Here is a 112,245-nt window from a genome sequence, read left to right on the forward strand (position 1 = left end):
TCAGCCTTGCGACTGACAGCGCGCAGACTGGGGATGTTTGCGACGTCGACCACTCGCGCAGGTCGCGCCAATCTCAGGTTGAGCATTGGACCAAGGGACTGGCTTCCGCTCATCGCCTTCGCAGTGCCGCCTCCCTTGGCCAGCACCGCCAGCGCCTCATCCACGTCGAGGATGCGTGTATATGCAAATTTCGGCGCCTTCACTTGACGCGCTCCTGTTCCAGCTTCGAGCTTTCGAGGGCCTTGAGCAAGCGACGCGGCGTCAAAGGCGTCATCAGCACCTCGGCAGCACCAGTGCCTCGCAACGCGTCGTTCACGGCATTGAAGATCACAGCCGGTGGTGCAATTGCGCCACCTTCTCCCACGCCCTTGGCACCGAACTCGGTGTGTGGCGACGGTGTCTCGAAGTGCTCGATACGGATGCGCGGCACTTCCGTGGCGCCAGGCAAGATGTAGTCAGCCAGCGTGGAAGCCAACGGCTGGCCTTGGTCGTCGTAAGGACTCTCTTCGTACATCGCAGTACCAATACCCTGTGCGATGCCGCCGATAGTCTGCCCCTCCACGATCATCGGATTGACCATCGTGCCGCAATCTTCAACCACTACATAGTCGAGGATCTCCACCTCACCCGTCTGCGTGTCGACCGCAACAACCACAGCGTGGGTCGCGTACGTGAAGGTACCGGTGTCGACCTTGGGCTTGTACGCACGTGAGACTTCCAGGCCACCGAGATGAACGTTGGCCGGCAAGTCCTGTGGCGTGAGGTACCACGCGCCACCCACTTCAGACAGGGGAATCGACTTTTCCCCTGCGATAGCACGCCCCTCGATCAATGCGACCGTGTGCGGGTCCACGCCCATGAGATAGCCTGCGATTGACTGAATCCGAGGCAAAAGTTCCTTGCAGGCGGTCGAGATAGCCCCCCCTGACATGACCGTGGCCCGAGAGGCGTAGGTCCCGGACGAGAAGGGGGTGAGCGCTGTATCGCCATGCACAACCCGAATTCTCGCAACAGGAATTCCGAGTACGTCATTGGCGATCTGCGCGAAGCTGGTTTCCATGCCCTGGCCATGCGAGTGCACGCCGACGCGCACTTCGAGCCCGCCATCCGCGGTCATCCTGACAAGCGCCTGATCGAAACCTGGCACCACCGGCAAACCCCAGTTGGCGAACACCGTCGTGCCATGGGCAGATTGCTCGGTATAGGTTGCCGTACCGAACCCGATCCGACGACCGTCCGGCTCTCCTCGAGCTTGGCGCTTACGGACAGCTGTGAGTCCGATCATCTCCACGGCGCGGCGCAGACTCGCTGGAAAGTCGCCGCTGTCGAAGTGCTTGTTGGCCACATTGACGTAAGGCATCGCGGCGGCCGGGACCAAGTTGTCCATCCGGACCTCCCAAGGCTCGCGCCCAACTTCACGCGCCACGGCATCCATGAGAAGTTCGATCGCGAAGCACACGCCGGTGCGAGCCACTCCCCGATAGGCCATGAACCCTGGCTTGTTGGTTGCAACGCACAGGGTCTCGCACCGATAGCCGCGAAAGGCGTACGGCCCAGGCAGGTTGCCGATTGCCTGGCCAGGCTCCAGACCGACAAAGAAAGGATAGTAGGAATATGCGCCGCCATCGATGGTGATGACAGCGTCCAACGCCAGGAGCTTTCCCGTTCGGTCAGCATAGGCCGTGAGCTGATAGTGATGCTGCCGCGTGTTGGCACCGACTATCAGATGCTCACGTCGGTCTTCGAGATAGCGGAATGGCGTCCGATAGGTCTTGGCCAGCCAGGCTATGCACAGATCCTCAGGGTAGAGCTGACCTTTGTAGCCAAACGCGCCGCCGACGTCAGGGGACACGACGCGCACAGCCCCTTCATCCATCGAAAGGTGCTGAGCAATCCCCACGCGCAGCAAATGCGGAACTTGAGTCGCGCTGACGACCACGAGCTGATCGGTCTGGAAATCCCAGTAGGCCAAAACCGACTTTCCCTCTAGAGGCACGATGCACTGACGTGACAGCTCGACCGTGCGGCTGACTTTCACCTCAGCCTTCGCGGAAAGCTCATCGAAGTCACGATTGGCCTGCAGTGTGAGAAACACATTGTCTTTCCACCCAGGGTGCAGGAATTCCCCCGTGGCAGCGAGCGAGGACTCAGCACTATGGTAGACGGGCAGTTCGTCATACGAGACCTGCACCTCTTCGAGCAGGTCTTCCGCCACTGCACGAGTCGGAGCGACAGCCATGGCGATGGCCTCCCCCACGTGGCGAACCTTGCCCGAGGCCAGCGGCGGCAACGCTGAGTATTGGTATGTGGGCAGCGAAGAGGGCGAGCCGATATCTGCCGCATCGGTCATCATCTCGCGCAGGAACACCTTCCCGGCAAGCTCTTCAGGAATCTCAACTCCAGTAATGGTCGCGTGCGCCAAAGGGCTGCGCAAGAACGCAACTTCCTGAAGGCCGGGCAATACGAAGTCACCCACGAAATTGCCTTTGCCCACCATATGACGGGCGTCCTCCTTGCGAGGCAATCGGGCTCCAATGCCTTCGCGCTTTAGCAGTCTCGCCGGAATGTCTGCTTGGTCCATGCGTTTCCTTTTACTTAACTACCTTGTCCGCCCGGGCTCGCACTGGTTGTGCAACCGCCTGGCGCAGCCTTTGTGGTGCGAAGTCCGAGACTGCGTTCAGCGCACCGCCGCGCCATCAATACGACGTGTACTGTCACAAGTATATGACTGGCAGATGGATATTGGAAGACGAAGTTCATCAGCGCAAACCCGAACATAGATAGCCACCTGTTGAGGTGCATTCTTCCAGCGATAAATGCCCCATCATGGCTCCGAATTAACGATCTCCGTGCCCAACCTGGTGCGACCCTATCAAGTACAAACCCGCACTTGAACATAAACATCAAGCGGACTAATATGACAGTTCACTGAGTATTTGTTTGGATGCCCGAAGTCACAGGATGGAGTCATGGATTGGATCAAGGTTGCCTCGGCGGAGGAGCTGATGAACGACGAAGCTAAGACCGTCAACGTCGCCGGCTACGGCGTCGCGCTGTACCGAATCGAAGATGAGTTCTTCGCCACCGACAGCATGTGCACGCATGCCACTGCTCTGCTGTCAGAAGGTTTCGTGGAAGACGGCTGTGTTGAATGCCCGTTGCATCAAGGCCGCTTCGATGTTCGTACAGGCAAGGCGATGTGTGCGCCGGTCACCGTGGACCTGCGCACGCATGCCGTAAAACGAGATGGCGACGACATCTATGTGTTGTCACCGGTCGGCAAATGATGTCGCCCGGCGTTGTTATCGTTGGTGCGGGTCAATCGGCGGCCGTCGCGGCACACGCTCTGCGCGAGCAGGGCTACCGAGGCCGGATCACGATGCTGGGTCGGGAGCGCCACAGACCGTATGAGCGCCCGCCATTGTCCAAGGCCGTGTTGGTGGCTGCTGAAGAGCCCAGGCTCGATGTACTGGCGGAAGATTCCTGGACGCGCAGCAATATCGACCTGCTGAGCAGCAGTGACGCCGTTGCATTGGATCTTCGGCAGCAGCATGTACGTCTTGCCGACGGTCAGGTGCTCGAGTACGAGATGTGTCTGATCGCCACAGGCGGTGAGGCAAACACACTTGCATCCGCCCCGCCCGCCAATCCCCGCGTGCACTACATCCGCACCCTTGATGACGCGCGGAGGCTGCGAGCGGCCCTTCAGGTCAAGCCGCAAATCGCAATTCTGGGCGGCGGCTTCCTGGGGCTCGAAGTTGCCAATTCCGCACTCTCGGCAGGAGCCGAGGTTTCAGTTCTCGAGCGCGCAACGTCCTTGCTCGATCGCTTTCTACCACCCGAGGCGTCGGCATGGCTGGAATCTGGCATGCAAGATGCAGGCGCACGGATCCTGCTCGGAGTCTCCCTCCGCGACGTCCAGTCACTGTCAAGCGGTCGCATGCGCTTGATCACCGACGTCGCCGATCTGGAAGTTGATGAGGTGATCGTCGCAATCGGCCTTTCGCCCAATGACGCTCTAGCTCGCAATGCGGGCCTCCAGGTCGCGGCAGGCGGCGGCATTCTGGTGGACGCGGCTTGCCGCACCAGCAACGAACACGTGTTCGCGTGCGGGGACTGCACCAGTCAACAGCGCCCTGGCCAGGCTGCGCCAACGCGCCTGGAATCATGGCAGAACGCGAATGAGCAGGCGCGCACTGCCGCCGCCGCCATGCTCGGCGCTCCTCTTCCGGTGCCGGCCATACCGTGGTTCTGGACCGATCAGGGAAAGCACAACATTCAGGTGCTTGGCCTGCCGGCTCCCGATCTTGAATATGTGCGCCGCGGTGACCCGTCCAATGACAAGGCGCTGTGGATTGGCCATCGGGGTTCTGTTCCGCTACACGGCGTGGCCATCAATGCAGGCTCTGATTTGCGAGCCATTCGCCCTCTTTTCGAACGTGGGCGGCCCGTGCAGTTGGAGGACTTTCAGCTGGACGCCATCAATCTGCGCGCATGGGCCAAGCAGATGCAAGCCGACGCCGCGGCGACCGTTTAACCAACCTTCAAAGCCTCAGGAGATTCCATGTATCAATCGCAGGCGGTCATCGGCATTACGAATGCCCGAAAGAATCCGCCCTTGGAGCAGTGTGTCTGGCCAGCGGACGCCCTGAACAACATTCCGGACTGGGTCTACACCAGTCAAGCCATCTATGACCAGGAGATCGAACGCATCTTTCGGGGGGACACGTGGAACTTTGTGGCCTTGGAAGCGGAGATTCCAAACCCGGGCGACTACAAGCGTGGCTATGTCGGCGCCACGGCCGTGGTGATCGTTCGTGCGGAGGACAACACGATCTCCGTCTTCGAAAATCGCTGTGCCCATCGCGGCGCCGAGTTCTGCCGCTCCAGCCAGGGGAATACGAAGGAATTTGTCTGCCCATATCACCAATGGTCATACGACCTCAAGGGAAACCTGCAGGGCGTTCCGTTCAAGCGCGGCATCAACAAGGTAGGCGGCATGCCCGCGGACTTCAAGAACGCCGACCACGGCACCCGCCAGTTGCGCGTGGCCACACGCAACGGCGTGGTGTTCGCAACCTACTCCGACAAGACGCCCCCTCTGGAAGAGTACATGACCAAGGAGATCGTCGAGGAGTTCGACGTCCCCTTCTCGGGCAAGAAACTCAAGATCCTGGGCTATTGCCGCAACGAGCTTCCGTGCAACTGGAAGATGTACCACGAGAACCTCAAGGATCCGTACCACGCAACGCTGCTCCATTCGTTTCTCGTGGTGTTTGGCCTGCTGGTGCCGGGCATCAAATCGATCGTGTTTGCAGACAAGGAGCATGGCCGCCACGGCTTCATGGCTTCGGCCAAGCCGGACGAGATCTATGCCACTGTTGCCGCTGACGACAAGGCGGAGATGCGATCGTTCAGCGACAAGCTCAGGCTGCGCGACGAACGATTCCTGGACTACGTGCGAGAGTTCAAGTCGCCCTGGTCCGCCAACATGATGACCATGTGGCCGAACCTGATCGTTCAACGCCAGATGAACACGATGGGTGTGCGCCAGATCATCCCGAACGGTCCGAACAGCATGGTGATGCAGTGGACCATGTTCGGCTATGAAGATGACACCGCGGAAATGACGCGGCACCGCCTTCGCCAGGGGAACTTGATGGGCCCTTCCGGCTTCCTGGGCCTTGAGGACAACGAGGCATTGAAGTTCGTGCAGGAAGGCCTGCGCAACTCGTCCACGGACAACAACGTCGTCAAGCTCGATGCGGGCCATCAAGGCACGGCACGCAATCTCATCTCAGAGTCCTGCATCCGCTCGCTCTACCAATACTACCGGGGCGTCATGGGCATCCGTGTTGCGGAGCAAGCAGCATGAAGGAGCGACTCGCCTACGCCACGTCCGCGATTTCGCCTCAACGCGCGGCCGAGCTGCGCGCCGAGATCGAGTCCTTCAATGCCGAGTACTGCGCCGCCCTGGACGCGAACGACGTCGAACGGTGGCCCGACTTTTTCAGCAAGGAAGCGACGTATCGCATTACTTCGCGCCAGAACGCACTTCTGAACATGCCCGTGGGACTCGTTTACTGCGAGGGGCACAACATGATCATCGACCGCGCCCTTGCCGTCGCGCACTCGCAGATGTTCGCGCCACGGCACATGCTGCATGTATTGGGGATCACGCGAGTACTGCAGGAGGCAGGAAAGACGATCAGCTCCCAAACGCCCTTCATCTTGATGCAGACCCTGGTCGAGGGCCCTTCCACAGTGCATTTGGCTGGCGTCTATCACGACCATTTCGTGCGAGAAGGCGACCGGCTACTTATTGCAAGCCGCGAAGTGGTGCACGACACGGAAATTCTTGACACCGCCTTGGCATATCCAGTCTGAGGCCACTTAGGACGACTATGAACCAAACCCCAAAAATCGCGCTGGAGGAGCACTTCTCTGCGCCCGGCTTCGACGAGTACTCTGCCAAGTACACACGAGCGCTGCCAACCGAATTCGTCGCAAAGCTCGACTCCAAGCTGACCGACTTCGACGACCAGCGCCTTGCGGAGATGGATGCAGGAAACATCGAGTACGTCGTGCTGTCGCAAACGATGCCTGGTGTGCAGGCTGAGGTGGATCGCGCCATCGCCATCCGCCGTGCGCGCGAGAACAACGAGTTCCTCGTTGAGCGCGTGGCACGCCATCCGGGACGCTTCGGCGCCTTTGCGCACGTGGCACTGCAAGATCCCCTGGCCGCAGCCAAAGAGCTGGAACGCACCGTCGCCGAACATGGCTTCAAAGGCGCGATGATCAACGGCCACACATTGGGTCGCTACTACGAAGGCGGCGAGTTCGATGTGTTCTGGGAGCGCGCGCAGGCGCTCGGCGTGCCCATCTATCTGCATCCCAACGCGTTCAGTCAACCACCGGCTCTGCTGGAAGGCATGCCGGTGCTCCAAGGAGCCACCTGGGGATGGGGCGTCGAAACGGCGGGTCATGCGTTGCGCCTGCTGTTCGGCGGGGTGTTCGACCGATTCCCGCGCCTGACCCTGCTGCTGGGCCACATGGGGGAAGCCCTGCCGTACCAGCGTTGGCGCATGGACAGCCGATTCGCCGCGTATCCATCGGGCATCAAGTTGGCGCGCAAACCCAGCGAGTACATCGGCAGCAACATTCTGATCACCACGTCTGGCGTGTGCTCCGCACCGTCACTGCTGGGTGCGATTGGCGAGCTCGGGGCAAAGGCTGTGCTCTTTTCGGTGGACTACCCCTACGAGTCAACCGCCGAGGCCTGCAAGTTCATCGAGGAGGCGCCGCTGGACGAAAAAACCCGTGCCCAGGTGTGCCATGGCAATGCTCGCCGGCTCTTCAAGCTAGGCAGCCCGGAAGAGCTTGCGCTCCTGCAGTTCTGACACTTCACTCAAAAGGACGAAAAATGCCAGTCAGCGATTATCAAATGGTCAAGGCTTGGGACGAGGTTCTGAAGCTCAGCAAGGTGGAGCGTGGACAGAAGGTCTCCATCCTGTGCGGCCCTCACACCCATCCGCAGACACTTCAGACGGCAACGATTGCAGCTCAGGCCGCCGGCGCGGTCGTCACCAAAATCGAGCTGCAGCCCATCAATGCGGAGAAAGCCCCCAGCCGCGACCTGATGAACTACCTGGGCGAAACACCCCTTACCAATAACCCAGTCGCACTCGCGGCGATGAAGAATAGCGACCTCGTCCTCGACTTGATGCTGCTGCTTTTCTCGCCCGAACAGATGGAGATTCTCGAGTCTGGAACGAAGATTCTCCTGGCCGTGGAACCGCCCGAGGTACTGGTGCGGGCGGTGCCCACCGAGGCCGATCGCAAGCGGGTCCTGGAGGCATCGAAGCTGCTTAAAAAAGCGAGGAAGATGCACGTGACGTCGCCGGCCGGCACAGATGTGACCTTCCAACTCGGCGATTTCCCGACCATCAGCGAGTACGGATTTTGCGAGGAACCGGGGCGCTGGGATCACTGGCCGAGCGGGTTCCTCTTTACCTTCGCCAACGAGGGCGGTAGCGACGGCACCATCGTGATTGATCGCGGCGATATTCTGCTGCCGCAGAAGAACTACGTCTCGAACAAGATCACATTGAATCTGCGCGAAGGTTTCGTGCGCAGCATCGAGGGTGACGTTGACGCCGCCATGTTGCGCGAGTTCATAGAGGCCTACAAAGACCCAGAAGCCTACGCTATCGCGCACATCGGCTGGGGGATGCAGCCACGTTGCTACTGGCACACGCTATCGCTGATGGATCGCGAGGCGACATCCGGCCAGGATGCGCGTGCGTTCGAAGGCAATTTCCTTTTCTCCCTGGGACCAAACAATGAGGCCGGAGGCCCTCGCACGACGCCTTGTCACCTCGACATTCCGTTGCGCAACTGCACGGTGAAGCTCGATGACATCGTCGTGGTTCGAGCTGGCAAGGTCATTGACGAGGCTTTTCAATGAGTCCCGATCAAGACATCTACCAGAAGCAGGGCTTCGGCAATACCCTCGCGCCCAAAGCGCCGTACGGCCTGCTGATCATCGACTTCGTCAATGGATTCGCTGATCCGCTCACCTTCGGAGGCGGCAACATCGAACCGGCCATCGAATGCACGCGCGGCCTTCTGGCGGCAGCACGCACGCGCAAATGGCCGGTCGTGCACACACGGGTCGTGTACCAGGACGATGGAGCCGACGCCAACATCTTCGCGCTCAAAGTGCCACCCATCCTCGCCCTGCGCGAGGACGCGCCGGAAAGCCAGATCGTGCCGCAGCTTCAGCCCATCGGCGGCGAGCTGGTGCTGCGCAAGACCAACCCCTCGGCCTTCTTCGGCACTTCGCTGGCGGCTTGGCTCAATCAACGTGGCGTGCAGACCTTGCTCATTGCGGGATGCACGACCAGCGGCTGTGTTCGCGCCAGCGTGGTTGACGCCATGTGCCACGGTTTCCGTCCCCTCGTTGTCACCGACTGCGTGGGCGACCGCTCGCTGCAGGCGCACGAAGCCAATCTTTTCGACATGAACCAGAAGTACGCGACCTTGATGCCCTGCGATGTGGCCCTGGGAGCAACCGCTGCGAAAGAACACCGCATGTCGGACTGACACCCATCCACTCACTCAAAAGTTCCGTCCTTCACTTCCGTCACAGCCCCAACGCACAGCGTGCCAGCAACCCCACCACCTGGAGAATCAAATGACCATCAAACTCGTTGCCGCACTGGCGGTCTCACTTGCGGCGATCGCGTTTCAAAGCCGCGCCGACGTCATCAAGGTTGGTGTCATCGCACCAATGTCCGGACCGTTCTCTGCAGTAGGTCAAACTTGGGAGGGTGCGACGAAGGCGTACCAGAAACTCAACGGCACAACAGCGGGAGGGCACACGATCGAGGTCATCTACCGCGACCTTCCGGAGATCAACCCCGCACAAGCCAAGGCACTGGCGCAGGAGCTTGTCATCAAGGAAGGCGCCCAGTACATCGCCGGCCTCTATTTCACGCCGGACACATTGGCCGTCGCTGCGCTCGCGCAAGAGGCCAAGGTGCCGGTCGTGATCTTCAACGCATCCACATCGTCGCTTCTCGACAAGTCGGACTACCTGTTGCGCACCTCGTACACCTTGCCGCAGATGGCGGTCCCAGTGGCCAAGTATGCGCTGGAGAAAAATGTCAAAAGCGTCGTCACCCTGGTCAGCGATTTTGGTCCCGGTCTCGATGCCGAGAAGGCCTTCACGACAGCGTTCGTCAGCGGTGGAGGCAAGTTGCTTGAGGGCATCCGTGCTCCGCTGAAGACGACTGACTTCGGCCCCCTGATGCAGCGCGTGAAGGCGCTCAAGCCCGATGCGCTCTACGTCTTTGCCCCCGGCGGTCCCGCGACCTACGCAATGGTCAAGGCATACAACGAGGCCGGATTAAGGGCGGCTGGCGTGCGCTTTCTCGGTACTGCCGAGACCGATGAGGATCAACTGCGAGCGATCGGCCCGGATCTGCTCGGCATCGAGACTGGCATGTTCTATTCGGCATCACACAATTCGGCTCTGAACGATGCTGTCGTCAAGACCCTGAGCGAAGTTGATCCCAAGGCCATTCCGACCGTTCAGCTTGCGAACGCGTTTGACGGACTGCATGTGATCTATCACATGGTCAAGGCGACGGACGGGAAGAGGGATGGCACCAAGGCCCTTGCCAGCGCAAAGGGCTTTTCTTGGGAAAGCCCGCGTGGCCCGGTGAAGATCGACCCGGTCTCTCGCGAATTTGTACAGAACGTCTATATGCGCGTGGTCGAAAAGGATCGGTCTGGAAGATACGTGAATCGGGAATTCCGAACCTTTGAGATGCAACCCGACTACGGACGCACTCAGAACGTGTCCAAGTAAGGAAGAGGCTGCAGCATGTCTCTTGCGCTCATTAGCAGCATCTTGGTCGACGGGATCGCGTACGCGATGATCTTGTTCATGATCACAGTGGGCCTGTCGATGACCATGGGTCTGATGCGGGTTGTGAATCTGGCGCATGGCGCCTTCGCGATGCTTGGCGGATTTCTCGCGGCCAGTATTCCGCAGCGCCTGGGCTTGCCCATCTGGTTGAGCTTTGTGCTTGCGATCGCCCTGGTCGGGCTCGTGGCGGTGCTGTTCGAGCGCATCCTGCTGCGCCGCTTCTACCGGCGCGACGATCTTGATCAGATGCTGGTGACGATCGGGCTGATGTTTGTCGCGACTGCCGCTGTGAACCTGTTGTTTGGATCCTCAGTGACCCCCGTCGCGCTACCAGAAGCATTCAACGGCACGGTGGACCTTGGTTTTCGCTCCATCCCTCGGCACCGGCTCATCGTCGTCGCTTGCGGACTGGTTGTCGTCATCGTTCTCTGGCTGGCTGTGGACAGATCATCCTTTGGTATTCGGGTGCGCGCCGCAGTCGACAACGCGCCCATCGCACGCGCCATCGGCATCGACACGACCAAGATCTACGCAGCAACTTTTGCAATTGGTGCAGCGCTCGCTGCGCTGGGGGGCATCGCCGGTGCGGAATTGCTTCCGATGGAGCCGACCTACGCCTCCAAATATCTGGTGATCCTCCTGGCGGTTGTCGCCGTCGGAGGTAACGGAAATCTGTTTGGCTCATTCTTCGCAGCGTTGCTGCTTGGTATTGTGGAGACCTCCATGAAATACATGGTTCCGCAGCTCGCATCGGCTGCGTTTTTCCTGACGATGATCATCGTCTTGCTGGTGCGGCCGCAAGGGCTGTTCGGGAGACACGCATGAGCGCAATCAGTGCGCCAATGAGGGTGTCCGCATCGTCGAGCGCCCGACCGTGGATGCACCTCCGCGTAGAGCTGATGCTGATGCTGGTGGGGCTGCTGGGATTCGTGCTGTTCCCGCAGGATCTCGGGTTGCTGACCAACATGGCGACCATGTCCATCTTTGCGCTGTCGTTGAGTCTCGTGCTCGGCCAGGCCGGCATCGCGACCTTGGGTCAGGCCGCGCTGTACGGCAGCGGCGCTTACGTAGCCGGTTGGACTGCCCTGTATTTGACGGCGGATCCCATTCTCGGCTTGTTGCTTGGCGGTCTGGGTGGTGGCGTGATCGCGTTGTTGAGTGGTGCCGTGATGCTGCGGTCGACAAAGCTCACCCTGGTCATGCTGACCATTGCAGTAGCCCAACTTCTACTTGAGCTGGCCAACTGGGCGAGATGGCTCACCGGCGGTGACGATGGTCTTGCGGGCTTCAACATCGGCCCGTTGTTCGGCGTTTGGGAATTCAACTTCCTTGGTCACACTGGCTATTTCTATGCCTTGGGTGCGCTGGTGCTGGTGTACTTCATCGTGCGCAACGTGGTGGAATCGCCGTTCGGTCTGACGGCCCGCGCGATCCGGCAGGACCCCGGACGGGTTCAGGCGCTGGGAGGCCGCGTCTATTTGCACCTGCTGGCCGTCTACACCGTTGGCGGCATTGTGGCGGGGCTCGCTGGCGCCTTGACAGCACAGACCAGCAAAGTGGCCAATCTCTTCATGCTGGATTTCACGACGTCGGCGGGTGTCGTGGTCATGATCGTTCTGGGTGGCACGCGCCGTCTGTCGGGAGCCGTTCTCGGCACCGTCGCGTACATGACCATCCACCACATCGCATCGACGTTGAACCCCTATCACTGGCTGTTCTTCATCGGGTCGATGCTGATCGTCGTACTCGTCGTTTTGCCCGAGGGCTTGATCGGCCTTTTGGACCGGGCCGTGATGTATGCCAAGTGGCTTGGCGGCAGCGGGCGTGCCAAATGACCCATCGACTGCAAACCCGGAATCTCTGTCACTCCTTTGGCGGCCTGGCCGTCACGCAGAACGTCACGCTATCCCTCCCCGAGGGAGCCCGCACCGCATTGATCGGTCCGAACGGCGCCGGAAAGACGACTTTGGTCAACCTGCTGAGCGGGGCGATGCGCCCACAGTCCGGCGACATCCAGCTGGACGGCCGATCGATCGTTCAGCTGCCGCAGTACGCACGCGTGCGCAGCGGCATCGTTCGCACCTTTCAGATCAGCCGCCTGTTCAAAGAGCTGACCGTGGCGGACAACGTCAAGGTCGCCGTGTTGCAGCGACACCAGGCCTCCATGCAGTGGTGGCCCTCGCCAGCGCGTTCCGCACGAGTTCACGAAGAGGTCTACGAGACCCTCGGCATGCTGGGGCTGCACCCCTATGCCAATCGGGTGGTGGGGCAACTGGCACTTGGCGAGCAGCGGCTTGCAGAGATCGCTCTGGCACTCGCGATGAGGCCCCGGGTGTTGCTCCTTGATGAGCCGGGCGCAGGCGTACCACAAGGAGAGGGCGGCCGCATCATGGACGCCATCGATAGCCTGCCGAAGGAACTGTCTGTCCTGCTCATCGAGCACGACATGGACCTGGTGTTCCGGTTCGCTTCGCACATCATCGTCCTGGTCGCCGGTGCGGTGATGGTCGAGGGATCGCCTCAGGAAGTCGCCGCCAACGAACAAGTCAAACAGATCTACTTTGGACGAGACGGTCATGCCTAAGCCCGCTATTGAACTCCGGTTTGACGACGTGACGGCAGGCTATGGCGGCCTGCCGGTCGTCGAGCATCTCAGCTTTGGCGTACGCGAAGGCGAGCGCCTTGGTCTGATTGGGCGCAATGGCGCCGGCAAGACCACGACGCTTGCGACGGCGGTGGGCCTTGCCGACCTGATGACGGGGCGCATTCATTTCGGCGCCGATGACATCAGCGACGCAAGCACGTATGCGCGCGCGCGAGCCGGCCTCGGCTACGTACCGCAGAGCCGCGACATCTTCCCCTCACTGACGGTTGAGGAGAACCTGCTGTCAGGCTTGCAGGGACGCTCGGCGAGCGTCGCCCTACCGCCGATCTACGAACTGTTTCCGCGGCTCAAGGAGCGGCGACGCAACGGAGGCACGCAGTTGTCGGGCGGTGAGCAGCAAATGCTCTCGGTGGCACGAGCACTCGTCGGACAGCCGCGCATCCTGTTGCTCGACGAGCCGTTGGAAGGGCTGGCACCCATGGTGAGAGAGGAGTTGATGGATGCCATCGTTCGAATGAGCGATCAGCTCGGCGTCGGCTGTGTCCTCGTGGAGCAGCACGTGGATGTCGTTCTCGAATTTTCCAGTAACGTGATCGTGCTGGAACGCGGCGTCGCCGCCTACTCTGGCTCAGCGGCGACGCTGCGCGGCGAAGAGGCGCTGTTGAATCGCACCATCGGAATCCAGAAGTGCTGAAGACGATGCCTGTGCTTCTGCGTTTATGCGGCAAGAGGGAGAGCTGAGTTCGCTCAGCCTCCAGTTTGGTCGCAATGCAAAGCCTCCGTGCACTAATAGGCCCGCTGAGGGTGTTCGATGCGGTGTGTCGCGCCAAAGGTGTCACGCGCGCCGCCCGGGTGCTTCATGTGACCCCCGGTGCAGTTAGCCAGCAGATCAAGCAGTTGGAAGTCGGGCTCGGGGCGCAGCTGTTTCAGAAGTCTGGCCGGGAGATCCAACTCACTGCGGTGGGCGAACGACTCGCCCACCGCGTCTCGGATGCTTTCGATCGCCTGAACGATGCGCTAAATGATGTGGCCGACCACCAACCGGACAAGCGGCTGCGCCTGAAAGTGACGCCAAGCCTCGCTATCCGATGGTTGGTACCTCGCTTGCGCGGCTTCTACGCGCAGCATCCCGACATTGATCTCGAGATCGCAACGATCGCAATGGCCGACGATATCCGGCTCGAGGGTGCAGACTGCGCGATCCGGCATGGCATGGGAGAGTGGACCGATGTTGAGTTGGACCACCTCTTCGACGACGAATTTCTTCCTGTCTGCGCACCAAACCTGACCAGGCATTTGCAGACACCACAAGACCTGCTGGAAGCCAACCTGCTGCACTCGATGATGCGGCCAGAAGCCTGGTCGCTATGGTTCAGTTCCGCTCACCTGGTAGATCCCCCGCGCCTGCATGGAATCACTTTGGCGAATGCGGCGTTGTGCTACCAGGCTGCGGCTGACGGGTTGGGCGTTGCCATCGCCCAGCGAGCTTACGTTGACGACGACATCCGCAGTGGTCGGCTCGTCGTGGCCGTGGATCACGTTGCCAGAACGGAGTCAGGTTACTACTTGGTCTGCGATCCGCTGAAAGCGGCAGAGGCTCCCGTGAGGCTGTTCCGAGACTGGATTCGTTCTGTCCGCTAGCAACGGGCGCGAGGTGACGCGCTCAACGAAAGCGTCAAAGACTGATCGCCGCGATTCCGGCCAACACGACCGTTGCGCCGACGATGCGTCGCGCGAGATGACCCTCGCGAAAGAGTCTGCATGCGAGGAGTGAGCCGATGATGATGGACGACTCGCGCAGCGGCGCGACGAGCGCCACCGGCGCCTTCAGCATGGCAGTGAGAACGAGGATGTAGGCGAGCGGAGAGAACACAGCCACGATGAGGATCGGGACGGCGTCGGCACGGATGGCAGCTCGAATACGATGGCGTCGGCGCAGCGCGCTTGGCGTCAGGATCAGGCTCTGCAGCAGCAGAGTGGCGGCGTAGTAGCTCACAGGCGCCAGATGCAGCGCGATGACCGAGTAGCCATCCCAGACCGTGTAGGCGGCGATGGTCGCCCCCGTCGCGGCGCCCCAGAGCAAGCCCTGAATCGGGCGGCGGCTCCCGCTTCTGAACGGGTTGCCGGTAACTACGAGAATGCCCGCTATGACGAGTGAAGCACCGAGCATCGCGACTGCGGTGAGCTGTTCGCCCAGCAGGAGGATCGCGAAGAGCATCGTCAGCACCGGCCCGGTGCCGCGGGCGACCGGATAGACCACCCCCAGCTCGGCACGCTCGTAGCCGGCCTGCAAGGTGAGAGAGTAAGCGGTGTGCAACACAGCCGAGACAGCGGCGCCCGCCACAAGCGGCCAATCGAGCACATGCTGCCCATTTGCTACGAAGGCGATGCTGATCGGGACGCACAGCAGCGCCGAAGCGTAGGTATAGGCGCAGACGAACAACAAGGCATCCCCCCGCTTGTACTTCGAGGCCAGGTTCCATACCGCGTGAGCTACCGCCGCGCCGAGGACCATCGCGACGGTGCCAAGCTGCATCAGGCGATATCGGGCAGGTCGATGCCCGCCCGTTCGGCGCGGCGGCTACGCTCCGGGTCACGCAGAGCGAGGGCCGCGACCAGCGCGTCAATCACCACGAGCTGCGCCAGCCGACTCCCGGCCGCGGCCATCTGGGCCGGCAGCGGTGCACCGCCGACGACAAGCGAGATGTTCGCGAGGGTCGCCAGGGGTGTCCCGTACTGGTTGGTGATTGCGATGAGTGAGGCTCCGGCAGAAGACGCCGCATCCGCGATGGCCAGCGTCGTCGATGTGCGACCGGTCGAGCTGACGGCGATGACGGCGTCACCGGGACCGAGGAGCCGCGCGGCGATCATTGCCGACAGATAGTCCGGAATGCCGATGGTCGTCACGCCGACCGCGCGCAAACGGAAGACCGCGTCGGCGGCGACCGTCGCCGAGGGGCCGGCTCCGAATGCGATCACTTGGCGCGCGTGCTGGATGGTGCTGACCGCCTGGTCGAGCGCGGACAGCTCGACCGCCCCGCCCAGCGCCGTCAATGCGTCAGTGCCTGCGCGGATCGAAGCCTCGAGCACCGCTGCCGTCGTCGCGTCCGCGGTGAGTACGCCAGGCGGCGCGAAGAACCGGGTGGTACCGCGGGCACGAGCGATCTCGATCTTGAGCTCAGTGAACCCGCTGAACCCGATCGCACGCGCGGCGCGGATCACGCTCGGCGGCGACACGCCGGCGCGGGCCGCCACCTGCGCAGTCGTGCTCGCGCCAACAAACAAGGGATCGGCGAGCAGGAGCTCGATCACCTTCGCCTCGCTCGCAGCGAGATCGCCACTTCGGGCCTGGATGCTTCCGATCAATTGCACCAGTCGCGCGTCTCGAGAAACTCCGTTACCATCGTTGTTCATTATGTGTAATAGATTACAGCGCGCTTTTGAAGAGCGCAAGCATGGCGTGGACGAACGCTGAACGAGACGGTCGAAGGAGTCTGTGTTCATGAAGACAACAAGCGCTGCATCCATCGCCGTCGTGGGACCGGGTGCCATCGGCACCGCAGTCGCGGCGGCACTGCACGAAGTCGGTCGCACCCCGTTGCTGTGCGGCCGCACACCCCGCGATCGCCTGACGCTTCAGGATGGCGAACGCCTCATCACCGTTCCCGGCCCAGTCTGGGTGGATCCCGCACAACTCGGGCGCACCGTCGACCTCGTCTTGCTGGCGGTCAAGGCGACACAGATCGAGGCGGCGGCAGAATGGCTCACCGCGTTGAGCGGCCCGGAAACTGTCGTCTGCGTTCTGCAGAACGGCGTCGAGCAGTTGGAGGGGGTCACTCCGCATGACCCACGCGAGCGGATCGTTCCGGCGGTCGTGTGGTTCCCTGCACAGGCGCAATCGGATGGCTCGGTGCGCCTGCGCGGAGACATGCGCCTTAGCCTGCCAGACACATCGGACGCTCGCTTGGTTGTCGAGGCACTGCAAGGCACCCGGTGCCGCGTGGAGCTGGCCGCCAACTTCCGCGCGGTGGCCTGGCGCAAGCTCCTGCAGAACGCGGTGGCCGGACTCATGGTGCTCACGCACCGCCGCTCCGGCATGTTCGGCCGGTCCGACATCGCGAAGCTCGCCCTTGCCTATCTGCGGGAATGTCTGTCCGTGGCCCGCGCCGAGGGTGCGGAACTCGGCGACGAGGTGCCGCAGGAAATACTCGACAAGTTCCAGGCATCTCCCGCAGACATGGGCACCTCCATCCTCACGGATCGCGAAGCCGGCCGGCCGCTGGAATGGGATATCCGCAACGGTGTCGTCCCGCGTCGCGGCCGGGCCCACGGCGTCCCGACGCCGATCAGCGACGTCCTGGTGCCGCTCCTCGCCGCCGCGAGCGACGGCCCCGGCTGATCCTTCGCCCGATGATCGCGCTGTCGCTCCTCTTCCTCCTCGCCCTCGGCGCCGGAGCGCTCAGCGGGGTTGTCGGCACCGGCTCATCGCTGATCATGCTGCCCGTCCTGGTTGCCCAATATGGACCGCGGATCGCTGTGCCCGTCATGGCGATCGCCTCCCTGTTCGGCAACATCGGGCGCGTGATCGTCTGGTGGCACGAGATCCGATGGCGGCCGGTACTCGCCTACGCTTTGACCGGGGTCCCCGCCGCCGTGCTCGGTGCCCACACGCTGATGACGATCCCGCCCTTCGTGACGGACGTGTTCCTGGCAGCCTTCTTCCTCTCAATGATTCCCCTGCGCCGCCTCATCAGGCGCTCCCACATCCACTTGCGCATCTGGCACATGGCCCTCGCCGGAGCGCTCGTCGGATTCCTCACCGGACTCGTGCTGTCCACCGGACCGCTCAGCGTGCCGGTGTTCACCGGCTACGGAATGAGCGGCGGCGCGTATCTCGGATCGGAGGCGGCAAGCGCGCTGCTGCTCTATGCGGGCAAGCTCGGCACCTTCGGCATCGCCGGGGTGCTGACGCCGGCCGTCATTGCACGCGGGCTCGCCATCGGCCTCGCCCTGCTCGCCGGCTCGATGATCGCCAAGCGACTCGTCCAACGGCTCCAGACGCACACCTTCGAGTTCCTCATCGATGCAGTGCTCGTCGCGGGGGCTGCAGGAATGATGCTCGCCCTCCAATGAACTGCAACGCCAGCCTGACCGGCAGCCATGGCACTAGTCCGCTTTGAATCCCGAAGCTTTGACCACAGGCTCCCAGAAGGCGCGCATTTCGCTGAACTTGGCACGAGCATCAGCCGGCGAGCTTCCCGTCTCCACAAAGCCGAGCGCGCGGATCTTGCGCGCGAACTGCTCGGTTGCAACTGCTCGTCGGATCGCAGTGCTCCATTCGGAGACGGCGGCCGCAGGCGTTCCGGGAGGAAGGCATATGGCCAGTGCGCCGACTGCGGTGAGTTCCTTCCGGCCGAGCTCGCTGAACGTTGGAACGTCAGGCAAAAGCGGCGAGCGTTGCGCTGAGGTCACCGCCAGCACGCGAAGCTTGCCGGCATCGTGGTGCTGTGCGAAGTCTCCGACAGTTGAAGTTCCCGCTGCGACGTTGGCGCCAACGAGGTTCACGATCATCGGGGCAGCGCCCTGGAACGGCACGTCCTGTAGCGGTGTGCCGATGACTTTGGCTATCTGCAATCCCAAGAAGTGAGTCGGACCTCCCGATGCGGCATGGCCGAAGTTGGCCTTCTCGGGATGGGCGCGCACCCATTGGGCATATTCAGCAAAGGTCTTGACGGGCGAGGACGCTGGTACAGCCAGCGCCATCGGAAACTCGACCACCGTCGACGCCGGCAGGATATCCCGCTCCGGAGCGTAGTTGAGCTTGGTGAAGACGAATGGATAGATCGATTGCAAGAAGTCAGGACACAGCATTGCCACGCTTCCATCGGCAGGGGCGGCACGCAGCGCATCGATCGCAATTTTTCCGCCGGCTCCGGGCCTGTTCTCAACCACGACTGTGCGATCGAGCGGCGCATGCAACTGATCCGCAAGCGCCCGTGTGACGACATCGAGTGTCCCGCCAGGCGAGAAGCCCACAAGGATCTTTGCGGGCGGTCGGCTGGCCTGTTGTGCCATCGCCGACGGCGCGCCGAAGGACGCGGCAAAGATGAATGCGAGGTTGTAGAGCCAGGCGGTACACGGTTTATTCAAGAGCTGCTCCAGGGAAATTCAGCCAAGTCACGTCGGTTGTTGAACGCCGGCACGAGGCCGCTCGAAATATTCGAGCGCAGAGCGACCGACGCCTCTTGCCCTCTTTGCGAGCCAAGTCAGCGACCCCGGAAAACCGGAGCGCGCTTTTCAGCGAAGGCTCGGCGCCCCTCCAGTCGGTCCTCGCTATCCCTGAGGACGCCAAAGGCCTGGCGTTCCAGTTCGAGCCCGCCGGCAAGCGGCAGCTCCCGTCCCGTCATCGCCAGCCGCTTGGCGGCCGTCATCGCCAACGGCGCATTGGCGGCCATTGCTCGTGCGAGGTTCATAGCCGTTTCCTGCAGCGCGGAAAGCGGAACCACCTTGCTGACCAACCCGATCCGCAACGCCTCGCTGGCATCGATGCGTTCGCCCGTGAGCAGCATTCGCATTGCGTCCGACTGCCCCACTGCGCGGATCAGGCGTTGCGTGCCGCCGGCGCCTGGGATGCTGCCGACTCGCACTTCCGGCAAGCCGAACTGCGCGTTTTCAGAACAGATCCGGATGTCCGCAAGCAAAGCCAGTTCAAGTCCGCCGCCGAGGGCATATCCATTGATCGCAGCGATGACGGGCTTGTCGGTCTGCAGCGTGCCGAAATTGACATGCCGGGTGCCGGCGCGAAAGACCTGCCGAGCTGCGCTGTCGGCGGGAGGCATTGTTTTCTTGAGGTCCGCACCTGTGCAGAACGCACGCTCGCCCGCGCCGGTCAGGACGAGTACGCGGATTTCCTCGTCGCCCGAGACCTCCTCCCAGATCTCGAGCAACCGCTCGTTGGACTCCGGATCGATGGAATTCATGGCTTCGGGCCGATTGAGGGTGACGATGGCGACGCCACCCTGGACTGTTTTGTCGATGGGCATGGATTTGTTTCAGTTCGGGGGAAAGCTGGCGGCAATGACCGCCTCGATGTTTGCTGGCGGCATCCCGAGTTCGTCAAGCACCTCACGGGTGTGCTGTCCGAGTGTTGGAGCAGCCCGTCGCGCCTGAGGCCGCTCGCCAACCGCACCCATCACGCTTCGTGGCATCGTCAACGCACCTGCGACCGGGTGAAGCAAGGTCTCTGTGAGCGCTGCTTCGACGAACGGCGCGGACTGCGTTACTTCGGCATAGTTGTTGATGGGACCGCAGATGATGTCCACGGCCGCGAACTGCTCGAGCCAGAAGGCACGAGGATGAGCGAGCATGCGTGCTTCAAGCAGGCGCAACAGAGTCTCGCGGTGCTGCAACCGACTCTTGTTCTCGGCGAAACGCGGGTCAGATGCAAGCTCCGGCGCACCGATTGCGGCACACAAGGCCTGCCATCGCGCAGGGTGATATGCCGCCACCATGATCCAACCGTCGGCACAACGCAAGGCCTCGTTTGGCGTCGAATACGGCGCCGCGTTTCCCTGAGGGCCCGGCACATGACCGTCGGCGAAATAGGACGCGAAACTGACATGCTGTAGCGCGATGGCGCTGGCGAACATGCTTGCTTCCACGTGTTGGCCCAAGCCCGTGCGTTGGCGATCCGCCAGAGCAGCCAGGATCGAGATGGTCGCGAACGACCCCGTGACAAGATCGACAACCGGCACAGGAACCTTGCACGGCTCTCCATCGGGCGCGCCGGTGACGCTCATGAGGCCACTGACGGCCTGCAGCACGCCGTCGACACCAGGCAGGTCCTTTGCAGCTCCAAGCTGACCGTACGCGGAGACCGAGCAGTAGATCAGCCGCGGATTTGCCGCAGCCACTGTGGCGTAGTCAAGCCCCAGGCGTTTCATCACCCCCGGACGGAAGCTCTCCACCAAGACGTCCGCCTGCTCGACCAGCTGTAGCGCCGCTTGCCTGTGAGTGGCCTGCTTGAGATCAAGCACGATGCTGCGCTTGTTGCGATTCAGGGCCAGGAAAGGGACGCCCTCGCCATGAACCCAGGGTGAGAGCGCTCGAGAAAGATCGCCGACAGGACTCTCAACCTTGATGACATCGGCGCCGACGTCAGCCAAGCACAGCGTGCATGTAGGTCCTGCCATGACTTGAGTGAAGTCGATGACTTTCAGCCCCTCTAATGCATTAGCTAGCACCTTCTTCACTCCATCCGGATATTGTTGGCGCGGATCACCGGCTCCCACTTCGCGCGCTCAGCCCGCAACATGCTTTGGTACTCCGCTTGTGTCACTACCATCGGTTCGAACCCGGCTGCTGTGAGCGTCGCCCGAACATCGGGGCTTTGCGATGCCTTTGTGATCTCTGCATGCAGCCTGTTGACGACCGTCTGCGGCACGCCTTTCGCCACACAGATGTCGTACCAATAGCTCGCGTCATATCCCTTGATTCCACCCTCGGCGATCGTCGGAATCTCGGGCGCCAGTTCGGATCGTTTGACGCTGCCCACACCCAGCACTTTCACCTGGCCACCGTGTGAGAACGGAATGGCTGTGGACAGACCGATGATTGCAAGCGGCAGATGGCCGCCTATCACATCCTGAACAGCCTGCGCAGTGCCCCGGTAGCCGACGTGGGTCAGCTTCAATCCAGCCATGGAGCCGAGCAGCACGCCCGCAAGATGTTGGGGGGTCGTAGGGCCAGGCGTTCCATAGCTCATCCCTGGATTCTGTTTGGCGTGAGCTATTAGCTCTGCCATGTTCTCAACCGGAAGCTTTTTGCTCGCAATCAGGGCAATCGGCACACTCGCCAATGGAGCCACCTGAATGAGGTCGGTTGCGGCATCAAATGGCAATTTATTGTTGAGAAGGTTCAGCAGCGCGACGTTTCCGCTGCCGGTGGTCAACGTGTATCCGTCGGGCTTGTTGCGCAAGAGCTCGGCGTACGCTATTGCACCGCCCGCGCCGGGCTTGTTCTCCACGATGACCGCTTGGCCCAACTGCTCACCGATCTTCTTCATGACGATGCGCACTACGGTGTCGGTGCCGCCCCCGGGCGTATAAGGAACGAGAAGCCGAAGCGGTCGCGCCGGATATTCCTGTGCGAATGCGAACGATCCGGCAGTCGCCGCGATGCTGACGAATGTCCTGCGTTTCATGACATAGATGCTCTGGCTGCCGGATCTCAGACGGATGGGCTGCTGAGGCTGCGCCCGCCGCAGACGTACAGAAGCTGCCCCGTCACGTAACTTGAGCCGGGTTCGGCAAAGAACCGGACAGCGCGAGCTATGTCGTCCGGCTGGCCGATGCGCTCCATCGGCACCGATCTGCGGAGACTCTGCTGAACGTCCTCGGCCAGCGTTGCGAACAGTGGTGTCTCAACAATGCCAGGCGCGATAGCGTTCACCGTAATGCCCTTGCGTGCGTACTCCAGCGCCAAGGAACGGGTCAGGCTGACGACGGCACCTTTGGAAGCGGAATAAGCTGCTTGGCCGCGATTGCCCAACCATGCACGAGACCCGATGTTGATAATGCGGCCGAACTTCTTTTCCGCCATGTGGGCCAGAACCGCCTTTGAGCAGATGAACTGGGAGTTGAGATTCACCTCGATCACTCGTCTCCAAAAATCCAGGTCCATCTTGGACACGAGCTTGTCGCCGCCGATGCCAGCGTTGTTCACCAGAATATCGATGCGACCATAGGATGCAACGAGCTGAGCGACCGTGGCTTCTACTTGTTCAACAGAACTCACATTGACCGCAAAGGTCTTGACATGGGCACCCTCACTGGCAAGAACTTGCTCTGCTTGACGCAGCGCCACCTCGTCAAGATCCCAGAGCATGATGCGGCAACCAGCCTGAGCCAGAGAGCGAGCTATGCCGAGGCCAATGCCTTTCGCACCGCCGGTGACAATGGCGACAAGGCCTTCCAGCGTGGCCGGCGTGGTGATGTTGGTCTGGTTCATACCGGTCCCGTTCAGAGCGAGAGAATGTGGATTGAGCAAGCGGCATGGTCCATGCCCCAGATGCCGCCGCCAGTCACTTGCGTGAGGCCTATCCGCGCTCCCTGTACTTGGCGCGCTCCCGCGCGGCCCTGCAGTTGTTCGCAGACCTCTACGATCTGCGCAACACCGGTCGCTCCAGGAGGGTGTCCCTTGGCCAGGAGGCCGCCACTCGGGTTAACAGGCACGCGCCCGCCCAAGGTGGTCGCACCGCTTTGCAAAAGACCTGCCGCATCGCCGCGATCACAAAGGCCGAGTGCCTCGTAGTAGAGCAGCTCGGAAATGGTGAACGCGTCGTGCACTTCCAGCAGGCTGAGATCCTGCGGCCCCACACCGGCCTGCTCATAGGCCAGCTTGGCGGCACGCGCCGTGATTTCGGCCTCCGTCATGTCCACCGGCGTGGTTTCGAACAACCCGGACTGCACCACGGACGCCAGGACCCGAACCGGCTTTGCAACGCCCCTTGAGGGCTTGGTGCTGAGCACGAGGGCCGCTGCACCGTCAACCACGGCGGGACAGCACTGCAGCAGCGTGAGCGGCTCGGCCACTGGGCGGGACGCAAGAATCTCCTCGCGGGTCGCCAGCTTTGCAAACTTGGCGATGGGGTTGAGAACACCGTGCATGCGGTTCTTCACGGAGATATCCGCCAGCGTCTCGAGCTTGAGACCCTGATCGTGCATGTATCGCCGAGCGCGCATGGCGTACAAGGCCGGCATGATCATGCCGCGCCTGTTGTTCCAGTCCTTCTGGCTGAGCTGCAATGGCCCGCCTCCGAGACTGCTCAGATGATCCATTCCGAAGACCAGTACGGTGTCGTACTGCCCGGCCTTGAGCGCCTGCAGTGCGAGATTCAGTGCGGTCGCTCCGCTTGAGCAGGCGTTGTCCACGTTGTAGACCGCGCCCCCGTTGGGATGCAGTTCACGCAGTGCACGCTGCCCCGGCAACGTGGCCCCGAGCGCGTTGCCGCAGTAGAACGCCTGTACGTCGGAAAGCTGCGTGCGAGCATCTTCCAAGGCGTCGAGAATGGCCGATTGAACCATCGCCTCCTCAGTCAATTCCGGAAAGCGGCCAAAATCGGTGATTCCAACGCCGGTGATCAATGGCAGGTTCATGGCATCACTCCTGGAAGGCGTAATCGGGCGTGCCGTCGGGCAACGCGAAAGGCACCACACGCACGCGGCTTTCGATCGCAGGTGGGCTTCCATCGAACAAGAGCCGACCGAAGGCGCGAACGCCCGGCTCGAAGTCGACCATCGCCAGGCAGTACGCCGGCTTGTCTTTGCCGGGGTGCACCACAGTGAAGCTGTAGAGAGACCCGGTCGGTCCGAGTTCGACTTCCTCGATCTGCTGGTTGTCTTGAACGAATTCGATCGGTGGGAATTGAGGAGGCTGCCCGCCTGCCTGAGTGGCAACAAGCAACATGCCGCCAGGGGTTTCACGGAAGTGGGAATCCGTACGCTTGATGATCTTCAAAAGGTGTCTCCTGTTCCGGTGGCAATTGCCACGGCAACAGGTAGTGTGGTGACCCAGGCTCGGCCAGTCATTGGATTTCTACTGGGCACTCTTTAGCATTTCTAAAAGATTGGAACGTGTAGTCCTGCTAAACCGACAGCAGCCAAACTGCAATGACGGCCACCGTGTGCACGCGGATACTGAATGAATGAAAGAACAAATTCGCGTTCCGGTCACCTTGATGCGCGGCGGCACAAGCAAGGCGGTTTTCCTCGCACAGCGTGATGTGCCGTCGGAGCCGGAATCGCTGCAGCGATTTCTACTGGCTCTGTTCGGCAGCCCCGATGTGCGCCAGATCGATGGGCTTGGCGGAGCCGACATCCTCACGAGCAAATGCGCAATCATTGGCCCTCCGTCACACCCTGACGCAGACATCGACTACACCTTTGTGCAGATCGGGATCGATCAGCCAAGCGTGAGCTTCGAGATCGTCTGCGGCAACATTTCATCGGCCACGGGGGTCTACGCGCTGCAGGAGCAATTGATTCCTGTGCAAGAACCCTCCACCACCGTTCGAGTGCACAACACCAACACCGGCAAGATCCTGCGCATGGTGGTGCAATGTGCGGACGGCGAGCCGCGCGTGGAAGGTGACAGCGAAGTGGATGGGGTGCCCGCCAAGGGCGCTGAAGTCGCGTTGGACTACTCCGGCACCAGCGGCGCCACGACGGGCAGGCTGTTGCCCACCGGGCAGGCACGCGATTCGGTCTACGTCTCAAAGCTCGGTCGTGAGATACCCGTCTCGATCGTCGATGTGGGCACGGCGTGTGTCTTCATCCGCGCGGCGGATCTGGGCGTTACCGGCACGGAACTTCCCGGTCAGCTCAGTCCTGCCATCTACGAGATGGCCGAGGAAGTCAGGCGCTGGGCCGCCAATCGTTGCAACTTGCCAGAGTCAGGGACCCTCACGCCCTATCAGATCCTCATCGGCGCACCGCAAGACTATCGGACCATCGGCAGCGATCGAATCGTCAAGTCGTCGGAGATCGACTTCGTTGCGCGCATGGTTCTCAATGGCGGGGCGATGCACAAGGCCTTTCCTGGCGGTGGCTCGGTCTGCCTTTCCGTGGCGGCGCAGATCGCGGGGACGATTCCGGCTGAGGCGCGAGGAACTCATGCCGGCCCGACGCGCATCCGCATCGGGCACCCAAGTGGTGTGATCGGGATTTTTGCGAATGTGGCTCGCTCTGCYGACGACGAGTGGACGGTCCGTGAAGTGCACTTCACTCGAACTGCTCGGCGCTTGCTGGATGGAACGGCCTATGTGAGGCGAGCCCTTCTCGACGTGGGCTGACGATGACGCAAGATCTTTTTTCTCTGCAAGGCCGCACAGCGCTTGTCACCGGTGGCTCACGGGGCATAGGCCGCATGATCGCCGAAGGATTCTTGGGCCGGGGTGCACGCGTCTACATCAGCGCGCGCAAAGCTGCAGCGTGCGATTTGGCGGCTGCAGAGCTGTCGAAGAACGGCCACTGCGTCTCACTGCCCTATGACGTGTCCACGGTCGCGGGTTGCCAGGCTCTGGCCGCTGCCTACGCTCAGCATGAACCCGCGCTGGATATCCTGGTCAACAACGCTGGCGCTGCCTGGGGGGAAGACTTTGATGCTTTCCCCGAAAGCGGCTGGGACAAGGTGGTCGATCTCAATCTGAAAACGCCCTTCTTTTTGACGAAGGCGCTGTCCGAGCCGCTGCGCGCCGCGGCCAAGGCGCGTGTGGCAAAGATCATCAACATTGCCTCCACGGATGGGATCGCGCTCAATCCTCAGGAGAACTATTCCTACGTAGCCAGCAAGGCGGGCTTGATCCACCTGACACGGCGGATGGCGCTGCGCCTGGCGCAGGACAACATCGCGGTCAGCGCCATTGCACCTGGTGCGTTTCCATCCGAGATGAACCGAAACGCGCGCGACCGCGGGGACGAACTGTCCGAGTACATACCCGCCAGACGCATCGGCACTTCAGAGGACATCGCGGGCGCGGCGATATTCCTGGCGTCGCGTGCAGGTGACTATGTGATGGGCTCCACGCTGGTGGTAGACGGTGGTGTGACCCACGCCCGAGCCTACAGGTGAGTGTGTCTATTGGATGGCCGCTGGCTTCCGGCGACGCGCTGACCTGAAACCACGTGTCATGCACCGACTCGAAAGCGGTCGTTGATGTAGGTGGCGGGTGGCTTTCCAAAAGCCTTCTTGAACATCGTATTGAACGCAGAGGGCGACTCATAGCCCAGGTCATAGGCGACTTGCTGGACAGTCGCGCCGCCGGACAGCTCCCGAAGCGCCACGATCATCTGCAGCTGGCGTCGCCAGCGTCCAAAGCTCAGGCCTGTCAACGAGGTGCAGAGTCGATTCAACGTTCGATCGCTCATGCCCAGTTCGCTTGCCCAATTCGTCTGGGTCCTGCGATCGGAGGGATCGAGCATCATGGCCGTTGAAATCTTTCTAAGCCTTGCGTCCTCGGGCATCGGCAGGAACATTTCTTCCCTGGGCATCGCGCACAGTTGGTCAAGCAGCACCTGCGCCAGTCGATCGGTGGGCCCGCCAGCTTCATAGAAGGGCGGCAATCCTGCGAGGTACTGAATCATCTCGCTGAGCATCGGGCTGATGCGCAAGGTGCAGCAACTGGCAGGCAAAGGGGCAGCGCCAGGTTCCACGAAGAGGTAGAAGATCAGCGCGTTCGCCGTCCCTCGGTTGCTGTGTGGCGTGCCGCCCGGAATCCACACACCCGCCTGAGGCGGGACCATCCATAGGGCACCGGGCACATCACAAGAGACGGCACCGCGCAGTGCGATCACGAGCTGGCCAGACCGGTGCTCGTGAACAGGGATCTCTCGCTCGCGCGCCGCCACATCGACGCGCAGTGCCATCACGGGTACTGACGGTTCGTAGTCCAGACCTGGCTCACCGAATTCTGCTCTTCGCATATTGAGAAAGTTGGTGTTGCTCCCGCCACCCGGCTTATGTCTGCCTATGCGGGCTCCTCATTGTTGCCAATGCACGCGCCGCCTCAACGATGACCGAAAAGAGAAATCGTTCGTCCAAGTTTGCAATTCTCGGCTCGGTGGCCAGTCGATAGCATCGATACATGATAATGATTCGCAACAAGGATGAGACGGTATCGGCCCGGTCACTCTTCATCCTTTTCATCGGCCTTGTGCTGATTGGCGTGGTGCGTCGATCATGCAACGCCACCAGCGAAGCACTCAAGGATTCTCTCCTGCAGCGCTTCGACATGCCGCTGTGTCCAACGATTCCGGCGCGCGATCTGACACAGCTGGCCTGCCTCGCCCACCAATGGCTTCGCGATGTCGTCAGCATCACCGTCTCCGGTTTGCTCTCGCGTTCCCGCTTCTTGTTGAAGCATGCCCGCACCGGCCCTCAGGGCGACGCAGCATGAGCACGCTGCCTCGTTTCTCTCGACAGGAGTTGCTCTTTTCTCTCAAGAGCTTCGTCGCAGCCATGCTTGCGCTTTACCTGTCCAGCCGCCTCGGGCTACCTCGGCCCTTCTGGGCCATGATGACCGCCTACATCGTGGCCCACCCTCTTGCCAGCCATGTGCGCTCCAAAGCTCTTTATCGGTTTTTGGGCACGTTGCTCGGTTGCGCAGCGACCGTGGTACTTGTCCCCTCGCTGTCTGGTGCCCCAGAGTTCCTGTCGCTGGCCTTGGCGCTGTGGGTGGGACTGTGCCTCTATTTTTCGCTGCTGGACCGAAGCGCGCGTTCCTACGTCTTCATGCTGGCCGGCTACTCAGCCGCCTTGATCGGGTTCCCGTTGGTGGAAGCCCCCGCGGCGATGTTCGACACGGCTGTCGCACGGGTCACTGAAATCGGGCTGGGAATCCTGTGTGCCAGCTTGGTCCACAGCATCGCGCTTCCTGCAGGCTTGGGCCCTTCCTTGCTTGGCGTGATGGATCGAGCACTTGGCGATACGCGCCTATGGCTCACTGACCTGCTACGCGAGTCACCGAAGGAAGCAAAGGACGAACGTATTGCAGTGGACCGCCAGCGGCTGGCTCTGGACATCACACAACTGCGTCTGCTGTCCACACATATACCCTTTGACACCACCAACCTGCGCTGGGCAGGGGGCGCCATCGACACCCTGCAAGACCGCATCGCCGGCCTAACCCCGGTGCTGTCGGCGGTAGAGGATCGCCTGGAAGCGCTGTGCACCGCCACGGGGGGAGTGCCGGATGACATCGGCTCGGCTTTCGTGGGGCACTCAAGCTGGCTGAACCCGAGCGCGACAGGCGCACAAGTGGGCGAAGCACGCGCCGCCTTTCGTGCCATCGCGGACGGTCCGGCCGCTTCCCTCTGGGTCCGCGCGCTGCGGATTGATTTGGCAACCCGCCTGGAGGACCTGGTCGCGCACTGGGCTGCCTGCATCACGCTGCGCAACGATATCGACGCTGGCATTGCCGGGAACCCGGCGCCATTGCGGCGCACCGCATCTCTGGGTCGCAGGGTGCTTCACCTGGACAGAGGACTCGCGCTGCGATCGGCTATCACTGCGGTGTTGGGCACCTGCATATCGTGTGCTCTGTGGATCGCGACGGGCTGGCCCGCGGGATCCGCCATGGCCATGGGCGCTGCAGTCTTTTGCAGCTTCTTCGCCACGATGGACGATCCGGCGCCTGCCATGCACAAGTTCATCACGGCGCTGTTGTGGTCGTTGCCCGTGTCCGCCTTTTATCTCTTGGGGGTCATGCCACTGGTACATGACTTCGGCATGCTGGTGCTGTGCATCGCGCCTCTATTTTTGGTGGTCGGGTGTTACATGGCACGGCCGGCGAGTTCCTTGGCGGCCCTCGGCATGTTCTTCGGTGTCGCCGGAACGCTCGCCCTCCAAGACACGGCCACCGCCGATTTGGTGAGCTTCATCAGTTCCAACCTAGCTTTGTTTGTGGGTGCGGTGATCGCGGCCCGCGTCACCGCTGTCATGCGCAGCGTGGGTCGTGACTGGACTGCCGCGCGCATACGACGTGCGACCTGGAACGATCTTGCCCATCTGGCTGCTCTTCCTCCAAACCCGTTCGACCACGACGCCTACGCCGGCCGCATGCTCGACAGGATCTCGCTATTGGCGCCGCGCGTCGCGCCTGACGGTCCCGAAGAGGTCCAGCTTGCCGCACACCGCGCACTGCGCGAGTTGCGCTTAGGGGCGGACATCGTCGCGCTGCAGCGGCATCGCGGGCGCCTTCCGGGAGAACCTGTCAGCCGCCTTTTCAAGCAATTGGTCCTCGTCTTCCGCGCCCAGGTAGCAGGAGCGCCTCTGCGTCATGCATCGCTGCTGCCGCATATCGATCGGCTGTTGCTTGATGCCCTGATGGCGGATGCCGAGCGGCCTGCCATCGCGGCACTCGTGGGTCTTCGACGCAACCTCTTTCCAACAGCTCCCCTCGCGCTCCAACCATGATTGAAGTCAACTTTTTTGGCGTGGAATTGCCCTGGCTTTTACTGCTGGCAGGCGGCGCGCTTCCGTGTTCCTGGGCAACGCGCCGCCTGCTGGCCACCGTCGGTGCTTACCGATGGATCTGGCACCCAGCCCTGTTTGATCTTTCGCTGTACGTCCTGGTGCTCTACGCCTTGGTTCATCTCACTGGCGCAATCGCCACCTCGCCTTAAACCGGACCGGTTCCACCTATGAAATCTGACGCCCTCTCCTTGTCCATCCGGACTTCCCGTCTTGTCCGACCCGCCATTCGTCTGTTGGTCACCGTGCTAATGGTGGCCGCAGCCGGCTGGGCGGGCTGGCGCTTATGGGACCACTATGAACTCGCCCCATGGACACGCAACGGACGCGTGCGGGCCAATGTCGTGCAAGTCGCGCCTGATGTGTCTGGCATGGTCGCGAATGTGGCGGTGCACGACAACCAGTCCGTTGGCGCTGGCGCCTTGCTGTTCTCGGTGGATAAGGCCCGCTTCGAGCTGGCGCGAGAACAGGCCCAGGCCGCCGTCACGACGCAGAGCATCGCGATCAGCAACCAGCGCATCACGCTCGCACAGGCGCAGCGCGAGAGCAAGCGCAATTCCGACCTGGGCGATTTGATCTCGCTGGAAGCTCGCGAGCAGTCGCGGCTGAAGGTAGACCAGGCCAAAGGCGCACTTCAAGCGGCCGAAGCAGCGTTGCGGCAGGCGCAGGTCACGTTGAACACTTCGACGTTGAACCTGGAACGCACCCAGGTGCGCGCACCCACCGCTGGCCGCGTCACCAATCTCGACCTCCGCGAGGGCGCCTATGCGAGCGCCGGCCACCCGGTGATGGCATTGGTTGACGCGGGTTCCATCTATGTCGAAGGCTATTTCGAGGAAAACAAGTTGGCTCGGATTCATCAGGGCGACCGCGTGCGAGTCACGCCCATGGGTGCCGCGGCGCTCGAGGGCACCGTGGACAGCATCGCCGCGGGGATTGCTGACCGTGACCGCAGTACCAGCGCCAACCTGCTTCCCAGCGTCAATCCCACGTTCAACTGGGTGCGGCTTGCGCAGCGCGTGCCCGTGCGAGTCAAGCTGGATCAGTCGTCCTCGGGCACCCCTCTGGTAGCAGGCCAGACGGTCACCGTTGAAATACTCGAGACCGCTCGGACCACGGAGCCCACGGCCCGGATTTCAGAAAGCCGGGGATGAACGTCATGTACCGACTCTTGGTTGCCGCCACGGCGGCAAGTGCACTTCTCGCAGGTTGTGCCAACCCGCCCGTTGGGCCGGACTATGTCGCCCCCGCCCCGCTCTCTTTCGCACAAGCCGCCTCCGCGGGCACATTCCAGTCCGCCGGTGGCTATGGGGCAGAAACGACTCTGCCGCCGCACTGGTGGAGGCTCTACAACGACCGGCAGTTGGACGCGTTGGTCACACAGGCGCTCGAACACAACACCGACCTGCGGCAGGCCGTTGCCAACCTGGAGCGCGATCAAGCGCTGGAGGCCGAGTTGCACGGAAGTGAGAGACCGGCGGTGACGGTCAGTGGCGGCCCCGGGTTTGGACACGTGTCGGGCTTGAGTCTGCTGCAGAGCGACTACGAGCCACCCACCCACGGCACATACAGCGCGGGTGTGTCCTTCTCTTATCAGCTGGACCTCTTCGGTCAACTGCGGCGCGCCATCGAAGCGGCTGAGGCAGGCACCGGCGCTGCGCAGGCGGCGGCCGACCTGGTACGCGTACGCGTCGCCGGAGGTACGGCACATGCCTATGCGCAAGCATGTTCAAGCGGCTATCGCTTGCGCGCAGCGCAGGAGTCGGTTCGTCTGCAGGAGGAAGCGATCCGACTCTCGGAGCGCCTTCGGCAAGCGGGCAAGGTTGGGGAAATCGACATTGCACGTGCAAAAGGCCAACTGGAACAACTCCGTGCTGCGCTGCCGCCACTCCAGGCTCAGCGCCAAGGCGCGTTGTACCGGCTCGCGACACTCACAGGCGCCGCCCCACGCGACTTCCCTGCGGCCGTCGCCCATTGTGAGCAGCCGCCGCACTTGGCAGGACTGCTACCGGTGGGAGATGGCACGGCCCTCCTGCGCCGGCGACCAGACGTTCGTCAGGCCGAACGCAGTCTGGCGGCAGCCACTGCCCGCATCGGCGTCGCAACTGCCGATCTCTACCCCAAGGTGGCGCTGGGACTCTCGGCCGGCTCGGCTGGCTTCCTGGCAAGGGTTGGCAACCGCGAATCGCTCAGCTACAGCCTGGGGCCATTGATCAGCTGGACTTTGCCGAACACAGGGGTCGCTCATGCGCGCATCGCACAGGCAGAGGCAACGACGCGACTCGCCGCTGCCCGCTTCGACGGAACCGTGCTCACCGCACTGCGCGAGGTGGAAACGGCGCTCGATGTCTACGCACGCGAGCTGGGACGTCATGCTGCGCTCTCCGCTGCCCGAGAGCAAAGTGCCATCGTCGCGCGTCAAGCCCGCACCCTCTATGTGAACGGCAAGACTGGCCAGCTTGAAGCATTGGATGCAGAGCGCACCCTGGCGGCCAACGAAGCCGCTCTTGCAACGTCCGCTGCCCAATTGGCAGAGGATCAAGTCGCCGTCTTCATGGCGCTGGGAGGTGGCTGGGAAGCCGATGAGGTGCTCGCGAAGGCCGTGCGCTAGCGCACGCCCAAGCGTTTCTCAAAGGCGAAATAGGCGGCGGGTGGCAATTCCACTGCGAAAGTCCGGGCGGGCTGGGAGGCTTTATGGAAGGGCTTGATCTTTTGAAGACCTTTCTGGAGGTCGCCAAGATGGGCAGCTTCTCGCGCGCGGCGGGCAAGCTAGGCATCTCGAAGGCCAGCGTGAGCAAGCATGTTGCGAGCCTTGAAGGGCGTTTCAAGGTCCGGCTCATGAACCGCTCAACTCGGTCGGTAACATTGACCGATGCTGGGAGACTGCTCCAGCTTCGCAGCGCGCCGCTGATGGAAATGGTCGAGTTGACGCAGAGCGAATTGCAGGCGCATGCCTCACACCCAAGCGGCCGTCTTCGCGTTGCAGCTCTTCACGGGCTCGTGCAAACCGAGTTCCCGAGCCTGCTGAGCGAGTTCCTCACGCTCTATCCAGATGTCCATATTGATCTGCAGATCGGCAATCGCGTGGTCGATCTCGTGGAGGAAGGTGTCGACATCGCCCTGAGGTTCGGGCGCATCGGTGATGAGAACCTCATCGTGCGTCGCCTCCAACGTGTGGAACTCATTCTCTGTGCCACGCCCAGCTACTGGGCCAAGCGCGGCATCCCCAAGACACCTGACGACATGCGACGGCACGACGTGCTCACCTACTCGCTTTCGCCGGGCACACCGCATCTTCCGTTCGAGGTCGACGGCGGTCCGTACAACATTCCGATCTACGGACGCATGGATGCAAACGACTCAGGCACTCTCATCGCCGCGGCACTGGCGGGCATCGGCGCGGTGTGTGTGCCGGCGTTGCTGGCTCAGCCGTACACGGAACGTGGCACCCTAGTCCCGGTACTCAGGAAATTCATGCCGCGTGACGTCTGGCTCTACGCGGCGTATTCGCAGCGCCGGCACAACAGTGCAGCCTTGCGCGCGCTGCTGGAGTTGCTGGAAGTGCGTATGCGGGGCGATGCACCCGACAATCCGGGCTAGGGCAGGCGGCGCCGCATTCCTTTATTTTCTGTTGACAGATCGACTCCGGCTCTGTCGACATGTTGCATTTACAGATGCCGACCGACATGTTCGGCACGCTGCGTTGCGCCGATGAAAGTGGGGTGAGTGCGGGCCTCGTCTATGCCGGCGGCATCCAGGATCCCCCGATCCAGAACATCGGCTTCGCCGTGGCGCAAGCGCTGAAGTGGGATAACGCGGACGCGGTGATGCTACCGTACACCCTCGTGGTTCGGTCGATCTGTAGGACTTTGGAGGTCAAGACTCGACAGCCGGGTGGTTGGAACCCAATTGGCGGTCTGTGCCAGGAAACACCGCCAAGTTGAATCGCACCCGGATCTTCTCGCGAAGAGCCGGATGAATTCCGTTCGGATCCACCAACATACCCCATTGCTGCTTGTTGTGATGGTGCGAGAGTTGGTGCAGGCCGAATGCATGCATCATGGCGCCACGACGGCCGCCTGCGTCCTGGGCGTGATTCACGGATTCCTTGACTGCTTTGAGGACGAAGCTTCCCTTAGTGGCGACCTTCTTGGCCAAATCGAGCGAGCGCTCCATCAATGCGTCCGTCGGAACCACTTGATTGACCATGCCGCATTGTTGCGCGTCTTGCGCGCTCAGCCAGTCCGCGGTCATCAGCCATTCTTTCGCCTTGCGCGTGCCTAGTTCCCATGGATGCATGAAGAACTCGACTCCCGCAACACCAAATTCCAACGTTGGATCACGAAACCGAGCGTTCTCAGCGGCAATGATCATGTCACAGCACCACGCGAGCATCAGCCCGCCCGCCACGCAAGAGCCTTGCACCGCGGCGATGGTCGGTTTGGCCAGATTGCGCCAGCGTTCGCACATCTCCAGATAGATTTCCTTCTCTCGCCCGTAGAGTCCCTCCACGCCAGCACCATCGAATGCGGCCCATGTGCCGACAGTGCGAAAGTCACGCCATGTCCGGATCCCATCGCCACCCATGTCATGCCCAGCGGAGAAATGATCTCCATCTCCAGAAAGGATGATGACCTTCACCTCGTCGTCCTGCGCTGCACGGTCAAAGGCCGAATTGAGCGCATAGGTCATTTCCATATCTTGCGCGTTTCTCACCGCTGGACGGGACATCGCAATGTTGACGATGTCCGGCGTCAAGTGTGCATAGCGCACGCCGGCGTATTGATGGGGATCGAAGGACGGTGACTGCATGGCCAATGGCTCCTCTTAATGTCTTTGATCAGGTGAAAGTGGGATGGGCTGTACCTTGGCCCCCGTCGCGGCTGCGATGTACTCCCGCATTCGCAGAGTGACATCGACCTGCATTTCGCCCGGCAGGGGGTGCAATTTCTCAATTTCCTCAAGGATGAGCGGGTGCCGGTCGTTGACGGGTACGCCGAGTGCGAGTGCCCATTTCTCGACCTGAAAGATGAACTCGGGACTCACTCGAGGCGGAACTTTTGCGTTCATTGGATCGCTCATGGCTTCATCAAGCGAAACGAAGTCCACCGCTGCATGGCGAAAGCGGGCAAGGATGCTGTCGAGGCAGTCCGCTGCGATGGAGGTACCGTGGATCAGCCAGATATGGACTGGGTCGCGACCAAAGACGGCACGAGCGTTCGCGGCGTGTACCCGCAGTTCGTGCAGTGCACTGTCCACGTAGGCCTGACGAAGATGCACGGCCTCTTCGGCCGATCCACGCCCGAGCACCCGACAGTACGCCGCGTTCCAGCGTATATCGTGAAATCCGATGCTGACGGGTATGGGTGTGTAGGCCATCTGCTCGAGCCGGCCCAGAATCGCCTGGCACTTGCAGGCCGTGTCACCCCATAGATCCATACAGAACCTGAAACAGCGCCGTGGGGCGTGATTGATGTAGCGACCGAGATATTTCTCTGCCTTCTCGATGTCGCGCGCGTAGACGTCTGCATCGACCCAGTTGATAGGGGGGTGGTGGTGTGTATGGTTTGCGACGTGATGGCCGCTTTCAACCCATTTGTCGAAGACCTTGAGCAGTCCCGGATCGTCCTCCACAGGCGCCGTGTTGGAAAACTGATAGACACCAGAAACGCCGTGCGACTTCAATGCGGAAATAATCGCCTGCACGTTTGATGGCACACTGTGCGCGGGTGCCATCGGCACCCCGCGCAGCAATAGCATGTCGTCGACGGTGATGGCAATTTTCAGCCGACCCAATGGTGAAACGGGCAAGGGGGACGCATTGAACTCAGTGGTGGATTGCATGTTGCAGCGTGCCGATCATTTGGCGATTACTGAGCATTGCAGCAATGATGGTCGTCGTCTATTCAGTAATGCGAAACTTGACTTTCAGCATGGGAAAGTCGATGAAGCGAAATGCAGTCGCGTAGACCGTTCTGGGCGGTCATGGTGAACGGCAACGTTAGGGCGCCGGAACACTTCAGGCGCGTGATCCAGTTCGACATCACGGATCTTCGGCTGATGGTGTGCATTGCCAATACAAACAGCCTAACGCGCGCGGCGGAACAGATTCATATTTCGCTTCCTGCGGCAAGCAATCGCATCAAGCAGCTTGAGCAATCAGTGGGAGCGCGACTGATCAACCGGACCAGCAAGGGCATGACGCTCACCGTTCCGGGGCAGTCCATGATCAAGCACGCTCGGCTCATCCTTGATCAGATCGAACAACTGCGCGGCGAATTGGTGGACTTCACCGAAGGGGTGAGTGGCCGGTTGCGGATCATGGCTAGCACCACCGCGACCAGTGAGTTCTTGCCGTCGGTGATCCAACGGTATTTATCCAGCAATCCGGGAACCAGTGTCGATCTGCGAGAGAGGTTGTCAAGCGACATTGTGAGAGCCGTATCCGAGGGCGTGATCGACGTTGGCGTGATTCTGGGAGATGTCGGAACGTCCGGGCTGGAGGTGATCCCCTATCGCCACGACCACATGGTATTGGCGGTGTCCGCGGATCATCCGCTGGCGGAAAGATCTTCCATCTCCTTCGCTGACACGCTTGACTTTGATCACGTCGGCTTGTCCCAGTCCAGCACGTTGCACGTCTTTCTTCAGGAGCAGGCAGAAGTATTGGGGCGCCGTATCAGTCTCAGAGCTCAGGTTGGCAACTTCGAAGCGCTGTGCCGGATGGTGCAGGCGCGAATCGGCGTCGGCGTGCTGACGCAATTGCCAGCGGAGCGCCATGCCAGGTCAATGAACATTCGCATCGTCCGACTGGAAGATGAGTGGTCAATTCGGCCCCAGTTCATTTGCGTGAGGAATATGGACGAACTGCCACCGTTCGCCCGCATATTCGTCGAGATGCTGCGTGCGGATGGAGAAAGCCAGCCCTCCGCGGGCTAAGAGCCCCCCAAGTTAAGCGGCTCGAAACTGCTCTTTTCGAATGGCGAATTGCCAGCGCCAGGTGTCGTCGCGATCATGCGGGTTCCCCAGGCGATGCGCCTCAAAAATTCAGCGATAGGAGACAAAAATGACTTTCAGACGACGTGCGGCGTTGGCACTTGCGGGCCTCATTGCATTGGTATGCCAAGGCGTATGCGCCCAGTCCTGGCCGGCGCGGCCGGTGCAGCTGGTTGTTCCATACCCGCCGGGGGGCGTCCTGGACAATTTCGTGCGGCCAGTGGCGGAGGCGTTGAGCAAGGAACTCGGACAGCCTGTAGTGGTGGATAACAGGGCGGGCGCAAACGGAATCATCGGAACTACACGGTGCGCGAAGTCCGTGGCTGACGGCTATACCTTTTGCATCGTCAATGGTGACATCATGTCACTCAACCCGCAGCTCTACTCGAAGCTTTCCTACAATCCGAAGACTGAGCTAGTTCCAGTCGTCCGCATGGCGAACATGGTCGCTGCGATCGTGGTCCCGACGAGCGTCAAGGCGCGCAGCCTCGCCGAATTGGCCGCCCTGGATCGGTCGAACCCTGGCAAGATCAACTGGGGCACCTTCGGTGTCGGCAGCACATCGCATGTGTTTCTCACCGAATACAACCGGGTGTTCGGTGCCAATCTAACTCATGTCCCTTACAACGGCTCGGCACCGCTGATGCAAGGACTGTTGGCGGGCGATGTAGACGCAGCCATGCTGGCGCACGTCGCCGTGGCGCAGTACATCGACTCAGGAAAGTTGCGCGCGATTGCCCTCATGGGCGAAAGCCGATCAGAGTACTTTCCAGGCTTGCCTACCATCAGCGAACAGAAGCTCGGATTTTCCGGCGAGAACTGGATCGGTATAAGTGCACCGGCCGGCACGCCGCCGATTGTGCTAGACCGAATGAATCTTGCAGTCAACAAGATCCTTGCCGATGCAGCGTTTCGCAAGAAGAGTCTGGACGCCCTGGGTCTCGAGCCGGTGGGAGGCACCCGAGACTCGTTCGCGCAGTACCTTGTGCGCGAGCAAGCACTCTGGGCTGAGCTGATCTCGCACAGCAAGATCAAGCTGGATTGAGCAATCACACCATTGGCATCACGATGAAACTGCATCAACCTCCCACATTTTTTTCGTTGGTGCTGCGTGCTTTGCGCAGATACCCGGGTCGGATTGCGTTCAGCCAGGGTGGCGTCGCGGTTAGCTACGATCAGGTCATCCAATTCATGGGGAAAGTTCAGGCCGTCCTAGACGCGCACGGAATTCGACGCGGTTCCCGCGTTGCGCTGTTGACGGAAAATCGGTACGAGACTTGGTCTGCTTCCGTTGCGGTCCAGGGGCTGGGCGCTGCGACAAGCTGGCTGCATCCGCTCAGTTCGCTTGAGTCGCAGATTTCCCAAGTCCGGGATGTCGGCGCAGTCGCTTTGATCGTCGACAGTGATGCTTTTGAGGAGCGGGCGAATGAGCTTGCCGCGGCGCTCCCCGACGTGCGGCTATTCTGCGTCGGCCCGACTGGTGCAAAGGGCATGGACCTTCTTGCGCTGATCGAGGAATGCGAACGCATCGAGCCGATCGAGCGGGCCATGTCCACGGATATCGGAACTCTAAATTTCACCGGCGGAACGACCGGACGCCAGAAAGCGATCGTGCGCGAGGCAGGTCAGGTGGGATTGATGGCGATCGCCATGAACGGCGAACTTGAACTGCCCGACGGGGTGCAATACCTGGCGACCGCCTTGATCAGCCACGTCAGCGGACAGCTGATTGCGCCAACCTTGATGCGCGGCGGCACGGTTCATCTGATGAAGAAATTCGACGTGAGACAGGTCCTGGAGACTGTGCAGCGCGAGCGCATCAGCGCGACATTGATGGTGCCAACGATGATCTACAAACTTCTGGATGCACCGCTGGAAGATTTTGATCTTGGCAGTCTCAAGCTCGTGGTTTACGCTGGTTCAGTGATATCACCGGTCAGGCTGAAACAAGCCATACAACGCATTGGTCCTGTCTTTTCACAGCTCTACGCCCAAACGGAATGCACTCCCATCGCCATCCTGCGCCGCGCCGATCACGACCTTGGCGATCCCTCATCTCTCGAAGCGTGCGGCTATCCAATGGCCACTGCCGAAATCGCGATTCTTGACGATGACAATCAGCCACTTCCCACAGGGCAGGTCGGCGAGATTTGTGTGCGCAGCCCGTCCGTGATGAAGGGTTATCTGGAACAACCGGACGCGACGGAGGAGGCGCTTTCGGGGGAGTGGCTGCACACTGGAGACATCGGCTTTGCCAACGCCAGCGGCCGCTTGTCGATTGTCGACCGCAAGAAGGACATGATCGTTTCAGGTGGGTCCAACGTTTACCCTCGCGAAGTGGAGGATGTTCTTACGGCGCACGCCTCGGTCGCATCAGCCGCGGTGATTGGCGTGCCACATGAAGTCTGGGGCGAAGCCGTGGCGGCAATCGTGGTGTTACGTGGCGGGGCAAAAGTGACTGCTGATGAGTTGATTGCATATGTTCGGGAACGCAAAGGCCCGTTGATTGCGCCAAAGCAACTCGACTTCGCCGAAGCTCTGCCAACAACGCCTTTCGGAAAGGTCGACAAGAAGGCATTGCGCGCCTCCTACTGGCAGGGAGTGGCTCGAGCCATCTGACGCCGCCTCGTGCGAACCTGCCGCAGAGTGCAGAACTCGCGCCAGGCGCCGCCGCGTGGCTCGGTCTGTCTCCTACAACGTCCTGCATCCGAAGCATCCGGGCCTCATCGTCTGCGATATCTCCGGATACGGTGACGACGGCCCCTACCGCGACCGCAAAGCCTACGACCTCCTGATCCACAGCGAAGCCGGCTCTCTCAGCGTGACAGGCACGCCCGACGAGCCCGCAAAGGCTGGCTGCTCCGTCACAGACACCGCGGCGGGCATGTACGCCTCCAGTTCGGAGCTGGCCGCATTGCTGCAACGCGGCCGCACGGGACAGGGCATCCGCGTCGACGTCTCCATGCTAGAGAGCATGGTCGAGTGGATGAGCTACCCGCTCCACTACGCGTTCGAAGGCGCGCCGCCGCCGTCGCGCGCGGTTCTCGATCTGTGCAAGCACCTCCGGATGACCCCAGCGGATGGCGTGTCGGTCCGCACCATCATGGCTACTCCATATCGGACCACGAGCGACACCGTAGCGAAATCCTTCAGCGGGTCACAAGGGATCTTCTTGACGAATCCCGCGATGTTGAGGAAGGGGTCCTAGTTGGCAACAAGACGGTGTATCCATCGCACATGGCGCGTGCCACTTCTGTGCTACCGACCGACCGTTCCACTCGCGCCCGGGTCCCACCGCCTCAAGCCGCACCCAATCCCGCAGCGATCGCACCCGTGAGCTGCCCACTCCTGAGTGCGGCCGTGAAGGCCAGCATCCGATCAATCGGCACTCGAGCCCGTAGCCCGAGCGCCGGGTCGACGTGGACTTCGCCAGCCCCTGTCTCCAGCACACGCGCCAGATCCGCGAGTCCGTTCATCGCCATCCAGGGGCAATGTGCGCAGCTCTTGCAGGTGGCTGAATTGCCCGCGGTGGGCGCTTCGATGAAGGTCTTGCCTGGGTTGAGCGTGCGCAGCTTGTGCAGCATGCCGCTGTCCGTCGCGACGATGAACTCGGTCGCGTCCATGCGCTGTGCGGCGCTCAGGATGGCGGAGGTCGATCCCACCGCGTCGGCCAGCGCGATCACATCGGCCGGCGCCTCTGGATGCACGAGCACCTTCGCGCCGGGATGGTCCTTCATCAGAAGTTCGAGCTCCAGCGCCTTGAACTCGTCATGCACGATGCAGGCGCCCTGCCAGCTCACCATGTCGGCGCCGGTTTCGCGGCGGATGTAGTCGCCCAGATGGCGATCGGGCGCCCAGAGGATCTTCTGGCCCTGCGCCGTCAGCGCGCGCACGACATCGAGCGCGCAGCTCGAGGTCACGAGCCAGTCCGCCCTCGCCTTCACCGCGGCACTGGTGTTGGCGTAGACGACCACCGTGCGGTCCGGATGCTCGTCGCAGAACGCGCTGAACGCATCCTCAGGGCACCCGAGGTCGAGCGAACACGTGGCGTCCAGGTCAGGCATCAGCACGCGCTTTTCTGGCGAAAGGATCTTGGCCGTCTCGCCCATGAAGCGCACGCCGGAGACAACGAGTGTCTGCGCCGAATGCTCGCGGCCGAAGCGCGCCATCTCGAGCGAATCACTGACCAGGCCGCCGGTCTCCTCCGCGAGGTCCTGCAGATCGGGATGAACGTAGTAGTGAGACACCATCACAGCGTTGCGCTCGACGAGGAGGTGCCGAATACGGTCCTTCAGTGCGGCACGCTCGTTGCGCGACGGTTCAGGCGGCACACGCGCCCAGGCTCGGCGCGTATCGCAGGCAGGGCCGTCGTTCTCAACGACGGCATCGCTCTGCCGGCGAGGCAAAGTCGGTTGCTCGTAGTCGACGCTGATGAGAGCAGATGACATGTTCAGGCTTCCTGAAACCGCATCGAGAAATCCACGGCCTTCACGTCTTTCGTGAGAGCGCCCACCGAGATGCGGTCCACGCCGGTTTCGGCCAACGCGCGGACGCTCTCGAGCGTCACACCGCCCGAGATTTCGAGCACGGCGCGGGCATCGCCAGCGGCATCGTTGCGGCGCACGGCTTCGCGCAGCGTTGCCAGGTCCATGTTGTCCAGGAGCACCATGCGCGCGCCGTCGGCCAAGGCCTCATCGAGTTGATCGAGTGTCTCGACCTCGATCTCGACGAAGCTGGCACGCGCCGCCACTTCCCGGGCCGCATGCAATGCAGCACGGACACCGCCTGCTGCCGCAATGTGGTTTTCCTTGATGAGGATGGCGTCATGGAGGCCGATGCGATGGTTCGTGCCGCCGCCGACGCGAACGGCGTATTTCTGCGCGAGGCGAAGGCCCGGCAGCGTCTTGCGCGTGTCGACGATCTGCGCGCGTGTGCCGCGCACTGCGTCGACGTAGGTGGCCGTCTTGGTTGCCACAGCACTGAGCAGTTGCAGAAAGTTCAGTGCGGTGCGCTCGGCGGTCAGCATCGCTCTCGCACTGCCAGAGATCTCGAGCACGGTCTGCTCAGGCGCACAGCGCGCGCCTTCGGCGACGTGCCAGACGATCCGCGCGGCGGGGTCTAGCTCGCGCGCGACCGCCTCTACCCAGGGCGCGCCGCACAACACGGCAGCTTCACGCGCGAGCACCCGGGCGTGGGCGCGGCGATCGGAGTGAATCAGCGAGGCCGTGAGATCGCCATTGCCTACGTCTTCATGCAGGGCCCGCTGCGCATCAGCGCGTGCCACGGCAAGCCATTCGGCGGAAGAAAAATCGAGGGTACTTTCCATCTTCATCATCGGTTGCGAGACCACGCCCATTGAGCAAATGGGCGCGATCGTAGCAGCGATGTACACGACCACTGTCTGCTCAAAAATGCACGCTAGCGTATCGCAAGAGTCGGTTATGGTTCGCCCCGTTTGTCATTTGGTTCAAGGGCGACGACCTGTGATTTTTCATGAATTCGATGTGCTCATCGTCGGCAGCGGGCTCGCGGGTCTGAGTGCCGCACTGCACCTGGCGCCCACGCACCGTGTGGCCGTCATCACCAAGCGCGCGTTGCACGACGGTGCAAGCCATTGGGCCCAGGGCGGCATCGCTGCCGCGCTGGCCGAGGGCGACACCATGGACTCGCATGTCGAAGACACGCTCGTGGCCGGCGCAGGGCTGTGCGATCTGGCAGCCACGCGCTTCGTGGTCGAGCATGCCCCGGCGGCCATTGCGTGGCTTCGTGAACTTGGCGTACCGTTCTCGCTGGAGCATGGCGATCTGCACCTGACGCGAGAAGGCGGCCACAGCCAGCGTCGCATCGTGCATGCGGCCGATGCCACGGGCGCAGCCGTGCAGCGAACGCTGATCCAGGCGGTGCGGTGCACGTCGGGCATCACGCTGTTCGAGGATCACACACTGGTCGACCTGATCATTGGGCGCAAGCTCGGCCTGCCCGACGCCGGCTGCCAGGGACTTCATGCGCTGGACACTGCGACTGGAGAGGTCGTGACCTTCCGCGCAACGCACACGATCCTGGCCACAGGCGGCGCGGGCAAGGTCTATCTCTACACGACCAATCCCGACACGGCCACAGGCGACGGCATTGCCGCCGCGTGGCGCGCGGGCTGTCGCGTGGCGAACATGGAGTTCATCCAGTTCCATCCGACCTGCCTGTACCACCCTGACGCGAAATCCTTCCTGATTAGCGAAGCAGTGCGCGGCGAAGGAGGACGGCTCTTGCTGCCCGACGGCACACGCTTCATGCCGGCGCATGACGCACGTGCCGAACTCGCCCCGCGCGACATCGTCGCGCGCGCGATCGACTTCGAGATGAAGAAGCAGGGCCTGGACTGTGTGCATCTGGACATCTCGCATCAGAGCCCGGCATTCCTGAAAGAACACTTTCCGAACATCCTCGCGCGCTGCGCCGAGCTCGGCATCGACATCACGCGCGAGCCGATTCCCGTGGTGCCGGCGGCGCACTACACCTGTGGCGGCGTGCTGACCGATCTCAGCGGCCGCACCGACGTGCCCGGCCTCTACGCGATCGGCGAGACCGCCTGCACCGGCTTGCACGGGGCGAACCGGCTCGCGAGCAATTCGCTCGTCGAATGCATGGTGTTCGCGCGCGCGGCAGCGACGGCCCTCGCGCAGGCTCCTGCGCGCGAGCGCATCGAGTTGCCCGCATGGGACGACAGCCGCGTCACCGATGCCGATGAAGCGGTGGTCATCTCGCACAACTGGGACGAACTGCGCCGCTTCATGTGGGACTACGTGGGGATCGTGCGCACGAACAAGCGTCTCGAACGCGCGGCGAACCGCATCGCCCTTCTCACAGGCGAGATCCAGGAGTTCTATGCGCACTTCCACGTCACACGTGACTTGCTCGAACTGCGCAACCTCGTGCAGGTGGCGGATCTGATCGTGCGCTCGGCGCAGGCACGCCGCGAAAGCCGAGGCCTTCATTTCAGCCGCGACTACCCGGCGCTCGCCGCCCCCGCAGCGCCGACCATCATGGTGCCGGCCGCGGGCTGACACCGTCCATCCATCCTTTTACCGAGAGAAAGAGTTTTCACGCATGTTCCGAACCCTGCTGAAGTCCAAGATCCATCGCGTCGCGGTCACCGATTGCGAACTGCACTACGAAGGATCGTGCGCCATCGACGAAGACCTGCTCGATGCCGCCGGCCTCGCCGAAAACGAGCAGGTCCATGTCTGGAACATCAACAACGGCGAGCGCTTCGTGACCTACGCGATTCGCGGCGAGCGCGGCACGGGCATCATTTCCGTCAACGGCTCTGCTGCGCGTCGAGCCGCGGTGGGCGACTTGCTCATCATCGCGGCCTTCGGCTTGGTGCCTGAAGACCACGTGCCGGCGTATCGACCGAAGCTGGTATTCGTTGACGACGCCAACCGCGTCAAGGAAGAGCGTGCGCACGTTCCCGTGCAGGCCGCTTCGAGCGAAGCCGCCGTAGCCTGATCCGATCGTCGCTAGCAGCCAGCACGCAAGATCTGCCATGTCACTGCTTACTGCGGCCGATGCGGCCACACCCTACGGCGCCCTGCCCCCGGGCTCTGCGCCAACTACGCCATCCGCACGCAAGCCGCTGAGCCTGCCGCGCCTGGCCGACATGCATGCACGCGGCGAGAAGATCGCCATGTTGACCGCATATGACGCCACCTTTGCGGCGGTGGCGGATGCTGCGGGCGTCGAGTGCCTGCTGGTCGGCGATTCGCTGGGCATGGTCTGCCAGGGCTTGCCCAGCACAGTGGGCGTCTCGCTCGACACGATGCGCTATCACACCGAAAGCGTCGCGCGTGGACTGCGCCGTGCGCAGGGCACTGCCTGGCTTATCGCCGATCTCCCCTTTGGCAGCTACCACGCATCGCGCGAACAGGCGCTGCGCAGTGCCTGCGAGCTGATGCAGGCCGGTGCGCACATGGTCAAGCTCGAAGGCGGCGGCTGGACCACGGACACGGTACGCTTTCTCGTCGAGCGCGGCGTTCCGGTGTGCGCCCACCTCGGGCTGACACCGCAAACGGTGCACGCGCTGGGCGGCTATCGCGTGCAGGGCAAGAGCATTGAAGCCGCGACGCTCCTCAAGCAGCAGGCGCACGCACTGCAGGATGCGGGCGCCTCGATGCTGGTGCTCGAGATGGTGCCTGCCGCGCTGGCCACCGAGCTCACGAAAGAGCTGCGCCATTGCGCCACCATCGGCATTGGTGCTGGCCGCGGCACCGCAGGCCAGGTGCTGGTACTGCACGACATGCTAGGCGTCGGACTCGGCAAGCTGCCGAAGTTCGTGCGCAACTTCATGGCCGACGCACCGGGCATCTTGCAAGCCATGCAGGCGTACGTGCGCGCGGTCAAGGATGGCAGCTTTCCCGACGATCAACTCCACGCCTGGTAGGCGCATCAAGCATGTACATCGCCCGAACAATTCCTGAACTGCGAGACCATCTGAGTCGCTTCAGACGACCGGCTTTCGTGCCCACCATGGGCAACCTGCACGAAGGCCACCTCGCGCTGGTGCGGCAAGCGAAGCCGCTTGGCGACGTGACGGTGGCAAGCATCTTCGTCAATCGACTGCAGTTCCTGCCGCACGAAGATTTCGACACCTATCCGCGCACCTGGGACAGCGACTGCGAGAAGCTCCGCTCGGCGGGCTGCGATGTGCTCTTTGCGCCAGACGAACGCGCGCTCTACCCCGGGCCGCAGACGTGCAAGGTGCATCCCGACGGTGCCTTGGCAGACATCCTCGAAGGGCAGTTTCGGCCGGGCTTCTTCGTCGGCGTCTGCACAGTGGTCATGAAGCTCTTCGCGTGCGTGCAGCCAGCCGTCGCCGTGTTCGGCAAGAAGGACTATCAACAGCTGATGGTCATCCGACACATGGTCCAGCAATTCGCGTTGCCGATCGAGATCGTCGGCGGCGAGACGCAGCGCGCGGACGACGGCCTGGCGCTGTCGTCACGCAATGGTTATCTGAGCAAGGCAGAGCGCGCCGAGGCCGTGCACCTGGCGCATGTGTTGCGGTCCATGGCGGAGGCCATTCGCATGGGTGAGCGCGACTGGGTTGCGATCGAGGGACGCGCGACGCAGGCGCTCCGCGCGCGCGGCTGGCAGCCCGACTACCTCGCGCTGCGCCGGCAATGCGATCTGCAGGCACCTACCTTTGGCGATCCCCTGGTCGTGCTTGGCGCTGCACGCCTGGGAAGCACGCGCCTGATTGACAACCTCGAAATCAGGACGACAAACTGAAGTATTCGCCGCATGCCTGCCCATGATTCCTCATTGAACGTCTCGGTGCACCGCCACATCGCGCTAACCGAGCGCGCCATCCGACGCAATTGATTTACGAGCTTGTGCCACCTCAAATGGTTATGTTGCGAATGCCGTTGCGGGCCAGATCGCGCGCTATCCCCAGCCACTGATTGGACGGAGCACCACAAGCGCAGACGGCCGAACCACTGCGAAACTCTCGTGCCGTGACGTCGTGGCGGACGCAATCGATCTGGTCAGGCGTCAGGTAACGGGTCCAGAACGAACGATCCGTCGAGAAACGCCTGGAGCGCGTCGTTCAACTTTTGATGATCCATGACGGACGGCCTTCAGAAATCGTTCGGGCATTCCCTTGCACTGACGTTCCTGAATTGTTGACGGCAGAACATTAGGTACCGGCTCGGTGTCATAGATTTCGTGACGTCTCTTCAGTGATCTGCATTGCAGTGCTCGCTTGCGGATTCGAATCGATGGGGCCGTTCGAATGCCGGCCTATTGAAGATTTCATCGCCTCAACTCAGGTGACGATTTCACGTCGGCGCGATCCGTGTGTTCTCGTAACTCGAGGTCCTTTCCAGCGCGGCAAGGCAGCCACTCTGGCGCTTTCAAAAGGAGGTTCTGCCTTCGCTTTGAGGTTCGGGATGCGAGCGACCTATTTCGGCAGCGAAGCACCGCCGCAAACGGCTATGTCTTGCCCGGTGATGGCAGCAGCCTGTTTCGAAAGCAGGTAGGCCACCAGTGCCGCGATTTCGTCCGGCTGAATCAGGCGGCCAATCGGTGGCAGGCGCGGCGCGCTGCCCGCCCGCGCCGGGTCCTGCAGCATGGCGGTCTGAGTGGCGGCGGGCGAAACGACGTTCACAGTGACGCCCTGCGCCGCAAACTCAGCTGCCCAACTGCGGGCCAGGGCAAGCAGCGCGGCCTTCGTGGCTGCGTATTGACTGCGCCCCGCCATCCCCTGGGCGACTCGGCTGCCAATGAACACCACTCGGCCACGGCCACGCGCCGCCATCGCCGGCACCATCACATCGGCGAGCCGAGTGGCGGCATCGACGTGGAGGCTCCACATCAGTTCACCGGCCGCATGGTCGAGCGCACCAAGCGGGCCGACACGCAACACACCGGCTGCATGCACGAACGCTTGGGCGTCCAGCAACTGCGGCACCACGCGGTCGATGTCCAAGCCGTCACCCAGGTCGACCTGCACATGATGAAAGCTCGGGTGGTCCAGTGACGGCGCGGCCACGTCCAATCCGGTCACACGTGAACCGGCGGCGAGCAGCCAAGCGGCGACGGCCTGGCCGATCCCACTGCTGCTGCCGCTCACCACGACATGCTGGGAAGCAAGATCACTCATGGAGAGCACTCCTTGGAAACCAGGGTTTGGGGGCTGTTCGGCTATTCCACACGTATGTTTCCCTCGGAAATGATCTTTTGCGAGCGCACCATGTCTTCCTGCTGGAATCTTGCAAAGTCCGCCGAGCTTCCCGGCGTAAGAAGCAGCCCCTGTTCCAGGAGCTTGCCTTTCATATCGGTAGCGAGCGCCTTGTTGACCTCCGCATTTAACTTGGCGGCAATCTCCGCCGGTAGCTTGGCCGGACCCCAGAGGCCGTACCAGCTGTAGAACTCATAGCCGGGGATGGTTTCGCCCACGGTTGGAACCTCCGGTAGGCTAGGTGCACGGCTGGCCGAGGTGACCGCGATCACTCGCAACATCCCACCCTTGTGATACTGCAGTGAGCCCAAGATGGGGTCGATGAAGCCGTCGATCTGTCCGCCAATCAAATCCGAAAACGCCGGTGCCGTCCCCTTGTAAGGCACGATCAGATAGTCGAGGTTGCCAGCGCGCTTGAGCAGTTCGGTCGACAGGTGCCCCGCCGAGCCGATGGAACCAACGGCGAAGGTCATTTTCCCCGGGTGAGCCTTGGCATAACTGATCAACGACTTGATGTCGGTGATCGGCAGGTTCTTGTTGACCGCCACGGACAGGGGTGCCTTGGCAACCAAGGCGATGGGTGTGAAGTCCCTGGCGACGCTATAAGGTACCGATTTCATCGTCATCGGCGCCGTGACAAAGGTCGACGCGTTGAACAGCAGCGTATAGCCGTCAGCTGATGCGCGCGACACCATATCGCCGCCAATGACGCCGTTACCTCCCGGCCGATTCTCGACGATGAAGTTCTGTCCGGTCTGCTCACTCAGCTTCTGCGCCAACTGCCGGCCGACGGTATCGAGCGTGCCGCCGGGCGGGAACGGAATGATGATCTTCACGGGCCTTGCCGGATAAGCGTCGGCCCAAGCCGTGGACATCGGCGCCAATAGCGTGCCGACCAATGCAGCCAGCGAGAGGCCGACCCGGATGAACAGGCGGCGGGTGGGTTTGTTTTGCATGTTGTCTCCTCGCGCCCGCGCTTAGCGGACCAGACCGGCCGAACTCACGGCGCGTTGGATTTCGGCCTCTTCTTGCGCGGAAGGCCGATGCGTGGGCGCGCGCACGAAGTCGTTGGGAATGACGCCTGCGCACTTCATGGCCGTCTTCATGCGAGCATGAGCTTCGCCGGTGGGCTCGCCCGCACCGTATACAGCCTCCTTGAGAGGCGTGATGATGGCCTGGATGCGCCTTGCCTCGTTCAGGTCACCCTTATTCACCGAGGCAAAGAGGTCGATGATCAGTTGCGGGATGAAGCTGGCAAAGCCCACCAGCGCACCGTCGACTCCTTGCACCATCGAGGCGAGAAGGTACTCGTCGTGACAGGTCAGGATGGCTTTGCTGGCATCCGCATCACGGATGGCCTTCAAGTCGCGTGCGTATTTGCTCATCTCGCGCTGGCCCACCTTGAAGGCCTGTATATAGGGCAGCCGCGCCAGATCGGCGAGAAGCGCCGAGGAGTACGAAGCCTTGCTGTAAGCCGGGTAGACGTGGCACACCAAGTCAAGCTTCGAGGCCTGCCAGATGTTCTCGAAATAGGCCAACGCATGGTCGGCATGGAAGCCGAAGCGCAGCCAGTGGTGCGGCGGCATGACGTCGAGGGCAGCGGCACCTGCCTCCTTGGCCATCCGGGCATGATCGGCAGCGTCGGACAGCCCTTCGCAGACGATCGAGGAGATGACTGGCAGCCTGCCCTTGAGTTCGTCAGCGACGATGCGGGTGACCTCGGCGCGCTCCACGGGCGTGAGAGAGAAGACTTCTCCCGTGTGCCCGTTGGTCATGATTGCGACCACACCCTTGTGGCCGCCGAGCCAGGACGCCAGATGGCGCAGCGAAGGCTCGTCAATGGCACCGTCGGCGGTAAAGGGGCAGGCAATGGCGGGAATAATCCCGCGATAATTTGCGATGGCCGGCATGTTCGTATCTCGTGAGTGGTTTGGAATGTGCCGGATCATCCGGGCTGGGCTGACAGGGGTCCAATACCCGAATCGCATAGAACTATTCGGAACTTCCTTGAGACATCCGAGCATGGTGGAACATTGAACAATGGGCCCTGTTAATCGGCCGCTCGACCTCGAATGGCTCGAGGACTTCCTGACGCTCTCCGAAACCGGCAACTTCTCACGTGCGGCGCAAGCGCGCAACATCGCCCAGCCCGCATTCAGTCGGCACATCCGCTCACTCGAGGAGTGGACGGGCGTGGCACTCATCGACCGCACTCAACACCCCGCATCCGTGACGCCGGCAGGCGAGGTCATCCTGTCGACGGCCCGTGACGTGGTGCTGCGGCTGTCACAGGCACGCACCCAGGCCAACGAGGCTCACGACCAAGCTGAACAGAGCCTGCGTTTTGCGGCAACGCATGTCTTGTCCTTGGCCTTCTTCCCCGGCTGGCTGCAGCGGATCGAGCAGCAGCTTTCAACGCAGCTCGGGCCGATCCACATGGTTTCCGACAGCTTCAGGGCCTGCGAAGAACTTTTGCTGCACCGTCGCGTGCAGTTTCTGCTCTGTTACGGACATCCCGCAGTACCAACGCGGCTGCTGGCCCCGGATTTTGAGTTTGCCTGCGTCGGTATGGATCGGCTGATCCCTGTGTCTGCCCCTGCCCCCACAGGCGCGGCGCAGCATCCCGTCCGCAGCGCCGACGACACGCCCGTGCCGATGCTTGCATACAGCGAAGAGTCCTGGCTGGGCCAGATCATGCGGGTGCGGATGTGCAAGGTGTACGACCCGATGCGCTTCAAGCCTGTCGTCACTTCGCACCATACCGGGCTGCTCAAGAATCTGGCACTGGCCGGCCGCGGCTTGGCGTGGTTGCCGCAGAGCCTGGTCAATGCTGAACTCACCGACGGCCGCCTGGTTGCGGCTGACCAGGTCGTAGAGCGGGACAACGACGGTGACCACGATGAATGGCGGATGCCCGTGGAAATTCACTTGTTCCACGCCACGGCGGCACAGACTCCGATGGCAGATGCCTTGTGGCAACAGATCAAGGGGCCCTGAGACCTCGTGGCTCCCTTGGTCGATCAGTTCGCCGCCGCATGAGCGGCGGGGGATGCCATGACGCAGACGTTGACCACCTCTCTCAAGTCACTCTTCGTGCCGGCAGCGCCAACCGTGGCTTGCCGAGCACTTGCGTCGCCACGCGCGACGCGAACCGCCGCGTCAGGAAGCGCACGCCGAAGCACGACAGCTTGTTGAACAAGCCGGGCACAACCGTGCGCTTTCCACGCAGCATCGCGCGGATTGCGGCGTGCGCGACGAACTCCGCGCTTTTCGTCGACGCGTTCGCGATCCACGAGTAGTCACCCCCGCCGGACGCGGCGTGGAACGCCGTTTCGGTGCCGCCAGGGCAGATGCAGGTCACCGACAGCGGCGTGCCGCGATGCTCGTCATGGAGACTCTCGCTGAAGTTGCGCACGAACGCCTTCGACGCTGCATAAAGCGCCATGTTCGGCACAGACTGGTACGCGCCAGTCGATGCGATGTTCACCATGTGCGCAGGCCCGGTGCTTGCCTTGCGCGCATCGACGAAGCATCGCGCGAGCGCGACGAGCGAGGTCATGTTGAGCTGGACGAGTTCAGCGTCGCGCGCCCAATCGACCTCGTCAAATCGGCGGAAGTAGCCGAATCCGGCGTTGTTGATCAGGATGTCGATGGGGCCGCTGGCAGTGGCTGCAGCCCACAGTGCGCGCGCGGCGTCGGGCTTGCCGAGGTCCGCGGTGACGGTCTCGACCTTAACGCCCTTGCAACTCGCGGCAACCACCTCGAGCGCATCGCGGCGGCGCGCGGTCAGCACCAGGTCAACGCCGAGCGCCGCGAGCTCACGCGCAATGGCAGCGCCGATGCCGCTTGATGCGCCGGTCACCAACGCTCGCTTGCCGGCGTGGACGGCTGAGGTTGTATTCAAATCGCTCTCCTTATCCTGCAAAAAATGATCCTGGCTCGGTTCTCCGGGACTTTGCGGTTGCCGACCGCCTCTATCTCATCTTGACGACGACCTTGCCCCTGGAACGTCCCTGCGCGAGGTATTCAAGTGCTTCCTTGGCTTGCTCGAACGGAAACACCTTGTCGATCACCGGCCGGATGCGCTCGGCCTTGAGGAGTTCACCGATATCGGCGAGTTGATTGCCGTTCGGGCGCACAAAGAGGAATGAGTAGGTGAAGCCGCGCCTTTTCGCGAGGCGCTTGATCTTTCGGCTCATCATCGCGAAGACGAACGTCAGGACGAAATTCAGCCTTCGAGCGCGAGCGAATGCCGCGTCCAGCGGCCCGACCAGAGAGACCATCGCGCCGCGCGGCTTGAGGATGTCGACGGCCTTTTCCAACACGTCGCCCCTGACCGTGCCAAGCACTGCGTCGTAGCCGCGCAGCACGTTCTCGAACTCCTGCTTCTTGTAGTCGACCACCTCGTCTGCGCCAAGGCCGCGCACCAGTTCGACGTTGCCCGTGCTGGTGGTCGTTCCCACCTCGGCGCCGAGGTGCTTTGCCAGCTGAATCGCAAAGGTGCCAATACCACCAGAGCCCGCCGGAATGAACACCTTTTGGCTGGCCCGAAGATTGGCGCGTTCCTTCAGCGCTTGCCATGAGGTGAGCCCTACCATCGGGATCGAGGCCGCCTGCACGAAGTCCAGATTGGCCGGCTTCATCGCGGCAACGCTCTCCGGCACCACAGCGAACTCGGCGATCGAGCCCGTACCCAGGTCGAAAATGCTGGCGAAGACGGCGTCGCCAGGCTTGAATCGGGTCACGCGACTGCCGACCTCCGTCACCACACCGGCCAAATCGCTGCCCAGCGTCGCCGGAAGCTCGAACCGCAGGACAGCTTTGAATACTCCAGTCGGGACGACGTTATCGATCGGGTTCACGCCCGCGGCGTGGACCTGGACCAGCAGTTGGTCGGGCTTCAGCGTCGGGCGGGGAACTTCGGCAATCCCGATCTCGGGAGATTTGCCATAGCGTTTGAAGGTAAGTGCCTTCATATCTTTCCGTGTTCCTGCGTACTCATGCGTTGACGTCGACAACCGTACGGCCCTGGACTTTTCCTGCGAACAATCGCTCGACGACGGCGGGCACCTCGGCAAGGCCAACGACCTGTGTCGTTCGCGCGAGTTTTTCCAAGTCCATGTCTCGCGCCAGCCGTGACCAAGCCTCGATGCGCACGTGTTGGGGGGCGTTGACCGAATCGATGCCGGCCAGCGTCACATTGCGCAAGATGAAAGGCAGCACCGAGGCCGGAAGATCGGTGCCCTGGGCCAGGCCGCAAGCGGTGACCACGCCTCGATACTTTGTCTGTGCCAGCACGTTGGCCAGCGTGTGGCTGCCGACCGAGTCGACGGCGCCAGCCCACCTTTCGCTGGCTATCGGTGCCGCCGGCTCCGAAAGCGTTCGGCGATCGATGATGTCGGCTGCCCCCAGGTTGCGCAGATAGTCGCTTTCCTCCAGTCGCCCCGTGGAGGCAATGACCCGGTAACCGAGACCCGACAGCAAGGCGATGGCGATGGAACCGACCCCGCCATTGGCGCCCGTCACGAGAACGTCGCCATGCTGGGGCGTGAGCCCGCCGTGTTCAAGCGCAAGCACAGACAGCATCGCCGTATACCCCGCCGTTCCGATGGCCATCGCATCTCTGGTCGACAAGGCCGCTGGGAGCTTGACCAGCCACTCACCCTTCACGCGCGCCTGCTGTGCATAGCCACCGTGATGAGTTTGGCTCAAGCCCCAGCCATTGGCGACCACGCGGTCGCCGGCAGCGATGCCGGGGTAGGAAGAAGTCTTGACTGTGCCGGCGAAGTCGATGCCGGGAATCAAAGGAAACTGGCGAATGACCGGCGCGCGACCGGTAATGGCCATCGCGTCCTTGTAGTTCACGGTGGAGTAGTCGACGTCGACCACCACGTCCCCTGGCATGAGGTCCGGTTCACTCAGGGAGACCACGCTGGTGGTGATCTTGTCGCCTGTCTTGCTGGCGAGCAGTGCTTGGAAGGTCATCATCTTCTTTCAATGGAGTGTTACTTGGAGTTGCCCGCGAAGCGGCGGGCCGCCTATGCGTCGAGCCGAAGGTCTTTGCGCACCCCGGCGTCGAGCACGCTGGCGGGCGCAAACCTGCGCAGCAGGCGCAGGCGGCTGGCCACGCCGGGGGCGTAGTGGGTCTTGGGTTGCGCGGCCGTGGCTGCCTTCAACACGATGTCGGCCACCGCCTCAGGTCCGTCTGCGCCCGCGATTCCCTCCTTGAGCCGCTGCTCCATGCCTGCGCGAATTTCGCGGTACATGTCGAGCGGTTTGTCGGGCTGGATCGAATTCGCTTCGAACGGCGTGTTGATATAGGGAGGTTCCACCACTGAGACGCGAATGCCCTGCGTGCGCAGTTCATGGTCCAGCGATTCCGAATAGCCGGCGACCGCGTGTTTGGTGGCGGAGTACAGCGCCATATAAGGTGCGGGCAGGAACCCCACCACGGAGCCGATGTTGATGATGCGACCGCTCGCCTGGCGACGCATATGAGGTACGACGGACCGGATCATCCGCACCATGCCGAAAAAGTTGGTGTCGAAGATGGCTTGGGCCTGCGCAATCGAACTCTCCTCCGCGCCGCCTGGCGCGACTCCAAAGCCGGCGTTGTTGACCAGCAGATCGATGCGGGCCTCTGACCGGAGCAACTGCTGGACCACGGCATCGACCGACGTGTCCTGGGTCACATCGAGTGGCAGCATCTCGAAGGCTCGCTGGCCCGCCTGTCCACCGCGCCGGCTGGTGCCGTATACCTTGTAGCCAGCCTTTGACAGCCGATGCGCGATGGCTGCGCCGATGCCAGACGAGGCCCCAGTCACGAGGGCCACCTTGCTTTTCGTGTTCATGCTGTTTCCCTTCAGGATTTGATATTCATATGATCGCCATCATATTTTCAAGCGAGCGAAGAAGCGACGGGTTTCGGTGGCGTCAGGCGATGGGCAGGTGCTTCAAGGCAGCCTCGCGCAGGTTGTCAGATAACGCAGGCTCGTCAACGACGCGAGCCAATAGCAAAGTGCCGACCATGGTGGCGACGGTCACAAGGGCGCGTTCGTGGGCGTGGGCCTGCCCCCAATCCGGCGATTGACGGGCAACAAGGTCGACCATTTCCTTGATGTATCGAGTGGTCACGCGCCGGACTTCGGGCGCTTGGCGCGCGGTCTCCGAGCCCAACGCAGCCAGCGGGCATCCCCGCTCCACCTGCTCCAGGTTCTCTCGCGAGAGATAGGCGTGGAGCATGTAGGTCAAGGCCTGTTCCGGGGGCACGCTGGCAGCCGCCTCTGCCGCCACGACGGCCGACTCCGTACAGGCCCGCTCCGCTGCTTCCGCCAGCATGGCCTCCCGCGAGGCGAAGTGGGCATAGAAGGCGCCATGGGTCAGGCCAGCCTCTTTCATGATGTCGGCGACTCCGGTTCCGTCGTAGCCACTGCGGCGGATCGCCCGGGCGGCGGCGGACACGATCCGCTCGTGTGAGGCGTCCTTGGCGGCCGTTCTGACGGTGTGTTTGGTGCGTTTCGGATGTCGCATGACGCACATCATACGCAATTCAGGAAATCCGTGCTGGTGATGTTTTGGGCGACACCGTCCTTGCTTGCGCTCTTCTAGCGATGAAGCGTCGACACACGTTGCGGATGCCTGCGCCATTGCTGCGTCTGAATCCGCAATGGTCTTGAAGTCCGGTGCAAGCCGCCCTGTGAGCCACATCACTTCGACGTTGCGAGCACGTGCCCTGCTCCGTGTCCTGGGCGATTTTGTCGCCGACAGGACCGCGATTTTCTTCAATCAGGAGAGCTTCGAGTCTCGTTGGCCAGTGATCCTTTGGAGCATAACAATGACCCAAACGAGTATCGTAGTTTGCATTCTCCGGTTTTAAAGTTGCGGCTCCTATTTTGAAGAGGCCGAATCATGAGTGATATTCCTGCGATCAAATCTGCCAGCGGTGCCACCCCGAACGTCCGCGCACTGGTACAGGACGGGATCCCTGCGATCAATCCCGTCGTCGAAAACATTCTCAGCCGTAGCGCCGCCAAGTACTACGACCCGGACGCCACGTTGAGCGACGAACAAATCGGTGAGCTGGTGCGTATCACCACCACCGCGCCGACGTCCTTCCACTTGCAGAACTGGCGCTTCATCGCCGTGCGCACGCCCGAAGCCAAAGCTCGGTTGCGCCCGATTGCTTGGAATCAACCGCCGATCACAGACGCTGCAGTCACCTTCATCATCTGCGGTCAGTTGGCCGATGCCAGCGTGATTCCGCAGCGCCTGGCACCGTTGGTGCAGGCGGGCATCATGCCGGCGACGATGGTGCCGGAATGGGAGAGCCCCGCTCATAGCCTGTATGCCGAGGACCCGCAGCAGCAGCGAGACGAGGCGGTGCGCACTGGCGCCATCGCCGCGACGGCACTCATGTACGTGGCCCGGTCTTGGGGCCTTGGCTCGACGCCCATGATCGGCTTCGACGCCGAAGAGCTGGTCCGCGAGTTCGCGCTGGCCGAGAACGAAGTGCCGGTCATGTTGGTGACCGTCGGAGCGGAGCGCGCGGGAAATTGGCCGCAAAAGCCGCGCCGCCCGGTCGCCGACGTGCTGGATCTCGTATAGACACGCACAGACCCTTGCCCCCAATTTTCGAACCATTGAAACCCCAAGGAGCCTACGATGTCCAGAACGCTACCCACGCCCACTCCGCAACAAGTGCCGGCAGAGTCGAGGCCGACCCTCGACATGTTCACCAAGAACATCGGCTTCACCCCAAACATGATGGCGACCTTCGCGCTGAGCCCGATCGCGTTCAACTCATGGGCCACACTGCTCGGCTCGCTGAGCAAGGTGCTGGACGTGAAGACGCGCGACAGCATCGGCCTTGCGGTCTCGGAAGTGAACGGGTGCGACTACTGCCTCGCGGTTCACAGCTTTACGGCCGAGCGGATGGCTAAGATGTCCGCCGACGAAATTAAGCTCGCTCGGCTGGGGTATGCCACCGATCCGAAGCGGCACGCCGCTGTCCGATTCGCACGCAAAGTCATCGAGAACCGCGGCAAAGTCAGTGATGTCGATCTGCAAGCCGTTCACGATGCTGGCTACACGGATGCGCACGTCATCGAAATCGTCGCGCTCGTGGCCATGTATTCACTGACGAACTTCTTCAACAACGTGTTCGATCCTGAGAAGGACTTTCCCGCCGTTGCCCCGGCGGCGCGCTCTGAGCCCGTGTCGAAAGGCCTGGTCGCCTTCGCAGTCACCGCCGTCGACGCTGACCAGGCAAGTTAAAAAAGGAGAGCTCTCATGAAAGCGATTGTTGTTACGGACCAGGCTGCCGGAAAAGCCGGGATGAAGCTGGTGGAGCGCCCCGACCCAGTGCCCGCGATCAACGATGTCGTCGTTCAGATCTACGCGTCGGGATTCGTCGGCACTGAGTTAACGTGGCCTTCAACTTGGACGGATCGCGTCAGCCGCAGCCGAACACCGGCCATCCCGGGACACGAGTTCGCCGGAGTGGTCACCGCTCTCGGCTACGGCACGACGAGACTCTCGGTAGGCCAGCGGGTATTGGGCATCACCGACTGGTATCGCGACGGTACCCTGGCGGAGTATGCGGCGGTCGAGGCCCGCAATCTGGCGCCCTTTTCAGGTGACGTCGACTTTGCCGTGGGCGCCAGCCTGCCAATCTCGGGTCTCACTGCGTGGCAGGGACTGTTCGATCATGGCCGTCTTCGTGCTGGCCAAACGGTACTCGCCCACGGCGCTGCGGGCGCTGTTGGGTCAATCGTGACACAACTCGCGCGTGAGTTCGGCGCCTACGTCGTCGGTACCGGACGCGCCGCTGACCGTCAGGCTGCTCTCGATTTCGGCGCGAACGAGTTCGTCGACCTCGACAACGATGTCCTCGAAAACGTCGGCGGAGTGGATCTGGTGTTCGATCTCATTGGCGGCGAGATCGGGAAACGGTCCGCGCGCCTGGTGCGAGCAGGAGGAACGTTGGTCTCCGCGGTAGGGCCCTCAGAAGCGCGGCCCACTGACGGCCTGGCCGTCGACTTCGTTGTTGAGTCCGACTGCGCACAACTCACTGAGATCGTCCGGCGGGTGCGGGATGGACGACTGCGCACGCACATCGCCAGAGTCGTGCCTCTCGAAAATGCTGTCGCCGCCTTCAACAGCACCGAGAGGATCAATGGGAAGACGGTCATCCGGATTCGTCCGTGACAAGGCACTTTCACCTCCCGAATTCCAATGTCCCAAGTCGACTGGTTGAGCCAGCTCCTGCAAATGATCACCGTCACAGGCCGGCTGGAGGTCCGCTGCGCTTACGGCGCCCCTTGGCGCGTCTCCTGGCCGCAGGCCGCGGCAGACGAGATTCCCTACCACGTCGTGCTGAAGGGCCGGGCCATTCTCAAAGATTCGAAGATGGAGACGTTCACGGAACTGGTGGGCGGAGACGTTGTGCTGCTGCCTCACGGCTCGGAGCACGTGCTGGACGATGGCAGTGGAGCAGCTCCGGCGCCCACACAAAATCGCCGAGATTCGGGAGGTTGGATGCTCAGCGAGAACGATGGCGCGGGCGAGCGTCTGGATCTGTTGTGCGGGAGGTTCTTCATCGGGCAACCGCATGATCGCTTGATTCGCAATTACCTGCCCACGAATGTCGTCATACGGGCGTCGGACAGCAATACCGACGAAGGCTTCACCTCCGCCTCACAGCACCTGACCGGTCTGATGGGCCTGATGCGGCTGGAGACCACCAGCAGCAAACTGGGCGCGAATGCAGTGCTGAACGCGCTCTCCTCGGCGCTGTTCACACTTGTGCTGCGCGCAGCGAGCGAATCCGAGCATGCCCCGGCGGGCTTATTGGCATTGGCCGGTCACCCACGCCTGGCGCCGGCCATTTCAGCCCTATTTGCTGATCCAGCACGCCCCTGGAAGCTGCCTGAGTTGGCTGACTTGTGCAGCATGTCTCGCGCCACCTTTATGCGGCACTTTCAGGACAAGCTAGGGCGCTCGGCCATCGAACTGCTGACCGATATCCGCATGAGTCTGGCCGCCAACGCGTTGACAAAGCCGGGGATCGCAACCGCGGCAGTCGGCGAGTCCGTAGGGTATCAATCCGAGGCAGCATTCCGGCGTGCGTTTGCCGAATGGATGGGAATGACGCCCGGGCAATGGCGCCGTTCGGCGCGTGTGGGGCAATAGTGGCGCTCACTTCTCAGTCAATCAGGTGCGCGAAGGTTTCGCCGGCATCCGCCCGTCGATGTCGGTGAATCCATACTCGAGGGAGGCGACGCCGAAAGGCTTCAGGTCGTGCGCCATGTCCTTGGCCATCTTGTCGACGCCCGCTTTCTGCACGCCGAAGGGCACGTTGAACGTGTATCTCACGGCGCCCCCTGATGAAGTGTTGACGATGAGTCCCTGCCGGCGCGCCACCATCTTAGGCGCGGCGCAGCGGCTTGCGATGTAGTGCGAGCGCAGGCCCACACCATGGCAGGCATGCTGCGGGGCCATCAATGACGCGCCGACCGGCGCGCGCAATGCTTTATCGTTTCAAACACGTTGGATGGCCTTTCCGCTCAGCAGGCCCTGCGGACGCACGACGAGGATCGCGAACATGACGGCAAGCGCGATCGTCAGCTTGAGTTCGTTGCCGGTCACGTAGGCGCCGAGCAAGTTCTCTCCGATTCCCAGCAGCAGTCCGCCGAGGATGGCCCCTGGAGGACTGTCCACACCGCCCACGACGGCCGCGGCAAAGCCGTAGATCATGATCCCGCTCATCATGTTGGGGCTGAGGAAGACGACAGGCGCCGCCAATAGGCCCGCGACGGCGCCGATCGCGCCAGCGACGCCCCAGCCGATCATCAGGACGCGATTCACATCGACGCCGGAAAGCGAGCTTGACAGAGGGTTGAGAGCCGCGCGGACCAGTACGGCGTGAACCTGCAGGTGCTTGGCGCTCCGACCCGCAGCGATGCCGTGCTCGCGACCCTGCCGGGCGCAAACGATCGGCTCTTTGTCCACCTGCGCAGCGATGTGGTCGTGGGCGCGGTCGGCATCAACCGGCCTCGGGAGATCCGTCGACTGCGCAAGCTGCTGGCCGAGCGAGTCTCGCTGCACAGAGCCGAGCTCGCCGCGGAAGGTTTTCATTTCTGAAGTCGCGAATCAGGGAGCGAGGGCTGATTGCAGCCGCTTCGCGATGCGGCGTGCCTGCGCTTGCGAGGCGACGTTCGTGAAGCCCAGGAGCAGCCCCTGGTCGCGCAATGCCGCGCTGCCCCGCTCGGAGAGCGCCTGCGCGTAGAGCCCCGCCGCTTGTGCACGTCGGGCGAGTTCGACATCGCCCGGACTTGCATCGGCGAAACGCGCAATGAGATGCATGCCGCCCCCCTGCAACGCCACGTCGACTTCCTCGCCGAAGATCTGCTGCAACGCGACCGCGAGCAGCTCGCGGCGGCGTGCATAGAGCAGCCGCATCTTCTTGAGGTGCCGCGCGAAGTGACCTTCGCGCATGAAGTCCGCGGCGATCGCTTGCATCAGCTGAGGACACCCGTTCGAAGTGGCCCGCGCCGCCGCCGCAAAGGCCTCGCATTGGCGCTCCGGCACCACGAGGTAGCCCAATGCCAAGCCCGGATACAGAACTTTGGAGAAGCTTCCGGCATAGACAACGCGGTCATTGCCATCGAGGCTCTTCAGCGCGGGCAGCGGCGGGCCCGCGTAGCGGTACTCACCGTCATAGTCATCCTCCACGATCCAGCCGTGCGCCTGCGAGGCCCAATCGAGCAGTTCCAGTCGGCGCGGCAGCGACATCGAGACGCCCAGCGGCGCCTGATGCGACGGCGTGATGACTGCCATGCGCGCATCAGGAGCCTTGCGACGGCCCAGGTCCACCCGAAGCCCTTCAACATCGACCGCCACCCACGCGGGGCGCATTCCCGCTTCGCGCAACACCTGGATCGTCGGGAGGTAGCCCGGGTCTTCGACCCACACCCGGGCGCCGCGCTTCAGGAGAACCCGTGCGGCAATCGCAAGGGAACTGCGGTAGCCCGGCGTCACGAACACTTGCTCAGCGCTGCAGGAGACGCCCCGAGAGACGCCCACATAGGCTGCGATCGCTTCGCGCAGAGGCAGGTGTCCCGCGGGATCTCCATAGTTCATTTCTGCCACGCTGGTGGCCCGGATACGCCTTGCGGCCAGCCTGGCCCAGAGCTTGCGCGGGAACACGTCGAAGGCCGGCACCCCCATCTGGAGCGGAAGCGGCTCCGTCGCCCCGGTGATGCTCGCCAAAGGCGACGCCGAGACTCTTGCAGTGCCGGACGCGGACGTCGGGCGCGGCGAGCGGCGCAGCGGCAATGCGGGCGAGACCACGGTTCCCGCGGGTCCGCGGGCGGTGAAGTAGCCCTCGCCCGAGAGCTGGCTGTAGGCCATCTCGACCGTGCCACGCGCAACATCCAGCTCGCTCGCCAGGGCCCGGGCGGACGCGACGCGGTCTCCAGGCTTCAGTACACCCTCGTCGATCGCAGTGCGAAATCGGCGATAAATCTGCCGATGCAATGGCATCGAGGTATCGCGGTCGAGTGCGGGCAGTGCGGGCATGGCCCAGTCATTTTCTCCTTTCTTGGCCCAATGACATGAGGCATTTCGGACCTAGTCTCGGAGCTCTCGGGCGCTGTATTCCGCAGCCGTCGGCGAAAAGGAGATCAACGTGATGGACGTCAGCATATTCGTGCCGGGTGGTGCAATGAAGGGACTGCGCGGAGACGCAACCATGAACGCAATTCGAGGCATGCTGCCTGCCAGCCGCCAGAAAATCGTCTCCGCGATGGCCGGCACGCTGGTGCTTGCCACTGTTTGGGCACTGCTGCCGCACGGTGGCAAGAAGGAAGCAGCGGATTGGTTTGCCGACCTGTGCAGCACCGTGAGCCGGCCGATGTTCGCCTCGGCCCCCGCCCCTGCAGGCTCCGCCGCCGCAGCCCGCCCTGCGACCTCGCCCAAGGTGCTCTCATGCGAGCCGCTGCCGAATGTGCCCGGGAAGTCCATCACCACGCTGCTCGTCGACTTTCCGCCGCTGGCCTACTCGCCGGCGCACCGTCATCCCGGGTCGGTGACTGCGGTCATTCTCGAAGGAACGATCCGCTCGCAATTGGCCGGCACGCCAGCGGGCGACTATCGATTTGGCGAGACGTTCTTCGAGCCGCCTGGTGCGCTGCATCTGTTCGCCGAGAACCCCGATCCGGTGCACCCGGCGAAGCTTCTCGCGACCTTCGTCACTGACGAAAACTGCGGCCCGCTGGTTCTGCCGCCCTGATCAGACCGGCTTGATCAGACCGGCCTGCGCATGCCCAGGATCGGCACACGCACTGATCCCTGGGGGTTTTGGGGCCCGCTGGGCGAAGAGATTTGCAGTTGGGCGACGAGTTGCAACTGACATCGGTTCAGCGTCAATTGGATCGCGCTGGCCAGACGTACCGCTTTCCTTCTTTTCGTACAAATGCGCGCACCGCCGTCCGATGGTCTTCGCTTGTCAAAGCGACTGCTTGCGCGGCTGCTTCCATCGCCAGCATTGTTGGCAAGTCACTTTGGAGCGACGCGTCCAGTGCCTGCTTTGTGAGCGAAAGTGCGGTCGGAGAGCCCTTGGCGAGCGCGGTGGCGAGCTGGTTCGCTCGCGCAAGAAGGTCCTGCCAAGGCAACACTTCCAGTGCCAGACCCATGGCTTGCGCTTCGATCGCGCCGATTTCACGTGCTGAGAGCGCAAGGGCCTTGGCTTGCTGCAGGCCCACCAGACGAGGCAAGGTATACAGAGCGGCGCAGTCGGGGATCAGGCCCACCCGCTGGAAAACCAGGCAGAGCCTGGCGCGATCACTCAACAGAACCAGATCGGCCAGCAAGGCGAGGCTCATCCCGGCGCCAAAGGCCACACCGTCCACGGCGGCGATAACTGGCTGTTGAAAGCCATGCAACGCGAGCGTCATTCGGCGGTACCGCGACATGTCGTCCAGTGCTTCAGTCGAACTGCGGGTGCCCTGGCTCGCCATGTCGCGGACGTCACCGCCCGCGCAGAAGGCGTCGCCTGCGCCGCGAAGGATCAGCACGCGCAAGCTCGCCTCGGCCGCAAGGCGCGCCAATGCATCTGTCATTTCGTCGGCCATCAGCCGACTGATGGCGTTCAATGACGCGGGGCGGTTCAGCGTGAGCGTCGCGACGCCGTCGTCAGTCGCGTCGCAAAGAATGGTCTCGTAGTCGTCCATCATCGGGCTTTCCTCAGACGATGCGCCGCTCATGCAGCGATGCGATCGCGACGGGTTCCAGCCCCAGCACGTCGCGCAGGATGCCGTCGGTGTGCTCGCCGATAGTGGGCGGCGCCTTGGATGGTGGCGGTTGCATTCCGGTGAAGCGGATCGGGTTGACACACAGCGTCACTTCTCCCGCGGTTGGATGCGGTACGCGCTGGGTCACGCCGCGATGCACGACCTGCGGGTCGGCGAACACTTCCGGGTAGCGATTGATCGGGCCGCTGGGGATGCCCGCGGCCTCCAGCGCCATCAACAGCTCGCGCGCCGGCCATTGCCGGGTGAGCGCATTGAACACTTCGGCCAGTTCGCGGCGGTGCCCCAGCCGCTGCGAGTTGGTGACGAAGCGAGCGTCGTCGGCCAATTGCGGCTGGCGCAGCACGTCGCAGAACGCCTTGTACTGCGCCTCGCTGCCGCAGATGACGATGATGCCGCCATCGGCGCATTCGAACGCTTGCGAAGGCAGGCCGCCATTGCCTTCGGTGCCGCGGCGCGGCGGCACCACGCCGGCCGCAAGATAGGTCATGACCGAATGCGTCTGAGCGGCGATGGTGCAGTCCAGAAGTGCGATGTCGATGTGCCGGCCCATGCCCGTGCCATTGGGGCCGTCACGCTCGTACAACGCCGCCAGCACGCCCGAGGCAGCGTACTGCCCGGCGATGAAGTCGGCCAGGCTGGGGCCGGTCTTCATGGGACCGCCTCCGGGAACGCCGTCAGGCAGGCCAGTCACGCTCATCATGCCGCTCATCGCCTGGAACACGGTGTCGTAGCCCGGGAGGTGACTCTTGGGGCCAGTCTGGCCGAAGCCGGTGACCGAGCAGTAAATGAGCCGCGGGTTCAGTGCGCGCAGTGACGCGTGGTCCAGCTTGTACCGGGCCAGATCACCGACTTTGAAGTTCTCGAGCAACACATCGGATCGCGCTGCCAGACGGCGCACCAGGTCCTGCCCTTCTGCGCATGCGATGTCGATCGTGATCGACTGCTTGTTGCGGTTGGCCGACAGGTACATGGGCGACTCGCGCGTGTCGTTGCCGTCTTGGTCCTTCAAGAACGGAGGCCCCCATCGGCGTGCCTCGTCCCCGTTCCCAGGCCGCTCGACCTTGATGACTTCGGCCCCGAGGTCCGCCAGGGTCTGCGCGGCCAACGGTGCAGCCAGGATGCGGCTCAAATCGAGGACCTTGACGCCTGCGAGCGGCAGCCTGGTGTTGGTGTCGTTCATGCTGTTGCCTCCAGGTCCCAGACAGCGGCCGCCAGCGCAAGCTGCTGCGCCTGTGCGCCGCCCATGTCAGCCCGCAGCATCTTCGCCCGCGTGGTCCATCTGTGCAGCCGATGCTCGAGCGTCAGGCCCATGGCCCCCATGAACTGGTGCAGGTCGTAGGTGATGGCAGGCGTGCAATCCTGTGCGTGCGCCAGCGCGCAGGCGGCGTCGGCGTCGCACCCGCTGTGTGCCGCCTGCAGCGCAAGCCACCGACCAGCCTCCACCTGCACCGCCGCAGCGGCCAGCCGGTGCTGGACAGCCTGGAACGCACCCAGCGGGCGTCCGAACTGGCGACGGTCGCGCACATGAGTTACCACCGCGTTCAGGGCAGCCTCGAGGCAGCCGGTCAGTTCGATCGCTACGCCCAATCGCCACAGCCGTCGCAGTTCGGCCGCATCCAGGTCGAGCTGGCGCCACGTGAGCGCGTTTGGTTCGATCACGCGTCCAACGGGATAGCCAAAAGGGCTGTCCAAATTCGCAACGTCGGCATCCGTCAGCATTGCGGTTTCGACGATGTCGCCGCGCACGCACAGCACCGTGCGTGCGCCAGGCAGCCAGCGCACGGGTCCGTCACGGCGGCCCCAGAACACGGCGCAAGGGCGGGGCAGCTCCGGGGCGAGCAGCGGCAACACCAGCGCCGCCGCAACAAGCTCCACGCACTGAGGCAGCTTTGCCAAGCGGTGGATCATGGCCACGGCAGCGACAGCGCCGAGCTCCTCAACGGCTGCGGCCTCGAAGATGCCAGCGGCGTCCAGGTCGTCCTGCAGCGATGTGGAGTACTCGAAGTGCTTGGCACCAAGCACCGAACGTGCCTCGTAGGCCGTCGCGATACGCTCGACGGCATCGAGCAGCGCGAGTTGGTCGGGGTTGAATTCCAGGTTCATGTGCGTTCCAGAAGGGGTTCGCGCGGCAACTGCAGCCACGCCTGCGCGACGAGGTTGAGCTGGATTTCCGCGGCGCCTGAGGCGATGCCAGCGGCAATAGCGCGTTCATGGTGGGCCAGCACGAGCGGCCAGCTGTCGCCGCACAGCGCGTCGCCGAAATATGCGAGCGCGAAGTCCGACACCGCATGGTCGGCCTTCACCACAGCCACGCGGGCCAGATTGGATACGGCGCTGGGCGGCAGTCCGCGGGCGCGCTCGTCCACCACCCGGTAAACGAGAAGGCGCGCCGCCTCACATGCGGCGAGCGCCTGCGCCGCCTGCGCACGTACGCTGGTGTCGGCGAACTGGCCTCGCGCCTGGAGATCGCAGACTATGCGGTCCAGTACGCGGCGGGAGAACGCATAGCGCGCCAGTCCCACACGCTCGAGAGACAGTGCATAGCCGATGATGGCCCAGGCTTGGCCTTCCTCGCCGAGGCGCGCCGTGGCAGGCACCACCACGTCGTCGAAGAAGACTTCGTGGATGTCGCCGTGACCGATCAGCGACGGGATCGCGCGCACAGTGATGCCAGGCGTGTCCATCGGCACGAGGAAGATCGCGATGCCACCCTTGCCCGCCCCGGTTCGCGCCAGCAGGAAGCACGTCTGCGCCATGCCGGCATAGGACGTCCACACCTTGCTGCCATTGATCAGGTACTCGTCTCCGCGCTGAACGGCGCGCGTGGCGAGCGAGGCCAGATCGGATCCCGCCGAGGGTTCTGAAAATCCCTGGCACCACACCGCGCGACCCGCAGCCATGTCCGGCAGGTATCGGGCCTGCTGCTGCGGCGTTCCGTACTTCATCAGCGTGGCGCCGATGAAGTTGACGTTCATGTATTGCGGTCCCCGCGGCTCTCCCGCGGCGAACAGTTCCTCGCCGAGGATGAAGTGCTCCCAGGCCGGCGCACCGCGCCCGCCATGCTCCACCGGCCAGTGCGGCACCAGCAGTCCCTCGGCTGCAAGTTTCGGGCAAAAGTCCAGCGAGAAAGCCGTTTGCGCCGGGGACCCGGGGCCATCGCGGCTGATGTGTTCCCAGTCGGGCGGCAGTTCGCGCGCCAGCAGCGTGCGCACACGATCGCGCAGGGCCCGCTGTTCAGTGGTCCATTCGAAATTCATGCGTTGTTTACCTTGTGCAGGTAGCTCAGATAGCCCATGGGGACGGGACTGCCGCCATTGACCGCGATCAAGGCACCGGTCGTCCATGACGCCTCGTCCGACAGCAGGTAGGCACAGAGCGGGCCGATGTCATCGGGCGTTCCCAAGCGCTGCAACGGCACCGTTTCCACCTGGCGGCGGATGCGAGCTTCGGTGTTGAACACTTTCGCCAGTTCTTCGGTCATCACGACCCCCGGCGCCACGGCATTGACGCGGATGCCCAAGTGGCCCCACTCGGCGGCCATGGTGAGCGTGAGGTTTTCGACGGCAGCTTTGGCCGCTCCGTAGTGACCGGTGTTGGGATTGGGATGTGATGCGCTGCGGGATGTGATGTTCACGATGGAGCCGCCGTGCTGCATGGCACGAGCGGCGGCCTGCGCCGCGAAGAAAGTCCACTTCAGGTTCAAGTCGACGACGCGGTCCCATTGGTCTTCGCGCACGTCCAGCAGCGGGCCGATGTCGTCCGGGGCTGCGCTCCCGGCATTGTTGACCCAGCCGTCGATGGCACCGAACCGGTGCTGCGCTTCGGCGACGATGCGCGCAATGTCTTCGGCTCGCGTGACGTCGGCTGCCACGGCGTGCGCCTGCACGCCCAGGTTCTGCAACTCGGCTTGCGTGGCAGCCAACGCTTTCTTTGACCGGCCGCTCACCACGACGTTGGCGCCGCAGCGCGCCACTGCGAGTGAGATGCCTCGACCAATGCCGCGCCCGCCCCCTGTGACAACGACCGTCTTGCCTGACAAGGAAAACATGCGTTATTCCGGCTTGTAGCCGATCGCGGAAGCCGCTTGCGCCCACATCTGCTGCTCGGCTGCCACTTGGGCGGAATGGGCCTCCGGCGCGCCGCCGACGGGTATCACGCCGGCTTGCGCGAGGCGGGCGCGAATGTCTGGATCCTTCAGCACTTCGTTGAACGCGGCATTGAGCCGCTTGACGATGAGCTCGGGCGTGGTGGCCGGCGCCCAGAATCCAAACGAGAAAGCGAAGGTGAGGTCGGGCACTCCGACTTCTGCCAATGTAGGAACGTCCGGCAGAGAGGGAGAGCGTTCGGAAGCTCCGTGCGCCAGTGCCTTGATGCGACCTTCTTTGATCATGCCCACGTAGAACAGCGGCACGTCGATACCCATCTGTATTTCACCGGAAATCAGCGCGGTAGCAACCTGCGTGGACCCCTTGTACGGGATCGGCGTAGCTTGAAAGCCCGCGCGCGACTTCAGCATCTCGCCTGCCAACAGGATGCTGCCCGCGGTGTAGCTGAAGTTGGTCTTGTCAGGGTTCTTCTTGGCGTAGTCGACGAACTCTCGGAAGTTGTTCACCGGCAGCGTGCCCGGAACCATCAGCGTCATGCCGCCGCGCGCTACGCAAACGATGGGCCGCATGGATCGCAGCAGGTTGAACTTCAAGTCCTTGACCAATACTGGCGTCAGGCTGCCGCCACCGAGGAACAGGATCGTGTAGCCGTCGGCGGGCTGTGCGGCCGCGTACTCAGTGCCGACGAGCGCCGCCGCGCCTGGCTTGTTCTCGACGATCACGGCCTGCTTGAGTTGGACGCCGAGCCTTTCGCCGAGCGCGCGGGCAAGCGAGTCGGAGCCGCCGGCACCGAACGGCACGACGATGCGCACGGGCTTGTCCGGATAGGTCCCCTGCGCTGCGGCTGGCCACGAAGTGATGCCGGTCAGTGCGGCGCCCGTGGCGCCCAGCACAAGACTGCGTCGGCGACGGGAAGGCGAACTGGAAAAAGATCGGCCCATGATCGTGCTCCTTTTGCTGATTGGGGAAGGTGATTTATCCACATCGTGGGATACTCAAGCATCGAATTTGGCTCATGTCGGGGAGTACATCCAGCACATTTATCCGTTGCCAAGGGAAATCACGGCATCACACGTTCCATATGATGGACACCTCCTCCGAATCAGCCGCGACCAGCGGGACTCAAGCCATACGCCGGGCCGCGGCAGTGCTGCGCGCGCTTGGCAAAGCCGGCGCAGAGGGAGCCACGCTGACGGAGGTGGCGCGTGACTGCACGCTGGCCCGCTCCACCGCGCACCGCATCCTGCGCTGCCTCATCGAGGAACGGCTGGCCTGCGCGCCGGAGCAGGACAAGCGCTATCGGTTGGGCGAGCTGGTCTATGAGCTGAGCCTGGCACCAACGGCCAGCGTGCTCGAGGTGGCGCACTGGCGACCCGTGCTAGGTGCGATTTCGCGCCGAACGGGCGCCACGGCCTACCTGATGCGTCGTAGCGGTGTTGAAGCAGTGTGTCTCGCCAAGGCGGACAGTCAGGCACTGATGCGCTTCGTGCCAGTGGAAGTGGGCCAGCGCCGCCTGCTCGGCGTGGGCGCTGGCGCCACCGCGTTGCTGGCGGCTCTGGACAAGGAGCACTGCGAGCAGATCATCGAACTCATCGCACCCGGCCTGAGGCCCTACCCGCGCTTGAACCCCAACAGCGTGCGCAGTGCAGTGCGCATGGCGCGCCAGACGGGCTTCGCTTTGAGCCAGGGAACGGTGGTGACCGACGGCTTCGGCATGGGCACCGCCGTGCCCAGCGCAAGCGCTGCGCCGCACTTGGCGCTGAGCATTGCTGCCCACGCATCCGTTGTCACCGAATCGATCATCGAGGAGTGGAAGCGCGTGTTGGCCCAAGAGATGAGCAACGGGCTCAAATCGAGCGGCACGGGTAAGGAGACGCGCTAAATCGCGTCGATGCCATGCCAGCGTTGAGGTCGGCGTGGCGGAGCGACAATGCACCCACACACAAGGACCCAATGGCAACAACTCACCCGGTCACGCTCGAGGAATTGAGCGAATGGATCACCGACAAGGCTCGCAGGACCTCCGGCTGCACGGGCCTCAAGGTGAGCGTTCAGTACAAACTGGCCAAGGCCGATCACGCTGGAAAGAACTGGTCCGATTCCCTCGTCATTCACACGGGCGACTGCGGCATCGACGATGCGTTTGCTGCGATCTCGAATGCGCAGCGCGACGCCATCGGCCGCTTCCACATCTCGTAGCAAAGCCTTCGGCCAAGATGGGACCGAACGCGGAGCGCGCAGGCGTTCAGTCTCAAGCTCTGGCCCGTTCCAGCGCCAACGAATTCTGTGAATTCTCAGATTCGGTCGCGATGGCCTGTATGACTTTCAGGGTGTCGGCGTCGATGCGCAGTTGCCCTTGCCATAGCGCGGACTTGACCATGCTGATGTCGCCAGGTCGACCCTTGTGGTTGAGGGCGCACAGTTCGAAGGCCTCGAGTCGGCCGCGAATGTCGAGATCGTTAGGAATCTCCTTGAGACGCTCGATCGCCTGCAAAATGGTCATGGACATGAAGTGCCTTTCAGGCGATGAGGAAGCGTGGAGTGTGCAGCATTCGCAAGAGGGCGTTGTTTTGAATGCCCTTACTCCCATCGGCGGACCACGCCAGACCGGCATCTACGCGCGCCGCGCGGATGGATCGTCGGCAGGCGGTACCTCGCGCCGAGATGAGGCCCGGTAGTTGCGCAACCCCGCCAGGTCCATCACCGTGAGTCCGCCCTTTTCGATCCGGATCAGCCCCAGCGCCTGGAGCCGCTGCAACGCCACGTTCACTCGCTGCCGTGAAACGTTGGCGAGCAGGCCGACTTCGATCTGCCCGACCTGCAAGACGCGCGGCGCGTCGGGGTAAAGGTCGGCATTGAAGAGGCTGGCCAGGCAGTTGGCCACCCGCGCATCGGTGTCGAGCAGCCGCTCGTGCGCCAGCGCACCGACGAATAGGCTCAGGCGCGCATTGAGCAGGTCCTGCAGGTAGTGATTGAAAGGCACGCTCGTCTCACGCAGCCAGTCGAAGGTGCGCCGCGGCATCAGCGCGACGCGCGTGGGCCGCAGCGCGAACACATCGTAGCGGCGCGCCTCGTGCTTGAAGAGCGACCCTTCGCCGAACCACACGCCGGACCCTACGCCGGTAAGCGTCGACACGCGCCCATCCTCGGATGCCACCGACATTTTCGCGAAGCCGTCGATCAGCGCCATCCAGTGCTCGACCAGCTGACCTGCGCCGGCGATGCAGGCGCCGCGCGGGTGCTGACGCTCCTGCATGCTGCCCAGCACGTGCTCGAGGTCGTCAAGAGAAAGTGATGATGCCCAGCGAGAGCGCCTCACCATGCCTTCAAGGCTTGGCAGTGCCTGTTGGGCGTTAGGGATTACCCGTGGCAATTCGTGTCTCATCTGTCGTCGCAAAGACCCAACGGCTGCTCACCCGAACCTAGGCTCTCGGGACATCTACAACCACGCAGGAGACACCTATGTTCACAACCCGAAACGGCCCGCGCAAGCGGGTTTCTCCGCTTCCCTTGTCGCGCGCCGCCGCCTCTGCAGCGTCCCTCGCCCTGGCGAGCGCATTCCTGCTCGCCGGCTGCGGAGGTAGCTCCGACAGCCCGGCGATGCCGCCCGCCTCCCCCGGCGTCGGCAGCAACGGCGGCACCCCGCCGTCCACCACGCCGGCGGCCTTCGAGATCAAGACACTCTCCTCGTATCCCGACATGGTCAGCGGCGGCGACACGCTGCTGCAGGTGCGCGCGCCGGAGGGCATGGCGCTCGACAAGGTGCGGGTGAGCCTGAACGGCAAGAACGTGACGTCGCAGCTTCGCACGCGCGACGAGGGCGCACGCACGCTGCGCGGGCTGGTCACGGGCCTCACGGAAGACGCAGGCTCCGCCACCGGCAGCAGCAACCTCGTGGTGGCGGTCAACGTCGACGACGCCACGCAGCGCACCGAGCTCAAGCTGGTCAACTTTCCGATCGCCGGGCCGATCCTCTCGGGGCCGCATATCTCGCCCTACGAATGCCGTACGGTGCAGAACGGCCTGGGCGCGGCACTGGACGACAACTGCTCGGCAACGACGCAGGTGGTCTGGTATTACCGCACCACGGGCGGTGCCTTCTCGCCGCTGACCGATCCGACCGGACCGCGCCCCGCGGATCTGGCGAGCACAACCACCAACGACGGCCATACCGTGCCGTACATCGTGCGCGTGGAGTCCGGCACCATCAACCGGGGCGTCTACCGGCTCGCGGTGCTAGACAACCCCGACAAGGACGCCCCGTCCACTTGGAAGCCCGGAGCGGGCTGGAACAAGAAGCTCGTCGCCTACTTCGATTGCTGCGGCTCGGCCCAGTACAACCAGGGCGTGCATGCGATCGGAACGATCCTCGGCGACCTAGGCCATGTGTTCCTCTCGCGCGGCTTTGCCTTCGTGAACTCGACCGAGATGTGGAACAACCAGCACGCCAACCCGCACCTGCAGGGCGAGACGCTCATGATGATCAAGGAGCACGTGATCGAGGAGTTCGGCGAAGTGCCGAAGTGGACCGCCGGTTCCGGTGGTTCCGGCGGCGCCATCCAGCAGTACCTGGTCGCGCAGCTCTACCCGGGCCTGCTTGACGGCATCCAGCCGATCGTCTCCTTCCCCGAGACGCTCATGCCAGAGGTGATGGAGTGCCGCTTGCTCAACAACGTCTACAAGTCGGATCAGTCAACCTGGACGACCGAGAAGCAAAACGCGGTAAACGGATTCAACACCAACACCTGCACTGCGTGGGATCTCTCCTTCGCCAGCATCATCAAATCGGACAACGCGGCAGGCTGCGGCTTCCTCGAGCCGGCCAACCAGGCCAACGTGTTCAACCGCACCACCAACCCCAGCGGGATTCGCTGTGATTTATTCCAGACCAACGTCAACCTGCTGGGCACGCGCCCAGGAACACAAGAGGCGCGCCGCCCCATCGACAACGTCGGCGTGCAATACGGTCTGGCCGCGCTCAACAGGAACGCGATCACGGTGCACGAGTTCCTGGACCTCAATGAGCATGTGGGCGGCTACGACCGCGACGGCAACACGCAGGCAGCGCGAACGCAGGCCGAAGCGGGTGCACTCGAAGCAACCTATTCCGGAGGCTTCAAGAACAGCTTCAGTGGTCCCGGCCTGGCGAACATTCCGATCATTACGCAGCGAAACAACGCCGACTCGGTGGGCGACATCCACGACACGATGCAAGACCTCATCATCCGTGCCCGCCTGCAGCGCGCGAACGGCCGCAGCGACAACCAGATCATCTGGACGCTGGGATCGACCTCGAACCTGTACACCATGATGGGTAACTCGATCGACCTGCTCAATGCTTGGCTAGACAGCGTCGCCGCAGACTCAGCGCCCGCTTCCATCGACAAGGTAGTGCGCAACAAACCCGTCGGCGCAAAGGATGCTTGCTGGGACAAGGGCAACACGCGCATCGACGAGGTGGCCTCCCAGGACCCGGCCGCGCAGTGCAACGCGATCTACCCGCGCTTCAGCACGCCGCGCATCGTGGCAGGCTCGCCGCTGACGAACGACGTGCTCAAGTGCCAGCTCAAGCCGGTGAACATGGCTGACTATATGGTGACGTTCAGCGATGCCGACAAGGCGCGGCTGAACGGCATCTTCCCGGACGGAGTGTGTGACTGGAGCAAGCCGAGCGCAGGACAGCTCCCTCTGAAGGGGACCTATCTGCGGTTGCCCATGCACTGAGCGGGTATAGGCGAGAACGCACTTCGATGGCTCGGAGGAAGCGCGTGACACCTTTCGTGCGATTGGAGCAGCTGGAGGAGCTTGTGAGACGTCGCTCGTGCCGGACAAATCTGCCCCGCACTCGCGGACTTCTTCGAGCCCGAGCGCCACCGCATTCGGGGTGCCATCGATGGAAGCCTCCGCCATCTTCACATTCTGGTCGCGGATCGCGACGCATCGGCTTGGCCGAAAGCCCCGGTAACCCCAAGCAACCACTCGTGGATGTGCTCATGTGTGGGCTCAAGGCCGCCTGCGACGCTCGCTAGGCGCGTAGTTTCGATCTTGCACAAGGCACTGCCGCCTGTTTAGCCGCCTGCCCCCGGGGCGACCGCTGCAAGACACTACCTGCCTGGCGTGGTTGATCGCGCTCAATTCAGCGGCCAGCGTTCGGGCACGGAGCCCAATGAAGCGCGCGACATGAGCCATTCGATCGCTGCCCTATTGAACGCCGCTGCGTTCTCGATATTGCTCAGGTGCCCGGCGTCCAGCAGGACGCTGACCGGCGCGCCACCCATCTTGGCTGCCATCTCGTGATGCATGGCCGGTGGCGTCAGGCGGTCGTCCGCACCGACCACGAAGTGGGCCGGCGCCGCGACCCGCGAAATATCACCGAGCACCACTTGGTCGACGGTGGCCTGCAGCGACTTGATGTACGACGCCTTGTGCAGCGTGGCGATGCTGTCCACCAATTGCTGCAGTTGCGCGGGCGTCGCCTTCGGCCCGACCAGCGATCGCGCCACCTCATCGGCGATGTCGGCCGGCTCCTTGCCGGCAAGGAGCGGCGCACGCCGGCTGTCGACGAAAGCTTGGCGCTGCGCCGGCGTGAAGGCTTCGAAGCCCTCGTGCGTGTCGAGCAGCGTGAGCGTCGCGATGCGCTCCGGATGCAGCAGCGCGGTGCGCATCGCGATGCGCCCGCCCATGGACAGGCCGACGAGGTGCGCCCGCTCGACGCCGAAGTGATCGAGCACGCGCAGCACATCGCCGACGAAATCGTCGAAGTCCAGCGCCCCCTCGTAGTCCTCGCTGCCGCCATAGCCGCGCGCATCCCAGGCGGCGCAGGCGAAGTGCGGCGCAAAGGCCGGCAGCTGCGCACGCCAGTTGCTTCGATTGCCGCCTATGCCGTGCATGAACAGAGCGAACGGGCCTTGGCCCGCGAGGTCGACGGCCAGCGACGGTGCGCCGGGAATGCGGTGGGTCACGGGCATGTCAAAGTCCCAGGTAGGCTTGGCGGATGCGGGGGTCGCCGGCAATCTCGGCGGCCGGCCCTTCAGCGGCCACCCGTCCGTTCTCGACGACGTAGGCATAGGTGGCGACTTCCAGCGTGCGGTGTACGTCCTGCTCGGCCAGCAGCAGCGTGAGTCCTTCCGAAGTCAGTCGCCGCACCAGCGCGAAGATCTCGAGCGCCATCACCGGCGCGAGGCCCAGCGTCGGCTCGTCCAGCAGCATCAGCCGCGGCTCGGCCATGAGGCCGCGCCCGATCGCGAGCATCTGCTGCTCGCCGCCCGACAGCGTCATGGCCTGCTGCGAACTGCGCTCGCGCAGGCGCGGGAAGATGTCGAACACGCGCTCGACGTTGTGCTTCCAGCGCGGCCGCGCGCGCACGTTGACGCCGCCCAGGCGCAGGTTCTCGTGCACGGTCAGGGAGGGGAAAACCATGCGACCCTCGGGCACCAGGACCAGGCCCGCGAGGACCCGGCGGTCCGCGGCAGCTTGGCCGATGTCTTCACCGAGAAACCGGAGCACTCCGCCCTGTACCGGCAGCAGCCCGCACAGGGTCTTCATCAGCGTCGTCTTGCCGGCGCCGTTCGCACCGAGCAGCGCGGTCACGCCCCCTTCGCGGACCTGCAGCGACAGGCCGTGGACCACGCGCGTCGACCCGTAGCCGGTGACCAGGCCGTCGACCTCCAGCATTGCCGTGTTGCTCATGCATGCGCTCCGAAGTACACCGACAGCACTTTCTCGTTGTCGCCGATCTGCGCCGGAGTTCCCTCGGCGATCAGTTCGCCATGGTGCAGCACGACGATGCGGCCGCACAGTTCCATCAGCGCGCGCATGACGTGTTCGATGACCAGCAGCGTCAATCCCCGCGACGCCTGCAGATGGCGCAGGGTCCCCAGCATCTGCCCGACTTCCGTCGGCGTCAGGCCGGCCATGACCTCGTCCAGTAGCAGGAGCCGGGCGCCGGTGGCGACGCAGCGCGCGATTTCGAGGCGCTTCTGCCCCGACAGCGTCAACGACGACGCGGGGCGCCCGGCGAAGCTCGCGAGGCCCACTTCTTCGAGCACCTGCAGCGACGCGGCATCGGCGTCGGCCCGGCGCCGGAGTTGCGCATGTCCGAACATAGCGCCGGTGCGCAGGTTCTCCAGCACGGTGAGCGAGGGGAAGGGCTTGACGATCTGGAACGTACGCGCGACGCCGCGCCGGCAGATCTGGTCGGGCCGAAGCCCGACGACGGGCGTGCCGCCGAACTCGATGGTCCCCGCGGAGGGCCGGGAATTGCCGGCGATCAGGCTGAACAGCGTGGTCTTGCCCGCGCCATTGGCGCCCATCACTCCGACGATCTCGCCAGCAACTACGTCGAAGGACACGTCATGGAGTGCCGTCAGGCCGCCGAAGCGCTTGCCCAGACCACGCACGGAAAGCAGCGCGCTCATGGCCTGGCTCCTGCTGCCCGTGCCTCGCGCGCCTCGCGCCGCCGGGCGCGTGCGCCGGCGAGGCCGACCAGCCCGTTCGGCAGCAAAAGCACGAAGGTGATGAGGATCGCACCGAGGATGATCATGTAGAGCAGCGGCGCGTTGGCCCACAGCAGCTCCTGGATCAGGAACAGAAACACCACGCCCAGCACCGGTCCCTTGGCGTTGTCCCCGCCGCCCAGGATCGCCATCGCGATCACGGTGATCGAGATCATCGGATCGAAAACCCCGCCGACCACGAAGTAGGTCGAGCGCAAAGCCATGACCGCGCCGACCATGCCCGGAATCGCCGCCGACAGGACGAACGCGATCAGCTTGAAGCGCACCACCGGCACCCCCAAGGTCTCGGCCGCCTCCTCGTTCTCGCGCAGCGAGCGAAGCCCGTGCCCGAAGCGCGAGCGGCTGACCCAGGTGAGCAAGCCGGTGGCGAGCAGCGCCAGCGCGAACATCGAGAAATAGACGACCACCAGGTCCGGCGTGCCGAACAGGATCCGGCTCGCGGTGCCGCTGGCCGACTCGGCCGCCATGATGCTGAACTTCACGAGCTCCGCAAGGCCGAAGGTCAGGATCACGAAATAGGGTCCGCGCACGCGCAGCACAGGCAGCCCGACCAGCGCCGCGAAGATCGCCGCCAGAGCCCCGGCCGCGAGAATCACGAGCACAAACGGCAGCTGCTGCCACGTCACCACCATCAAGTAGGCACCGAGGCCATAGAAGACCACGTGGCCCAGCGACACGTAGCCCGTCATCTTCGACAGCACGCACCAGCTCTGCGTGAGGGCGAGCCACATCAGCAAGGTGAGCCCGGTGCCCACGAGGTAGTCGTTCGCCACGAACGGTAGCGCCGACATCGCCATTACTCCGATCGTCACAGCGGCCAGCCAGGCCCGATCGCCCCAGAGATTGTTCATGTCACTTTCGGGTCGAGCGCCTGGCGAGCAGGCCGTTGGGAAAGAGCAGCAGCGCGCCGACGAAGCAGCCGTAGAGCAGCACCGAGCGCAGGTTCGCCGACGTCAGGGCGACGCCGTAGGTCTCGATCACGCCCAGCAGCAGCGCCGCCACCAGCCCCGCCATCACGTTACCGAGGCCGCCCAGGATGATCACGATGAAGCCCGCGATCGTGAACGGGAAGCCCGTGAACGGCGAGAACTGCTCGAGCATCGACATCAGCACGCCGGCCAGCGCCGCGCTGGCGAAGCCGAGTGCGAAGCTGGACCATTGCACGCGATCGACGTCGACCCCGACGATGTAGGCGGCTTCCCGTCGCTCGATCACCGAGCGCATCGCGAGCCCCGCCATGCTGCGGCCGAGGAACAGTGCGACGCCGATGCAGGTCGCGCCGGCCACCACGAGGGCCGCGATGCGGTTGCCCGTCATCGCGACGTTGCCAACGCGCCAGACCTCGTCAAGGTACTGGTACGCCCGGTTGTTGGGCGTGAACAGCATGGCCGCGGCGTTCTGCAGAATGATCGACAGTCCGAAGAACAGCAGCAGCGAGTTGCCCTCCATCCGCCCCGCGTCGGCCGGTGCCACGGCCAGCAGGCGGCGGAACAACCCCTTGTAGAGCGCGTAGCCGAGCAAGGCCCCGAGGCCCGCCACCACCGGCGCCGCGACCAGCGGCGAGATGCCCGCGATGCTGAAGGCCCAGTAACCCGCGTAGGCGCCGAGCATCACAAGATCGCCGTGCGCGACGTTGAGCATCCGCATGGTCCCGTAGACCAGGTTCAGGCCCAGCGCGACCAGCGCATAGAGCGAGCCCGTCACGAGGGCCGCGAACAGCAGCTGCCCCGACGACAGCACGTCGAAGACCGGCATTTACCAGGACTTCTTGGCTTCGTACTGACCGGTCGCGATGGACTTGGGCCACACGATCTGGAGCTTGCCCTTCTGCGTCTGCACGAAGGCCGTCGGCGTGATCGCGTTCTGCACGCCCTCGAAGCGCACGGGGCCGTTGATCGTCTCGAAGGTGTCCTTGCTGATCACTTCGCGGATCTTCGACTTGTCGAGGCCGCCCTTGGCGACCGCGGTCTCGAGGATCTCGAGCGACATCCAGGCGAGTGCCGAGTTCAGGTAGTCAGGGTCTTCGCCGAACTTCTTGACGTAGGCATCGTAGAAGGCCTGCGAGCCCCTCCACTCGGGACGCGGCGACCAGTGCGCGATCGTGATCACGTCCTCGGCCGAGGCGGCGCCGACCGCCTTGGCGAAGAAGGCGTCGCTCGGGCCGATCGCGATGAACTGCACCGGGCTGGCAATGCCGAGCTCCTTGGCCTGTTTGGCGTAGAGCACCGAGTCGCCCGGGTACGCGAGCGCGAGCACCGCGTCGGGATTGGCCTGCTTGACCTGCGTGAGGATCGAGGTCATGTCCTTGATGTCCGGCGGATACTCGGTCGAGAACTTGACCTCGATGCCCGCCTTCTTCAGTTCCGGCTCGAGGTAGTTCTTGATCTCCTTGGTGAACGGCAGCACGTTGGCGATGACGACGGCCGTCTTCACGTTGTTGGCCTTCAGCATGGCCGTGAGCTCGACGCCGATGCGGTCCGGGATGGCCGAGGTCGGGAACCAGATGTAGCCCGGCTTGACCTGGCGCAGCGCGACCGATGCCGCGGTGTTGCCGACCATCGGGAACTTGAACTTTTCCAGCACTGGCGCGATCGCGATCTGAAACGGCGTGCCCCAGGGCGCCAGCAACAGGTCGACCTTGTCGTCGGTGATGAGCTTCTCGTAGATGCGAACGGCCTGCTCAGGCTTGGACTGGTCGTCGTAGGTCACGAACTCGACCTTGCGCTTCTGCCCCCCCACATCCATTCCGCCCCGCGCATTGACCTGCTCCTTCCACAGTTCATAGGTGTTGGACTGCGACGGCGTGGCGTTGGCCAGCATGCCCGTGCGTGCCATGGAGTAGCCGATGCGGATCGGCTTGTCGGCCTGCGCGAAGGCGGCGGGGACCGATGCCATCACGGCGAGCGCGGCGATGCCGCTCATGACCAACCTGCGATTCGATGTGGGACTTTTCATTGACGTTCTCCTGTCGACGGGATGGGCGATGCGGCGGTCTGCCGCATCCACGCTGCTGCGAGTGCCGGCCACCCCGAGGGGTGTTCGCCACAGGCGACGCTGGCCTCGAAGTGGTCGGCCCCTTCGAGGATCTGGACTTGCACGGGAACGCCGGCTCCGCGCAGCGCCGCCTCCATCTGCTGTGCCTGCGTGACGAGGTGGGGAAAGTCGCGGCTGCCGTGGGTGATCAGGAACGGCGGGCAGGCCGCGGCGTCCAGGCGGTGCAGCGGCGAGGCGTCGGCGTCGACGCGCGCTTCGTCCCCGCTGCCAAGGAAGCGGGGGCGCACCGATAGGCCGCTGCCCGGCCCGAAGCGATAAACGCCCGACACGGGCAGGCAGCCGCGAAGCACGTCGGCGGGCAATGTCCTTGGTGGGCGCCAGGCCGCCGAGACCGCCAGCAGCGCGGCATAGTGGCCGCCCGCGGAATGCCCGCCGACGAAGATGCGGCGCGGATCGCCGCCATGCGATCCGATGTGACGCCAGGTCCACGCGACGGCGTCCGCCGCATCGTCGAGACCGGCTGGAAACACATGGCGCGGCGCGAGCCGGTAGCCCGCGCTGACCAGCACCACGCCCTGCGCCATCAGCGCAGGGGCCATGAAGTACATCCATTCCTTGTAGCCGCTGGTCCAGCCGCCGCCGTGGAAGAAGACCAGCACGTCTCCGCTGGGTTGCGGCGGGCGGAATACCGCGAGCGTCTGATACGAGTCGTCGCCGTAGGCCGCCYCGGCGCCCGCGACGCCTTCGCCGAGCGCGAGGATGCGCTCCTGGTACGCCACGCCCAGCGGCGACAAGGGCTCCTGTGGCGGGTAGTGGTCGAGCTTCACGAAGTGCCCTCCTCGTCGCGCTGCGCCAGCAGCCCCTTGAGTACCCGCTCTGCGCTCAGCGGCAGCTGGTGGAGATGCACGCCCGTTGCCTGCGCGATGCCGTTGGCGATGGCCGCCGCCACGCCATTGATGCCGATTTCGCCCACGCTCTTGGCGCCGAACGGCCCGCTCGGCTCGTTCGACTCCACGAGGTAGGCATGGATGCTGTCAGGCAGTTCCGCGAATGTCGGGATCTTGTAGTCCATCAGGCTCGGGTTGGCGAGCCGCGCGCCGTCCCACACCATCTCCTCTGTGAGGGCGTAGCCCATGCCCTGCACGAAGGCGCCCTCGATCTGGCCCGTGGCCATCGTGGGATTGATGGCGCGACCGATGTCGCAGGCGGACCACGCGTTCACGACACGCACCTTGCCGGTGAGCTCGTCGACCTCGACCTCAACCACCAGCGCATTGAAGCTGTAGATGCCGATCTGCGGGAACGGCAGCCCTTCGACCACCGCCCGCTTCGGGTCCACGGTCTTCTGGTCGAACACCCAGCTGTGCGTACCAATGATCGGCCCGCCCGCCGCCCAATGCGCGCGGCCCGAGATCTCGGCGAAGCTCACCGAACGCTGCGCCACGCCCTTGATCGCGACACGGCCGCCGGCCAGCAACTCGAGGTCTTCGACCGAGCACTCGAGCATCTCGCTCGCGTGCTGCTTGAGCTTGCCTTCGACCTCGGCTGCGGCACCGACCACCGAGCGACCGGCGACGTAGGTCACGCGGCTGGCGGTCGTTCCCCAGTTGTAGGGCGAGCCATCCGTGTCGGGGCTCGCGATCGCGACCCGGTCTACCGGCAGCTTGAGGGCTTCCGCACACATCTGCGTGAGCACCGTGTTCGAGCCCTGGCCGATGTCGACCGCCCCCGTGTTGAGCAGCACCGTGCCGTCTTCGAGCACACGCACGATGGCCCCCGAGGCGAGCAGTCCGCTGATATGGGCCGTCAGCGCCACACCGAGGCCGCGCTTGCGGTCCGATGGGCCTTGCGCTGACGGCTGGGGCCAGCCTGACGCCTTCTCGACGATCTCGACGCACTGCGCGAGTCCGTTGGACAGGATCGGCTGGCCGCCGAACCAGGGGTCGCTGCCGGCCAGCATGTTGCGGCGCCGCAGTGCGATCGGATCCATGCCGAGCTTTCGCGCGATCTCGTCGAGCTGCGTCTCCGAGGCGAAGGTCACCTGCGGCACGCCGAAGCCGCGGAAGGCGCCGAAACGCAGCTTGTTCGTGTACGCCACCCGTCCGTGCGCATGCACATTCGGAATGCGATACGGGCCGCAGTTCATCAGCAGCGCGTAGCCGAGCACGCCGGGGCTGTCGTCGCCATAGGCGCCGCCGTCGAGCACCAGCTCGGTCTCTCGCGCGACGAGCGTGCCGTCGCGCTTCACGCCCGTCTTCATCCGGATCATCGCGGGATGGCGGGCGCGGACCGACTCGAAGTCTTCCTCGCGGCTCAGGATCAGCTTGACTGGCTTGCGCGCCTTCATCGCAAGCAGCACGACGGCGGGCTGCACGTGCGCCTCCATCTTGTTGCCGAAGCCCGCGCCGATGCGCGGCGTGAGGCAGCGCAGCCGCGTCATCGGCAGGCCCAGCGATTCGCACACGCTCGCCTGGACCCGGAACACCGACTGGTTGGCCGACCACAAGGTCACCCGGCCGGTCGCATCGATCTCCGCGAGCGCGCCACAGGGCTCCAGCGACAGGTGGGCCTGGGCCTGGGTCTGATAGCTGCCTTCCACCACCAAGTCGCACTCGGCCCAGGCCTTGTCGGCGTCGCCCGCACGGAAGGACGTGCGCGAACACAGGTTGCCTTCGGTGCCGGCATCGAACACCTTCACATATGAGGACGCGTCCTCGTGGATCACGGCGGCGCCTGGCGCCAGCGCCTCGGCCGGGTCGAGCACCGCGGGAAGCTCCTCGTAGTCGACGCGTATCAGGCGCGTGGCCTGCCGCGCGATGGCCTCGGTGTCGGCCGCCACGGCCGCGACGATCTCGCCCACGTAGCGCACCTTGCCCTTCGCGAAGGCCGGCTCGTCCTTGATGAAGGCGCCCATGCGATGGGCATCGGGAAGGTCGTCGCCGGTGACGATCGCGCGAACGCCGGGCACCGCCAGCGCCTCGCGCAGGTCATAGCCACGGATGCGCGCGTGGGGCAGATGGCTTTGCAGGATGGCGCCATGGAGCATGCCCGGGCGGACCATATCGGCGATGTACTGCGCGCTGCCCGTGAGCTTCTCGTTCGCTTCGAGCTGGGGGATGCCCTGCCCCACGCCACCCGCGCAGGCAGCCGCTTCGAGGACCGCGCCGCTCACGATGCGGCCCCCTCGGGCAGCAGCGACCGGGCGGCCGCCTGCACGGCCTGGACGATCTTCACGTAGCCGGTGCAGCGGCACAGGTTGCCCGAGAGCGCCGTCCGGATGGCCCGCTCGTCAGGGTCGGGATCGCGCTGCAGCAGCGACCGGGCACTGACCAGCATGCCCGGCGTGCAGAAGCCGCACTGGAAAGCGCCCGTGCGCGCGAACGCGGCCTGCAGGGCCTGCAGGTGCGGGCAGTCCAGCAAGCCCTCTAGCGTGCGCACCTCGGCGCTTTCGCAGTTGTGCGCCAGGCTCAGGCAGGCCCGCATCGGCACGCCGTCGACGCTGACGGTGCAGGCGCCGCAGACGCCCTGGTTGCAGCCGCGCTTGGCGGCGGTCAGCTGCAAGCGATCGCGCAGGACGGTGAGCAACGTGTCGTGCAAGGCAGCGTCGACCTGCGCGCCTTCGCCGTTCACGTGCAAGGTCAAGACGCCTTGCAGGGGCCTGGGTGACGGATGGGTCATGCAGCACTCCGGTGAGCGGCTTCGACGGCACGCACCGCGCGCAGCAGAAGCCTGGGGATCAAGAGAAGCCGGTAGTCCGCGCTGCCACGGACATCGTCGAGCGGGTCGGCGCGTTCCACCAGCCACTGCGCCGCACGCGCGATGGCGGCATCGCTGCGGTCGGTGGACAGCAGCGCATTGGCCTCGGGATCGGCCAGCGGGGTCGGTCCGCAGGCGCCGACCGCCACGCTCATGCGGGCGTCGGCCTGCAGACACGCCGCGACCGAGGCGGTCGCGTAGTCGCCCGCCACGCGCGCGTGCTTGATGTACATGCCCGCGCCCCGGTCGGCCACCGGCAGCAGCACCGCGGTCACCAGTTCGCCGGGCTCGAGCGCGGTCAGGTACCAGTCGACGAAGAACTCGGCGGCCGGCAGAGTGCGCCGGCCCTGCACCGAAGCGATCTCGACCACGGCCCCCGCCGCGACCAGCGCAGGCGGATAGTCCAGCCCTGGATCGGCGAACGAGATCGAGCCGCCGATCGTTCCCATGTTGCGCACGGTCGCGTTGGCGATCTGCGAGGCCGCGTGCGCAACGACGCCGGCGCTACCGAGCGGCAGCTTGCAGGCGGCCGTCTCGCGGTGCCGCGTGAAGGCGCCGATGCGCACGCGGCCGTCGTCCTGCACCGTGATGCCCTTGATCTCGTCGATGTCCGCCAGGCTGATCAGCGCCGCGGGTTCGATCACGCGGGCGTTGAGCATGGCCACCAGGGTGGCGCCGCCGGCCAGCGGTTTGGCCTCCGCGTCCTGGGCCAGCAGTGCCGTGGCCTCGTCGACGGTCGTCGGGCGATAGAGCCCCTGCAAGGTCGTCATGCTCAGTGGCTCGCTGGCGCCGCAGCCTGCGTGGCGGCCGCGCCGAGTTGCTCAAGCTTGCGCTGCAGGTTCGCGGCGAATTCGTCGCCCATGCTCTGCGCCTTCTTCTTCATCATGCCCAGCGCGAAGCGGCCGAGCCGGCCGGTGACGGAAACCTCGGAGCGGTAGTGCACCAGCGTGCCCTCGGGCGTCGGCTCCAGGCTCACGCGGCTGTCCGCCTGCAGGCTGCTGGCGTGGCCGCCCTCGTCGCCGCGTGTGAGAGCCCAGACGTTCTGCTCGTCGCGCTTGGTGATCTGCACCTGCAGGTCGAAGCGCGCCTTGATGCCGGCCATCGCGATCGCGACGACAGCGCGATAGCGGTCGGCATCGATGGCCTCGAGCTTCTCGCAGCCCGGCAGGCAGGAGGCCATCAGGCCCGCGTCGAACAGGTGGACCAGCAGGGTCTGCGGCGCCGCCGCGATGGGGAATTGACCTTCGATCAGCATGAAGTGGGGCTCCGCGGAGAAATGGACTCGTTTGTCATCAGCGTGGCACGCGCTCGACAACCATCTTCGGATCGGCCACGCGGCCGTCCTTCACCACGACGTTGCCGTCGAGCGCGATGGTGCAGTTGCGCATCGGCACGTCGTAGTGGCCGCGCGTCGTGCGCTTGCCGCCGCCTTGCGTGTTGGGACCGGTCGAGAACAGGAAGTTGCCCGGGAAGCTGCGCGCCGCGGCGCGGCTGCGCTCGGGCGCATCGCCATGCAGCGCGAGGGAATCCCAGCGGCACTGCGGATTGAGCCCCCAGCCCAGATGTGAGAGCGCGTAGGGGTCGCGGTCGCCCTCGCTCACTTTGCCGTCGCCCAGCCACTCGCGCATCAGCGCCGCGTCGAGCCCGCCTTCGATGCTCACGATGTGGCCGTCCCGAATCTCGAGCTCGATCGCGTCCTGCACATAGCGGCAGTACGGAAGGATCACGATGTCGCCCGGTGCGATCACCACGCGGCCCTGGGCGCTGCCCTCGTTCGGAAAGGTGTGCAGCAGTCCTACGCCCCAGTGATCGAAGCGCCCGGGCTCATCCGCCATGCCGTACTGGCTCATGACTGGGTACTCGCCGCACCGGTACGTAAGGTCGGTCCCGGCCCGGCTCGTCACACGCACTTCACGCGTCTTCTGGTAGAGCGACTGCGCATGCAGCACGGCCTCCTTCAGGCCGGGCGGCGACTGCAGCTGATAGAGATCGTCCGGCGCGTCGATGATCATCTGGACGCGCACGCCCTTGGCCTGCACGTCGCGCAGCCACTTGGAGAACAGCGGCACGTGGAAGATCAGCACCAAATCGACCGCCATCAGCGCCTCGAGCGTACCCTTGCATTTCCCGATGGTCGCGACCCCCACGCTGGTCCATCCGGGAATCGCGTTGACGCACATCTCGTAGATGTCGAAGCCGATGTCCTGCGCGGCCGCGAAGGCGGCCTCGATGTACTCGCGACGCGTCCCGAGATCGCTAACGATCGCGACGGTCTGCCCGGGCCCGACCCGGCACAACTCGAACTGCTTGCGAAAGAGGGACATGAGCTTTGCGGGGTTGAGCTCCTGGGTGCGGATCGCTGCTTGCATCGGTGGAATCCTCTGGTGCCCGCCAGCCAATCGGCGGATTGGGAACTACTTTAGGAATCGAGCAAATGGATGTCAATAGCGAATACCATTCATTTTTGAGAGAATCCTTCACCACCCTTTGGAACAGGACCGGATCCCATGTCACAGACGAAGAAGAAAGATGTGCGCGAGGCGATCCTTGCAGCGTCCTTCAGGCTGTTCACCGCACAGGGCTACAGCGACAGCTCAATCCCCGCGATCGCGCGCGAGGCCGGGATATCGACCGCGAACGTCTATGTCTACTTCTGCTCGAAGCTCGACATCCTCTACGCGCTGTACGAACCCTGGCTCAAGGAGCGCCTCGACCGGCTCGATCGTTCCCTGAAGCGGGTCGGCTCGCCGCAAGAGCGGCTCGAGCGCCTGCTCGTCATCCTGTGGCGTGACCTGCCGCGCGAGAACAACGGCTTCGCCAAGAACATCATGCAGGCGCTCTCGACGACCCGCGGCGGCGACGACTACAGCCCGCACTTGCGCGAGCTGTTCCAGGAACGCGTCGCACTCTGGCTTGCCGACTGCCTCGCCGTCACGAAGGCCGAGAGCAAGGTCATCGCAGGGATCGTGCTCATGGCCTTCGATGGCTTCGCGATGAACGTCCAGCTCGACCATGGCATGGCGTTCAACGCCAACGCGGCACGCCTTTTCTGCGGGATGCTGGGCACTGCATCGCCCAGGGCGGGCGACGACGGCACGGGCATGCGGGTGGAGTCGTCCGACTGAGCGTAACGTCTCCACGCTTCGCTGGCCGTCGTTCCGCATTGCGCCGCATGCCCGCGCGACTTTCTCCAACTGCCCTCGGGGACCGCACCATCGGTCGCTTCGTCGAGTTCCATGACCGCCCTGCTCCGCCCGCCTCAAACGCGGAGTTCGTGTCTCCGCTGGGCGAAGGAACATACCAGTCTTTCATTCTCGGAGTTTCGGCTCTTTCGCCACCGCCGCATCGACAGGAACTTCGTGAAGTCAAGGGCAAAACGCACACCGGAGTGGGACGCCAACGCTCGCACCATCTGCCCCTCACACCTGGTAGTAGCTTTCGCGGTAGGACATGGGCTCACACCAGCTTTGGGCTGTCCTTTCGCACTCGAGGCCGACCTTGTCACAAACACCCGGCTCGCCGGCATCGATGAGTCTGTCCGGTCCCGAAGCCTCAGCGATGAGGCCCGCCCTTCGGATAATCGCTCTCTGCGGCGAGCACCGCAGTGTTTTAAATTGAAGGTTGCCTATGCAGCAGCGGTTGCGGACTTCCGACCCCGCGAGCAGATGCGTGCTATCCGCCGCGCTGCGGTCGTTCCAGCGATGCTGTGCCTAGGAAACCAACACGCGCAACGTCTGCGCAACGTGATTCATGCGAATGAGGCCGAGGATGCAATCCGGACTGGCTCGAAGAGGAGGTCAGCAAGCTCGAATCGGTTGCCATGGAAACGATCCGGGAAGTGGCAAAGACCGAAGACTTCGACGGTATGAACAGGCACCCGAGCAACGCGAGAGCATGCGCCAGATTCACGAGCTATCGCGCGAGGCGTGATGGACTTGGTGCTTGTCGAAGCCCCGTTCAAAGTGAAGCCGATATAGGCGAGTCAATCAAACGCTGAAAGCGCCAAGCACACACGGAAAGCGCTGATCCGGCGCGCAGTCGAAGGCCGTTTGCATCGTCGTCGGGTTGGCGGCTCGGCCCACAACGGCTTAACCCTTTGTCCCGAAGCCGCCACACATGGGCGTTGAGCTACGCCATCCCATTGTTCCGGCGCGGAAACATTGTTTTCCACGAAAGCTATTTTTGCAGTGGGCCCTCGTCAATAGGATGCTGCAGCGCTGTATCGCGCGTGCGCCTCGATGGAAAACGGCGCCGCCCAGGAGGTCGTTGGTCCGGCGATTCGCGGGCTACACCTCTCATTCATAACAAAGGAGACAAGATGTCGATGGTGCTGATTTCCAGCGTGTCACGCTGCGCGCTAGCCAGGTACGTCAGAGCAGGTGTTCATGTTTTTATCTGCGCTCTCAGCGTGGTGGGCGTAGTTGCCTGCGGCGGCGGGAATGACTTTGCGCCGGCCGCAGCCGGGGCACAACCGACTGCGGCAGCCATCAGCTGCGAAAGCGTCCGGGGCTTGCAACTGCCGAACGTGGACATCACCGCAACGCAGGCTGTTGCGGCGGGCACGTACCAGCCGGCCGGAAGTACGACCGCATTCGCCGACCTGCCGGCGTTTTGCCGGGTCACCGCCAACCTGACGCCCGTCTCCGGTTCGAAGATCGGGATGGAGCTTTGGCTACCCACCACGGCATGGAATGGCCGGTACCAACAACTGGGACAGAACGGCTGGGGCACGGCCTTTTCTTCCTATTGGAGCTCGATGGCGCCACAACTTCGATCCGGGTATGCGATCGCCATCACGGATGGTGGTCATACAGCGACAGCGGTCAGCGACGCAAGTTGGGCCATCGGCTTTCCGGAGCGTGTCATTGACTTTGCATATCGCGCAACGCACGAAACGGCGGTTGCCTCCAAGGCGATTGTCCGTGGCTACTATGCGAAAGCCGCTTCCTATGCGTACTTCAATGGCACATCAACAGGAGGACGGGATGGATTGATGTCGGCCCAAAAGTACCCTACGGATTTCAATGGAGTGCTCGCCGGCCCCGCTCTGATCAACTGGACCCGTGTGGCCACACAGAAGCTTTTCGCAAGCCAGCAACTTGTGAAAGCCGGCATTCAGGGGCCGCTAGGAACGGCGCTGCTGAATCTTGCGCGAAGATCGTCGATCGCCGCATGCGATGCTGCGGATGGTGCGACGGATGGAATCATGCGCGACCCACGCGCCTGCCGCTGGGACCCGCATTCACTGTTGTGCGCGTCGGGCCAAGACCCCTCGACCTGCTTCACCGCCGCACAAGCTGACGCATTGACCCATGTGCTGTCGCCGCTACGGGATCAAGTCACTTCCGAATATCTCTACCCGGGATATCTCCACGGATTCGAGACCGATTGGATCGGCTTCGGGTATGTGACAGCCACTCCTGCGCATGCGGCTACCGTCTACAAGATCGCCTTGGGCAATGCCGCGTGGGACGCTTCGACATTCAACGTCCACACCGATTTGCCCTCGGTTGAAAGCGCGCTGGGCTTCATGAATGTCGACCAGCAGACCGACTTGAGCGCATTCAGGCAGGCGGGAGGCAAACTGATCCAGTACCAAGGCTGGCAAGACGCTGTGACGATGCCCGAACGCATCGTGCAGTACTACGATGAAGTTCGGGACCGCACATCGGGTGGAGACCGGGCAGCGGAACAAAACTTCTACCGCCTCTTCATGATGTCAGGCGTGGGCCATGGTGGCGCTGGCGAGGGGCCGTGGCACTTTGGCGCGATCGCACAGCAGACTGTTTCGAACGATCCTGAACATGATGCGGTGCGCGCCTTGCGCGATTGGGTTGAAAGCGGTATCGCGCCTGAAATATTCGTCGCCACGAAGTTCCAGAACGGCGACGTCACCAAGCCGATTTCACTGCAGCGGCCGTTGTGTCCGTATCCGAGCCAGCCTGTCTACAAAGGCAGCGGAGACACGAATGGGGCCAGCAATTTTTATTGCAGATAGGAGTGCCAGCCAAAGTCCTGAAGTCGAAACAAATTCAAAAGGAGCACCCGATCGACAACAATGTTCATGGACTGGAACAATTGGAGTGCGCATTTGAAGCCAGCAACGGTTCACAACGTTCGGGTCTTCCTTGAAGTGGCGAAGGCCGGAAGCTTCACCGCTGCGGCAGAAACCCTCGACATGCCGAAGTCGTCGACCTCAAGAAGCGTCGCGGCACTAGAGAAAGAGCTCGGAATCAAGTTGATCAACCGCACCACGCGAACGCTGGTTCTTACGGATGAAGGTAAGAGCTATTTCGAGCAATGCAGTCGCGGAATGCACGAAATCATCCAAGCCACACAACTGGCTCAGACTGCGCCTGCCAAACCGAAGGGCCACCTGCGGATGGCCGCTCCAATCGATTTCACCGTTCGATTCACGGCTGATAAGGTTCGAGAGTTTCTGGACCGGTATCCGGACGTGACGCTCGAACTGCACTTCACTCCGAAATGGATGGATCCGCTCGCCGAGCGGTATGACGTCACAGTGCGCATGGGAGAGCTCCCGGACTCCTCGCTCGTGGTCCGCAAGCTTGGCGATTTGCCCCGCTGCCTCTATGCCTCGCCAGAGTACCTGTCGGGCCATGGGCAGCCGCTTGCTCCACATGATCTGGCGCGGCATCAGTGTGTGCTGCGCAGTGAGCGTGGAACAGAGCAACCGGAGCGACGCTGGACGCTGCACGCGGGCCGGAGATCTGTGGCCGTGGACGTGCAAGGGCGCGCTGCTGCCAACAATGTTCGCTTCATTCGGAATCTTGCCCTGGCCGGCAACGGCATCGCCGTCTTGGCCGACGTATTCGCAGGCCCTGAAGTCCAGGCCGGCCGTCTGGTGCAGGTGCTCGAGAGATGGAATGCGTCGAGCTTGCCCGTCTATGCGTTGACGGCGTCCCACCTCGCTCCCGCCAAGACCCGCGCACTGCTGGATTTTCTGTCTGACTTGCTGGCGCCCATGCGGGTCACCAATGCTGTCGTTCCGCTTCATCCATAGGCGCGCGAGAACGAGAGACCGTCGATAGCTGCTGCATCAAGCTTGTCCAACGCACGCGCGCCGCAACGATGCTTTCCGCCTTGACATGGCCGTAGCCGCGGATCTGCTCCGGCAGGCGCGCAATCGCCAAAGCGAAATCACGCGCCGAGTCCCAACCTTCGGTTTCAATGCGGGCAATCACCTGCTCAATCGTTCGTCGGTAGTCCTGAATCAACTCCCGTTCCATTCGCCTTTCGGCTGTTCCGCCGAAGACATCCAGGCGCGTACCGCGCAGCCGACGCAATGAGGCAAGAACTCGGAATGCATGCAACATCCAAGGTCCAAAGGTCTGCTTGACCGGTAGGCCGTGGCGATCGCGCCTTGCGAAGATCGGCGGAGCCAGGTGGAAGGTCAACTTTGGCTTTCCCTCAAAAGCCTCTTGCAGCTTCCCAAGAAAGCTCCTATCGGTGTAGAGGCGTGCGACTTCGTATTCGTCCTTGTATGCCATCAGCTTGAAGAGATTCGCGGCAACGGCATCCGCCAGTTCACCGGTGCCGCCGTGCTCCAGTTCGATCTGCCGCACGCGTGCGACGAAATCTTCGTAGTGCTTTGCATAGCTGGCGTCCTGGTAGTCGGTAAGGAAGGCGACGCGGTGAGCAACGAGCGAAGCATGGGACTTCCTCCTGTGCACCGTGACCGCCTGCACAGGCGAGGCTTCCCTTGCGACCGCTGCCAGATCCAGAGCGGCCTTTCGTCCCCACTGAAACGCGATCTGATTGGCCTTCACAGCCACTCCGTTAGTCTCGATAGCCTTCATCAGCGCTCCAGATGTCAGTGGTATGGCACCCTTCTGGAATGCGAACCCGAGCAGAAACAGGTTGGCTGCAATCGCATCCCCCATGAGGCGGGTCGCCAGCCGCGTAGCGTCCACGAAGTCCACGCGTCGATCGACTGACTCTTCGATCAGTTCTCTCACCTGCGCTGCCGGAAACGCCCAGTCCGCGTTCTGTGCGAATTCGCCCGTGGGCTGTTCGAATGTATTGACCAGCGCATAGGTGCGCCCCGGCCGCATCTTGGCGATGGCATCGGGTGCGCCTGTGGTGAGCATGTCGCAGCCCAGGACGAGATCCGCCTCGCCCGTCGGAATGCGTTGCGCCTTCAATTGCGCGCTGTTCGTCGCAATGCGAACGTGCGAAGTTACCGAGCCGTTCTTCTGCGACATGCCAGTCATGTCGAGCACGCTGACGCCCTTGCCCTCCAGATGCGCCGCCATGCCGATGAGCGCGCCGATCGTGATGACACCCGTACCTCCGATGCCTGTGATGAGTGTGTTGTGAATCTGATCGAGCGAGGGCAGCACAGGTTCAGGAAGGTCGAAGCTCGCCGCTGACTTCGTGTCGACGGGTTTGCTCTTTCGCGGCTCGACTCCTTCGACGCTCACAAAGCTCGGGCAAAAGCCGCTGATGCATGAATAGTCGGCGTTGCACGAGCTTTGGTCGATGCGCCTCTTCAGGCCATATTCGGTTGGCTGGGGCTGCAGCGACGTGCAGTTCGACTGCTCGCCGCAATCGCCACATCCCTCGCACACGGCCTCATTGATGAAGACGCGCTTGGCAATCTGTGGAAACTCGCCCTTCTTGCGCCGCCGGCGCTTCTCGGCCGCGCATACCTGGTCATAGATCAGGACAGAGACGCCTTCGAATTCGCGCAGTTCGCGCTGCACGTCGTCCATCTCGTCGCGATGATGCAGCGTGAATCTCATGGAGGGGCTGTCCGTCGGCAGTCCGGTTCGGTCGCGCCAGCGGCTCGGATCTTCCGCCACCAAGGCGATGCGCCTGACGCCTTCTGCCGCGACCTGCTGCGCGATGCGCGCAACGCTGATTGGCCCGTCGACCGGCTGACCACCCGTCATTGCCACGGCGTCGTTGTAGAGGATCTTGTAGGTGATACGGACATCCGCCGCGACAGCCGCGCGGATCGCCATCGATCCGGAGTGGTAATAGGTGCCGTCGCCCAGGTTTGCAAACACGTGCTTGCGCCGGGAAAACCAGGCCTGCCCCAACCAGGGTGCGCCCTCCCCGCCCATGTGGGTCGTGGTCTTGTTGTGCTGCGGATAGATGGCCGTGGCCATCACGTGACAGCCAATGCCGGCCAGTGCAAGGCTGCCTTCGGGCACCTTGGTGGAGGTGTTGTGCGGGCAGCCCGAGCAATACCACGCCGGGCGAGACGGAGTCGCGACCGCCTTGCCGAGAACGACGTCCTTGGCATCGAGGATCGCCAGCCGGGCGCGAATCATGTCGCTCGTGTGGAAGCGCGCGATGCGCCCTGCGACCACTCGCGCGATCTGCGCGACCGAAAAGTCGGCCGTTGCCGGCAGCAGCCAGTTCCCCCGTGGATGCGCCCATTCGCCGGCCTCGTCGAACTTGCCGATGACGCGCGGTCGCACGTCCTCGCGCCAGTTGTAGAGGTGTTCCTTGAGTTGGTATTCAACGAGTTGGCGCTTCTCTTCGACCACCAGAATCTCGTCGAGACCGGCCGCGAATTCGCGGATCGAATCCGGTTCGAGCGGCCAGGGCATTGCGACCTTGAACACCCGCACACCAATGCGCGAAGCCACGTCGGCGTCGATGCCGAGTTCTTCCAGAGCCTCCAGTACGTCGCGGTATGACTTACCCGACGCAACGATGCCGAGCTTGGCTCGTGGCGAGTCAATCGTGACGTGGTTGAGTCGGTTCTCGCGCGCGTAGGCAATGGCGGCATAGATCTTGTAGTCCTGCATCAATGCTTCTTGCTTGCGCGCCTGAACACCGAGCGTGTCGGTGGACAACCGGGCATGGACACCGCCGGTCGGAAACACGAAATCGCGAGGCAACAGGGTTTGCAGGCCCGCGACATCGGCGGCGATGGGTCCTGATGACTCGACCGTATCGGCAAGCGCCTTGAAGCCGACCGGCAAGCCTGCAAAGCGCGACATCGCAAATCCGTGCAGGCCGAGTTCGATGTATTCCTCCACGCTCTGCGGGTAGAGCATCGGGATCATGGCCGCCGAGAAGATGTGATCGCTCTGGTTGGGCAGCGTCGAGGAGTACGCGCCATGGTCATCGCCGGCCACGAGCAGAACGCCGCCATGCGGCGAAGTGCCGCCATGGCTCATGTGCTTGAAGACGTCGCCGCAGCGGTCCACGCCAGGACCCTTGCCGTACCACATGGCATAGACGCCATCGACCAGGCTCTCACCCGTCAGGTGAACCTGCTGCGTGCCCCAGACGGCCGTTGCCGCCAACTCTTCATTGACGCCCGGCAGAAACTTGATGCCGTTGTCATCGAGGTGCTTTTGTGCGTGCCAGAAGGCCTCGTCAATGCCTCCTAGCGGCGAGCCACGGTAGCCGGATACGAACCCTGCGGTGTTCAGGCCGTTGGCCTGGTCCCGCCAACGCTGCACGAGCATCAGGCGCACCAGCGCCTGAATGCCACTCAGGTAGACGCGGCCGGTGGTCGATGTGTACTTGTCGTCCAGCGAAACGCTGGCGAGCTCGGGTATTGTCATCATGGTTCGGAATCCGGTAGGAATCACACAAGGCACGCTCGGCCATCGGTAAAGGCGGTGCGTGTCGGGCGATCGGCGGCGGGTAGCCCGCCGGTCGCATTGCTGCACGAAAACTGGTTCGATGTATCAGGCAATCAGGCGGTCGGCTCCTCCTCGTACCAACGGTCCTTGCCCAGCAGCACACGATGGTGGCCATGTCCGGACGGCATCATCGGAAAACAGTTCTCCTGCGCGGCCACCTGCACGTCCAGAAAGAAGGGCCCCTCGAAGGCCAGGCATTCGGCCAGTGCGGCTTCCAGTTCGCCCGGATCGGACACCCGCCGTGCGCCCCAGCCGAAGGCCTTTGCCAGTGCAACGAAATCGGGCAGCGCCTCGTTCCAGCTGTGACTCAGGCGGTTGCCGTGATTCAGCTCCTGCCACTGGCGCACCATGCCCATGTAGCCGTTGTTCGACAGCACCAGCTTTACGGGGGTGCGGTGCTGCACCGCTGTCGAGAGCTCCTGGATGTTCATCAGCACGGATGCATCACCACTCACGCAAACGACCAAAGCGTCTGGATGGGCGATCTGAGCGCCTATGGCGGCGGGAAGTCCGTAGCCCATGGTTCCGGCACCACCCGAAGTCAGCCAACGTCCGGGCCGCTCGAAGCGAAGATACTGCGCAGCCCACATCTGGTGCTGGCCAACGTCGGTCGAGATGATCGCATCACGTCCCTGCACCGAGCGCTGGAGCGAAGCCATCAACGATTGCGGCAGGATCACATCGGCGCGCGCCGAGAACTCGAAGCAGCGCTCGGCTCGCCAGCGTCCGATGCGCTCCCACCACGGTGCCAGCCGCTGTGCCGGCAACGTCTGCAGTTCCGGCATCGCAAGCAGCGCCCTGAGCACTTCGCCGCAGTCGCCCACGATGGGCACGTCGACCTTCACGACCTTGTTGATGCTGCCTGGATCGATGTCGATGTGAATCTTGCGCGCGTGAGGGCAGAACTCGTCGAGCTTGCCCGTCACCCGGTCATCGAAGCGCGCACCAACGCACACGACGAGGTCGGCCTCATGCATTGCGAGATTGGCTTCCAGCGCGCCGTGCATGCCGAGCATGCCGACAAAGTGCGGATCCGATGCCGGAAACGCGCCCAAGCCCATCAACGTCAAGGTGCAGGGCGCATTGAGCCGGCGAACCAACCGAGCGAAGCTCTCGCACGCGAGAGCCCCGGAGTTCACCAGCCCGCCGCCTCCATAGAAGATCGGCCGCCGCGCGGTCGACAGCAGGTCCGCAGCGCGTTGCAGTGCGCCCGCCGCGGGCCTCGCGGGCGTCAGGGGCGTTGTATCGGCTCGCGGCTTGCGCGGCACTCGTGCAGGCGCCCTGCCCGGCAGCCCAAGCGGCGCCAGCTGCACATCCTTCGGCACATCGATCAGCACCGGCCCGGGGCGACCCGACGCCGCGATGTCGAGTGCACGGCGTATCACATCGGGGATTTCGTCAGCCATTCGCGGCTGGTAGTTCCACTTGGTCACCGGGCGTGACATGCCCAGCGCATCGCTTTCCTGGAACGCATTGGTTCCGATGACGGCAGTGGCGACCTGCCCGCTGATGCACAGAACGGGGATCGAATCGCTCATCGCGTCGAGCAGCCCGGTGATGGTGTTGCTCACGCCCGGCCCGGAGGTGACCAGCACCACGCCGACACGGCCTGTCGTGCGCGCGTAGCCCTCTGCCGCATGAACGGCCGCCTGCTCGTGTCGCACAAGCACGTGGCGCAGTCGCGGCTCGCCGTGCAAGGCATCGTATAGCGGCAATGCGGCGCCGCCCGGGTATCCAAAGAGGGTGTCGACGCCGCATTCGATCAGGGTGTCGAGTACAGCGGCTGCGCCATTGCGCACGCGTGGCAGGGAGGGCGCCGCAGCGGGCGGCAGATGTCTTTGGGCAGAAAGCAGTTCCATGCCTGCATTTTTTCGCCGATCGCGCAGAATAGGCTTCATTCTTTCCCATGCTTTAGGCCCCATACATGAAAACCAATCCGCCTTCTTCGCTTTCTTCCGAAGAATCATCGGAGAGGATGGACATCGCAATCCTGCGTGAGTTGCGCAAGGACTCGCGCAAGACCCTGCAGGAGATCGGTGCGGCAGTGGGCCTCTCGGCCACCAGTTGCTGGACGCGCATCAAGAAGCTCGAAGCGCAGGGCGTGATCAAGCGCTATACGGTCGACCTCGACGCGGTCAAGCTCGGCTACAACGATTTCGTCATCGTTCAACTCACGCTCGAAAGCCACACCGACGAAACGCTTTACGAGTTCGGACGCGCGCTCGCCGCCATCCCCGAGATCCAGGAGGCCTACCTGGTCTCGGGCGATTACGACTACTACATCCGCATCGCGGTGCGCGACACGCGCGACTACGAGCGGCTGCTTCGCGAGAAGCTCTACAAGATTCCCGGAATCCGGCACAGCAAGTCGAGCTTTGTGCTCCGGGTGCTCAAAGAGGCAAGCATCCCGCTCTAGGCGGCTTGCCGCGCGATGACGTCTTCGAGGACGCGGAGCACTTCGTCCCCCGCGTCTTGCTGGGGCGAACCGAGGCTGTGCAGCGCCGACACGTGGTTGTGACCGCGGAAGAGATGAAAGCCCGGGCTGCTCCCGATGGCGATCGTGAGCGCCCGTGCCATCGCATAGGTCTGCTGGGCTATCCAACCTGGATCGAGTTCCGCGAGACCCATCCAGATGGGCGTGTCGACGGCGCGCACGTGTGTCAGCGGCGAACGCTCGACGTACAGCGCCGTGTCCTCGCCAAAATAGGCTTTCGGGCCGGCGGGCAGCGGAGCAACGGCACTGTAGAAGCCGCTCATCAGCATGATGGCCGCGACATGCACAGGATCGCTGCCGCGAGCCCGATCGTCGAACAGCCAGGTCGCTACATGGCTGGCACCGGCGGACTGGCCCCACAGAACCAGCGGCGCATGCTGCGCGCCAAGGCTTTTGCGTTGCTCCTCAATCCACTGCAGCGCCGCCTGAACGTCCCGCGCTCCGGCGGGCCATCCGTCTGCCGGCGCAAGGCGGTAGTTGGGCAGCACCGCCAGATAGCCGTTGCGAGCGAGCCAACGACCCACGTTGCGATAGAAGACGCCATCCGCGTTCTTGTCACCGGCAACAAAGCCTCCACCATGAATGAAAGCCACGATCGCGCGCGGCTGACCCGCAGGTCCGTAGATGTCCAGCCGATGCCGCGCATGACTACCGTAGGGCACGTCGATCTGCTCATGCGCTGCCTCGTCCAGATTCAGGGCGGACCGATAGATCGCTCGGGTCGCGGCGAGAACTTCGGGGTCGAACTTAGCGCCGAGTGCGCGGATTCCCATCTTGATGGCCGATGTGCAATGGGTGTCGGGGGTCGTCATGCTTGATCTCCAGATAAATGATGCGAGCGCGCGTCGCTCGCTGCGGCATCGAGCCGGCGGAGCATCGCCAGCCCAAGGCGCTCGCTGTCCAGGCCCGGCGTTCGCCAGCCGTATTCGAGTTCGACCAAACCTCGGTAGTCGCGCCTCCACAACAGCCGCAGCAGGCTCTCGAAATTGATCTCTCCGCTTCCCGGCTCCATTCGTCCCGGGTTGTCGGCCAGTTGCACGATTTCGATCCAATCCCAGCCCTGCTCCAGATGAAAGAGCAGGTCGCCGTCCATCACCTGCACGTGGGAGGTGTCGAAGATCAGGCGCACCGCGGGATGATTCACGGCCTGTGCGACCGCGATCGCATCGGGCATGTGCTGCAGCAGCATGTTCGGAATGCTCTTGCGGCTCAAGGTCTCGAGGCAGAGCGTGAGGCCGGCGCGCGCGGCAATGTCTCCTGCATATCGCAGGTTCTGCACCAGCGCGGCGTGCTGGTAGGCGATCGGCAGTTGCGGCTGCGCGCCACCGAGCACTGCCAGGCGCTTGGAGCCGACCCGATGCGCCGCCGCCACGGCCTGCGCGAGTTCGGCCTCGATCCATGCGCGCGCTTCCTTGCTGTCGGTCGCCCAACTCGTGTTGCGAAGCTGATCGAAGGTCGTGTAGAGCATGCAACCTGCTTCGAGCCCGTGCGCCGCCAACGCGTCGCCCACCCTCTGCTGCTCCGCCGCCGGACGTGCACGTGCGGCTGCATAGAGGACGCCTGCGAAGCCCTGGTCCGCCGCAAATTGGATGTGTTCCAGCGGATCCTCCGAGCCGACCATCGCCGTGAAAAGCGGTTGAAATGGAGGGCGGTAGCCCAGATGAGGCGCATAGCGCAGCGACCAGGTCATGCGAGGTGCCTTGCCTGAAGCGTCGATGGGTTGAGGCAGTTGTCCGAGGGCTGCCGCTCGTTGAGCCAGCGCGCGAGGGCTCGCAGCACAACGCTTCCCATCGCCGCGCGTGCCTCGAAGGTTGCGCTGCCGATGTGCGGCAGAAGCGTGGTCCGCGGCAATCGCAGATAGCGTTCATCGATCCGCGGTTCATTCCGAAAAACGTCGAGTCCCGCGGCTCCGATTCGGCGCGATGCAATGGCTTCGATCAACGCGTCCTCGTCCACCAAGTCGCCCCGCGCGATGTTGACGAAAACGGCGCCGGGCGGCAGCAATCCGAGGCGACGAGCATCCAGGCCCCCTCGAGTCGAGGGCGTCGACGGTGCGCAGACGCAAAAGACATCACTGGCGCCCAGCAAGGATTCGAGGGTCGAGTGGTACGTGAGATCGAACGACGCACCCTGCTCGGGCAGCGGCGAGCGGTTGTGATAGTGAACCCTCATTCCGAACCCGCTCGCCCGCTTTGCAAGCGCAAGACCAATCCGGCCCATGCCGAAGATGCCGAGAGAGCGCCCGGTCAACTGCCGCCCTAGAAATCTCGTCGGCGACCAGGGCCCCCACTCTCCGGAACGCAGCACGGCCTCGGCGGACGAGGCATCGCGGGCGGCGGACAAGATCAGGAGCATGGCCGTTTCCGCCACCGCGTCACTCAACACATCGGGCGTGTAGAAGACCGGCAATCCGAGTGCGGTGGCCGCATCGAGGTCGATGTGGTCGTAGCCGACCGAATAGGTCGCGACGCCGCGGGCGTGCCGCGCGAGTGTCTGGAGGCGTGCGCGGTCGAGCCGGTCGGTGGCCATCACGAGGGCCGCGTCGCATCCGCTCGACCAGCTCTCGAGCGCCTCGCCGATCGGTTCATCGTGCGGCCAGAGCGTTACGTCAAATTGTTCATCCGCCTCGCGCAGCACCTGCTCGGTGAGCTGGCGCGTGATGAGGAGCCGGGGCTTGTCCATCACATCCTTTCCTAACGTGCGCGGTCCACAAGACCTGCGTTGATGTGCTTCACGGTTGGCGCTCCGCACAACTGCATTGCTCGCCTCAGTTCGTCCGTGAGGATGTCGAGCGCTTTCTCCGCGCCTGCCTCGCCGGCGGCCGCGGCGCCATACAACGTGGCGCGACCGATCGCCACGGCCTGCGCGCCCAGCGCGAGTGCCTTCACGACGTCGACCCCGCGGCGTACGCCCGAATCGATCAGTACCGGCACTCTGCTGCGGACCGCCTGCACCACGTCCGGCAAGACATCCGCCGCCGCGACGGCCCCGTCGAGCTGGCGACCGCCGTGGTTCGAGACCCAGATCGCGTCGACACCGAGCGCGGCGAGCCGGCCTGCATCTTCTGCGCTCGCAACCCCCTTGACCATCAGCTTGCCCGACCACTGGCCGCGCAGCCGCTCCAGGGCAGCCCAGTCGAATGAAGCGTCCAGGCTTTGGCCGACCTTCGCCGCGATCGACATGCGCGTGTCGGCATTGCCCTCCAAGCCGCGAAGATTCTCGAAACGCGGTGGCCCCTGACGAAGCATTTGCCAACACCAGGCCGGGTGCGTCGCGAAATCGCGAGCGGTGCGCCAGTCGCGTCGCAGCGGCACGGTGAAGCCATTGCGCAAGTCTCGCTCTCGTTTGCCGCCCGTGGCCAGGTCCAGCGTCACGACCAAGGCTTCGAAGCCGGCGGACGCCGCGCGTTGCAGCAGTGCAGCGGTAAACGCCTTGTCCCGGAGCACATAAAGCTGGAACCAAAGCCGTCCTCCGGCACGCCTGGCAACATCCTCTATCGACGAGGTGGCGGTGGTGGAGAGCGTGTAGGGAATTCCCAGGCGTGCGGCCACCCGCGCAATGGCAAGGTCCGCGTGCGGCCAGCCCGCGCCAATCGCACCGGTCGGTGCAATCACGATCGGCGCAGCCGACGGCCCTCCCACGACCTGAGTGGAAAGATCCGGATGCTGCACGTCCACGAGCAGGCGCGGGCGCAGCCGGATGCGCTCGAAGCCTTCGCGATTGGCGCGCAGGGTGGTTTCATCTTCCGCACCGCCATCGAAGAAGTCGAATACGCCACGAGGCAGCCGCCGCTGCGCCAATCGCCGCAGATCTTCGATCGAATGCGCTTCTTTCAAAGAGGTCAAGGTGTGGCGCTCGCCGAAGGGCCGAATTTCACGTCGGGAAACGCCGCCATGACGCCGGCGCCGCCGTCCACTGCCATCACCTCGCCTGTCATGTGGGCGCTGAGGTCCGACACGAGAAACAGCAAAGGCCCGGCGATCTCAGCGGGTGTCGCCGGGCGGCCCATGGGAATCACACGGCTGATCGCGTCCCATGCTTCTTCGCCCAGCCGCTGGTTCAGGCGCGGCGTGCGAACGTACCCTGGGGCGACGGCATTGATCCGCACCTGCCGCGTTGCGTACTCCGCACCCGCACACCGCACCAGGTGGTGCAAGGCCGCCTTGGAGACCGCATAGGCGGTCTGATTCGGGACCGCACGGTTGCCCGACATCGAACCGACGAACGCAATGGCTCCGCCGCCGTCCGCAGCCATCATCTCTCCGGCAATCTGGATCGCGAGATAAGCATGGCGAAGCACGATGTCGAACTGCTGGTTCCAGCCGGCATCATCGACCGCCGACAGCGGCTTGATCCCTGCGACGCCGATGATGTCGACCAAGCCGTGGACTCGGCCGAACGCCCCCCGAGCCGTATCGAAAACGCGCTGCATGTCCGCGCGAGACGTGACGTCCGCCGCACACGCGATGCCATCGACCGACTCCGCGATGCTGCGCGCGAGTTGCTCGTCTCGGTCGACGCACAGCACGCTCGCCCCGGCCTGGGCGAGCGCATGCGCAACCTGTTCACCGATTCCCTGTCCCGCGCCCAAGACCACGAAGCCGCGGCCGTCCAGGCGCAAGAGGGACAGGTAGTTCGCCGGCGTACCGGCCGTGGGTTTGGCAGTGGTGCTCATTCAGGCCGCCACAGCTTCGCGGTGCGATGGGAGCAAGTCCTGCCACGATGCCCCGTCCGGGAGGTCCGCATCGCAAGCACCGACGCCCCGCAAATCCACGCCGACGCCGACCGGCGGCTTGCCGTCCATGACCCGTTTCACCGAGTCGAGCAGCGTACGGCGAACCCGCATCACAGCCTGGTCCGCAGGCACGAGATGCTCCTTGGAACGGTCGTAGAAAGCGCCTTGCGACAGCGCAATGGCGGCGTCCTCCACCTCGACACCGCGCAGTCCCGTCCAGTTCTCCTGCATGCGCTCCCGGTTCTGGCCGAAAGCGTCAGCCCACGACGCTGTGAATGCACACGTCTTGCGGTCGTAGTAGCGCGTGTCGTCCAACCCCAGCAACTCGACGATCTTGTCTTCGGACACCGGCTCATTGCCGTGCACCACGATGTAGGTGCTGGTGTGCGTGTCGTCTTCCGGGACCTCCAACACGGTGAACTGGAAAGCGGGCGCCGGAATGACGCGCCCATAGGGAACGATGAACGGAACCACGCGGGCGTTCTTGACACCCGCCTGGGTGGTCTTGCGCAGGGCCACATACTGAAAGCCGAAGGCCGTCTCTTCCATCTTGAGACTCGGCTCGAGGTCATTCGAGGACAGCGCTGCGGGGTTCACCACATCAGGGTTCTGCTGGAAGTCACCCTCTTTCCAGCCGGGTCGCGCCATGTTGGTGTGCAACACGCCCACGTGGGAGGAATCTTCGCCGCCCTCGACCAACTGCAGGTAATTGCAATGCACGTTGATCCGGAGAACCACGCGATGCGAAGGGTCCGCGTCCATGAATGCATAGCGAGAGAACTCGGGCTGCAGTTCCTTCGGACCCACATAGGCCCAGACGAGGCCGCCGTCCTCGCGAACGGGGAAGGCCGGTGCCTTCATGCGCAAGCGGTACTTTGGATCACTGTTGTTGGGCGTCTCCAGCACTGCGCCGGTCACATCGAACTTCCACCCGTGGTACAGGCATCGAAGGCCGCCCTCCTCCACCCTTCCGAGCGCTAGCGATGCGCCACGGTGCATACAGAGCTCCTCCATCACGCCGACCCTGCCCTGGCTGTCACGGAATGCCACGTAGTCCTCGCCGAGCAAGCGCACACGCAGCGGCGGAGCGTCGGGCTGGCTCAACTGCATTGAAGTGCAGATGGGATGCCAATAGCGACGCATCATGTTTCCCATAGGCGTCCCGGGGCCGACGCGGCAGATCAGTTCGTTGTCTTGACGATTCAACATTACAAGCTCCTGTGTTTAGTGCGTTGACTGCTCTTCGCGGGCGCCTTGTGAGGCCGGCCGGGATGTGATGCTGTGGTGAGGCACCAGAGTTCGCCAGTCCTGGTCCAGTCCGATCTCGGAGGAGATGCCGATCGCCTCTGGGGCCGCCGCGCGGGAGCCAACGATCTCCCGTCCGTCTCGTGCGGCCTTTGCGCACGCAAGCAAGCTGCGATAGAGGCGCGCGATGGCGACGTCTGCCGCGGACAGCATCTCCTGCGAGCGATCACGAAGCGCCCCACTGGAGACGCTGCATGCGGCATCCTCCTGGGTGAAGCTGTCGAAGCCGGTGAAATGACCCTGACGCTGCACAACGCGGTCTTGGCGGTAGCCGTTGCGCCATGACATCGTCCGTTCGTCGTTGCAAGTCTCGGCCGTCATCCCGTACTTCGTCAGGGTCGGCTCGTCCAGACCGACGAATGCGAGCTGCTGGGTCCGCAGCGGCTCGGTCCCGATCGCCGTCTGCGGGTTCCACCACACATGAAAGAAGTTGCAGCGCTCATCGTTGACGGGCACCACGGCAAACCAGAGGTCGCCGTTCGGATTGGCGACGAAGCACGGTGCGATGAAGGACGTGATGCGCGCCATCCGCTTGTCGCCAACACGGCGCATCGCGACGTAGTGGAATCCGAAGTCCGTCTCGTCCGCCTCGATGGTCGGCGAGGGGTCGAACTGCATATGCGTGGTCTTCTTGGCGAAGTCCAGATCCGCGCCGTTGGTCTTCGCGAGGCCGGAAGAATGCAGGATCGACAAATGCGATGAATCCACGAGGCCCTCGATCACCTGCACGTAATTGCAGTTGACCACGGCCACGGCGTTGATTCGGTGCGCATCGTCTTGGGCCATGAAGGACCACGTCGGGAATGGCGGCACCTCGTCCGTCGGTCCCAGGTATGCCCAAAGCAGGCCGCCGGCCTCTCGCACGGGATAGGTCCGGCCCTTGATGCGCCCCTTGAATTTCGCATCGGCCACGTTCGGCGTATCGAGCACCTGGCCGTCCACAGCGAACTTCCAGCCGTGGTAGATGCAGCGAAGCCCGTCCCCCTCGGCGCGGGCGAGTTGCATGGACGCACCACGATGCAGGCAATGCTCCGCGAAGAGTCCCGCGCGGCCCTGCCGGTCACGCCAGACGATGAACTTCTCGCCGAGCAACTCGACCGCCTTGGGTTCGCCGTCCGGCGCGGGGACGTCCGAGAGCTGGATCGCGGGTAGCCAGAAACGGCGCATTGCGTCGCCCATGGCGGTACCGCGTCCGGTGCGGCACATCAGTTCGTTGTCTTGACTGGAAAGCATGTGGGATCCTTTTCGAGGTTAAAGATCGAGGACGAGAACCGGCGTGCGCGCACGTGAGCAGCACGGCGTAAAGCAGTCGTTGCGCGCGTGCTCCTCGTCAGTCAGGTAAAGGTCGCGGTGGTCCGGCGTGCCGTCGACCACCTTGGTGATGCATGTTCCGCACACACCCTGCTCGCATGACAGCGAGACGCCGAATCCGGCAGCCAGGAGCGCATCCGCGGCACTCTGATCCGCGGCAACCCGGATGAGCCGACCGCTGCCCTTGAGTTGCAGTTCGAAGGGTCCGTCGGCCGAATGATCGATCGGTGCAGCTGCAAAATATTCGCGATGCAACAGCGCCTCGGGCCATCCGAGTTCGCGCGCCGTACCCAGCACGTGGTCCATGAATCCGGTCGGGCCGCAGACGTACAGGTGCTTGTCGGGCGCCGGCGGCCCGATCGCCGACCGGGCGTCCAGCTTCTGGGCATCGGGCCCGTCATCGACGTGGATCTTTATCCGATCGGCATAGCTGCTTTCGAGCAGATCGCCGACAAAAGCCATGCGCGCCAAAGAGCGGCCGCAATAGTGAAGCTCGAACGGGCGGCCTTCGCGCGAGAGCTGTGCAGCCATGCAGAGAATCGGCGTGATACCAATTCCGCCGGCAAACAGCAGCGACCGTTCCACTCCGGCATGCAGCCCGAAGTGGTTGCGCGGCGCGCTGATGGTGATTTCGTCTCCTTCCCGCACGCCATCCAGCATCTGCACGGAGCCGCCGCGTGACTGCGGATCGCGCAACACCCCGATGCGATAGCGCTGATGCTCATCGGGCAAGTCGTACAAGGAGTATTGGCGGACGAGGCCGCCCGGCAGATGCACATCGATGTGCGAGCCGGCCAGAAAATCCGGCAGAGGCGTGCCGTCGGATGCCGCGAGTTCGAAGCTCGCGATCCCATCAGCGAGTTCGCGGCGTGCGGCGACTTTGACGTGCAGGAGGTTGTCCATGACTGCAAACTTCCGAACTTCTTCCATGGAAGATATTGAATCAAAAAAAAGCGATGGCGACTAAGCCGTCGCGGTCTGCCGTGGACGGATCACGATCGGAGATCCGCCAAGCCGGCTTTGAACCAGCCAGTGCGCTAGACCCAGGTCCATCACCTTGGCGTGTTGCGGGAACCAGTCGGCCAGTGCGTAGGCGAAGCGGTGAACCACCTGCGCATGCCCCTCGGCGAGCGCTGCGCGCACCTCCTCCAGTGATCTGAGAACGGCCGCGTGCTCGTCGACGTGACAGCCGGCCGACTCGTAGCCGGTTTGCTGCATCGCTCCATCTTCCTCGGCGAAGTGACGACGCGCGTGCTCGGCAAACGTCTCCAGCGCAGCGGAGAGCTCTGCGTCATCGGCGTGCAACATGGCGTCGACGCACTCCACGAACTCCCTGTGGGTCTCGTCCATGGCCGGGTCGCCCACCGCGTAGTCCTCCTGCCAGAAGAACTCCGCGGGCATCGTTGAGGTCGCACTCATGCCAGTTCCTTTTCGCCGAGCGGATGCGGCAACAAATCGCGCCATGCACGGTCGTTCAAGACATCATTGATACCCGCCACCCGGGACCAGTCGATGCCGCCCTGCAGCGCCAGTGGAGCTTCGCCTTTTTCCACGGCATCGGCACACGCAAGCAGCGCACGGTACAGACGCGCGATCCCGATGTCGGATACCGAGAGCACTTCGGCGGAGCGGTCCCGCACGCGGCCGGCCGAAACCGACGCAGCCACGTCTTCCTCGATCAGGCCCGGCAGCCCACTCCAACTCTCACCTTTGCGCATGGATTCGCGGTCTTGAGCAAAGTTGTTGTGCGGCCCTGGCTTGTCTGCGCGACCCAGCGTTTCGTCAGTCAAGCCGAAGCCCTCGAGCACCTCGGGCGTCAGGCCGATGAATTCGAGATGCCGGCTGCGCAGCGGCTCCCGATTGAGCTCATGGGTCGGGCTCCAGAACACATGGATGAACGCCGTTCGCGTGTCGTCCATCGGGACCACGAAAGTCGCGATGTCGCCGTTGGGGTTGAGCACGATGCATGGTGCAACGAAGGCCGCGATCCTCGCCTCGGTGCGCTGCCCTTTCTCGTCTGCGATCTCGCGCAGCGCGGCATAGTAGAAGCCGAATGGCGTCTCCTCCACTTCGAGGCGCGGCGCCAGATTCTGTTGCATCGAGTTCACCTTCTCGGCAAATTCGAGCTCCGCATTCCCCGCCCGGCTCAGGCCGTTCAGGTGCAGCAAGCCCAGGTGCGACGAGTCCACAAGTCCCTCGATCACCTGAACGAAGTTGCACTCCTCGACATGGCGCGTGACCAATCGATTCGCATCTGGCAGGTCCATCCATGACCAGTGCGCAAACTCGGGCTCCAGATGGCGCGGACCGAGGTAGGCCCACAACAAGCCGCCCGCCTCGCGCACCGGATACGTCCGGCCCTTGATGCGGTCCTTGAACCGGGGATCCGCGACGTTCGGCGTGTCGAGAACCGTGCCGTCAACGGCAAACTTCCACCCGTGGTAGATGCATCGCAGGCCGTCGCCTTCCGAGCGCGCAAGGCGCATCGACGCACCCCGATGCAAGCAGGCCTCCGCATACAGGCCAGCGCGACCCGCCGCGTCTCTCCAGGCGACGAAACGTTCGCCGAGGAGTTCGACACCCCTGGGATCCGAATCGGGCAACAACTCCGATGAGAGCAGCAGCGGAAGCCAGTAACGGCGCAAGGTCACGCCCATCGGCTGGTCAGCCCCAACACGGCAAAGCCGCTCATTCGTTTGTGCATTCAACATTTGATGCTTCCTCAGTGATAGACCGAGCCGCCGTCGACCGCGAGGATCTGGCCGGAGATGAAGGATGCGTCCTCGCTTGCCAGGAAGGCGACTGCGCCCACAATGTCGGCAGGCCAGCCGTCGCGCGGGAGAGCCCGCGTCGCAATGGCCGACTCTCGGTAGCTCGCGAGGAATTCCTTGTTGCCCAGGTTGCCTTCGCTGAGCGTGTAGCCCGGTGACACCGCGTTGACGGTGATGAAGTCGTGACCGAGTTCGCGCGCGAGCGAGCGCGTCATCGTCATCAGGGCACCCTTGCTTGCAACGTAGTCCAGCATGAACGGCGCCCCTTTGAAGGCAGTACCCGAAGTGATGTTGACGATGCGCCCGAACTGCTGGCGCCGCATGTGCGGAGCGACCGCGCGCGCGCAGAGAAACGGGCCCATCGCATTGACATCCTGCATGCGGCGCCACTCGGCCACCGAGATCTCTTCAAAGGCGCGCAACTTGATACTGGCCGCGATCGCCGCGTTGTTCACCAGGATGTCCACGCGGCCGAATTGCGCGAGTGCCGCCTCGACCATCTCCTTCACGGAATGCTCTTGCGCCACGTCGACCTTCAAAGCCAATGCACGGGCCCCGGAGGCTTGCAGCTCCCGGGCTTGCGGCGTCGCGTCGGCGAGGTCGGCCAGCACCACGGCTGCGCCCTCGGCAGCGAGCCGTTGCGCGATCGCCAGCCCGATGCCGGTTTGCGCGCCGGTGACGATCGCCACCTTGTCCACGAGTTTCATTGCTTGCTTCTCCACGTTCAGTGACCCAGACCCATCAACCCGGCGATGCGCCCTTCGTCGCCAGCCAGTTGATCGGACGCACCCTCGAAGACCGTGCGACCCCGGTCCATCACGATGCAGCGATTGGAAAGATCAAGGGCAATGTCGACCCGCTGCTCCACCAGCAGCAGCGCGAGCGAGCTTTCCCGCACGATGCGGCGGATGCTTTGCACGAGATGCTCCACGATGATGGGCGCGAGACCTTCGAAAGGCTCGTCCATCAACAGCGCACGGGGGTTGCCCAGGAGCGCACGGGCGATGGCCAGCATCTGCTGCTCGCCGCCTGAGAGCTGGTTGCCATGGCTTGCAAGCCGCTCGTGCAAACGCGGGAAAAGGTCGATGACACGCTGCACGGTCCAATCGCCCGGCCGATGTGCGATTTGCAGATGCTCGGTGACGGTGAGGCTCGGAAAGACCTCCCGGCTTTGCGGCACGTAGCCGATCCCGCGGCGCGCGCGCTCGTGAGACGCAAGCCCTGCGACATCGCCCCCATCCAGGACGATGCCGCCGCTGCGGCGCTGCGCACGACCGACAATCAATTCGAGCAGGGTGCTCTTGCCTACGCCATTGCGACCGACGATCGCCACCGTCTCGCCGGCAGCAAGGCACAAGCTCAACTCTTCCACCACCAAGGTGGGCCCCCAACCGCCCGACAGCTTCGTGATTTCAAGCATATGCGGCGGCTCCATCGAAGCGCTTCTTTCCCGATGACCCGAGATAGACGGCCTGCACTTGCGGATGCGACATGACTTCCTTGGGCTTGCCGGACATCAGCAGCGCACCATTGACCAGCACGGCCACCTCGGAAGCGAACATCCGCACCATCTCCATGTCGTGCTCGATCATCAGCACCGCAATGTCTGCCGGCAATGTGGCGATCGCGCCGTGCAGCAAGTCGAGCTCGGTGCTGGGAATGCCGGCCGCAGGCTCATCCAGCAGCAGGACCTTCGGTTGCAGCGCCAGCGCGATCGCAATCTCGACGAGCCGCTGCCTTCCGTATGCGATCTCCGTCACCTTCCGGTACCGGTCGTCCTGGAGCTTCAGCTGCAACAGCAACGTCTCGGTGTGCTCGAGCAGGTCGATCTCCCGACCAGCCGGCCGCCACATCTGGAAGCCGCGCCCTGCCGCTTGCGTGACGGCAATGAAGACGTTCTCGAAAACCGTCAGTTGCGAGAAGAGACTCGAGATCTGGAACGTGCGAACCAATCCCTTGCGCGTCCGCACCGCCGCCGAGGCTCCCGTGACCTCTTCACCGAACAGCTGCAGCTTTCCAGCGTCTGGCCTCAACACCCCCGTGAGCAGGTTCACGAGCGTGGTCTTGCCGGCACCGTTGGGGCCGATCAAGGCCGTGCGAGTGCCCTTCGGCAGCGAGATGCTCACGTCTTGCGTGACGTGCAGCGCACCGAAGTGCTTGCTCAGCCCGCTCGCTTGCAGCGCGATCATCGCGGCACTCATGACCGGCCCTCGTTGCCGCGCAACTTGCGCAAGGCGTTCTGCGCCAGTCCCACCAATCCCCCGCGGCCGAACATCACCACCGCAATCAGGACGAGGCCGATGATCAGCATCCAATAGAACGGATTCCATTGGGAAGAGAAATGCTTCAGCAGCATGTAGGCCGGGGCACCAATGAAGGCGCCATACAGTGTGCCGATGCCGCCGAGAACCAGCATGACCAGGACATCCACCGAAGTGTCGAGCGCGAAGACGCCGATCCCCACGAATGCGTTCGCCTGAGTGAACAACGCGCCCGCAATGCCTGCGATGGCGCCGCTGATGATGTAGGCCAATGTGAGATGGGGCAGCACGCGATTGCCGATCAGGCGCATGCGCGCCGGGTTCTCGCGCACGCCCTGCAGCATCACGCCGAAGGGCGATGCCACGACACGTTTGAGCAGCACGAAAAGCAGCACCAGCCAGGCCAGTACATAGAGGTAAGCCGTGCTGCCGCCCAGCCCCCATTCGAACCGCCCAAGAATCGGGGCGAACTGGATGCCCGCCAGACCGTCGTCGCCCCCTGTGATGTCAGTCGCTTTGTGGGCAGCCTCGAACACGAGCACGCCCAGAGCCAATGTGACCATCAGCAGCGGGAGACCGGTCAATCTCAGCAGGAAGGGTCCCACCAAGGCCGCGAGAGCGCCCGCCGCGAGTCCGCCCATCAATGCGACGCTGATCGGCTCGGTCCAGCCCGCCAGGGAGAGCCATCCAGCCGTGAAGGCCCCGAGCCCGAAAAAGACCGCGTGACCAAAGGAAAGCACACCTGAAAATCCCAGCAGCAGGTCATAGGACAGCACGAGAAGCACCATGACCAGAACCGAGGTACCCAGCGACAGATACTGCGGAAAGGCAAAGTAGCAAGCCAGCGCGACGCCGAGCCAGAGGAACTCCGAGAAGTGCCAGCGGTGGCGCCCGAGGATCGAATCGCGTGTCGCAGAGTTCATGTCGTCAGGCCGTCCGCGCACGAGCGAGCAGGCCATCGGGCCGCCACACGATCAGCGCAATCAGAAGCAGATAGATGAGGAATGCGCCGGACTGTGGAAACAGGTAGCGCCCGGCCGTCTCGAAAAGGCCGACGATCACCGCGACGGCGACGGAGGCCGTCACCTGGCCATGTCCTGCGAGGGCGACGATGACCAGCACCAGCACAAGGTGCTTGAGCGGCCACATCGGCTCCATCGGCAACATGGGCGCCGCCAGGATGCCGCCGAGCGCGGCAAGGCCGCAACCCAACGCGAAAGTCGCCGAGAAAAGCACCGGCACGTTCATCCCCATCGCCTGCGCCATGCCGCGGTTGTCCACTGCGGCGCGAAGTCTCGCCCCGGTGCTGGTGCGCTCGAACACCCACCACAACGCACCAATGATCACCAGGCAGACGACCGCCGAGAAGACGCGGTACACCTCGAACTCACGCACTCCGAGGTCGACATTGCCCTTGAGATAGGCCGGGAGGTCGATCCGCATGACGTTCGGCCCGAACCACATCGTGAGCAGCGCGATCACCACGAAGTTGAAGCCGATGGTCACCAGCACCTGGTCCAGGTCGCTGCGCTTGTACAGATGCACATAGAGCAGCCGCTCCGCGGCGACTCCAAAGATCGCGACCGCGATGACTGCCACGGGCACCGCAACCGCATAGGCCCAGCCGTGCTGCTGCATCAGGCTGATCGCCAGATAGCCGCCAATGGCAGCGAAGGCGCCATGTGCAAGGTTGATGACCCGCATGAGGCCCATGGTGATCACGAGGCCGAGCGCGATCAGGCACAGGACCAGTCCATACGACAGGCCATACAGAACGATGAAGGCGATGGTGTCCACTTCAGTCAACCTGGCAGCGGCTTCGAAGGGGACTCAGTTCGCCGACGCCGGGTTCACCTGCTCCCAGGTTTTGACGACCTGGTTGCGCTTGGTGCCATTGCCGTCCTTGACGACTTCGCGAAGGTAGAAGTTCTGAACCAGCTCTCGTGTGGCGGGGTCGATCGTCACACGGCCGCGCGGACTCTTCCACGTATAGCCAGGCAGGGACTTCACAGCCGCTTGGCCGTCGAACGGCTTGCCGGCCTGGTCGCCAAGCATCTTGTAGGCAAGATGCATCGCGTCGAATGCGCCGATGCTGAACGAGTTCGGACGCGCGGTCGGGCCGACGTTCTTCAACAGCCAATTGGCGAATGCCGTGTTTTCCGGGTTCTTCGCGTTGGCATCGATATAGATGATGGACTTGAAGCCCACGATGGAGTCGTCGAACAGCGGCAGATCGCTGTCTTCCGCTTCGCCCTGGCCGATGATCAGTACCTTCTGCGTCAAGCCGCGGGCAGCCAAAGCCTTGCTGAAGCCCACCGAAGCTGCCCCAGGCGGCAGGAAGATCTGCAGCACGTCAGGATTGGCGTTGGCGATGCGTTCCGCGATTGGTGCGAAGTCCGTGGTGTTCAGCGGCACGCGTACGTTGCCAACCATCTGCCCGCCTTCGGATGTGAACTTGGCCATGAAGGCCTGCTCCACGATATGGCCCGGGCCATAGTCCCCCACTGCGACAAAGCCGCGGGACTTGCCCTGCTGGCGCGCATAGGTGGCAGCGAGTTCCGCCGGTTGATTGATCGCCTGGCCCATGCGAACGAAGTACGGCGACATCTTCATCAGGGAAGGCGTCGCCGCATTCACGATGAAGAGCGGGACCTTGGCCGCGTTCACCACGGGAGCGGTCGCCGCCACTTCCGGGCTCAGATAGAAGCCGCCGAGCATGGCGACCTTGTCTTTCACGACGAGTTCCTCCGCCAGGCGTTTGGCCAGCGTGGCATCGGCGCCTGCGCTGTCGCGATAGATCACTTCGACACGCCGGTCGCCGACCGAAGATCCGTGAATCGCCATGTACGCCTCGACGCCCTGTCGAAACGACTGACCCGCCACTGCGAACGGCCCCGTAAAAGGGCCGACGAAACCGACCTTGATTGGCTCTTGCGCGGCGACGGTGCCGCCGAAAAGAACGGAGGCAGCCAGCACCAACAGACGTGAGATCGACATCTTCATTCGTTTCACCTTCACCTTTTGCAGAGAGATTGCGCTGCAGGCAGAACATCTATTCTGCGCAATCGTCTTCCACGGAAGATATCATTTCTGAGTCAGCACCCTATAGGGCAAACCAGCATTGCGTCTCTAAAAATTAACTTCGAAGGGAGCAGCGCCGACTCCGGTAAAATCTCGACTCCGCAGGAGTGGATGTTCCATGGAAGACAAACACAAGATCGATTCTCGAAGCGCTCTCGGTGATGCGCGGGGTCCCGGCGCGGGTCGCCGTGCCCGACCCAGCATCAGCGAACTGATCACGATGCAATGGCAGACCGAGAGGCAAGACCTCGATCTGCAGAACTTCCTTCTGGCGATCTACTTCATGCGGCTAGGCACACTGGTGGACCGCGCGTACGACCGCCACTGTCAGAAGGCATACGGTGTCAATGGCGGAGACATGCGCCTGATGCTCGCGCTTCGCCGCAGCGGGCCTCCCTATGTCAAGAGGCCCACGGATCTGTTCCGAGCCCTGCTGGTGACTTCCGGCGCCATCACCAAGAAGGTCGATCGGCTTGTCGAGGCAGGCTATGTGGAGCGACTCCCCGATCCGAGCCACAGTGGCGGCTTTCTGGTGCACCTGACAAAGGCAGGCTTGCAGACGGTGGAGTTGGCGGTCGAGTACCTGGCCAACCACTCCGCACTCGCCCCGGCGATGTCGCAGCTTCCTCCGGACGAACGCAAGCGGGGGACGAATTTCGCGCTGCAAATCCTGTCCATGCTCGAAAGAACCGAAGCCTCGCTCGAGGAAGAGGTCGATGAGCCGCCCTCGCGACCACGCCATGTGCGACGCGCTGGCGGATAGTCAATCCGCGAAGCCTGGCAATGCCGTGCTCAGTGGCTATCACGTCGACATCGCTGCGGGCGGTCGTCACCAGGCCCGAGAGGTGGCTGACTATTCTCGAAATGCCACCCTTGCCGACGGAAGGCAGCGCGAAGATCGAAACACCACCCTGCGACTGCGATGCCGCCCTGACGAAATCGACCTGCCCTGCGACCGCGCCGATGTGATCGCTGCCGATGGCTTCGGCCGCCGGCGTGCCCCTTGCGATCACATCGCCTCGGCGCAAAGTGATTGTTTTGCTGATGTGTCCGGTCAGCGGCCCGAACGAGAACACCATGTCCGCGGTCGTACCATCCTGCATCGTCTCCCCGTCCAACGTGGTGGTAAGCCGTAAATTGCCGGCGTCGACTGCCGATCCGAGGGACCGGC

108 protein-coding genes and 5 pseudogenes (1 of these 113 only partly in view) are annotated in these 112,245 nt (G+C 63.4%); 47 read left to right on the forward strand and 66 right to left on the reverse strand.

The features are described from left to right. Positions 1-203, reverse strand: partial view of an FAD binding domain-containing protein gene (locus AC1DMA_RS05705; RefSeq protein ID WP_478143554.1) — the beginning only. 649 nt of this gene lie to the left of the window's left edge; only the first 203 of its 852 coding nucleotides appear in the window; the start codon lies at positions 201-203; its stop codon lies beyond the left edge, outside the window. Beyond that, a complete protein-coding gene (locus tag AC1DMA_RS05710; RefSeq protein ID WP_478124153.1) occupies positions 200-2,581 on the reverse strand; it encodes a xanthine dehydrogenase family protein molybdopterin-binding subunit in 2,382 nt (793 codons plus the stop codon). The genes AC1DMA_RS05705 and AC1DMA_RS05710 overlap by 4 nt, the downstream gene beginning before the upstream one ends. Positions 2,582-2,969: 388 nt before the next feature. On the opposite strand from AC1DMA_RS05710, the gene AC1DMA_RS05715 reads away from it, so the two are divergent. The 13 genes from AC1DMA_RS05715 (at position 2,970) to AC1DMA_RS05775 (ending at position 14,681) form a co-directional block, all read left to right on the forward strand. Continuing rightward, positions 2,970-3,287 (forward strand): non-heme iron oxygenase ferredoxin subunit, encoded by a 318-nt coding sequence (locus AC1DMA_RS05715; RefSeq protein ID WP_478124154.1) that lies wholly within the window; start codon positions 2,970-2,972, stop codon positions 3,285-3,287. Then, positions 3,284-4,537 carry an NAD(P)/FAD-dependent oxidoreductase gene (locus AC1DMA_RS05720; RefSeq protein ID WP_478124155.1) on the forward strand — a complete coding sequence of 418 codons (1,254 nt, stop codon included), beginning with the start codon at positions 3,284-3,286 and terminating at the stop codon, positions 4,535-4,537. The genes AC1DMA_RS05715 and AC1DMA_RS05720 overlap by 4 nt, the downstream gene beginning before the upstream one ends. Before the next feature lie 27 nt (positions 4,538-4,564). Continuing rightward, the gene (locus AC1DMA_RS05725) at positions 4,565-5,875 is read left to right on the forward strand and encodes an aromatic ring-hydroxylating oxygenase subunit alpha (RefSeq protein WP_478124156.1); all 1,311 of its coding nucleotides are present in this window, start codon (positions 4,565-4,567) and stop codon (positions 5,873-5,875) included. Next, positions 5,872-6,387 (forward strand): aromatic-ring-hydroxylating dioxygenase subunit beta, encoded by a 516-nt coding sequence (locus AC1DMA_RS05730; RefSeq protein WP_478124157.1) that lies wholly within the window; start codon positions 5,872-5,874, stop codon positions 6,385-6,387. Before AC1DMA_RS05725 ends, AC1DMA_RS05730 begins: the two co-directional genes overlap by 4 nt. 17 nt (positions 6,388-6,404) lie before the next feature. Then, entirely contained in the window at positions 6,405-7,400 is a 996-nt protein-coding gene (locus AC1DMA_RS05735; RefSeq protein WP_478124158.1) for an amidohydrolase family protein, read from the forward strand. 23 nt (positions 7,401-7,423) lie between these two features. Next, a complete protein-coding gene (locus AC1DMA_RS05740; protein ID WP_478143555.1) occupies positions 7,424-8,467 on the forward strand; it encodes a 2,5-dihydroxypyridine 5,6-dioxygenase NicX family protein in 1,044 nt (347 codons plus the stop codon). Then, positions 8,464-9,105 carry an isochorismatase family protein gene (locus AC1DMA_RS05745; RefSeq protein WP_478124160.1) on the forward strand — a complete coding sequence of 214 codons (642 nt, stop codon included), beginning with the start codon at positions 8,464-8,466 and terminating at the stop codon, positions 9,103-9,105. Before AC1DMA_RS05740 ends, AC1DMA_RS05745 begins: the two co-directional genes overlap by 4 nt. Continuing rightward, a complete protein-coding gene (locus tag AC1DMA_RS05750; RefSeq protein ID WP_478124161.1) occupies positions 9,056-10,375 on the forward strand; it encodes an ABC transporter substrate-binding protein in 1,320 nt (439 codons plus the stop codon). The genes AC1DMA_RS05745 and AC1DMA_RS05750 overlap by 50 nt, the downstream gene beginning before the upstream one ends. A gap of 42 nt (positions 10,376-10,417) precedes the next feature. Then, positions 10,418-11,260, forward strand: coding sequence for a branched-chain amino acid ABC transporter permease (locus AC1DMA_RS05755; protein ID WP_478143556.1), 843 nt, complete (start codon positions 10,418-10,420; stop codon positions 11,258-11,260). A gap of 74 nt (positions 11,261-11,334) precedes the next feature. Further along, on the forward strand, positions 11,335-12,270 hold the full coding sequence (locus AC1DMA_RS05760; RefSeq protein ID WP_478124163.1) for a branched-chain amino acid ABC transporter permease: 936 nt from the start codon (positions 11,335-11,337) through the stop codon (positions 12,268-12,270). After that, complete coding sequence (locus AC1DMA_RS05765; RefSeq protein WP_478124164.1) at positions 12,267-13,019, forward strand: ABC transporter ATP-binding protein; 753 nt, start codon at positions 12,267-12,269, stop codon at positions 13,017-13,019. The genes AC1DMA_RS05760 and AC1DMA_RS05765 overlap by 4 nt, the downstream gene beginning before the upstream one ends. Continuing rightward, positions 13,012-13,734 carry an ABC transporter ATP-binding protein gene (locus AC1DMA_RS05770; RefSeq protein ID WP_478143967.1) on the forward strand — a complete coding sequence of 241 codons (723 nt, stop codon included), beginning with the start codon at positions 13,012-13,014 and terminating at the stop codon, positions 13,732-13,734. The genes AC1DMA_RS05765 and AC1DMA_RS05770 overlap by 8 nt, the downstream gene beginning before the upstream one ends. A 110-nt stretch (positions 13,735-13,844) precedes the next feature. Further along, the gene (locus AC1DMA_RS05775; protein ID WP_478143557.1) at positions 13,845-14,681 is read left to right on the forward strand and encodes a LysR substrate-binding domain-containing protein; all 837 of its coding nucleotides are present in this window, start codon (positions 13,845-13,847) and stop codon (positions 14,679-14,681) included. A 34-nt stretch (positions 14,682-14,715) separates the two neighbouring features. On the opposite strand, the gene AC1DMA_RS05780 is transcribed toward AC1DMA_RS05775, so the two are convergent. After that, positions 14,716-15,576 (reverse strand): EamA family transporter, encoded by an 861-nt coding sequence (locus tag AC1DMA_RS05780; RefSeq protein ID WP_478124167.1) that lies wholly within the window; start codon positions 15,574-15,576, stop codon positions 14,716-14,718. Beyond that, complete coding sequence (locus tag AC1DMA_RS05785) at positions 15,576-16,454, reverse strand: MurR/RpiR family transcriptional regulator (protein ID WP_478143968.1); 879 nt, start codon at positions 16,452-16,454, stop codon at positions 15,576-15,578. The genes AC1DMA_RS05780 and AC1DMA_RS05785 overlap by 1 nt, the downstream gene beginning before the upstream one ends. A gap of 88 nt (positions 16,455-16,542) precedes the next feature. Between AC1DMA_RS05785 and AC1DMA_RS05790 the strand changes: the two genes are divergently transcribed. Both AC1DMA_RS05790 and AC1DMA_RS05795 read left to right on the forward strand, forming a co-directional pair. Further along, on the forward strand, positions 16,543-17,439 hold the full coding sequence (locus tag AC1DMA_RS05790; protein ID WP_478143558.1) for an oxidoreductase: 897 nt from the start codon (positions 16,543-16,545) through the stop codon (positions 17,437-17,439). A gap of 11 nt (positions 17,440-17,450) precedes the next feature. Beyond that, positions 17,451-18,173 carry a sulfite exporter TauE/SafE family protein gene (locus tag AC1DMA_RS05795; RefSeq protein WP_478143559.1) on the forward strand — a complete coding sequence of 241 codons (723 nt, stop codon included), beginning with the start codon at positions 17,451-17,453 and terminating at the stop codon, positions 18,171-18,173. A gap of 33 nt (positions 18,174-18,206) precedes the next feature. Here AC1DMA_RS05795 and AC1DMA_RS05800 read toward each other — a convergent pair whose 3' ends face one another. The 7 genes from AC1DMA_RS05800 to AC1DMA_RS05830 all read right to left on the reverse strand — a co-directional run bounded on the left by AC1DMA_RS05800 (position 18,207) and on the right by AC1DMA_RS05830 (position 24,557). Next, positions 18,207-19,190: a Bug family tripartite tricarboxylate transporter substrate binding protein gene (locus tag AC1DMA_RS05800; protein WP_478143560.1), complete on the reverse strand. Its 984-nt coding sequence runs from the start codon at positions 19,188-19,190 to the stop codon at positions 18,207-18,209. A 116-nt stretch (positions 19,191-19,306) separates the two neighbouring features. After that, the gene (locus AC1DMA_RS05805; protein WP_478143561.1) at positions 19,307-20,083 is read right to left on the reverse strand and encodes an enoyl-CoA hydratase/isomerase family protein; all 777 of its coding nucleotides are present in this window, start codon (positions 20,081-20,083) and stop codon (positions 19,307-19,309) included. A 9-nt stretch (positions 20,084-20,092) separates the two neighbouring features. Beyond that, a complete protein-coding gene (locus AC1DMA_RS05810; protein ID WP_478124173.1) occupies positions 20,093-21,331 on the reverse strand; it encodes a CaiB/BaiF CoA transferase family protein in 1,239 nt (412 codons plus the stop codon). Continuing rightward, positions 21,289-22,242 (reverse strand): Bug family tripartite tricarboxylate transporter substrate binding protein, encoded by a 954-nt coding sequence (locus AC1DMA_RS05815; RefSeq protein ID WP_478124174.1) that lies wholly within the window; start codon positions 22,240-22,242, stop codon positions 21,289-21,291. The genes AC1DMA_RS05810 and AC1DMA_RS05815 overlap by 43 nt, the downstream gene beginning before the upstream one ends. A gap of 26 nt (positions 22,243-22,268) precedes the next feature. Further along, positions 22,269-23,048, reverse strand: a complete 780-nt coding sequence (locus AC1DMA_RS05820) for an SDR family NAD(P)-dependent oxidoreductase (protein ID WP_478143562.1) — start codon at positions 23,046-23,048, stop codon at positions 22,269-22,271. Positions 23,049-23,059: 11 nt separating this feature from the next. After that, a complete protein-coding gene (locus tag AC1DMA_RS05825) occupies positions 23,060-24,196 on the reverse strand; it encodes a thiolase family protein (protein ID WP_478124176.1) in 1,137 nt (378 codons plus the stop codon). A gap of 4 nt (positions 24,197-24,200) precedes the next feature. Beyond that, positions 24,201-24,557 (reverse strand): Zn-ribbon domain-containing OB-fold protein, encoded by a 357-nt coding sequence (locus tag AC1DMA_RS05830; RefSeq protein ID WP_478143563.1) that lies wholly within the window; start codon positions 24,555-24,557, stop codon positions 24,201-24,203. A 187-nt stretch (positions 24,558-24,744) separates the two neighbouring features. On the opposite strand from AC1DMA_RS05830, the gene AC1DMA_RS05835 reads away from it, so the two are divergent. Further along, positions 24,745-25,890: a PrpF domain-containing protein gene (locus AC1DMA_RS05835; RefSeq protein ID WP_478143564.1), complete on the forward strand. Its 1,146-nt coding sequence runs from the start codon at positions 24,745-24,747 to the stop codon at positions 25,888-25,890. 2 nt (positions 25,891-25,892) lie between these two features. Continuing rightward, complete coding sequence (locus tag AC1DMA_RS05840) at positions 25,893-26,669, forward strand: SDR family oxidoreductase (protein ID WP_478124179.1); 777 nt, start codon at positions 25,893-25,895, stop codon at positions 26,667-26,669. Positions 26,670-26,725: 56 nt separating this feature from the next. Here AC1DMA_RS05840 and AC1DMA_RS05845 read toward each other — a convergent pair whose 3' ends face one another. Next, entirely contained in the window at positions 26,726-27,520 is a 795-nt protein-coding gene (locus AC1DMA_RS05845; protein WP_478143565.1) for an AraC family transcriptional regulator, read from the reverse strand. Between the two features lie 161 nt (positions 27,521-27,681). Here AC1DMA_RS05845 and AC1DMA_RS05850 point away from each other — a divergent pair, with 161 nt between their 5' ends. The 6 genes from AC1DMA_RS05850 (at position 27,682) to AC1DMA_RS05875 (ending at position 33,668) form a co-directional block, all read left to right on the forward strand. Next, a complete protein-coding gene (locus tag AC1DMA_RS05850; protein ID WP_478124181.1) occupies positions 27,682-27,993 on the forward strand; it encodes a hypothetical protein in 312 nt (103 codons plus the stop codon). Next, the gene (locus AC1DMA_RS05855) at positions 27,990-30,011 is read left to right on the forward strand and encodes an FUSC family protein (RefSeq protein WP_478143566.1); all 2,022 of its coding nucleotides are present in this window, start codon (positions 27,990-27,992) and stop codon (positions 30,009-30,011) included. Before AC1DMA_RS05850 ends, AC1DMA_RS05855 begins: the two co-directional genes overlap by 4 nt. Continuing rightward, positions 30,008-30,220, forward strand: a complete 213-nt coding sequence (locus AC1DMA_RS05860; RefSeq protein WP_478124183.1) for a DUF1656 domain-containing protein — start codon at positions 30,008-30,010, stop codon at positions 30,218-30,220. Before AC1DMA_RS05855 ends, AC1DMA_RS05860 begins: the two co-directional genes overlap by 4 nt. Before the next feature lie 18 nt (positions 30,221-30,238). Beyond that, positions 30,239-31,222 (forward strand): HlyD family secretion protein, encoded by a 984-nt coding sequence (locus AC1DMA_RS05865; RefSeq protein WP_478143567.1) that lies wholly within the window; start codon positions 30,239-30,241, stop codon positions 31,220-31,222. Beyond that, positions 31,219-32,679: an efflux transporter outer membrane subunit gene (locus tag AC1DMA_RS05870; RefSeq protein WP_478124185.1), complete on the forward strand. Its 1,461-nt coding sequence runs from the start codon at positions 31,219-31,221 to the stop codon at positions 32,677-32,679. The genes AC1DMA_RS05865 and AC1DMA_RS05870 overlap by 4 nt, the downstream gene beginning before the upstream one ends. 101 nt (positions 32,680-32,780) lie before the next feature. Continuing rightward, on the forward strand, positions 32,781-33,668 hold the full coding sequence (locus AC1DMA_RS05875) for a LysR family transcriptional regulator (protein WP_478143568.1): 888 nt from the start codon (positions 32,781-32,783) through the stop codon (positions 33,666-33,668). Positions 33,669-33,944: 276 nt separating this feature from the next. Here AC1DMA_RS05875 and AC1DMA_RS05880 read toward each other — a convergent pair whose 3' ends face one another. Continuing rightward, positions 33,945-34,880 (reverse strand): enoyl-CoA hydratase, encoded by a 936-nt coding sequence (locus tag AC1DMA_RS05880; protein WP_478124187.1) that lies wholly within the window; start codon positions 34,878-34,880, stop codon positions 33,945-33,947. A 15-nt stretch (positions 34,881-34,895) separates the two neighbouring features. Next, positions 34,896-35,912, reverse strand: a complete 1,017-nt coding sequence (locus AC1DMA_RS05885) for a polysaccharide deacetylase family protein (protein ID WP_478143569.1) — start codon at positions 35,910-35,912, stop codon at positions 34,896-34,898. 111 nt (positions 35,913-36,023) lie between these two features. On the opposite strand from AC1DMA_RS05885, the gene AC1DMA_RS05890 reads away from it, so the two are divergent. From AC1DMA_RS05890 to AC1DMA_RS05905, 4 genes and pseudogenes are all read left to right on the forward strand, one after another. Further along, positions 36,024-37,007: a LysR substrate-binding domain-containing protein gene (locus AC1DMA_RS05890; protein ID WP_478143570.1), complete on the forward strand. Its 984-nt coding sequence runs from the start codon at positions 36,024-36,026 to the stop codon at positions 37,005-37,007. 127 nt (positions 37,008-37,134) lie between these two features. Beyond that, positions 37,135-38,109, forward strand: coding sequence for a Bug family tripartite tricarboxylate transporter substrate binding protein (locus AC1DMA_RS05895; protein WP_478143571.1), 975 nt, complete (start codon positions 37,135-37,137; stop codon positions 38,107-38,109). Next, entirely contained in the window at positions 38,106-39,683 is a 1,578-nt protein-coding gene (locus AC1DMA_RS05900; protein WP_478143572.1) for an AMP-binding protein, read from the forward strand. The genes AC1DMA_RS05895 and AC1DMA_RS05900 overlap by 4 nt, the downstream gene beginning before the upstream one ends. 35 nt (positions 39,684-39,718) lie before the next feature. Then, positions 39,719-40,104 (forward strand): annotated as a pseudogene (locus AC1DMA_RS05905) (CoA transferase); the annotation flags it as partial. A gap of 259 nt (positions 40,105-40,363) precedes the next feature. Here the strand turns inward: AC1DMA_RS05905 and nadA are convergent. Together nadA and nadC are read right to left on the reverse strand one after the other, a co-directional pair. Further along, entirely contained in the window at positions 40,364-41,512 is a 1,149-nt protein-coding gene (gene nadA / locus AC1DMA_RS05910; protein WP_478143573.1) for a quinolinate synthase NadA, read from the reverse strand. A gap of 2 nt (positions 41,513-41,514) precedes the next feature. Next, positions 41,515-42,390 (reverse strand): carboxylating nicotinate-nucleotide diphosphorylase, encoded by an 876-nt coding sequence (nadC, locus tag AC1DMA_RS05915; RefSeq protein ID WP_478143574.1) that lies wholly within the window; start codon positions 42,388-42,390, stop codon positions 41,515-41,517. A 115-nt stretch (positions 42,391-42,505) separates the two neighbouring features. On the opposite strand from nadC, the gene nadB reads away from it, so the two are divergent. From nadB to panC, 4 genes are read left to right on the forward strand one after another with little or no spacing between them, the layout of a single operon-like run. Beyond that, positions 42,506-44,125 carry an L-aspartate oxidase gene (nadB, locus tag AC1DMA_RS05920; RefSeq protein WP_478143575.1) on the forward strand — a complete coding sequence of 540 codons (1,620 nt, stop codon included), beginning with the start codon at positions 42,506-42,508 and terminating at the stop codon, positions 44,123-44,125. Between the two features lie 43 nt (positions 44,126-44,168). Beyond that, positions 44,169-44,570 (forward strand): aspartate 1-decarboxylase, encoded by a 402-nt coding sequence (gene panD, locus AC1DMA_RS05925; RefSeq protein WP_478124195.1) that lies wholly within the window; start codon positions 44,169-44,171, stop codon positions 44,568-44,570. A gap of 37 nt (positions 44,571-44,607) precedes the next feature. Next, positions 44,608-45,501, forward strand: a complete 894-nt coding sequence (panB, locus tag AC1DMA_RS05930) for a 3-methyl-2-oxobutanoate hydroxymethyltransferase (RefSeq protein ID WP_478143576.1) — start codon at positions 44,608-44,610, stop codon at positions 45,499-45,501. A gap of 11 nt (positions 45,502-45,512) precedes the next feature. Further along, on the forward strand, positions 45,513-46,349 hold the full coding sequence (gene panC / locus AC1DMA_RS05935) for a pantoate--beta-alanine ligase (protein ID WP_478124197.1): 837 nt from the start codon (positions 45,513-45,515) through the stop codon (positions 46,347-46,349). A gap of 673 nt (positions 46,350-47,022) precedes the next feature. Here the strand turns inward: panC and AC1DMA_RS05940 are convergent. From AC1DMA_RS05940 to AC1DMA_RS05950, 3 genes are read right to left on the reverse strand one after another with little or no spacing between them, the layout of a single operon-like run. Then, positions 47,023-47,724, reverse strand: coding sequence for an SDR family NAD(P)-dependent oxidoreductase (locus tag AC1DMA_RS05940; RefSeq protein ID WP_478124198.1), 702 nt, complete (start codon positions 47,722-47,724; stop codon positions 47,023-47,025). A gap of 41 nt (positions 47,725-47,765) precedes the next feature. Continuing rightward, complete coding sequence (locus AC1DMA_RS05945) at positions 47,766-48,758, reverse strand: Bug family tripartite tricarboxylate transporter substrate binding protein (RefSeq protein ID WP_478124199.1); 993 nt, start codon at positions 48,756-48,758, stop codon at positions 47,766-47,768. Between the two features lie 21 nt (positions 48,759-48,779). Further along, entirely contained in the window at positions 48,780-49,712 is a 933-nt protein-coding gene (locus tag AC1DMA_RS05950) for a dihydrodipicolinate synthase family protein (protein WP_478124200.1), read from the reverse strand. A 130-nt stretch (positions 49,713-49,842) separates the two neighbouring features. Between AC1DMA_RS05950 and AC1DMA_RS05955 the strand changes: the two genes are divergently transcribed. Next, on the forward strand, positions 49,843-50,799 hold the full coding sequence (locus AC1DMA_RS05955; protein ID WP_478143577.1) for a LysR family transcriptional regulator: 957 nt from the start codon (positions 49,843-49,845) through the stop codon (positions 50,797-50,799). Positions 50,800-50,881: 82 nt separating this feature from the next. On the opposite strand, the gene AC1DMA_RS05960 is transcribed toward AC1DMA_RS05955, so the two are convergent. The 5 genes from AC1DMA_RS05960 to AC1DMA_RS05980 all read right to left on the reverse strand — a co-directional run bounded on the left by AC1DMA_RS05960 (position 50,882) and on the right by AC1DMA_RS05980 (position 55,344). After that, positions 50,882-51,706, reverse strand: coding sequence for an SDR family NAD(P)-dependent oxidoreductase (locus AC1DMA_RS05960; protein ID WP_478124202.1), 825 nt, complete (start codon positions 51,704-51,706; stop codon positions 50,882-50,884). Between the two features lie 70 nt (positions 51,707-51,776). Then, positions 51,777-52,778, reverse strand: a complete 1,002-nt coding sequence (locus tag AC1DMA_RS05965) for an NADP-dependent oxidoreductase (protein WP_478143578.1) — start codon at positions 52,776-52,778, stop codon at positions 51,777-51,779. A gap of 22 nt (positions 52,779-52,800) precedes the next feature. Beyond that, positions 52,801-53,787 carry an acrylyl-CoA reductase (NADPH) gene (gene acuI / locus AC1DMA_RS05970; RefSeq protein WP_478124694.1) on the reverse strand — a complete coding sequence of 329 codons (987 nt, stop codon included), beginning with the start codon at positions 53,785-53,787 and terminating at the stop codon, positions 52,801-52,803. 53 nt (positions 53,788-53,840) lie between these two features. Beyond that, entirely contained in the window at positions 53,841-54,653 is an 813-nt protein-coding gene (locus AC1DMA_RS05975) for an oxidoreductase (protein WP_478143579.1), read from the reverse strand. Positions 54,654-54,735: 82 nt separating this feature from the next. Then, positions 54,736-55,344 (reverse strand): TetR/AcrR family transcriptional regulator, encoded by a 609-nt coding sequence (locus tag AC1DMA_RS05980; protein WP_478143969.1) that lies wholly within the window; start codon positions 55,342-55,344, stop codon positions 54,736-54,738. A 366-nt stretch (positions 55,345-55,710) separates the two neighbouring features. Between AC1DMA_RS05980 and AC1DMA_RS05985 the strand changes: the two genes are divergently transcribed. The 4 genes and pseudogenes from AC1DMA_RS05985 to AC1DMA_RS06000 all read left to right on the forward strand — a co-directional run bounded on the left by AC1DMA_RS05985 (position 55,711) and on the right by AC1DMA_RS06000 (position 58,992). Then, positions 55,711-56,406 (forward strand): nitroreductase family protein, encoded by a 696-nt coding sequence (locus AC1DMA_RS05985; RefSeq protein WP_478124205.1) that lies wholly within the window; start codon positions 55,711-55,713, stop codon positions 56,404-56,406. Positions 56,407-56,463: 57 nt separating this feature from the next. Further along, positions 56,464-57,000 (forward strand): annotated as a pseudogene (locus tag AC1DMA_RS05990) (carboxymuconolactone decarboxylase family protein); the annotation flags it as partial. A gap of 90 nt (positions 57,001-57,090) precedes the next feature. Next, on the forward strand, positions 57,091-58,008 hold the full coding sequence (locus tag AC1DMA_RS05995) for an NADP-dependent oxidoreductase (RefSeq protein ID WP_478143580.1): 918 nt from the start codon (positions 57,091-57,093) through the stop codon (positions 58,006-58,008). Positions 58,009-58,035: 27 nt separating this feature from the next. After that, on the forward strand, positions 58,036-58,992 hold the full coding sequence (locus AC1DMA_RS06000) for an AraC family transcriptional regulator (RefSeq protein ID WP_478143581.1): 957 nt from the start codon (positions 58,036-58,038) through the stop codon (positions 58,990-58,992). A gap of 21 nt (positions 58,993-59,013) precedes the next feature. On the opposite strand, the pseudogene AC1DMA_RS06005 reads toward AC1DMA_RS06000, so the two are convergent. Further along, positions 59,014-59,274 (reverse strand): annotated as a pseudogene (locus tag AC1DMA_RS06005) (SDR family NAD(P)-dependent oxidoreductase); the annotation flags it as partial. A gap of 66 nt (positions 59,275-59,340) precedes the next feature. Further along, entirely contained in the window at positions 59,341-59,811 is a 471-nt protein-coding gene (locus AC1DMA_RS06010) for an ABC transporter permease subunit (protein ID WP_478143582.1), read from the reverse strand. Between AC1DMA_RS06010 and AC1DMA_RS06015 the strand changes: the two genes are divergently transcribed. Then, complete coding sequence (locus AC1DMA_RS06015; RefSeq protein WP_478143583.1) at positions 59,767-59,943, forward strand: oxidoreductase C-terminal domain-containing protein; 177 nt, start codon at positions 59,767-59,769, stop codon at positions 59,941-59,943. The two genes, AC1DMA_RS06010 and AC1DMA_RS06015, sit on opposite strands and share 45 nt — an antisense overlap. Positions 59,944-59,952: 9 nt before the next feature. Here AC1DMA_RS06015 and pdxR read toward each other — a convergent pair whose 3' ends face one another. Further along, entirely contained in the window at positions 59,953-61,380 is a 1,428-nt protein-coding gene (pdxR, locus tag AC1DMA_RS06020) for a MocR-like pyridoxine biosynthesis transcription factor PdxR (protein ID WP_478124210.1), read from the reverse strand. A 172-nt stretch (positions 61,381-61,552) separates the two neighbouring features. Between pdxR and AC1DMA_RS06025 the strand changes: the two genes are divergently transcribed. After that, entirely contained in the window at positions 61,553-62,092 is a 540-nt protein-coding gene (locus tag AC1DMA_RS06025) for a cupin domain-containing protein (protein WP_478124696.1), read from the forward strand. Positions 62,093-62,225: 133 nt separating this feature from the next. On the opposite strand, the gene AC1DMA_RS06030 is transcribed toward AC1DMA_RS06025, so the two are convergent. Genes AC1DMA_RS06030 through AC1DMA_RS06055 form a run of 6 tightly spaced genes read right to left on the reverse strand, consistent with a single transcriptional unit; the run spans position 62,226 to position 68,160 of the window. After that, complete coding sequence (locus AC1DMA_RS06030; RefSeq protein ID WP_478143584.1) at positions 62,226-63,065, reverse strand: enoyl-CoA hydratase/isomerase family protein; 840 nt, start codon at positions 63,063-63,065, stop codon at positions 62,226-62,228. Continuing rightward, on the reverse strand, positions 63,046-64,293 hold the full coding sequence (locus tag AC1DMA_RS06035; protein ID WP_478143585.1) for a CaiB/BaiF CoA transferase family protein: 1,248 nt from the start codon (positions 64,291-64,293) through the stop codon (positions 63,046-63,048). Before AC1DMA_RS06035 ends, AC1DMA_RS06030 begins: the two co-directional genes overlap by 20 nt. Beyond that, the gene (locus tag AC1DMA_RS06040; RefSeq protein WP_478143586.1) at positions 64,290-65,216 is read right to left on the reverse strand and encodes an acyl-CoA dehydrogenase family protein; all 927 of its coding nucleotides are present in this window, start codon (positions 65,214-65,216) and stop codon (positions 64,290-64,292) included. The genes AC1DMA_RS06035 and AC1DMA_RS06040 overlap by 4 nt, the downstream gene beginning before the upstream one ends. After that, positions 65,213-66,370 carry an acyl-CoA dehydrogenase family protein gene (locus tag AC1DMA_RS06045; RefSeq protein WP_478143587.1) on the reverse strand — a complete coding sequence of 386 codons (1,158 nt, stop codon included), beginning with the start codon at positions 66,368-66,370 and terminating at the stop codon, positions 65,213-65,215. Before AC1DMA_RS06045 ends, AC1DMA_RS06040 begins: the two co-directional genes overlap by 4 nt. Continuing rightward, the gene (locus AC1DMA_RS06050; RefSeq protein ID WP_478143588.1) at positions 66,367-67,161 is read right to left on the reverse strand and encodes an SDR family NAD(P)-dependent oxidoreductase; all 795 of its coding nucleotides are present in this window, start codon (positions 67,159-67,161) and stop codon (positions 66,367-66,369) included. The genes AC1DMA_RS06045 and AC1DMA_RS06050 overlap by 4 nt, the downstream gene beginning before the upstream one ends. A gap of 3 nt (positions 67,162-67,164) precedes the next feature. Continuing rightward, positions 67,165-68,160 (reverse strand): Bug family tripartite tricarboxylate transporter substrate binding protein, encoded by a 996-nt coding sequence (locus tag AC1DMA_RS06055; RefSeq protein ID WP_478143589.1) that lies wholly within the window; start codon positions 68,158-68,160, stop codon positions 67,165-67,167. A 143-nt stretch (positions 68,161-68,303) separates the two neighbouring features. On the opposite strand from AC1DMA_RS06055, the gene AC1DMA_RS06060 reads away from it, so the two are divergent. Further along, positions 68,304-69,101: an IclR family transcriptional regulator gene (locus tag AC1DMA_RS06060; protein ID WP_478143590.1), complete on the forward strand. Its 798-nt coding sequence runs from the start codon at positions 68,304-68,306 to the stop codon at positions 69,099-69,101. Positions 69,102-69,172: 71 nt separating this feature from the next. Then, entirely contained in the window at positions 69,173-69,418 is a 246-nt protein-coding gene (locus AC1DMA_RS06065; protein ID WP_478124219.1) for a hypothetical protein, read from the forward strand. A 52-nt stretch (positions 69,419-69,470) separates the two neighbouring features. On the opposite strand, the gene AC1DMA_RS06070 is transcribed toward AC1DMA_RS06065, so the two are convergent. After that, positions 69,471-69,722 (reverse strand): hypothetical protein, encoded by a 252-nt coding sequence (locus AC1DMA_RS06070; protein WP_478124220.1) that lies wholly within the window; start codon positions 69,720-69,722, stop codon positions 69,471-69,473. 111 nt (positions 69,723-69,833) lie between these two features. After that, positions 69,834-70,541 carry a Crp/Fnr family transcriptional regulator gene (locus tag AC1DMA_RS06075; RefSeq protein WP_478124221.1) on the reverse strand — a complete coding sequence of 236 codons (708 nt, stop codon included), beginning with the start codon at positions 70,539-70,541 and terminating at the stop codon, positions 69,834-69,836. 140 nt (positions 70,542-70,681) lie between these two features. Between AC1DMA_RS06075 and AC1DMA_RS06080 the strand changes: the two genes are divergently transcribed. After that, the gene (locus AC1DMA_RS06080) at positions 70,682-72,943 is read left to right on the forward strand and encodes a DUF6351 family protein (RefSeq protein WP_478143591.1); all 2,262 of its coding nucleotides are present in this window, start codon (positions 70,682-70,684) and stop codon (positions 72,941-72,943) included. 407 nt (positions 72,944-73,350) lie between these two features. Here AC1DMA_RS06080 and AC1DMA_RS06085 read toward each other — a convergent pair whose 3' ends face one another. From AC1DMA_RS06085 to AC1DMA_RS06140, 12 genes are read right to left on the reverse strand one after another with little or no spacing between them, the layout of a single operon-like run. Continuing rightward, positions 73,351-74,187 (reverse strand): alpha/beta fold hydrolase, encoded by an 837-nt coding sequence (locus AC1DMA_RS06085; RefSeq protein WP_478124223.1) that lies wholly within the window; start codon positions 74,185-74,187, stop codon positions 73,351-73,353. 1 nt (position 74,188) lies between these two features. Next, the gene (locus tag AC1DMA_RS06090) at positions 74,189-74,908 is read right to left on the reverse strand and encodes an ABC transporter ATP-binding protein (RefSeq protein WP_478124224.1); all 720 of its coding nucleotides are present in this window, start codon (positions 74,906-74,908) and stop codon (positions 74,189-74,191) included. Continuing rightward, positions 74,905-75,636, reverse strand: a complete 732-nt coding sequence (locus tag AC1DMA_RS06095) for an ABC transporter ATP-binding protein (protein ID WP_478124225.1) — start codon at positions 75,634-75,636, stop codon at positions 74,905-74,907. Before AC1DMA_RS06095 ends, AC1DMA_RS06090 begins: the two co-directional genes overlap by 4 nt. Then, the gene (locus AC1DMA_RS06100; RefSeq protein ID WP_478143592.1) at positions 75,633-76,586 is read right to left on the reverse strand and encodes a branched-chain amino acid ABC transporter permease; all 954 of its coding nucleotides are present in this window, start codon (positions 76,584-76,586) and stop codon (positions 75,633-75,635) included. The genes AC1DMA_RS06095 and AC1DMA_RS06100 overlap by 4 nt, the downstream gene beginning before the upstream one ends. Position 76,587: 1 nt before the next feature. Further along, positions 76,588-77,490: a branched-chain amino acid ABC transporter permease gene (locus tag AC1DMA_RS06105; RefSeq protein WP_478143593.1), complete on the reverse strand. Its 903-nt coding sequence runs from the start codon at positions 77,488-77,490 to the stop codon at positions 76,588-76,590. Continuing rightward, entirely contained in the window at positions 77,491-78,690 is a 1,200-nt protein-coding gene (locus AC1DMA_RS06110) for an amino acid ABC transporter substrate-binding protein (RefSeq protein WP_478124228.1), read from the reverse strand. Continuing rightward, entirely contained in the window at positions 78,687-79,556 is an 870-nt protein-coding gene (locus AC1DMA_RS06115) for an alpha/beta hydrolase (protein ID WP_478143594.1), read from the reverse strand. The genes AC1DMA_RS06110 and AC1DMA_RS06115 overlap by 4 nt, the downstream gene beginning before the upstream one ends. Then, entirely contained in the window at positions 79,553-81,901 is a 2,349-nt protein-coding gene (locus tag AC1DMA_RS06120; RefSeq protein ID WP_478143595.1) for a xanthine dehydrogenase family protein molybdopterin-binding subunit, read from the reverse strand. The genes AC1DMA_RS06115 and AC1DMA_RS06120 overlap by 4 nt, the downstream gene beginning before the upstream one ends. Next, positions 81,898-82,407 carry a (2Fe-2S)-binding protein gene (locus AC1DMA_RS06125; RefSeq protein ID WP_478143596.1) on the reverse strand — a complete coding sequence of 170 codons (510 nt, stop codon included), beginning with the start codon at positions 82,405-82,407 and terminating at the stop codon, positions 81,898-81,900. The genes AC1DMA_RS06120 and AC1DMA_RS06125 overlap by 4 nt, the downstream gene beginning before the upstream one ends. Then, the gene (locus AC1DMA_RS06130; RefSeq protein ID WP_478143597.1) at positions 82,404-83,255 is read right to left on the reverse strand and encodes an FAD binding domain-containing protein; all 852 of its coding nucleotides are present in this window, start codon (positions 83,253-83,255) and stop codon (positions 82,404-82,406) included. Before AC1DMA_RS06130 ends, AC1DMA_RS06125 begins: the two co-directional genes overlap by 4 nt. A gap of 2 nt (positions 83,256-83,257) precedes the next feature. Beyond that, the gene (locus AC1DMA_RS06135) at positions 83,258-83,740 is read right to left on the reverse strand and encodes a CoxG family protein (protein WP_478143598.1); all 483 of its coding nucleotides are present in this window, start codon (positions 83,738-83,740) and stop codon (positions 83,258-83,260) included. Between the two features lie 37 nt (positions 83,741-83,777). Continuing rightward, positions 83,778-84,854, reverse strand: a complete 1,077-nt coding sequence (locus AC1DMA_RS06140) for a 2,5-dihydroxypyridine 5,6-dioxygenase NicX family protein (protein ID WP_478124234.1) — start codon at positions 84,852-84,854, stop codon at positions 83,778-83,780. Between the two features lie 138 nt (positions 84,855-84,992). On the opposite strand from AC1DMA_RS06140, the gene AC1DMA_RS06145 reads away from it, so the two are divergent. The 4 genes and pseudogenes from AC1DMA_RS06145 (at position 84,993) to AC1DMA_RS06160 (ending at position 89,509) form a co-directional block, all read left to right on the forward strand. Then, a complete protein-coding gene (locus AC1DMA_RS06145) occupies positions 84,993-85,610 on the forward strand; it encodes a TetR/AcrR family transcriptional regulator (protein WP_478143599.1) in 618 nt (205 codons plus the stop codon). Positions 85,611-86,803: 1,193 nt separating this feature from the next. Beyond that, on the forward strand, positions 86,804-88,483 hold the full coding sequence (locus tag AC1DMA_RS06150) for a tannase/feruloyl esterase family alpha/beta hydrolase (RefSeq protein ID WP_478124236.1): 1,680 nt from the start codon (positions 86,804-86,806) through the stop codon (positions 88,481-88,483). 66 nt (positions 88,484-88,549) lie between these two features. Further along, positions 88,550-88,759 (forward strand): annotated as a pseudogene (locus AC1DMA_RS06155) (helix-turn-helix domain-containing protein); the annotation flags it as partial. Between the two features lie 39 nt (positions 88,760-88,798). Next, entirely contained in the window at positions 88,799-89,509 is a 711-nt protein-coding gene (locus AC1DMA_RS06160; RefSeq protein WP_478143970.1) for a substrate binding domain-containing protein, read from the forward strand. Here the strand turns inward: AC1DMA_RS06160 and AC1DMA_RS06165 are convergent. Then, a complete protein-coding gene (locus AC1DMA_RS06165) occupies positions 89,478-93,035 on the reverse strand; it encodes an indolepyruvate ferredoxin oxidoreductase family protein (RefSeq protein WP_478143971.1) in 3,558 nt (1,185 codons plus the stop codon). The two genes, AC1DMA_RS06160 and AC1DMA_RS06165, sit on opposite strands and share 32 nt — an antisense overlap. Before the next feature lie 134 nt (positions 93,036-93,169). Continuing rightward, positions 93,170-94,975: a biosynthetic-type acetolactate synthase large subunit gene (gene ilvB, locus AC1DMA_RS06170; protein ID WP_478143600.1), complete on the reverse strand. Its 1,806-nt coding sequence runs from the start codon at positions 94,973-94,975 to the stop codon at positions 93,170-93,172. A 116-nt stretch (positions 94,976-95,091) separates the two neighbouring features. Between ilvB and AC1DMA_RS06175 the strand changes: the two genes are divergently transcribed. Next, entirely contained in the window at positions 95,092-95,532 is a 441-nt protein-coding gene (locus AC1DMA_RS06175) for an Lrp/AsnC family transcriptional regulator (protein WP_478124239.1), read from the forward strand. Here AC1DMA_RS06175 and AC1DMA_RS06180 read toward each other — a convergent pair. From AC1DMA_RS06180 to AC1DMA_RS06255, 16 genes are read right to left on the reverse strand one after another with little or no spacing between them, the layout of a single operon-like run. Next, positions 95,529-96,422: an alpha/beta hydrolase gene (locus tag AC1DMA_RS06180; protein ID WP_478143601.1), complete on the reverse strand. Its 894-nt coding sequence runs from the start codon at positions 96,420-96,422 to the stop codon at positions 95,529-95,531. The two genes, AC1DMA_RS06175 and AC1DMA_RS06180, sit on opposite strands and share 4 nt — an antisense overlap. Next, positions 96,419-97,300: a TIM barrel protein gene (locus tag AC1DMA_RS06185; RefSeq protein ID WP_478143602.1), complete on the reverse strand. Its 882-nt coding sequence runs from the start codon at positions 97,298-97,300 to the stop codon at positions 96,419-96,421. Before AC1DMA_RS06185 ends, AC1DMA_RS06180 begins: the two co-directional genes overlap by 4 nt. Further along, entirely contained in the window at positions 97,297-98,292 is a 996-nt protein-coding gene (locus AC1DMA_RS06190) for a 2-hydroxyacid dehydrogenase (protein WP_478124242.1), read from the reverse strand. Before AC1DMA_RS06190 ends, AC1DMA_RS06185 begins: the two co-directional genes overlap by 4 nt. Before the next feature lie 11 nt (positions 98,293-98,303). Then, the gene (locus tag AC1DMA_RS06195; protein WP_478143603.1) at positions 98,304-99,455 is read right to left on the reverse strand and encodes an alpha-hydroxy acid oxidase; all 1,152 of its coding nucleotides are present in this window, start codon (positions 99,453-99,455) and stop codon (positions 98,304-98,306) included. After that, complete coding sequence (locus AC1DMA_RS06200) at positions 99,452-100,285, reverse strand: SDR family NAD(P)-dependent oxidoreductase (protein ID WP_478143604.1); 834 nt, start codon at positions 100,283-100,285, stop codon at positions 99,452-99,454. The genes AC1DMA_RS06195 and AC1DMA_RS06200 overlap by 4 nt, the downstream gene beginning before the upstream one ends. Continuing rightward, entirely contained in the window at positions 100,286-101,554 is a 1,269-nt protein-coding gene (locus tag AC1DMA_RS06205; protein WP_478143605.1) for a Rieske 2Fe-2S domain-containing protein, read from the reverse strand. Positions 101,555-101,569: 15 nt separating this feature from the next. Then, positions 101,570-102,883, reverse strand: coding sequence for a Rieske 2Fe-2S domain-containing protein (locus tag AC1DMA_RS06210; protein ID WP_478143606.1), 1,314 nt, complete (start codon positions 102,881-102,883; stop codon positions 101,570-101,572). A gap of 18 nt (positions 102,884-102,901) precedes the next feature. Next, a complete protein-coding gene (locus tag AC1DMA_RS06215) occupies positions 102,902-103,864 on the reverse strand; it encodes a PDR/VanB family oxidoreductase (RefSeq protein WP_478143607.1) in 963 nt (320 codons plus the stop codon). A gap of 60 nt (positions 103,865-103,924) precedes the next feature. Further along, complete coding sequence (locus AC1DMA_RS06220; protein ID WP_478143608.1) at positions 103,925-104,380, reverse strand: bacteriohemerythrin; 456 nt, start codon at positions 104,378-104,380, stop codon at positions 103,925-103,927. Beyond that, complete coding sequence (locus AC1DMA_RS06225) at positions 104,377-105,672, reverse strand: Rieske 2Fe-2S domain-containing protein (protein ID WP_478143609.1); 1,296 nt, start codon at positions 105,670-105,672, stop codon at positions 104,377-104,379. The genes AC1DMA_RS06220 and AC1DMA_RS06225 overlap by 4 nt, the downstream gene beginning before the upstream one ends. An 11-nt stretch (positions 105,673-105,683) precedes the next feature. Beyond that, a complete protein-coding gene (locus AC1DMA_RS06230) occupies positions 105,684-106,439 on the reverse strand; it encodes an SDR family NAD(P)-dependent oxidoreductase (protein WP_478143610.1) in 756 nt (251 codons plus the stop codon). 17 nt (positions 106,440-106,456) lie between these two features. Further along, positions 106,457-107,152 carry an ABC transporter ATP-binding protein gene (locus tag AC1DMA_RS06235; RefSeq protein ID WP_478143611.1) on the reverse strand — a complete coding sequence of 232 codons (696 nt, stop codon included), beginning with the start codon at positions 107,150-107,152 and terminating at the stop codon, positions 106,457-106,459. Further along, a complete protein-coding gene (locus tag AC1DMA_RS06240; protein ID WP_478143612.1) occupies positions 107,145-107,933 on the reverse strand; it encodes an ABC transporter ATP-binding protein in 789 nt (262 codons plus the stop codon). The genes AC1DMA_RS06235 and AC1DMA_RS06240 overlap by 8 nt, the downstream gene beginning before the upstream one ends. Next, entirely contained in the window at positions 107,930-108,916 is a 987-nt protein-coding gene (locus AC1DMA_RS06245; protein WP_478143613.1) for a branched-chain amino acid ABC transporter permease, read from the reverse strand. The genes AC1DMA_RS06240 and AC1DMA_RS06245 overlap by 4 nt, the downstream gene beginning before the upstream one ends. Positions 108,917-108,920: 4 nt before the next feature. Then, the gene (locus AC1DMA_RS06250; RefSeq protein WP_478124254.1) at positions 108,921-109,790 is read right to left on the reverse strand and encodes a branched-chain amino acid ABC transporter permease; all 870 of its coding nucleotides are present in this window, start codon (positions 109,788-109,790) and stop codon (positions 108,921-108,923) included. Between the two features lie 33 nt (positions 109,791-109,823). Beyond that, positions 109,824-110,996, reverse strand: coding sequence for an ABC transporter substrate-binding protein (locus AC1DMA_RS06255; protein ID WP_478143614.1), 1,173 nt, complete (start codon positions 110,994-110,996; stop codon positions 109,824-109,826). Between the two features lie 196 nt (positions 110,997-111,192). On the opposite strand from AC1DMA_RS06255, the gene AC1DMA_RS06260 reads away from it, so the two are divergent. After that, positions 111,193-111,837 (forward strand): MarR family winged helix-turn-helix transcriptional regulator, encoded by a 645-nt coding sequence (locus AC1DMA_RS06260; protein WP_478124256.1) that lies wholly within the window; start codon positions 111,193-111,195, stop codon positions 111,835-111,837. A gap of 37 nt (positions 111,838-111,874) precedes the next feature. Here AC1DMA_RS06260 and AC1DMA_RS06265 read toward each other — a convergent pair. Beyond that, positions 111,875-112,177 (reverse strand): annotated as a pseudogene (locus tag AC1DMA_RS06265) (acetyl-CoA hydrolase/transferase C-terminal domain-containing protein); the annotation flags it as partial. Positions 112,178-112,245: the final 68 nt, after the last annotated feature.

This window comes from Variovorax sp. 05N34 (assembly GCF_056397405.1).

Coding starts and splice junctions, on each gene's coding strand:
- AC1DMA_RS05825 (WP_478124176.1), bottom strand. CDS start 24,196: ATGAACCTGCCATTGATCACCGGCGTTGGAATCACCGATTTTGGCCGC.
- AC1DMA_RS05995 (WP_478143580.1), top strand. CDS start 57,091: ATGAAAGCGATTGTTGTTACGGACCAGGCTGCCGGAAAAGCCGGGATG.
- AC1DMA_RS05740 (WP_478143555.1), top strand. CDS start 7,424: ATGCCAGTCAGCGATTATCAAATGGTCAAGGCTTGGGACGAGGTTCTG.
- AC1DMA_RS06260 (WP_478124256.1), top strand. CDS start 111,193: ATGGAAGACAAACACAAGATCGATTCTCGAAGCGCTCTCGGTGATGCG.
- AC1DMA_RS05855 (WP_478143566.1), top strand. CDS start 27,990: ATGAGCACGCTGCCTCGTTTCTCTCGACAGGAGTTGCTCTTTTCTCTC.
- AC1DMA_RS05735 (WP_478124158.1), top strand. CDS start 6,405: ATGAACCAAACCCCAAAAATCGCGCTGGAGGAGCACTTCTCTGCGCCC.
- AC1DMA_RS05770 (WP_478143967.1), top strand. CDS start 13,012: ATGCCTAAGCCCGCTATTGAACTCCGGTTTGACGACGTGACGGCAGGC.
- nadA (WP_478143573.1), bottom strand. CDS start 41,512: ATGTCATCTGCTCTCATCAGCGTCGACTACGAGCAACCGACTTTGCCT.
- AC1DMA_RS06220 (WP_478143608.1), bottom strand. CDS start 104,380: ATGAGTGCGACCTCAACGATGCCCGCGGAGTTCTTCTGGCAGGAGGAC.
- AC1DMA_RS06040 (WP_478143586.1), bottom strand. CDS start 65,216: ATGAACCTGGAATTCAACCCCGACCAACTCGCGCTGCTCGATGCCGTC.
- AC1DMA_RS06140 (WP_478124234.1), bottom strand. CDS start 84,854: ATGCAAGCAGCGATCCGCACCCAGGAGCTCAACCCCGCAAAGCTCATG.
- AC1DMA_RS06235 (WP_478143611.1), bottom strand. CDS start 107,152: ATGCTTGAAATCACGAAGCTGTCGGGCGGTTGGGGGCCCACCTTGGTG.
- AC1DMA_RS06000 (WP_478143581.1), top strand. CDS start 58,036: ATGTCCCAAGTCGACTGGTTGAGCCAGCTCCTGCAAATGATCACCGTC.
- AC1DMA_RS06240 (WP_478143612.1), bottom strand. CDS start 107,933: ATGAGTGCCGCGATGATCGCGCTGCAAGCGAGCGGGCTGAGCAAGCAC.
- AC1DMA_RS05795 (WP_478143559.1), top strand. CDS start 17,451: ATGATCGCGCTGTCGCTCCTCTTCCTCCTCGCCCTCGGCGCCGGAGCG.
- AC1DMA_RS05730 (WP_478124157.1), top strand. CDS start 5,872: ATGAAGGAGCGACTCGCCTACGCCACGTCCGCGATTTCGCCTCAACGC.
- panC (WP_478124197.1), top strand. CDS start 45,513: ATGTACATCGCCCGAACAATTCCTGAACTGCGAGACCATCTGAGTCGC.
- AC1DMA_RS05710 (WP_478124153.1), bottom strand. CDS start 2,581: ATGGACCAAGCAGACATTCCGGCGAGACTGCTAAAGCGCGAAGGCATT.
- AC1DMA_RS06205 (WP_478143605.1), bottom strand. CDS start 101,554: ATGTTGAATCGTCAAGACAACGAACTGATCTGCCGCGTCGGCCCCGGG.
- AC1DMA_RS05945 (WP_478124199.1), bottom strand. CDS start 48,758: ATGCAAAACAAACCCACCCGCCGCCTGTTCATCCGGGTCGGCCTCTCG.
- AC1DMA_RS05950 (WP_478124200.1), bottom strand. CDS start 49,712: ATGCCGGCCATCGCAAATTATCGCGGGATTATTCCCGCCATTGCCTGC.
- AC1DMA_RS06110 (WP_478124228.1), bottom strand. CDS start 78,690: ATGAAAAGTCCCACATCGAATCGCAGGTTGGTCATGAGCGGCATCGCC.
- AC1DMA_RS06180 (WP_478143601.1), bottom strand. CDS start 96,422: ATGACGACCCCCGACACCCATTGCACATCGGCCATCAAGATGGGAATC.
- nadB (WP_478143575.1), top strand. CDS start 42,506: ATGGTTCGCCCCGTTTGTCATTTGGTTCAAGGGCGACGACCTGTGATT.
- AC1DMA_RS06150 (WP_478124236.1), top strand. CDS start 86,804: ATGTCGATGGTGCTGATTTCCAGCGTGTCACGCTGCGCGCTAGCCAGG.
- AC1DMA_RS05865 (WP_478143567.1), top strand. CDS start 30,239: ATGAAATCTGACGCCCTCTCCTTGTCCATCCGGACTTCCCGTCTTGTC.
- AC1DMA_RS05890 (WP_478143570.1), top strand. CDS start 36,024: ATGCAGTCGCGTAGACCGTTCTGGGCGGTCATGGTGAACGGCAACGTT.
- AC1DMA_RS06080 (WP_478143591.1), top strand. CDS start 70,682: ATGTTCACAACCCGAAACGGCCCGCGCAAGCGGGTTTCTCCGCTTCCC.
- AC1DMA_RS06215 (WP_478143607.1), bottom strand. CDS start 103,864: ATGGACAACCTCCTGCACGTCAAAGTCGCCGCACGCCGCGAACTCGCT.
- AC1DMA_RS05850 (WP_478124181.1), top strand. CDS start 27,682: ATGATAATGATTCGCAACAAGGATGAGACGGTATCGGCCCGGTCACTC.
- AC1DMA_RS05765 (WP_478124164.1), top strand. CDS start 12,267: ATGACCCATCGACTGCAAACCCGGAATCTCTGTCACTCCTTTGGCGGC.
- ilvB (WP_478143600.1), bottom strand. CDS start 94,975: ATGGAACTGCTTTCTGCCCAAAGACATCTGCCGCCCGCTGCGGCGCCC.
- AC1DMA_RS06090 (WP_478124224.1), bottom strand. CDS start 74,908: ATGAGCAACACGGCAATGCTGGAGGTCGACGGCCTGGTCACCGGCTAC.
- AC1DMA_RS05790 (WP_478143558.1), top strand. CDS start 16,543: ATGAAGACAACAAGCGCTGCATCCATCGCCGTCGTGGGACCGGGTGCC.
- AC1DMA_RS06175 (WP_478124239.1), top strand. CDS start 95,092: ATGGACATCGCAATCCTGCGTGAGTTGCGCAAGGACTCGCGCAAGACC.
- panD (WP_478124195.1), top strand. CDS start 44,169: ATGTTCCGAACCCTGCTGAAGTCCAAGATCCATCGCGTCGCGGTCACC.
- AC1DMA_RS05750 (WP_478124161.1), top strand. CDS start 9,056: ATGTGGCCCTGGGAGCAACCGCTGCGAAAGAACACCGCATGTCGGACT.
- AC1DMA_RS05760 (WP_478124163.1), top strand. CDS start 11,335: ATGCTGATGCTGGTGGGGCTGCTGGGATTCGTGCTGTTCCCGCAGGAT.
- AC1DMA_RS06075 (WP_478124221.1), bottom strand. CDS start 70,541: ATGGTGAGGCGCTCTCGCTGGGCATCATCACTTTCTCTTGACGACCTC.
- AC1DMA_RS06035 (WP_478143585.1), bottom strand. CDS start 64,293: ATGAACGACACCAACACCAGGCTGCCGCTCGCAGGCGTCAAGGTCCTC.
- AC1DMA_RS05845 (WP_478143565.1), bottom strand. CDS start 27,520: ATGCGAAGAGCAGAATTCGGTGAGCCAGGTCTGGACTACGAACCGTCA.
- AC1DMA_RS06165 (WP_478143971.1), bottom strand. CDS start 93,035: ATGACAATACCCGAGCTCGCCAGCGTTTCGCTGGACGACAAGTACACA.
- AC1DMA_RS06045 (WP_478143587.1), bottom strand. CDS start 66,370: ATGAATTTCGAATGGACCACTGAACAGCGGGCCCTGCGCGATCGTGTG.
- AC1DMA_RS06065 (WP_478124219.1), top strand. CDS start 69,173: ATGGCAACAACTCACCCGGTCACGCTCGAGGAATTGAGCGAATGGATC.
- AC1DMA_RS06085 (WP_478124223.1), bottom strand. CDS start 74,187: ATGCCCGTGACCCACCGCATTCCCGGCGCACCGTCGCTGGCCGTCGAC.
- AC1DMA_RS06245 (WP_478143613.1), bottom strand. CDS start 108,916: ATGAACTCTGCGACACGCGATTCGATCCTCGGGCGCCACCGCTGGCAC.
- AC1DMA_RS06055 (WP_478143589.1), bottom strand. CDS start 68,160: ATGGGCCGATCTTTTTCCAGTTCGCCTTCCCGTCGCCGACGCAGTCTT.
- AC1DMA_RS06210 (WP_478143606.1), bottom strand. CDS start 102,883: ATGCTTTCCAGTCAAGACAACGAACTGATGTGCCGCACCGGACGCGGT.
- AC1DMA_RS06255 (WP_478143614.1), bottom strand. CDS start 110,996: ATGAAGATGTCGATCTCACGTCTGTTGGTGCTGGCTGCCTCCGTTCTT.
- AC1DMA_RS05940 (WP_478124198.1), bottom strand. CDS start 47,724: ATGAGTGATCTTGCTTCCCAGCATGTCGTGGTGAGCGGCAGCAGCAGT.
- AC1DMA_RS06135 (WP_478143598.1), bottom strand. CDS start 83,740: ATGCTGATCGAAGGTCAATTCCCCATCGCGGCGGCGCCGCAGACCCTG.
- AC1DMA_RS05980 (WP_478143969.1), bottom strand. CDS start 55,344: ATGATGTGCGTCATGCGACATCCGAAACGCACCAAACACACCGTCAGA.
- AC1DMA_RS06230 (WP_478143610.1), bottom strand. CDS start 106,439: ATGAAACTCGTGGACAAGGTGGCGATCGTCACCGGCGCGCAAACCGGC.
- AC1DMA_RS06100 (WP_478143592.1), bottom strand. CDS start 76,586: ATGAACAATCTCTGGGGCGATCGGGCCTGGCTGGCCGCTGTGACGATC.
- AC1DMA_RS06125 (WP_478143596.1), bottom strand. CDS start 82,407: ATGACCCATCCGTCACCCAGGCCCCTGCAAGGCGTCTTGACCTTGCAC.
- AC1DMA_RS05805 (WP_478143561.1), bottom strand. CDS start 20,083: ATGCCCATCGACAAAACAGTCCAGGGTGGCGTCGCCATCGTCACCCTC.
- acuI (WP_478124694.1), bottom strand. CDS start 53,787: ATGACCTTCCAAGCACTGCTCGCCAGCAAGACAGGCGACAAGATCACC.
- AC1DMA_RS06025 (WP_478124696.1), top strand. CDS start 61,553: ATGAACGCAATTCGAGGCATGCTGCCTGCCAGCCGCCAGAAAATCGTC.
- AC1DMA_RS05885 (WP_478143569.1), bottom strand. CDS start 35,912: ATGCAATCCACCACTGAGTTCAATGCGTCCCCCTTGCCCGTTTCACCA.
- AC1DMA_RS06095 (WP_478124225.1), bottom strand. CDS start 75,636: ATGAGCGCGCTGCTTTCCGTGCGTGGTCTGGGCAAGCGCTTCGGCGGC.
- panB (WP_478143576.1), top strand. CDS start 44,608: ATGTCACTGCTTACTGCGGCCGATGCGGCCACACCCTACGGCGCCCTG.
- AC1DMA_RS05815 (WP_478124174.1), bottom strand. CDS start 22,242: ATGAAACGCAGGACATTCGTCAGCATCGCGGCGACTGCCGGATCGTTC.
- pdxR (WP_478124210.1), bottom strand. CDS start 61,380: ATGCCCGCACTGCCCGCACTCGACCGCGATACCTCGATGCCATTGCAT.
- AC1DMA_RS05895 (WP_478143571.1), top strand. CDS start 37,135: ATGACTTTCAGACGACGTGCGGCGTTGGCACTTGCGGGCCTCATTGCA.
- AC1DMA_RS06145 (WP_478143599.1), top strand. CDS start 84,993: ATGTCACAGACGAAGAAGAAAGATGTGCGCGAGGCGATCCTTGCAGCG.
- AC1DMA_RS06200 (WP_478143604.1), bottom strand. CDS start 100,285: ATGAGCACCACTGCCAAACCCACGGCCGGTACGCCGGCGAACTACCTG.
- AC1DMA_RS05785 (WP_478143968.1), bottom strand. CDS start 16,454: ATGAACAACGATGGTAACGGAGTTTCTCGAGACGCGCGACTGGTGCAA.
- AC1DMA_RS05840 (WP_478124179.1), top strand. CDS start 25,893: ATGACGCAAGATCTTTTTTCTCTGCAAGGCCGCACAGCGCTTGTCACC.
- AC1DMA_RS05975 (WP_478143579.1), bottom strand. CDS start 54,653: ATGAACACGAAAAGCAAGGTGGCCCTCGTGACTGGGGCCTCGTCTGGC.
- AC1DMA_RS05780 (WP_478124167.1), bottom strand. CDS start 15,576: ATGCAGCTTGGCACCGTCGCGATGGTCCTCGGCGCGGCGGTAGCTCAC.
- AC1DMA_RS05880 (WP_478124187.1), bottom strand. CDS start 34,880: ATGCAGTCACCGTCCTTCGATCCCCATCAATACGCCGGCGTGCGCTAT.
- AC1DMA_RS06030 (WP_478143584.1), bottom strand. CDS start 63,065: ATGAGCGGCGCATCGTCTGAGGAAAGCCCGATGATGGACGACTACGAG.
- nadC (WP_478143574.1), bottom strand. CDS start 42,390: ATGGAAAGTACCCTCGATTTTTCTTCCGCCGAATGGCTTGCCGTGGCA.
- AC1DMA_RS05725 (WP_478124156.1), top strand. CDS start 4,565: ATGTATCAATCGCAGGCGGTCATCGGCATTACGAATGCCCGAAAGAAT.
- AC1DMA_RS05715 (WP_478124154.1), top strand. CDS start 2,970: ATGGATTGGATCAAGGTTGCCTCGGCGGAGGAGCTGATGAACGACGAA.
- AC1DMA_RS05820 (WP_478143562.1), bottom strand. CDS start 23,048: ATGAACCAGACCAACATCACCACGCCGGCCACGCTGGAAGGCCTTGTC.
- AC1DMA_RS05860 (WP_478124183.1), top strand. CDS start 30,008: ATGATTGAAGTCAACTTTTTTGGCGTGGAATTGCCCTGGCTTTTACTG.
- AC1DMA_RS05870 (WP_478124185.1), top strand. CDS start 31,219: ATGAACGTCATGTACCGACTCTTGGTTGCCGCCACGGCGGCAAGTGCA.
- AC1DMA_RS05985 (WP_478124205.1), top strand. CDS start 55,711: ATGAGTGATATTCCTGCGATCAAATCTGCCAGCGGTGCCACCCCGAAC.
- AC1DMA_RS06130 (WP_478143597.1), bottom strand. CDS start 83,255: ATGACGACCTTGCAGGGGCTCTATCGCCCGACGACCGTCGACGAGGCC.
- AC1DMA_RS06185 (WP_478143602.1), bottom strand. CDS start 97,300: ATGACCTGGTCGCTGCGCTATGCGCCTCATCTGGGCTACCGCCCTCCA.
- AC1DMA_RS05955 (WP_478143577.1), top strand. CDS start 49,843: ATGGGCCCTGTTAATCGGCCGCTCGACCTCGAATGGCTCGAGGACTTC.
- AC1DMA_RS06225 (WP_478143609.1), bottom strand. CDS start 105,672: ATGTTGAATGCACAAACGAATGAGCGGCTTTGCCGTGTTGGGGCTGAC.
- AC1DMA_RS06050 (WP_478143588.1), bottom strand. CDS start 67,161: ATGTTTTCCTTGTCAGGCAAGACGGTCGTTGTCACAGGGGGCGGGCGC.
- AC1DMA_RS06070 (WP_478124220.1), bottom strand. CDS start 69,722: ATGACCATTTTGCAGGCGATCGAGCGTCTCAAGGAGATTCCTAACGAT.
- AC1DMA_RS05965 (WP_478143578.1), bottom strand. CDS start 52,778: ATGAAGGCACTTACCTTCAAACGCTATGGCAAATCTCCCGAGATCGGG.
- AC1DMA_RS05720 (WP_478124155.1), top strand. CDS start 3,284: ATGATGTCGCCCGGCGTTGTTATCGTTGGTGCGGGTCAATCGGCGGCC.
- AC1DMA_RS06190 (WP_478124242.1), bottom strand. CDS start 98,292: ATGGACAAGCCCCGGCTCCTCATCACGCGCCAGCTCACCGAGCAGGTG.
- AC1DMA_RS06160 (WP_478143970.1), top strand. CDS start 88,799: ATGCACGAAATCATCCAAGCCACACAACTGGCTCAGACTGCGCCTGCC.
- AC1DMA_RS06105 (WP_478143593.1), bottom strand. CDS start 77,490: ATGCCGGTCTTCGACGTGCTGTCGTCGGGGCAGCTGCTGTTCGCGGCC.
- AC1DMA_RS05745 (WP_478124160.1), top strand. CDS start 8,464: ATGAGTCCCGATCAAGACATCTACCAGAAGCAGGGCTTCGGCAATACC.
- AC1DMA_RS06060 (WP_478143590.1), top strand. CDS start 68,304: ATGGACACCTCCTCCGAATCAGCCGCGACCAGCGGGACTCAAGCCATA.